Below are 110,820 nucleotides of genomic sequence, written 5' to 3'. Positions count from 1 at the left end.
AAATTCAAGAAGCGCATCAACGATCCGGGGATCTTCGAAGAAGGGCTTATCCACAAGCATCGCATCCGTGATGCCTGTTATTTCAACTGTTTTTGCTGAGACGGCGCGGCGCGGATTGATGCGCTCATGGAAGGTGCGGCCCGTCGCGACGTGATTGATCAGTTCAACGGCGCCAAGCTCGATAATCCGGTCATCGCCTGACCAGTTGAGCCCGGTGGTTTCGGTGTCGAAGGCGATTTCACGAAGCTGCTCACTCATCGGTTTTCGGTATCCATTTCGCTGAGGAGATGAATGATCGCGTTTACATGTGTTCGGGCGAAATCGAAACCGAAGGCTGTAGAAATGATGAAGTCGGCGCGGGCACGTTTCTGGGCGTCGGGCACCTGTTTGGCGACGATCTTTTCAAAGTCGCTCTCTGACATTTCCTGGCGCGCCATGACCCGTTCGCGCTGGATCTCAGGCGGTGCGCTGACCACAGCGACATAATCGCAGCGCGCATCACCGCCCGTCTCATAGAGGAGCGGGATGTCGAGGACAGCGAGCGGCGCGCCGGACTTCAGCGCAGCCGTGCGAAATTCCATCTGTGTCTTGCCGACCAGCGGGTGGACGATGGATTCCAGATCCTTCATCGCGTCCGGATCTTCCATAACGATATCGCGGAGGCGCTGCCTGCTGACAGCGCCATCGACAATGACATCGGGGAAACGCGCGCCAAGCGGCTCCACGGCGTGGCCGCCCTTGGCATAGATGGAATGCACGGCCGCATCGGCATCGTAGACCGGCACGCCAGCGTCAGCGAACATGGCCGCGGTTGCGCTTTTTCCCATGCCGATAGATCCGGTCAGCCCCAGAATAATCATGCATCCTGCTCCAGCGCTGCCCGGCAGACGGCCAGGGCGATTTCGATGTCCGGTCGCTTGCCGTCGAACCAGATGGAGAAGCTTTCGGCCGCCTGGCAGACCAGCATGGCAAGGCCGTCTTCCGTTTTCCAGCCCTGCGCCCCTGCATGTTGAAGCTGAGGCCTGGCGGGAGCGCCGTAGCTCATATCGTAAAACAGCCGGCCATCGCCGGATGGCAGGCGAATATGACTGCCGCCATGGCCTGCGCTCGTTGTGTTGATGACGAGATCAGCCTGTCCGCAAACCTCTGCCAGATCATCCAGAGGGCCTGACCGGTGTTGTCTTGCGCAACATTCACCGAGGATGTGCTGCGCCTTTTCCACGGTCCGGTTGAGAAGAATGATCTCTGCGCCCGCTTGATCGAGCGCGAAGAGGCCGGCGCGCGCGGCGCCCCCTGCCCCGAGCATGAGAATCGTCTTGCCCGCCCAATCTGTAAGACCGAGCCTGGCGAGGGCGGCGGTGAGGCCCGGCGCATCGGTGTTGTCTGCCTGCCACCCGCCATCTGAAAGTCGGGTCAACGTATTGGCGGCGCCGATGGCCTTTACCGCGTCCGACGTGCGGGTCGCCTTGGCCAGCACGGCCTGTTTATGCGGCAGCGTCACATTGAGGCCGGTAAAGCCCTCGTGGGTAAAATCATCGAGCGCGGCTTCCGTTTCGCCCGCCGGCACGCGGATAGACTCGTAGGAGGCATCGAGCCCAAGCGTGTCGATCCACGTCATATGGATGAGCGGCGAGAGCGAGTGACCGATCGGGTCACCTATGACAGCGAGGCGTTTCATGACTGCAGGACGCCTCGTGTGCGCAGATAATCGAGCAGCGGCAGGAGCGGGAGGCCGAGAATGGTGAAATAGTCGCCTTCGATCCGCGTGAAGAGCTGGGCGCCGAGATCCTCGAGCATGTAGGCGCCGACCGTCTTCAGAAGGCCCTCGCCGCTTGTATCCAGATAGGAGGCGATAAAGTCCTCGCTGAGCGGGCGGACCGTCAGCTTGGGGGCAGAGAGATGGCGCCAGACAGGTTGTCCGTTCTCAGCGATGACGATGGCGGTTTCCAGCCTGTGCGTCTTGCCAGAGAAACGTTTGAGATGGCTTGCGGCCTCAGCCATATCCTTTGGCTTGTCGATCGGCTCCCCGTCGAGGTTCAGCATCTGGTCGCCGCCAATGACGAGGCCAGTGTGGCGTTGAGATACCTTGATCGCTTTCAGTTCGGCGAGTTTCATCGCCTGATCGGCAACGCGCATATTGTCTGCGCGGTAAGTCGCCTTTGCGGCATCCTCATCGACATTCGGACGGATGGCTTCTGCCTTTACGCCCGCATTGGCGAGCAGGCGCCGGCGGCTCTCGCTGCCGGAGGCAAGAATGACTGGGCTGCCGGTCATTGCTGGTCGTGCCTCTGATTGAGCTTGTTGAGGATCGCGGCGGCCGTTTCTTCCACACTGCGGCGCGAGACGTCGATGATCGGCCATTTGCGGCGCTGGAAAAGACGGCTGGCTTCGGTCACCTCGGCGCGCACCGCCTCTTCATCGGTATAGTCGGTCACCGAGTTCTCATTGAGCGCCATCAGCCTGTGGCTGCGGATCTGGACCAGGCGCTCCACACCGATCTTGAGGCCGATCACCATCGGGCCGGTCTCTGGATCGATCTCGTTAAGCACAGACGGCATCGGCATGCCCGGTACGAGCGGAATATTGCCCGCCTTCACGCCCCGGTTGGCGAGATACACACAGGTCGGGGTTTTCGATGTGCGGCTGACGCCAAGCAGGATGACATCGGCGTTCAGGAGACCCTGGAGGTTCTGTCCGTCATCATGCGCCAGCGCAAAGGTGATCGCTTCGATGCGCTCAAAATACTCGGCATTCAGGGCATGTTGTCCAGCGACACGGTCGCTTGGGGTTACACCAAGGTGCCGGCTGAGCATGTGGATGGACGGATCAAGCACGGCAAGCGTCGGGATATGGCGCGAGCGGCAGAAGGTTTCGAGCTTCAGGCGAAGGGCTTCATCCGATATGGTGAACCAGACAACGCCCGGCGCTGCCTCGATATCACGCATCACGCGGTCGAGCTGGCGATCTGACCGCACGAGGTAATAATTGTGCTCAAGTGGGGTGACGTTTTCGAACTGCGCAGCGGCGGCTCGCATCACGGCATTCAATGTCTCGCCCGTGGAATCAGAGACGAGATGGACATTGAAATATATACTGGGGCGCATCCGGACTCCGGCTATTGGGTTATCGGCGCGACCCTGCCGCGTCTTCAAAGAATCGACAACCCCTGTGGAGAGGCTGTGGAATTAGATTCCAGCCCGCTTCCTTACACCTGTTATCCACATTCGCCGACTTCACACAGAGCGGATTCACCCCCTGTTCCAGAGCGGCGGATAGATTAAATAGTTAACAGGAAATTAACGGTGATTCCAAATAGTTGACGAAAGGTTAACAAGCAGGCCGACCTATGGATAGGCTGTGGAAAAACTGGTGACAAACGGGCATGGGACTGATTGTCCACCCTATCCCGCGCTTAGTAATGATAAGAGCGCAATAAATGCTTGTAGGAGGAAGAGGACCCGATGGCCGATGTCCCGCTTAAACCACTTCTGAATGTGCTTAATGGCGAGCGCCAGGACCCTGTTCCCATCTGGATGATGAGACAGGCAGGACGGCATCTGCCAGAGTATATGGAGCTCAGAGGACGCGCGAAGAACTTCCTCGATTTCTGCTACACGCCTTCGCTGGCTGTCGAAGCAACCCTGCAGCCGGTCGAGCGATACGGCATGGATGGCGCCATCCTCTTTGCCGACATCCTTCTCATTCTCGATGCCCTCGGAAGAGGTGTGCGGTTCGAGAAAGGGATCGGTCCGATCGTCGAGCCTGTCGAAACCGGCGGACGGCTGAATGAAGTCCCGGTCCAGACCGTCGTTGAGCGGCTTTCGCCGGTGTATGAGACGGTCTCACGGGTGAAGGCGCGCCTGCCAAAGGAAACAACGCTGATCGGGTTTGCCGGGGCGCCCTGGACCGTGGCGCTCTATGCCATTGAAGGACGTGGCAAGACCGACAAGTCCACAGCGCGTCTCTGGGCGCATCAGCATCCGGCTGAACTGGATCTGCTTCTGGATGATCTGGTCGAGGCGACCGCGCACTATATGGCCGCGCAAGCTGCGGCAGGCGCTGACGCCCTCATGATGTTCGACTCATGGGCAGAAGGCCTGCCCAATGATATTTTCGAGAAGATCATCATCGGCCCGAACCGCAAGCTTGTGAAACGCCTGCGGGAGCTTGGCGTGGCCGTGCCCCTGATCGGATTTCCACGCGGCGCTGGTGTCCAGCTGCCAGAGTTTGCAGAGCAGACTGGGGTTAATGCCGTCGGGCTGGATACGGCGGCCCTTCCTAGCTTTGTGAACCGGGAACTGCCACCGACCATGCCGGTTCAGGGCCATCTTGATCCGCTCCTTCTGATGACGGGCGGGGACGCGATGGTCCGCCGGATCAATGAGCTGCTCGACGCCTATCGCGGACGCCCGCATATCTTTAACCTTGGCCACGGCGTCCTGCCGACCACGCCGATCCCGCACGTTGAACTGGCGGTGAAGACGGTGCGTGAGTGGAAAGCCAGATAATTTCAGTACACGGATAAAATATGCTCTATCTCTGGGTCAAAGCGTTTCATCTTGTCTTCGTCATCGCCTGGATGGCGGGTCTGCTTATCCTGCCGCGCTACAAGCTCCATCAGCTCAATTCGGCGCCCGGAGAGCCGCTTTTCGAGACGATGAAGTTGGCGTCGGGAAAGCTTCGCAAGATTATCCTGACGCCGGGCATTATTCTGGTCTGGGTGTTGGGGATCACGCTTCTCGTGCTCAATCCGGGCCTTATGAGTTCAGGCTGGCTGCATGCGAAGCTTCTGCTCGTCCTGGTGCTGTCCGGGCTGCACGGCTATTTCGTTGCGCTCGGCAAAAAGATCGATCGCGGCGAGGCTGTTTCTGCCAAACGGCTGAAGCTTCTGAATGAGCTGCCTTTCGTACTGATGATCGTCATCGTGATCCTGGTGATCGTGAAGCCGTTCTGATCTGCCGGAAAAGTCTTGACGTTGCTGGCGCTTTGATCACATAAGCCAGCAGCAGAGGCCGCTGGTTCCAGCTCCCGCCTTACTTTCCGATATCCATCGACCGGTTCTGCATGTTCTTTGCGGACCCCCCTTATCCAGAAGAATTCATGTCTGATCTCCAAACGCCCCCCGACTCCCCTGCAGCTGACGATAGCGAGACGCCGAGCCACGTTTATCTGCGTGACCTGAAGGCCAAGAGCCCGACCGAGCTGCTCGCCTATGCAGAGAGCCTCGAGGTCGAAAACGCCTCATCGCTCCGTACCCAGGACATGCTGTTCGCCATCCTGCGGGAACTGGCTGAACGCGATATCACGATCATTGGCCGCGGTGTTCTTGAAGTTCTGATCGACGGGTTTGGCTTCCTGCGGTCGCCAGAGTCGAACTATCTCGCCGGACCCGACGACATTTATGTCAGCCCGAAAGTTATCCGGCAGGCCGGCCTGAAAACCGGTGACACGATCGAAGGACCGATCAAGGAACCTGGCGATAGTGAGCGTTACTTTGCGCTGATGAGCGTAAACTCGATCAATTTCGAGGACCCGGAACGCGCGCGCCAGAAAGTCCACTTTGACAACCTTGTGCCGCTCTATCCTGAAGAGCGCCTGCACATGGAGAGCCAGGATCCGACGAAAAAGGATCGCTCTGGCCGCGTCATCGACATTGTTTCGCCGATTGGTAAAGGCCAGCGGGCCCTGATCGTTGCGCCGCCGCGTACCGGTAAGACGGTTCTGCTGCAGAATATTGCCGCCTCGATCGAGGAAAACCACCCCAATTGCTATCTGATCGTTCTTCTTATCGATGAGCGGCCGGAAGAAGTTACCGACATGAAGCGCTCAGTGAAGGGCGAGGTTATTTCCTCGACTTTCGATGAGCCGGCGACGCGCCACGTTGCCGTTGCTGAAATGGTGATCGAGAAAGCCAAGCGCCTGGCCGAACATGGGCGCGATGTCGTTATCCTGCTCGATTCCATCACCCGGCTTGGCCGCGCCTACAACACGACCGTTCCAAGCTCCGGCAAGGTGCTGACCGGCGGTGTGGATGCCAACGCGCTCCAGCGCCCGAAACGTTTCTTCGGCGCCGCCCGGAATATCGAGAATGGCGGATCGCTGACTATTATCGCAACCGCGCTGATCGATACCGGTTCGCGGATGGACGAGGTTATCTTCGAAGAATTCAAGGGCACGGGTAACTCCGAAATCGTGCTTGATCGCAAGATTGCGGACAAGCGCGTTTTCCCTGCTATCGACATCATGAAGTCCGGTACGCGGAAAGAAGAGCTCATCACGCCGAAAGAACAGCTTCAGAAGATCTACATCCTGCGCCGTATCCTCAATCCGATGGGCACGTCGGATGCTGTGGACTTCCTGCTCGATAAGCTGCGTCAGACGAAGACGAATGACGAGTTCTTCGAGGCCATGAAGAACTAGGCATGGCAAGCGCGCATGACACGATCTGCGCGCTGGCTTCGGGCCCGCGCCCGTCGGCAATTGCGATTGTCCGGGTCAGCGGTCCAGCCGTTCGTGATATCTGCGACGCAATGTTCGAGGCGGGGCTCCCTGCCCCGCGGCGCATGGTTTTCGGCCGCTTCTTTGATAATTCACGCGACATAATCGATGAGGGTCTCGGCGTTTTCATGCCGGGACCGAATTCCTATACGGGCGAGGATACTGCTGAGCTCTATCTGCATGGTGGCGGCGCGGTGATTGAGCACGCACTGGACACGATCTGCAGCTTCAGCAATACACGCCTCGCTGAGCCAGGAGAGTTCACGCGCCGCGCTTTCGAAAATGGCCGGCTCGACCTCGTTGAGGCAGAGGGCGTTGCCGATCTCATTGATGCCGAGACCCGCGCCCAGAAATCCCTCGCGCTCGACCAACTCGGTGGGAGTCTGTCCGAGGTCTATGAAGGCTGGCGGACCGGTCTTCTGGAATCGATGGCGCTACTGGAGGCCAGCATTGATTTTCCCGATGAGGAAGATGCGCCTGATGAGGCGGCCTCGCCGGTTTCAAGAACCCTGTCGCGTCTTGCGTCTGAGCTGGAAGCCGCCCTCAATGATGACGAGGTTGGCGAACGGATCCGGGATGGGTTTCGCATCGCCATCATCGGCCCACCGAACGCTGGAAAATCATCTATTCTCAATAGGTTAGCGCGCAAGGACGCCGCTATCGTCTCCGATATTCCAGGCACAACCCGCGATGTCGTGGAAGTCCGGCTGAAGATTGGCGGCCAGATCGTCTGGGTGGCGGACACGGCGGGTCTGAGAGAAGCCGATGATGCCATAGAGGCCGAAGGTGTCAGGCGCGCACTGGAGCGGGCGAAGTCAGCCGACATCCGTATCCATGTCCGCTCAGCCGACACGTCAGAGGCTTTCGACGTCGCTGCCGAGAATGATATCCTCGTTCTCAATAAGCTTGATCAACAGACTGTTGGTCCCGGAAGGGATGGCGTTCTGAGAATCTCCGCTACGACGGGTGCTGGTCTTTCCGCTCTCGAAGATGCGCTGCGGGATCGGATCATGCAATTGGCTGGAAAGAATGGGTCGCCGCTGATCACACGGCGGCGGCATAGAGAGGCGCTCAGCCAGGCCATGTTTCACGTGAAACAGGCAGACGCCAATCTCCGCGCGGGATTTGGCGCAGAGCTCGTGTCTGAAGATGTTCGCATGGCGTCCCAGGGCCTGTCGGGACTACTGGGCCGGATCGATGTTGAGGACATTCTGGGCGAGGTCTTCTCCACCTTTTGTATCGGGAAATGACTCGCGCCCCTGTGTTTTGCGCAGCAGATGCGGTATAGCGCGGACATTCACGGAAATTGATACGCCGAAGGCGCGAGGAATTATGCCCTCAGCAAATGATTTTGATGTTATCGTCGTAGGTGGCGGTCATGCCGGCTGTGAAGCCGCGGCTGCATCTGCGCGGGTTGGCGCAAGGACAGCGCTGATTACCCACAAGCGCGCGACGATTGGTGAGATGTCTTGCAATCCAGCCATTGGGGGACTTGGCAAAGGACATCTTGTTCGTGAGATTGACGCGCTCGATGGGCTTATGGGCCGGATGGCAGATAAGGCTGGTATCCAGTTCCGGTTGCTCAACCGCTCCAAGGGCCCGGCTGTCTGGGGCCCGCGCGCGCAGATGGACCGCAAGCTCTATCGCACCGCCATGCAGGCCGAGCTGGCCGACTATCCAAACCTGACCATCATTGAGGATGGTGTCGAAGACCTCCTCACGGAAGATGGGCAGGTTCGCGGGGTCGTGGGGCTTTCCGGTGAAAGCTGGTCGGCAAGCGCCGTGGTTATTACGACGGGTACTTTCTTGAAAGGTGTTATCCACCGCGGCGAGGAACGGATTGAAGCCGGCCGCGCGGGCGAAGCACCTGCGATTGGTCTGTCAGACCGGCTCTATGCGCTAGATCTTCCTATGGGGCGCCTGAAGACCGGCACCCCTGCCCGTCTGGATGGGAAAACGATCGATTGGGATCGTCTGGAGAAACAGCCGGCGGATGAAGTGCCGGTGCCCTTCTCCTTCATGAATGAGAAGATCGATGTTCCTCAGATCGCTTGCGGCATCACTTTCACGAACGCCCGCACGCATGAGATCATCGCGAAGAATCTGAACAAGTCGGCGGTGTACTCCGGCGCAATTGCCGGGAAAGGCCCGCGCTATTGTCCCTCCATCGAGGACAAGGTTCATCGCTTCGTCGACAAGGATCGCCACCAGATCTTCCTTGAGCCAGAAGGCCTGGACGATGACACCGTGTATCCCAACGGCATTTCGACATCCCTGCCATCAGACGTGCAGGTAGAATTCATTCGCTCGATCGAAGGTCTGGAGAATGCCCGTATTATCCAGCCGGGTTATGCGATCGAATATGATTATGTTGATCCACGTGCGCTGAACCGCAGCCTCGAGGTGAAGGTGCTCGGCGGTCTTTACCTTGCGGGTCAGATTAACGGCACGACCGGTTATGAAGAAGCTTCCGCTCAGGGCCTGGTTGCCGGTCTGAATGCGGCGCGCGCGTCACAAGGCCTTGAAGCAGTCAATTTTGATCGGGCCGAGGCATATATTGGCGTTCTTATCGATGACTTGGTTACGCGGGGCGTGACGGAGCCCTATCGCATGTTTACATCGCGCGCCGAATATCGCCTCGCGCTTCGGGCCGATAATGCAGATCAGCGTCTGACCGAGAAGGGTATCGAAGTCGGACTTGTCGCTGGGTCTCGAAAAGAGATGTTTCACGTGAAACATGAGAAGCTTCGCCTTGGACGAGAGCTCCTTAAATCACTGACCCTGACCTCCAATGAGGCAGCTAAATATGGTTGGAAGATCAATCAGGACGGTCAGAAGCGGCGCGCCTGGGATTATCTTGCATACCCAGATATCGACATGAGCCACATTGAAGAAGCGTTCCCTGAAGTCTCGGCGCTCGATGCAGATACGAAATCCCAACTCAGCATCGAGGCGCTTTATGCTGGGTACATTGAGCGGCAACAGGGCGATGTAGAGGCTCTGAGACGAGACGAGGCGCTCGAGATCCCAAGAGAGATCAATTACAGCGCGATTGGCGGCCTTTCTAACGAAGTGAAGTCCAAGCTGGAATCGGTCCGCCCCTCCACGATCGGACAGGCATCCAGGATCGAAGGCGTTACGCCTGGCGCGCTCGTGGCTCTGCTGGCACATGTTAAGCGCAGCAATCGGCTGCGTGCGGTTAGCTGATGCAGTCTCATCTGGAAAAGAGCTTGCTGGAGACCGGTGTTTCACGTGAAACACTCCCGAAGCTTGAGGGCTTCGTCGAACTGCTCGATGAGAGGCGTCAGAAGATGAACCTGATCGGTCCGCGTGAGATGGACCAGATCTGGGACCGTCACATCCTCGACAGCGCACAGATTGTCGGCCTGACAACGCCCGATTGCCGTATTGTTGACCTCGGATCTGGCGCTGGTTTGCCGGGTCTGGTGCTCGCCTGCGAAGCGTCGACCCGCGGCGGAGAGGTCATTATGGTCGAGTCGACCGGAAAAAAGTGTGCATTTCTTCAGACCGTTATAACCGAGCTGAAACTGCCAGCGAAAGTTATCCAGGGCCGGATCGAAAACGCGGTGCCCGAACACGTTGATTTCATTACAGCAAGAGCGCTCGCGCCCCTGCCCCGCCTCGTAAGCTATGCCTATCCGTGGATGGCAAAGGGCGCGACGGCGCTCTTTTTCAAAGGTGAGCGCTGGCAGGAAGAATTGACGGATGCATCGGATTGCTGGACGTTGAGGCACGAAGCGATCCCAAGTCGCACAAGTGATACAGGGGTCATACTCAAGATCGAGGAGGCGCATCGTGTCTAAAACTGGCACCCGGATCCTGGCAATCGCAAACCAGAAAGGCGGCGTCGGCAAGACGACCACCTCGATCAATCTCGGAACCGCGCTCGCCGCTGTTGGCCGGCGCGTTCTGGTAGTCGATTTCGACGCGCAGGGAAACGCCTCCACAGGGCTTGGTATCAGCCGCGCCGATCGCCGTCTGACGAGCTATGATGTCGTCGTCGATGAGCTGCCGCTCGAAGAGGCCATCATGCCGACGCTGGTACCGCGTTTGGAGATCGTACCGGGCGATGAAAATTTGTCGGGCGTCGAAACAGAGCTGGCAGACAAGTCCCGCCGGTCCTATCGATTGCGCGATGCGATCCACAATCACGTGAAAAAATATGAAAATGACGAAGACAAGCGCTTCGACTTCATCCTTATCGATTGCCCGCCATCGCTCTCATCCCTGACGATCAATGCGATGACGGCGGCAGATGCGCTGCTCGTGCCGCTGCAATGCGAGTTTCTGGCGCTTGAGGGGCTGAGCCAGCTTCTGCGAACCGTGGAAGTCGTGCGGTCAGGCCTTAATCCTGACCTCGAAATCCAGGGCATTGTTCTCACCATGTATGATCGCCGGAACAACCTTTCCGATCAGGTCGCCGACGAAGTGCGCGAAGTGCTGGGCAAGAAGGTCTACAAGACGGTCATTCCTCGCAACGTACGTTTGTCCGAGGCGCCAAGTTTCGGGAAACCTGCCCTCCTCTATGATTACCGCTGCCCTGGAAGCGAGGCCTATATCAGGCTGGCGTCCGAAGTGCTGCAGAGAGAGCGTGCCCGTACGACGCTGGAGCCGGCCTGATGAGCGGTGACGCCAAACAAAAGCCCAGCCGCCTCGGCCGCGGCCTTTCGGCCCTGATTGGTGAGGTCGAAGGGGCCTCCACCTATGAAGAGCGCGAAAGCGAGACCAGAACTGACGCCTCGACGCTGTCGATCAGTGACATCCGACCGAATCCACAACAGCCACGGCGCTATTTCTCAGAGGCTGAGCTCAGTGAGCTCGCCGAATCCATCCGGGCCAAGGGGGTTCTGCAGGCCATTCTCGTTCGGCCAGACCCGAAGACAGATGGAAAGTACCAGATCGTTGCGGGTGAGCGCCGCTACCGCGCCGCCAAACAGGCCGGTCTCACTGAGATTCCGGCGACAATCCGGGCGATGGATGAGCTCGAACTGCTCGAAATCGGCATCATCGAGAACGTTCAGCGGACCGATCTCAATCCGATCGAAGAGGCAGAAGCCTATGGCGCGCTGATGCGGCGCTTTGGGCGGACGCAGGAAGGCCTCGCCGAAAGCGTCGGCAAGAGCCGTGCACACATCGCCAATACGATCCGTCTGCTCAATCTATCGGAGACGGCGCGCTCTCATTTGCGGGAGGGCAGGATTTCGGCGGGCCACGCCCGCGCGGCTCTCGGCGCACCTGATCCAGACGCGGTTATTGAGATGGCTGTCAGCAAGGGACTGAGTGTCCGCGACGTTGAGCGGCTGTCGCGGTCAGCCAAGGATGAGGGTGGCCTGGAGGCTGTGGCGACCCGCGTCCGTAAGGCTGAAAAAGACGTCGATACAGAAGCGCTTGAGGCAGATCTGAGCCGGGCGCTTGGGCTAGCGGTCGATATTCGCCACAAGGGCGATAATGGTGAAATACGTATTAAATACAGCGACTTAGAGCAACTCGACGATCTTTGTCGGCGCCTGACCGCGCGCCGCTGATTTATCTTTTAGCGCGCGAAGCTGCCGACTTCACCACATTCAGGAGCAATAGTCGGAGCGCGGGATCGCCCGCGGCTGCGGACGTTTTTGCCTGCAGCTCGAGGTCGTGGACAGCCGCGAGCAGCCGGGTCAGTGAGGACGCCGTCCAGAGGTCGAGCCGTGCGCGGAAGGCCGGCCACTCCGATCCCCAGACGGGTGGGCGGAGTTTGCGGCCAATATCGCTTCCCGTCCCCATCAGGCCACGCGCCTGCATCAGGCGCTTAATCTCCATCTCCAGCACGCGCAGGAAGCTGATCGTTGTGGTGCCGGTCTCATTGACCCGGTCATATTCGGCCTGGCAGCGTACGGCGTCGCCGTCGAGGGCCGCCTGAGCAAGGTCCCGTGCGCTATCATCGGCGTCGGTCCGGCAGACAAGCCGGATATCTGCGATCGAGAGCGGCCGGCCGAGACCCCGGCCATAAAGCGCGAGTTTTTCGGTTTCCTGGTTGGCGAGCCCGCGATGGCCGGGAAGAAGGCTGACGAAATCTTCCAGCGCTTCGTCTTCAATCTCGACATCGAGGGATGCGAGCTTTTGTTGAACCATCGATTTCAGCGAGTCCTGCGTGTCGGCATACACCTGGATGGCGGCCGCTGTCTTCGACTGCTCGATCGTGGTCCGGAGTTTTGAGCGTTTGTTGAGGCTGCCATTCAGGACAATGAGCCTGTTGGCGAAGCCCGAGGACATCTGATCGGCTTGCGCGACGAGATCGAGCACCGGCTTGGAGATTTTTTCTCCTGATGTGCGAACCCGAACGATTTCGATGTCGCCCAGTAGAGAGCCCGTTTCAACCTTGTCGGAAAGAAGGTGAGGTTCGCGCCGGATATCATCATCATCAAGCGTGATCTGGCGCGCGCTGCTGGAGGATTTGCTCCAGACGGCGACGATTTCATCTGCAAGATCACTGACCACACCATCGTCATCGCCGAAAATGAGCGCGCACCAGATGGTGTTGTCGGATGACTTCAAGCGGCTGGAGACCTGCCCGCTCTTGAGGATCATTGGGCGGCTTCGACCTTGATCCTGAGGTCGTCGACAATCTTGCGGGCCAGCTCGTCCATGCCACGCTCGGATGACTGAGTCTGTGCAGCAACGTCGCCATAAAGCGATTGGGTCGCTGCAATCGGGATCTGGACCCGCGACTCCCCCTGGAATGTGCGGCCGCTCTGTGTGGTGAGAACGTAGGACGCCTCACCCTCAAGGAAGGAGCGCGAGACGCTGCCATCATTGAGCAGCGTGATACGTTCAAGCTGCTCTGCAAGCGTTACCTTGAGGCGGCCCGGCTCATCCAGGCCGGGCAAGCCAATCGCAAGTTCCTTCATGAGCTCCCGGCGCAAGAGGTAGCCAGAGCGTTCATTAATCTCTTCGACCTGAATTGGTGAGCTGCCCGATCCGTCAAAGGCAGCGCCAGCGTAGAGCGGCCGGAAACCGCAGGCGGTGAGCGCCGATATGGCGGCGAGCAGGCAGATGGTTCTGATCATGATGCCACGATATTCACGATGCGGCCCGGAACCACAATGATTTTCTTGATATCGAGCCCGTCAATGAAGCCTGCAATCTCAGGACTATTCAGGGCCTGGCCTTCGATGTCTTCCTTGCTGGCGTCGCGAGCGACCTCAATTTCGCCGCGGCGCTTGCCGTTCACCTGGATCGGCAGCGTGATCGTGTTCTCGATCATGAGGGCGGGATCGGACGTCGGCCAGGGCGCGTCAGAGATAAATCCCTCCTCGCCGAGTGTCTTCCAGCACTCTTCCGCCAGATGCGGCATGAAGGGCGTTAGACAAATGGCCAGAAAGCGTGCGCTTTCGCGGCGGCTTGCGACAGTTTCCTCACCAGACCCTTCGGCTTTTTTCAGCGTGTTCACCCAGTCATGGCAGAGCGCAATCGCTGCATTCAGACGGAACTCGGATATCGCCTTGTTGATCTCAGCGGCGGCGCGATGCGAGAACCGCAGGAGGGGGGTGGCACCGGCGTCTTTGGGCGCCTGATCCGTGCCGTCGAGACCGTCAAAAATCGACCAGACGCGCTGAACGAACCTTGCAGCACCCTCGGCGCCAGCTTGCGACCATTCCACATCCCGTTCAGGCGGACTGTCCGAGAGGACAAACCACCGGGCAACATCAGCGCCGAAGGTCGCAATAATGGCATCGGGGTCGACAACATTCTTGCGTGACTTCGACATCTTCTCGATCGGGCCGGCGGTAACGGCGAGATCGCTGCCTTTGACGAAAAGGCCGCCATCACGGCGTTCAACATCGCCCGGCTCAACCCATTTGCCGTCACTGCTCTTATAGGTCTCGTGCGTCACCATGCCTTGTGTGAAGAGACCGAGGAAAGGCTCTCCGGCTGGCAGGTCCAGTTCACCAACATCGCGCAATGCGCGCGAAATGAAGCGCGCATAGAGAAGATGAAGCACGGCATGCTCGACGCCGCCGATATATTGATCGACCGGCATCCAGTAGGCGCGCTCTTCCTTGTCGCTTACCCCTGCAAAGCGGGCAAAATACCAGGACGAGTCGACGAACGTATCGAGCGTGTCGGTTTCGCGGGTCGCGGTCCCGCCGCACGTCGGACAGTTCGTCTTCTTCCACGTTGGGTGATGAGCCAGTGGATTGCCTGGCTTGTCGAAGCTGACATCCTTCGGAAGCTCAACCGGGAGGTCCGCTTCTGACACAGGAACGGTGCCGCACGTCTCACAGTGGACGACAGGAATCGGACAGCCCCAATAGCGCTGGCGGGAAACCCCCCAATCACGAAGGCGGTAATTTACTGTCCCCTCGCCAAGTCCAAGAATCTCGAGCTTCTCGATGGCAGCCGTAATGGCATCGTCCGTCGAAAGGCCGTTCAGGAAGTCTGAATTGTAGATCGTGCCCGGCCCGGTATAGGCGGTGTCGGTCACCTCATGGCTCTCTTCCGAGGCCTCAGGCGGCAACACGACCGGCTGAACAGGCAAATCGTACTTTCGTGCGAAGTCGAGATCGCGCTGGTCCCCCGCAGGTGAGCCGAAGATGGCGCCCGTGCCATAGCCTGACAGGACGAAGTTGGCCGTCCAGACCGGAATGGTCCAATCTGGATTAAATGGATGCTGAACCCTAAGTCCGAGATCAACACCGAGCTTTGGTGCCTTCTCAATGGCTTCTTCCGACGTCCCGATCTTGGCGGCGTCTGCAATGAAATCGCGGATATCCGGGCGGTTCTCAGCGAGCGCGCGTGTGATCGGGTGGTCCGGCGCCAGCGCGAGGAAGCTCGCCCCGTAAAGCGTATCGGGCCGTGTGGTGTAGACTTCGATATGTTTTCCGAACTCTGCTGGTTGTTCGCCGTCGAGGACCCAGCGGACGCTCGCGCCCTTGGATTTGCCGATCCAGTTTGCCTGCATCAGGCGAACTTTCTCGGGCCAGTTGTCCAACGTTTCCAGCCCTTCCAGAAGCTGGTCGGCGAAGGCGGTGATCTTGAAGAACCACTGGGTCAGCTCGCGCTGTTCGACAGGGGCGCCGGTGCGCCAGCCCTTGCCATCGATGACCTGCTCATTGGCAAGGACGGTGTTGTCGACTGGGTCCCAGTTGACTTTGCTGGCCTTGCGATAAGCGAGGTTGCCCTCGAGCAGTTTCAGGAAGAGCCGTTGCTGCTCGCCATAATAGGCCGTGTCGCAGGTCGCAAATTCGCGGCTCCAGTCCAGTGTCAGGCCAAGCTTCTGAAGCTGGGCGCGCATGGCGGCGATATTCTGATACGTCCATTCGCCCGGATGTACGTTTCGCTCGATCGCCGCGTTTTCCGCCGGCAGGCCGAACGCGTCCCAGCCCATCGGATGAAGGACATTGTGGCCAAGCGCGCGGCGATGGCGCGCAACCACATCGCCCATGGCGTAATTTCGGACATGCCCCATGTGGAGCTTGCCCGACGGATAGGGAAACATCTCAAGGACGTAGGACTTTTCCTGTCCCTTGGCCTCTTCGGGCGATTTCGTCTTGAAGATTCCAGCGTCTGCCCAGGCTTCACGCCATCTGGCTTCCGCGGCTTGCGGATCATAGCGAGACGTCACGGCGTCCCTCCTGCAATTGGATGTCTGCTGGCTGAACGCCTAGCTGAGTTCGGACGATTTGAGAACGCGGGCCCGCGTAAGGATTGCATTCTCAAGCTGCGGTCCGGTTGCCGGGTCGACCGGCGCATCGGTCCACGCGCCGTCCTGCTGGATCTGGCGGAACACCGAAACCTTGACGCCATCTGCCCGTAGTCGGGAATCAAGAATGTAGACCGTCGCGCGAATGCGCTCGCCTTCGGCTTCCTGGAATGACTTCCAGTCATAATTGATGATGCCGCCAACCGGATCGGCCGTCGTTAGCGGAAGTGTGTTCAGCGTGTCGAGGCTGGCGCGCCAGAGATAAGGGTTCACACCGCCTTCGAACTGTTCTGCGACGCTGATGCTCCGCTCGCCGCTATTGCCACCAAACAGGCATCCCGAAAGGGCAAACACTCCGGCGAGGGCGGCGGCGATCTTCATGGAAGCCTTCATAACGATAATCCTGTCGGCAATATCTTCTTCACTGGGCGACCTGTATAGCATCTGCGACCCATCGGGCCAGTGCTGATATGTGCTCGACGACCAGCAATCGACCGGACCTGACTATCATGAGCCGAAACGCCCCTCTCTTCGCCCTCGCCGTAGCCCTGCCTTTCGGCGCTCTGGGCGCCGCCGCGCAGCCGCTGGATATCAAGTCCAGCATAGAGGCCGCGACCGTCGCCAGCTTCATGGAAGACGATCGCAATGACAGCGAAACCATCCTGTATGAGATCGCGCTCGACACTGAGGCAGAGACAATCCTGCAGAACGGAACAGAGCTTGGGGCGCGCCTGACGCTTCGCGGTCAGCGCGACCACCCTCTTCGTCCCGGCTTTGCGGGTCAGTTTTCTACAGGTGTGCCAATTGCGGGTGGGTATAGCGGTCTTTCCGGCCTTGCGCCCGGCGATAAAACCGGTGCCCGTGGACGGCTGGAGACGGCCTATCTGCGGGCAGATGGCGGTTATGGAGAGGTTCGGGTTGGGCTGGACCGCGGCGTCGCGGCCCGCTTTTTCGAGGGCGCGCCGTCGAGCCTCACCTTTTCCGGTGTCTCAAACCCCTATCTCGACCCGACAGGCTTGAAGATAAATCGCACCAATCATGATGTGACCGGCCCGTCGCCCAAGTTGAGCTATGCAAGTCCGCGCATTCTCGGCCTTCGCGCAGGTGCGTCGTTCACGCCTGATGGAGACGGACGCCATCTCGACCGGAGCCTCTCGCAGTTTCCAGAGCAGTCAGGCCTCAGCAACGTCTTGGAAGTCGCTGCCAATCTGTCGCGCACGCTGAGATCATCGCGCACGAAGATCGAGGCCTCCCTGGCCTGGTCGAGCGCAGACGTCGACCACCCCGCCGCCATCGCGCGTGACCGGATGGAGAGCTGGTCCATAGGGGGAAATGTGGAAAGAGGCGGCGTCGAGATCGGCGGGTCGTGGCTCAGCAGCGACAATGGATTCGACGGCGCAGACTATGAGGCGTGGGAAGTGGGGATATCGCGGGACTTCGGCGAAACCGGCGTCTCGCTCAACTATGGAGAGGCTGAAGATGATCTCGCCGCGGTCTCATCCAAAGGCTTCAGCGTGTCAGCGTCGAGGGAACTTTCAGACGGCTTCGACGTCGCTGTCAGTTATCAGGATGAAAGTCTCGAGACGTTGGCGGGGGAACGGTCGAGCATGGGAATTGTGGTAGAAATCACACTTCGCAGCGGATTTTTAGAAATGAGCAGGAATTAATGTTCATTTTATCGTCTGGTCTGATTATGTGGGCTGGGTACAAAGGTGGCATATGAAGTATTCAGTAACAGCTCTTGCAGCGCTCGGCGTTTTCGCGGCCCTTCCGGCGACCGCGCAGTCTGAGCCTATGGAGCTGTCGCCGCCGACCGTTTCCGAGACAGAGCGGGCTGAGCCGGACTGGTATCGTCAGTTTACGTTGAGCTCTCCTTCGGACTCCACGCCGATCTGGCAAGGCGCGCCGAGCAAGGAAGTTCGCCTTGCCTGGGTAAAGGGCGAGAAGTGGGAATTGAGGGTCGATCTTACGTCCCGGCCGGAAGATTCCCCGCTTGCCCATGAAGAAATGCGGGCCGGAGCCGAATTCCAGATTACGCCGCGCATCACCGTTGGCGGTATGCTGACGCTCGGTGCATCCGAGTTCGATGAGTCGCTGCAGCAGTTGCAGACTGAGAACTTCGAGACCGGCATCCGTCTGCGCTCCGCGTTCAAGTTCTAGGCCTCAGGCCAGATCCTCAAAAGCTGAAACACTCGCAAAGCCGCCAAACCGGGCGATGCTTTCCGCGTTGACGTGCGTAATGCCGCCCAATGCATAGATCGGCCTTGGCGACTGTCTCGCAGCGATGGCAAAGCGCATAAGCCCCATGGGCGATCCGGCGCTCGGGCTGTCTGAGCGGAAAACCGTAGAATAGAGACAGGCATCGACGGGGCAATGTCTCGCCATTCGAAGCTCAGCCGTAGAATGGACGCTGAGCGTCTGGATCATGGCCTCGCCGCTATTCGAGCTTCTGATCCTATGCCGCAGCCTGAATGGCCAATGCACCCCATTTGCACCCGTGGCTCTGGCCAAGGCTGGATCTGCGGCGATCAGAACGAGGCGGCCAGCTTGCTTGCAGTCACTGACGATAAGGCGGGCACTCTCGATGGCATTGGCCTGGCCGAAGTGGCGGATGATGACGCCGATGCTTTCGGGAAGCGCGCCAATGATGGCGTGCGGATCTTCAACACGGCTCGGATCGGTCAGAAAGAGCCCGCCCGGCAGGTATGGGCCTGTCAGAGCGCTTGCCTGCCTCGCGGCATTTCGGAACTTGCGGGCGATGGCCGGGGCGTGTTTCATCCGATCATGCCTAGCACTGCAAATGACCACGACATAGCCGACAGCCGCGCTCAGATTTTGCAAGAGCTGTCAGACGCGAGCGACCAGATGGTGGAGCTGATCGCTGTTTCCAAGAAACAGCCAGATGAGCGGCTTCAGGCGGCGCTTGACGCAGGCCAGCGCGTGTTCGGCGAGAACCGTGTTCAGGAGGCGCAGGACCACTGGCAGGCAAGGCGCGACATTGAGGGCCTGTGCCTCCACCTGATCGGGCCGCTGCAGAGCAACAAGTCTGAGGATGCCGTCGCCCTGTTCGATGTCATCCAGACGGTGGACCGCAAGAAGATCGTCCGCACGCTGTCAGAGGCGGCCGAAAAGCTTGGCCGCTATCCAGATCTCATGATCCAGGTGAATACCGGCGAAGAGGACCAGAAGTCTGGTGTGATGCCGGATGAACTGGATGAGCTCATCGCCTATACGCGCGACACCTATCCGGGCGAGCTGAAAGGCCTGATGGCCATTCCGCCGGTCGATGAACCGGCGGGGCCGCATTTTGCCCTGCTGAAGAAGCTCGCCGATCGCGCTGGCCTGCCATGGGTTTCGATGGGGATGAGCGCTGACTATGTGTTGGGGGCCAGCCTCGGCGCGACGCATGTACGGGTGGGCAGCGCCTTCTTCGGCGAACGCGAAACGGCCTAGCTCGCTCTTAAAATTTCGATCGCAGAGTCTTTTTCGCAGAGCTGAAGCAGTTGCTTCAAGTCATCGAGACTGAGCGCGATACACCCTTCCGTCGGCGCATAATCGGGCTTTGCAACATGCATGAAGATGGCGCTGCCTTTGCCCGGCACGACGGGGTCAGTGTTGTGATCGAGCTGAACCACGACGTCATAGACATCATCCTCGCGCCACATCTCTTCGTTGCTGGCTGGATACGGGCGTTTGACGGCGCAATTGTAAAGCGGATCATCCGGGGCATCACACCAGCCGTCATCCGGGTGGAGCGGGGTCGCCGGCAGCGCTGTCTTTGGGCGGTCCAGCTTGTCGGCGCGCCAGAAGACGCGCTTGATTTTCCAGAGCCCGATCGGAGAGGCGCCATCGCCTTCATTCTTTTTGGACGCTTCGACCATCCCGCCCCGCCCGATGGCACAGGGAAATGTCAGACCCTGACCGGTAATCTTCCTGTCGGGCGTCACCCGGAACCGTGTTGGCATGTGGCCGCTCCCAAAATTGTGATCATCTAGTTATTCGACGGCGAGTCGGTGTTATGTGTATCGCGTCCCGCCAACAGCCAGCAACCCGGCATCGGAACCCATGATCAGCACCAAGACCATTCTGCTCGTCGATGACGATAATGAGCTTCGCGGCGCACTTGCCGAACAGTTCAGCCTGCATGACGGATTTGAAGCGCTGGAAGCGGCGAATGCGTCTGAGGCTCTGCAACTTGTTGAGACGACACGCCTCGATCTTGTTTTGCTCGATGTGGACATGCCGGACATGGATGGGCGCGAAGCCTGTAAGCTTATGCGCCAGCGCGGCCTCCGGGCCCCGGTGATCATGCTGACGGGACAAGATAGCGACGCCGATACGATCCTCGGTCTGGAATCTGGCGCAAACGACTATGTGACAAAGCCCTTCAGGTTTTCGGTACTGCTGGCGCGGGTGCGTGCGCACCTGCGCAGTTTCGAGCAAAGCGAGGATGCGACTTTCACCCTCGGGCCTTATGAGTTCCAGCCCGCGATGAAGCTGCTTGTGACCGAAAATGACCAGAAAGTCCGGCTGACGGAAAAAGAGACAAATATCCTGAAATACCTCTACCGCGCGGGCGGCAAAGCCGTGCCGCGAGAGGAATTGCTTTCAGAAGTCTGGGGTTACAACGCGGCGGTCACGACCCACACGCTGGAAACGCACGTCTATCGACTGCGCCAGAAGATCGAGCCTGACCCTGCCAATGCGCGCATTCTGATGACAGAGACAGGCGGCTACCGCTTACAGGCAGGCTGACTTAAGACTGGGTCTAGAAATTGAACGTTGTGCTGACGGGCGCGTGATCGGATGGCTTCCAGCCGCCGCGCCAGCCAAGATGGATCCTGTAGCTTTCAAGATCTGCGGCCGTCATGGCTGCGTCATTTGCCCAGATATGATCGAGGCGGCGACCACGATTTGAGGCGGCCCAGTCTTTCGCGCGATAGGACCACCATGAATAAAGCTTCTGGTCGTCGGAGTGGCGGGCCCGGGCAATATCGGTGAAGCCGCCGCTCTGGCGGACTTTCTCAAGCGCTTCAGTTTCAACTGGCGTGTGAGAGACAATCTTCAAAAGCTGTTTGTGGGACCAGACATCATTTTCGTGCGGGGCGACATTGAGATCACCGACGAGAATATGTGGATCTGGTGATATCGCTGACGAGGCAAAGTCCCGCGCCATACAGGCGAGAAAGTCGAGCTTGTGAGCGAACTTGTCATTCTTGACCGGGTCCGGCTCATCCCCGCCAGCGGGCAGGTAGATATTGTGGATCAGGGCCCCTTTTACCCTGCCCGTCTGGACGCGCGCATGGCCTTCTCGGCAGAGCGGATGAGCATCGACCGGTTCGATCGGGTGGCGCGAAACGATCGCGACGCCGTGATGCCCGCCCGACTGGCCAAACACCTGACAATGATCATAGCCAATCTCGCGAAAGGCTTTTGCCGGAAACTGGTCCGTCTGACACTTGATCTCCTGCAGGCAAAGAACGTCCGAGGCTTCTTCCTTGAGGAAGGCCTGGACGTTTGGCGCCCTGAGGCGGATCGAGTTGATATTCCAGGTGGTGATCTTGAGCGATTGGGAGGGCATGCCGGTGGCCTTAGCCGCGCCGCCTGAAGCGGTCAACGCGGTGGCTGGCCAGGATACTCAGTCGCAGACGCGGTCTAGTTGGACCCTGTCTCCAAAGATTCGTAGCGAAGTTTCGACACCTGGAGCGTCACCGTACCGATGGCATCGGTGTCAGCCTGGATCTTCACAGGCATGTAAGTGCCATTGTCCATTGGCGCCATCCACATGCGAAGGGGGCCATCAATGCCGGTCAGCGTCTCTTTCGCATTGATCTCGTCGGCATCGTAGCCGGCGACCTTGTCCATATCGACATGGCACTCATAGGCTTCGCCGCGAAAGGCGTCGGTCTTGACCTCTTTCAGGCCCGCATTCTCGAACGTCAGATAGGTCAGCTGACGCCCATCAAAGATCTTCATTGGCCCGCCGCAGGGGTTTCCGTTTGCCGGACGGGGCAGGAACGCGTGTCCCAGAAAAGCAGTCAGTGGATCGGCGGCGCCAAGTTTCTGGGCGGGCGTTGCCGGGGGTTCGCCGAGATTGCCGAAAGCCGGCGTTGCGGTCATCTCGACATCATCGCTGCCATAGGTCATCTCGACCCGGCGGTTCTTCTTGCCGTCGCGGTTCTGCGAGACATAGGCATAAGGCTGCAGATGGTCGTCGCGCACATAACCGCTGGCGGCCAGGCGCATGTCATAATTGACGAGGATATCGGCCAGGCCCGTCGTCTTGACGTTGGCTTTGATGGAATAGGTGTTCGGTTTCAGGTCCATGCGGAAATTCGCGCGGCCCGTAATCGGGATGAAGAGCGCCCAGGCTGTCGCCTTCACCTCATAGACAAGGCGCATGGGCTCGCCGTCGCGGATATCGGTCAGCGGTGTAGCCATGGCGGTGGGCGCGGACTGCGCAGATGACAGGCCTCCGGTCGCAAGCGCAATGAGGCTTGTGGCAGCGATCAGCTTTTTCATAAGAGGGATGTCCTTAAATTCCGGGCTTTGCAGCATTCGGTCCTATATGTGCACAGCCCAATGGAAGGTGAACAGGGGCGTCCTTGGTTCGCCGCAACAATAACACTGTTCGGCCTTATGCTAAGGGATGTGTGTAGCGGTTGACCTTTGGATGCCTGGCGCGTATTAGCGCCGCTTCTGATTTTATCTAACACTATAAGCGAGCGCCCCATGGCACGCCAATGCGAACTTTCAGGTGTAAAGCCGATCACCGGCAACCGAGTGAGCCACTCGAACGTCAAATCGAAGCGCCGGTTCCTGCCGAACCTCGTCAACGTTACCCTGCGGTCTGATGCCCTCGACCGGAACGTTTCCCTGCGCATCGCCGCAAAGACGCTCCGCACGGTCGACAAGCTAGGTGGCCTCGACGGTTATCTGGCCCAGTCCAAGGACGATACGCTTTCGCCAAAGGCGCTGAAGGTCAAACGCGATCTTCAGAAGCAGGCAACGGAAGCTGCTGAAGCCGAAGCGTAGGCTTACAGACGGTCTTCGAATTTACAGTAACGCGCTCCTCTTCGGGGCGCGTTTTTGTTTGCGTTGCGCCGATATATACGCCAGCCAGTGACGAAAGATGAGCTGGGAGCCTGACCATGTTGCGTAACGCCTTAATTCTGTCCGCCGCTATATTGGCGGCTTGTGCCCCGCAGGCCGAGACACCCGTCCCCGATGCGACAGATGCCGCCGATATGGCGCAGCCAGTGGCGACGAAGGTCTTTTCAAGCGGCACAATCTATACCGGTGTCGGGAGCCAGACTGTGGATGCTGTTGCTGTCGATGCGGATGGCCGCATCGTCTGGACAGGGACGGCCGATAGTGTCGATGCGCAGGTCGATATCGAAAACGCAGAGTTTGTCTCGCTGAACAATGGTTTCATGTATCCGGGCTTTACCGACAGCCACGCCCATCTTCTGGGGATCGGACAACGAGAACTGTCGCTGGACCTTACTGGAACCGCCTCCATCGAAGAGCTGGTCACGCGTATAGCGGCAGAAGCCGAGAGCCTTGGCGAGGAGGCGATCATTGTCGGTCGCGGCTGGATCGAGACCGGCTGGCCAGAAGGCCGCATGCCGAGTGCGGCCGATCTTGATGCCGTTGTCGGCGACAGGATCGTTATCCTGCAACGCTCCGACGGGCACGCGCTGGTCGCAAGCTCGGCCGCGCTTGAAGCGGCCGGTATCGACGCTGCGACGCCCGATCCGGACGGCGGCAAGATCGAACGCGATGCCGATGGCAATGCGACCGGTATCCTGATCGATAATGCGATGACGCCGCTCTGGGGTCTCGTCGCTCAGCCAAGTGATGAAGATATCCGGCGGGCCTATGTCGAGGGCGCTGGCGTCTACGCTGCGCGCGGCTGGACCGGCCTTCATAATATGAGTGTCCCGGCAGACCATGCCGGGATAATGGCGGAGCTTGATGGTGACGGCGGACTGCCGATCCGTATCTATAATGCATTTGACGAGGATGGGTTTGCCATTGCAGAGGCCCGCTCGTTTGAAACGGACACGATCACAAACCGCGCAGTAAAGCTTTACATGGATGGCGCGCTCGGCTCTCGCGGCGCGCTACTCATTGAGCCCTATTCGGACCGCCCGGATACCAGCGGCCTTGCCCTTCTGGAGCCGGATGGCCTCAGTGCGCTGATGCAAAAGGCCGATGAGCAAGGGGTGCAACTTGCGATCCACGCCATCGGTGACCTTGCGAACCGGCGCATCCTCGACGTCTATGAGGAGCTTGGACTTGGCGCCGACAAACGCTGGCGCATCGAGCACACGCAGATCCTCCACCCCGATGACATTGCCCGCGTGCCTGGTCTTGGCCTGATCGCGTCCATGCAACCGTCGCATGCAATTGGCGATTTGAAATTTGCGCCGGCCCGTCTCGGCATGGACCGGCTTGATGGGGCCTATGCCTGGCAGGACCTGCTGGACGCTGGCGCTGTGATTGCGGGCGGCTCGGACGCCCCCGTCGAAGTTGGCTCGCCCCTGATCGAATTCTATGCCGCTGTGGCGCGCGAGGACCTCGACGGCAATTCCGGTGAGGGCTGGCACCCGGAACAGGCGCTTTCCAGAGAGGACGCGCTTGCCCTCTTCACCTCATCGGCGGCCTATGCCGCCTTCATGGAAGACGATCTCGGCACGATCGAGATCGGCAAGCTGGCTGACTTCACTGTTTTTGACGCCGACCTGATGAGCGTACCTGAAGACGAGATTCTGGAATTAAATGCAGTGATGACAGTCGTGCAGGGCGAAATTGTCTGGTCTGCGACCGACTGACCTTTACCTGACGTCGCACTAGTCGCATTTCATTCGCGTGTTAGAACCCCATCTTGAGACCCGCGAGACAATTTCGAGGACGATAATTCATGAGCCTGACCAGCGATACCGATGTTCTGACCGAGCTTGAGCCGACCGTAGAGATCAAGGTCCGTGATGTTTTCGGCATCGACACCGACATGGTCGTGCACGGCTTCGAAACGAAGACCGAATACGTGCCGGAGATTGACGAATCCTACCGCTTCGATCCTCAGACAACGCTGGCGATCCTGGCGGGCTTCGAGCACAATCGCCGTGTGATGGTGCAGGGCTATCACGGCACCGGCAAATCGACCCATATCGAGCAGGTTGCGGCGCGGCTTAACTGGCCGATGATCCGCATCAACCTCGACAGCCATGTCAGCCGGATCGACATGGTCGGCAAGGACGCAATCGTGCTGAAAGAAGGCGTTCAGGTCACCGAATTCCGCGAAGGCATCCTGCCTTGGGCGCTGCAACGCCCGGTCGCGATTACCTTTGACGAATACGATGCTGGCCGCCCGGACGTGATGTTCGTGATCCAGCGCGTTCTGGAAGCCTCTGGCCGTCTCACCCTGCTCGACCAGAACCGGGTGATCTCGCCGAACCCGTATTTCCGCCTTTTCGCGACGACCAATACGGTCGGCCTTGGCGATACGACCGGCCTCTATCACGGCACCCAGCAGCTTAACCAGGGCCAGATGGACCGGTGGAGCATCGTCACCACGCTCAACTATCTCGAGCATGATGCCGAAGTGGAGATCGTCGCGACCAAGGCAACCGACCTCGACAAGGAGCTCCTGTCGAAAATGGTGCGCCTTGCAGACCTGACCCGCAACGCTTTCATGAACGGCGATATCTCGACCGTGATGAGCCCGCGCACGGTGATCACCTGGGCAGAGAACTACCGGATCTTCGGCGATCTCGGCCATTCCTTCCGGATGACCTTCCTTAACAAGTGCGACGAACTTGAGCGGCCACTGGTCGCTGAGATGTATCAGCGCTGCTTCGGTGAGGAATTGCCAGAGAGCGCGCTGATGGTGCGCGTCGCCTGATCTGCCAGAAAGCAGTCCGCCGGGTGGTGACCGCGCCGCTGGGGGACTCGCAAAACCCTTCGAAACTGCGAAACCGGGCGCTAAGTGAGGACCATGTCTAACAAGGACGATACGCCCCTCGAACTGTTCAAGCAGGCACTGGCCGCGACCGCCAAGGCGATGAGCCAGACGCGCGACGTGGAAACGAGCTTTGTCTCAGAGGCTGGCCGTATAGAAGAGGGCCGCCTCGTCCTGCAATCGCCGCCCCGGGAACTTTCGCCCGAACAGGCAGCCCGCGCCCGCGGTGAGGCAGACGCGCTGTCGCTGCGCATGGCCCACCATGATGCCTCTGCGCACGCGGCTGACAGGCCAAGCGGCGAAATGGCCCGCCAGGTCTATGAAGCCGCGGAGCGGGCCCGCATCGAGTCGATCGGCGCCAATGCGATGGACGGCACGGCCGCAAACCTCGACGCGGCGCTGGCAGCCCGGTGTGAAAAGGCAGGTTATAGCCGCATGCAGGACCGCACGGATGCGCCCATCGCGCCGGCGGTCGAGTTCCTGCTGCGTGAAAAGCTGACGGGCCGCAAACTGCCAGCGGAAGCCGAAGGCATCGCCTCGATCTGGCGCGACGAGGTTACCTCGCGCGGGGGCAATGCGCTTGATGAGTTGCTTGGCCAGCTCAACGATCAGCGCGCTTTCGCAAAGACCGTCCAGCGCCTCATCAAGGACCTCACCGAAGGCGATGAGGCTGGCGACGAACAGGAAGACGAAAACGAATCCGAGAGCGAAGAAGAGTCCGATCAGCAGGAAGCCTCCAGCGACGAGCCCGATCAGGGCGATGAAACCGAAGGCTCGTCCACCGAAGAGATGGAAGCTGGCGAAAGCGACGACGTCGAAGGCGAAGAGACCAACGTTTCCGTTGACGCGGATGCTGAGGCTGACGGCGAAGAAGACTTCGACGAGAGCGATGAGGGCTCAAAGCCGCTTCGCCCGAATTATCGCGACGGGGATGAAAAGCAGGACTTCTCCTACCGCGTCTTCAGCACGGCGCATGATGAGATCGCCAAAGCCGCAGACCTGTGCGATCCAGAAGAACTGACGCGGCTGCGCGCCTATCTCGACCATCAGCTCCAGTCCCTGCAGGGCGCTGTCTCGAAGCTTGCCAACAGGCTGCAGCGCCGGCTCATGGCACAGCAGAACCGGTCCTGGTCATTCGATCTTGAAGAGGGCGTGCTGGACACAGCGCGCCTGACGCGCGTGATCACTGATCCGACGGCACCGCTTTCCTTCAAGCAGGAAGAAGACTCCGAGTTTCGCGACACGGTTGTGACGCTGCTCCTGGATAATTCCGGCTCAATGCGTGGCCGCCCGATCATGATTGCGGCGCTCTGTGCCGACATCCTCGCCAGAACGCTTGAGCGCTGCGGTGTGAAGGTCGAGATTCTCGGCTTTACGACCAAGGCCTGGAAGGGCGGGCTCGCCCGTGAGGACTGGGTGAAGGCGAACAAGCCTGCCGGTCCCGGGCGGCTCAATGATCTTCGTCACATCGTCTACAAGTCGGCAGATGATCCGTGGCGCCGCGCGCGGCGTAATCTTGGTCTGATGATGCGAGAAGGCCTCCTGAAGGAAAACATCGATGGCGAGGCCCTGCTCTGGGCGCATAACCGCATCCTCGCCCGGCCCGAACAGCGCAAGATCATGATGGTGATCTCTGACGGGGCGCCGGTTGACGATTCCACGCTCAGCGTGAACGTCGGCAATTATCTTGAGCGGCACTTGCGCCAGGTGATCTCTGAAATAGAGAACCGTAGCCCGGTCGAGCTGATCGCCATCGGCATCGGCCATGATGTGACCCGCTATTATCGGCGTGCCGTAACCCTCGTCGACGCCGAACAGCTGGGCGGAGCCATCACCGAACAACTTGCCAGCCTCTTCGATGAAGAAGGTAATCTGCCTGACCAGAAAGCGATGGCGGTGCAGATGCCGCGTGGCACTGGTGGCGGCCAGAAGGCGGCAAGTGGCGTTTCGGAGACCGCGCGCGGTGGCCCGCGCTATGGCTCGCGGGATGTCAAGCGCACCTCGATGCAGGAAATCGCGCGCAAAGCGACCAAGAGCTGACCGTTCCGGACAGGAAACAGATGAAAAACATCCTCGTGCCTTCCATTTCACTCATGGCGATGGGGCTGGTCGCCTGCAGTTCTGGCACGCCTGTCACCCCGGCCAGTCCCGACGCTGCGCCCTGGAGCTATGAGAGTGTTGCCGGCACGCTTGGAGACCTCTCCTGCCCCAATGGCGCCGCCGAAGGTTTTGCCATGTCCTTCGTCATGGCGGCGGAGCCGGTCGAGCTTGGTGAAGATGACAAGGTCGCAGACGCGCTGACGGGTCTTTCGTTCAGGGCAGGTTGGGCGCTGGACGCGCCGCTCGCCTCGTTTGGTGGCCTTTCAGGCCTTGATATCCTGCCGGGCGGAGATCTGCTGGCTGTCTCTGATGCGGGCGCGCTGGTCGCCATACCGTTCGATCAGGAGGCGCTGGTCCCGCGCGGGCAGGCGACGCTGACCTATCTGCGCAACCAGGATGGCGAGGTGCTGACGGGCAAGGCGGACGCCGATGCCGAGGGTTTGCATGTGCGCGATGGCGCCGCCTTTGTGAGCTTCGAACGCAACCACAGGGTCGCGGCCTATGCCTTCGACCGCTGCGGCGGGAATGCCGCCGCGGTACCGATCGCCCGCATGGGCGACCGGCCAACAGGTCTCGGGCGATCGATAAGCGAGAATTCAGGATCAGAAGGGCTCGTCATGATGGATGATGCGCTTCTCGTCGGCATAGAAACACTGACCGGTGGCAAGGGGCCGATTGGCCGTGTGACCGAAGCGGGTGGTATTTCCTTTGCGGGCACGAACTGGGTGGACGCAGAAGGCGCGCCGCTTGTGGGTCTAGATGAGGCTGGGGGCCGACTCTATAGCCTTCACCGGGCCTATAACCCGCTCTTGCGCCAGAATACGATCTCGATCCGCGTGCGCTCGCAAGAGGGTGAAACAAAGACCCTTGCCTTCATGGGGGCACCGCTGGCCCTCGATAATTTCGAGGCGATTGCGGTCATGCCGCTGGCGTCAGGCGAGGACCGTATCTTTATTCTGTCGGACGACAATTTCAGCGATAATCAGCGGACGCTTCTCTATGTGTTCGAGACGGTGCGAGACTAGTCGGCCCACATCCTGATCAGGTTCGAAATAGACTTGTCGAGGACGAGCCGTTGCTCCGCCTTGGGCGAAAAGCTCGCGCGCAGGGCTTCGAGGTCTGCCAGGAGCTCACGCTGGTCCGCGCGCCTTATACGGCTTTCAATCCACCCGACGCAGGCAAGGCGCGACCCGCTCGTCACTGGCTCGACGCGGTGGATGGCGCCGGACGGATAAAGAACGAGCGTTCCGGCATCTGGTTTGGCGGTGAACTCGCCTGCGGTCGTCGAAAGCGTCAGCGCGCCGCCTTCATAGCAGTCTGGATTGGACAGAAAGAGTGTGAAGGAGAGGTCCGTGCGCACATTCACCTCGCCAGAGCCCATGATCGCATTGTCGACATGGAAGCCATAATGGCCCTCGTCCTCGGTGCGGCTCAGCAGCAACCGGGAAAAGCGCTTGGGGCGGGCCACTGCTTTCAGGGCGTCATGTCCTGAAACCGCTTTAAACAGAAAATCATGCAGACCCTTGCCTGCGCGCGAGGAGAGGTCGGCCTGAAGGTTGGATTTTACCTGCCTGGCTGTCCGTCCAGCCGTCAGCTTTCCATCACGCCAGTCGAGCGCGGACGCCTTCTTGCGCACGCGGTCGACATCCTCGGCATTGAGCAGGTCCGGGATCGTAAAGAACATGGCGCCCCTCATTGAGTTTGAGACTTACTTGCACTAAGTCAGTCACAGTTTAAAGCCACTCTTCCCACGTCTGGAGCAGAAGTCCCATGAGTTTCACGCCCCGCAATCTTGTTCGTTTTGGCCTCACGGCCGCTCTACTGTCGACAACCGCGCTAGCTGCCTGCGGCGGCGAATCTGGTGAAGCCGCCGGTGAGGCTGGTGAGAGCGCCGCCATTAGCGAAAACCAGGATACCGCAGCCATGTCTGGCGAGGACGAAGGCGAGATGGCAGGGGCCTCTGGCGAGATGGGCGAAGGCGAAGGTGGAGAAGGTGAAGGCGGCGAAGCTGGCGGCCACGACACCGGGTCGCTGGAGCGCCATAACCGCCTTGCTTTCATGCGCGGCCATGTCGAGGCGGGCCTCGCGCTTTACCGCGCGGGCGCTGTGGAGCCTGCATCGGTCCATATGATGCACCCAGTCTCCGAAACCCACGCTGCAGAACGCGAGGGCCTCGATGAGCTTGGCTTCAAGAGCAATCTCTTCGTAAATATCTCCGAAGCGCTTGAAGCTGGAACGGCCTCCGACGAGATCGAAAGCCAGCTGAAAGAAGCCGAAGAAAACCTCGCCGACATGGCTGATCAGGCCGGCGGCGACCCAGTGGAAATCCTCGACTTCCTCATGGAGACGACGCTCGAGGAATACCGTATCGGCGTCGTTGATGGTGAGATCGTCAATGCCGGCGAATATCAGGATGCATTCGGGTTTGTGCGCGTCGCCTCCGATTATGCTGCTGACCTTGAGGGCGAAGACGGCGACGCCGTGCGCGCCGAATTAGCGCGGCTTCAGGCGATGTGGCCGGAAGCCCCGGTCCCGGGCTCCGACCCTGCCCCGGTCAGCGAAATCGCCGCGCAGGTGGCCCGCGTTCAGCTGGAGCTTTCCGGGCTTCGCTAATTCTTGACCGCGTCGATCAGGGCGGCGGCTTCATATGAGTCCCAGTTCGCTTCACCTGCCAGGCGCGCGATCTCTATGCCCGCCTCGTCATAGATGACTGTGGTCGGGAAGCCGCGGGCGCCGCTGTCATAGACAATATCCCAGCGCTCGGGCGGTGCGAAATAGAAATCGATGACGCCGCCCGTCAGTTCCTGCAGGCGCTGGCGGGCATAGTCCCGGTCCTCTTCTGCATCCACGCTGATGGCGACGACCTTGAACTTCTCGTCGCCCTTCATGGACTGAAGCGCGGCAAGCGACGGCATTTCGCGCTCACAAGGGCCGCACCAGGTCGCCCAGAAATTGACGAGGATCGTACGGCCCTGGAAGTCTTTCAGCGTAACCGGGCTGCCAGACGGGTCATCAAAGCTGGCGTCGGATGCAGGGTCTCCGCGGCCCGACACGTCGAGCCCGGATAGCGAGCCTGTGGCAAGCTGCGCAATGCGATCGGCATTTCCGCCCTTGGAAGTTGCCTGCAGCAATGTCAAAGACACGCCGACAAGACCGATGACGAACAGTGCCGGAAGACCAAATTTCACGAGGCGGGACATGCCGATACCCTCTCATTTCTCAGGATGCAGGACATGGTAGATAAGCCCTCAAAAGGCCAGCAGATGTGGGGAGGACGCTTTGCCGCGCAACCGTCCGATATCATGCAATCGATCAATGCCTCGATTGATGTGGACCGCCGCATGGTGCTTCAGGACATTGCGGGCAGCCGCGCGCATGCCGACATGCTCGCCGAGACGGGCATCATCACCGCTGAAGACAATGAGGCCATACAGGGCGGTCTCGACCAAGTGCTGGAAGAAGTGAAGGCGGAGACCTTCCCCTACCGGGTCGAGCTTGAAGACATCCACATGAACATCGAGGCGCGCCTGAAGGAGCTGATCGGCGAACCTGCCGGGCGGCTTCATACGGCGCGCTCCCGCAATGATCAGGTCGTGACGGGCTTCCGGCTCTGGACGCGCGGCGCGCTTGGCGAAGCCGCAGGCGCGCTGACGGCGTTGCAGCGGGTCCTGCTTCGCCGTGCCAGCGAAAACGCCGACACGATCATGCCGGGCTTCACCCATTTGCAGACCGCGCAGCCTGTTACCCTCGGCCACCACCTCTTGGCCTATGTCGAGATGGCTGAGCGCGACAAATCGCGGCTGCTGGGCGCGGCCCTCCGCGCCAATGAGTCGCCGCTAGGTGCTGCTGCGCTTGCTGGAACCGGGTTCCCGATCGACCGCGACATGGTGTCCGAGGCGCTCGGCTTTGACCGGCCGATGGCGAACTCGCTCGATGCTGTTTCTGCCCGCGATTTCGCGCTTGAATCGCTGGCGGCGCTCTCGATTGCCGCGACACATCTCTCGCGTCTGGCTGAAGAGCTCGTTCTCTGGACCAGCGCGCAGTTCGGTTTTGCACGGCTGTCGGATGAATGGTCGACCGGCTCCTCCATCATGCCGCAGAAGCGCAATCCGGATGCGGCCGAGCTTATCCGCGCCAAGTCAGCCCTGATCGCAGGACAATTCGCCAGCCTTCAGGGCGCCGTAAAGGCGCTGCCGCTCGCCTATGCGAAGGATCTACAGGACGACAAACGCCTCACCTTCGAGGCCTTCGATACGTTTGGCCTCTGCGCCAAGGCGATGGCGGGCATGATCGACACGATCACTTTCGACAAGGACAATATGCGCGCGGCGGCGGCGAAGGGCTATTCGACGGCGACCGACCTTGCCGACTGGCTTGTGCGTGAACTGAAACTGCCCTTCCGCGATGCACACCACGTCACGGGCCAGATCGTCGCGATGGCAGAGGCAGAGGGGGTCGGCCTGGAGGCGCTTTCGTTAAATTCCATGCAGGAAGTCGAACCGCGTCTTACCGACGCCATCTTTTCCGTGCTAAGCGTCGAAGCATCCGCCGCCAGCCGCGAAAGCTATGGCGGCACCGCACCTGTCCGGGTGCGTGAGCAGATTGAACTTTGGACCAAACGTCTGGGCGTGGAGGCCACAACATGATGAAACCACTGAGCGCGATCGGCCTTCTTACTCTGGCATGTGCCGGCCTTGGTGGCTGCGGCGTGCGCGGTGATCTTGACCGTCCGCCTCCAATCTTTTCCTCATCGCCGCCAGATGAAGAGGCCCGCCAGCCTGTCTCGGCCCCCGTTGCTGTGGCGCAGGCGCCGGCAAAGTCGGCGGACGAGGCCTATTACAATGAGCTTGGCGGCGAGATCCCGAAATCAGACCCAGCGGCCGATATCGGCGAGTCTGGTCTGGGCGACGTCTCGCCTGAATAGAGGCCAACCGGTTGCATCACTTCGATTATAAAGACGGCCGCCTCCATTGCGAGGATGTGGCGCTGGATACGATTGCCGATGATATTGGCACGCCGGTCTATGTCTATTCCGCCGCAACGCTCCGCCGTCACGCGCGCGTGATCGCCGACGCCTTCGACGGGATGAGCTGCCTGATCGCCTATTCGGTCAAAGCCAACGGCAATCTCGGTGTTCTGAAGACGTTGGCCGATGAGGGCTGCGGCGCCGATGTCGTCAGCGGCGGTGAGCTTCTGCGCGCGCGCAAGGCGGGCATTCCTGCGGCGCGCATCGTCTTTTCCGGGGTTGGCAAGACACGGGCAGAAATGCGCCTCGCCCTGGAAGAGGGTATCCACCAGTTCAACATCGAAAGCTCTGCCGAGCTCACCGTGCTGGCAGACGTCGCCAAAAGCATGGGCAAGACGGCCAAGGTCGCCGTGCGGGTCAATCCGGATGTGGCTGCGGGCGGTCATCCGAATATCTCGACAGGCAAGGCGGGCGACAAGTTCGGTGTGCCATGGGCTGAGGCCCGCGAGGCCTATGCTCAGATTGCTGAGACCGACGGTGTCGAGGCTGTTGGTGTTGACGTCCATATCGGCTCCCAGATTGATGACATCGCCCCAATGCGCGCCGCGTTCATGAAGGTCATGACGCTGGTGCGGGAGCTTCGCGAAGACGGACATGATATCCGCCGCGTCGATCTCGGCGGCGGGCTGGGCATCCCCTACAGGTCCACAGATAATCCGCCCCCGCCATCGGCCTATGCGCAGATGATCCGTGAGGTCACCGAAGGGATGGGTCTGGAAGTCATACTTGAGCCCGGCCGCGTCATCGCTGGCAATGCAGGCGTGCTTGTCACTGAAGCTCTCTTCGTGAAGCCTGGCCCCCAGCGCAACTTCCTGATGGTCGATGCCGGCATGAACGACCTCATGCGCCCGGCCCTCTATCAGGCCTATCACGAGATTTTGCCGGTGCGCGAGCGCGGGTCCTCTGACGAAACCGTGCGCTACGACATTGTCGGGCCCATCTGCGAGTCCACCGACAAGTTTGCTGCAGAGCGCGACATGCCGCGCATTGAAGGCGGCGACCGTCTCGCTCTAATGTCAGCTGGGGCCTATGGCGCCGTGCTTTCGTCGCAATACAATGCGAGACCTCTTGTCCCGGAAGTGCTGGTCGACGGTGACCGTTATGCTGTCATTCGCAGGCGCCCGGACTTCGATGAGATGATCGCACTGGAGAGCATGCCCGATTGGCTGAGCTGAAAAGGATCCCCGGACTAGAGCCGAAGATCGCCCGGACCCAAGCGGCGCTCTGGCGGTTGAGTGCGGCCCGGGCCTTTTGGCCGCTCGCCGTCTTTGTCTCGCTTTTCCTTCTCATGGTGCTCACCGGGCTGGTGGATGTTGCGAGCGAGCAGCTTGCCTCCATCGCGCTTATTATCTTCCTTGTCGGGCTTATCCCACTGGCGCTGATCGGCGCCGCGCGGTTCAGAGCGCCGGAAAGAACTGAGGCGATAAGGGAGCTGGATCGCCGGTCGGAGCTGCGTCCGCTTTCCGCACTTGCTGACCGGCCGGCCAGACCGGAAGCGAGCGGTGTTGCGCTGTGGCGCGTCCATGAAACCCGCCTCACCGATGCGGCCCGCCGCCTCGATCATCCGGATTTCGGCGCGCGCTGGAAAGCAGCAGATCCCTTTTACCTTCGTTTCCTGCTGCCTGCGCTGCTTGCTGCGGCGGCGCTTCTAACATTTGCCAGTGCCGGGGACCGTCTGTCGCGGGCCTTCAGCCCTGACATTGGTAGTCTGTTCGGCGCTGACACGATCCGCATCGAGGCGTGGATTACGCCGCCACAACATACCGGCAAGCCGCCAGTGTTTCTTGCGTCGGGAGATGCGCCGGTTCGCGTGCCGGCCGGGTCCGAAATTACCGTGCGCGTGCAGGCGCCATCAGCGCCGCGCCTTGTGATAGAGAGCGCCGATGATAGCGAGCGCCTTCGCTTTGCAAAGACCCCAGAAGGTGCCTATGAGGCGCGCGCGGTGATCACCGCCGACAGTGAGGTCCGCGTGACCTGGTGGGGAGAGCGGGCAGTCTGGCGAGTGCGCGCCTCGCCGGACGAAGCGCCAGTGGTCGAATGGGTCTCAACGCCGGAGCTGACGCCTACCGACAAGACAGAGTTTTCCTGGAAAGCCAGCGACGACTACGGTGTCGAAAGTCTCGAGCTCGTCCTCTACCGCGTCGACGAAGGCGGTGACGCGACCGCCGATACGGTGGCGGTGCAGCTGCCGGGCGTCTCCCCAAAGAACGCTGAAGAGACAACGGCGCTCGACCTTACCCGGCATCGCTGGGCCGGTCTGGAAGTGCGCGGTTTCCTGCGGGCAACCGATGGTGCCGGCCAGTCAACAATGAGTGAAGCGGCTGTCTTCATCCTGCCAGAGAAACTGCTGCTGCAGCCGCTGGCACAAGCGATCCAGGACATTCGTGTCACCATCCTGCGCGAAGATGACGCCTATGAAGAGGTCGAAAGCCCTAACCGCGAAAGCCTTGAGGCGGGCGAAGTCTTTACCGCGGCGACGCAGCGTATCGATCGCGCCCCAGCGGGCATCCAGCGCGCCTCGCTCATGATTGAGGCGGTGACCTACAAGCCAGAACGCTTTTTCGAAGATGTAAGTGTGTACTTCGGACTTAGCCACGCAGGCTCAATATTGCAGGCGGCAAGCTCTACCGATGAAGCCGATGCGACCGAGCCGCTTTTGTGGTCTCTTGCGCTGCGGGCAGAGTATGGCAGCGCCGCTGATGCACTTCGGGCGTTGCAGGCGGCACGTCAGGCGCTGGAAGAAGCGCTGCGCGATGGTGCCTCGGAAGCCGAGATCCAGCGCCGGCTGGAAGCGTTCAAACAGGCGGCTCAGAACTATCTCGCGGCCCGTATGGCCGAGGCCATGGCGAACGGACTTGATGCCCCGCCAAGTGATACAGACAGCGCGCAAAGTGGCGGCGGCTCGGCCCTTGGGGGTTCGGATTTTGCAGACATGCTGGATGCGCTCTCGGACCTGACTGAAACAGGGGCGAGCGACCAGGCTCGCCAGCTGCTGTCTGACATCACAAACATGCTCGAGAACCTCGAATTCCAGCAGGGCAATGGCAGCGGTGATGGCATGCCAGGGATGCCTGGAGCGCAGCAGGGCGAGAATGAGGAAGACCTGCCTGAAGAAGAACGCGAGATGTCCGAGACACTGCGCGAGCTCTCAGATCTTTTGCGCGAACAACGTGAACTCAATGATGACACGCTGGCCGAGGAGCGTGGCGAGCGCCGTGGTCCGCCCGGACAGCCGGGCCAGCAACCTGGCCAGCAAGAGGATGGCCAGCAGCCCGGTGAAGAAGGGGAAAGCGACCAGCCCGGATCACCGCAGGGCGAGGACGGCCAGGATGGTCCGGGAACCTCGCTCGCCGAGCGCCAGAGCCGTCTGGGCGATCTGGTCGATGAGCTTGCAGAGCGACGCGGCCGCCAGGGTGGGTCCAGCGAAGACGGAGACGGGCCGGGCGGCACGGTGGACGAAGATGCTCTCGAAGCCATCGAACGTGCGCAGCGCCGGGCGGCCGAAGCCCTTGAAGATGGAAACGGGTTCCGCGCCCAGCGCAATCAGGATGATGCCACAGACCAGATACGTGATCTGGCGCAGGATCTCGCCGGTGAGCTGGATGAGCTTCGCCGCGAACGGCTGGGCGATGAATACGGGAATAATTCCGATCAGGTCGACCCGTTCGGGCGTCCGATGGGTGGCACCTCAGACAACCGGGACGTCACAATTCCTGACCAGGCAGAACGCCAGCGCGCCAAGGATATCCTCGAGGAGCTTCGCCGCCGTTATGGTGAGACGCCGGACGAGGAAGAGCGCGATTATCTGGAACGCCTGCTCGACCGGTTCTGATCAGGCCGCGCCGGGCCCGTCATCAGGATCACCGCCATTGGCTTCATTTTCGCGGAAAGTTCGCATCATGAAAATGGGCACAGAGCCGCGCTCGGTGACCGCCCAGTCAAGCGGCTGGTCGTGCGGCTCTGACGGGAGGTCGTCGATCATCTGCGCATGAAAGCCGATGCCGCAGGCGAAAACCCGGCCCGCCTCGCGCAGGTCCTTGATTGCGCGATCATAGTGACCCTTCCCGTAGCCAAGACGCACACCAATATTATCGAAGGCCAGAAGCGGCATCAGGATGAGAGTTGGCTGAACGGTCTCCGCCGTCTGAAGTGGCTGCTGCAGCCCCATCGGGCCATCTTCGAGCGCATCCCCGCTTTTCCAGCTCCGGAACGTCATCGGCGGGTCGGCTTCAAGCCGGGGCAGGGCAAGCTGCGCGCCTTCAGCTTCCAGCCGCGCCATCAAGGGTTGCGGGTCTATCTCGCTTCCGATGGGCAGGTAGCCGGCCACAACTGGCCCATAGCGTTCAAGCAGCTTCAACGGAAACTTGCCGGCCAGCGTTTCGCCCGCATCGGGATCGCGCGCATGCGCTTCCTCACGAACGGTTTTCAGCTCGTGGCGGAGGGCGGCTTTTTCCTCGGCGATCAAACCGTTTCCTCTTCGGTGAGGCCGACAAGCGCCTTGGCATAGGCCTCAGCGCTAAAAGGCTGCAGGTCTTCGGCTTTTTCCCCGACGCCGACAAAATGGATCGGCAGATCATGGGCTTCGGCAACAGCAACAAGCACGCCGCCTTTGGCTGTGCCATCAAGCTTTGTCATCACGATGCCGGAAACGTCCGCTGTGTGCCGGAAGGCTTCGACCTGGCTCAGTGCGTTCTGGCCCACAGTGGCATCGAGGACGAGGATCACGTCATGCGGCGCGTCCGGGTCCAGCTTGCGCGTAACGCGGACGATCTTGGCGAGCTCAGACATGAGCTCTGCCTTGTTCTGAAGACGCCCGGCCGTATCGACCAGCACCAGATCAAGATCATCCCGGCGCGCCTGTTCGATGGCTTCATAGACAAGTCCTGCTGCGTCCGCGCCGGTCGGTTTTGAGAGGACGGGAATGCCCGCGCGATCGCCCCAGACGGTCAGTTGCTCAATGGCGGCGGCGCGGAATGTATCGCCCGCCACCAGCAGCGCCTTTGCGCCCTGATCCTTGAGCTTGGAGGCGATCTTGCCAATTGTCGTCGTCTTGCCAGATCCGTTTACCCCGACGAACAGGACAACACGCGGGCGCGGCCCGTCTGAAAAGTCGACGATCTGTTCGCGCGGTTTCATGATCGCTTCAATCTCGCTCGCCAGCGCGCGGCGGATCTCATCGTCATCGACGTCCTTGTCGAAGCGGGTGCGCGCCAGATTGGCGGTGATCTTCGCAGCCACCTTGGCACCCATGTCGGATGTGATGAGAAGGTCTTCGAGGTCTTCCAGCGCCTCATCATCGAGTTTGCGGCCACCGAACATGCCGGTGAGGCTGGTGCCGAGCTTGGAGGATGATTTCGAAAGCCCGCCGGATAGTTTGCCGAAGAAGCCGGGGTCTCGGATTTCGGCATAGGGGTCTGGTTCGCCCCGCGCGATGGCGGCCTGGCGTTCTTCTTCCTTGCGGCGCGCTTCTTCGCGGGCGGCCTCGGCGCGGCGGCGCTCTTCGAGAATTTTTAATTCGTTCTCGGCCTTCTGGCGCGCAGCCTCATCGTCGGCATTCTGGGCCTCGCTTTTCTGGCGCTCTTCCCAGGCCCGGTTCGCTTCGGCGATGGCCGCGTCGATCCTGGCCTGCTCAGCCGCTTTGCGTTCGGCTTCTGCGGCCTCTTCGGCGGCTTTACGCTCAGCCTCTTCCTTCTCGGCCGCTTCCTTTGCGGCGAGCTCCCCTGGCGTGAGCTCAGGTTCGCGCATCTCCGCGCCAGCCTCTTCAAGCTCCTGTTTCTTGTTCTTCTTTCCGAACCAGAGGATCATGCAGGCTCCGCAATCAGTTTCTGCCCATCATGAGCGACTATCCGCGCCGGGGTGGGGCGTCCAGCCTCCAGCGTCGCAAAGCCGGTCAGCGAGACACGGGAAAAATCAGAGAGGCGCCCATCGGCCTCCTGCTCGACAAGCACATCGCGCAGACCGCCGACATGGGTGTCCAGATGCCGGGCAAGGGCCTTGTCGCCCACTTCGCGCAAACGCGCCGCGCGGGCCCTAATCATCGACTTCTCAAGCTGCGGCATGCGGGCCGCCGGCGTGCCGGGCCGTGGGCTGTAGGGAAAGACGTGCAGGAAAGAGAGGTTGCAGTCTTCTACAAGACGCATTGAATTCTCGAAGGCGCTCTCGGTCTCTGTCGGAAACCCAGCAATGATATCGGCGCCAAGCGCCATATCAGGCCGGATGGCGCGGAGTTTCTCAGCGAGCACGATCGCATCCTCGCGCGAATGACGCCGCTTCATCCGCTTCAGCATCAGATTGTCGCCATGCTGCAGCGACAGGTGCATGAAGGGCGCAAGACGCGGCTCGGCCATTGCCTCAAACAGGGCGTCGTCCATCTCGATCGCGTCTATGGATGAGATGCGCAGCTGTTCCAGCTCCGGCACCAGTTTCAGGATACGCTGGACCAGATTGCCCAGCTGCGGCTGACCGGGAAGGTCCGCGCCCCAGCTGGTGAGGTCCACACCGGTCAGCACGACTTCATAATGGCCCGTCTCAACCAGGCGGCGGACCATCTGGACCACCTCGCCAGCAGGTACGGAGCGGGAATTGCCGCGGCCGTAAGGGATGATGCAGAAGGTGCAGCGATGGTCACAGCCATTCTGGACCTGAACATAGGCGCGCGCCCGTCCCTCCATCCCATCGATGAGGTGGCCGGCCGTTTCCTTCACCGACATGATGTCGTTGACGAGGATCTTCTCGTGGCCCTCATGCATCGCTGGCGAGACCCACGTACCGGCCTGCATCTTTTCATGGTTGCCGATGACGCGGTCGACCTCCGGCATGGCGGCAAATTCGCCGGGATCGATCTGCGCGGCGCAGCCCGTTACGAGGATGCGCGCACCTGGATTGTCCTTCTTCGCGCGGCGGATCGTCTGGCGCGCCGTTCGGACCGCCTCTGAGGTGACCGCGCACGTGTTTACGATAATGGCGTCATCCAGGCCTGCAGACTCCGCATGCCCGCGCATCACCTCACTCTCATAGGAGTTGAGGCGGCAGCCGAGCGTGATCACCCGGGCCTTCGTCTGAGGGTCTTTTGTTGCCGTCATGTTCAGAATGCCTGTCGAGACCCGCCACATCGCGCCGAACGCCTCTGAAATCAAGGTTTCGCGGGCAGGATGGCCGGCCCGCACCGGGCTCAGATCTCGAAGCTCATCTCGACCTCGACCGGCCCGGTCATCATGACGTGATTATCGCTGCCACGCCATTCAATGATGAGATCGCCGCCATCCAGGATGAGTTTTGCCTTGCGGTCTGTCTTTCCGGCCCGTGCGGCGCAGACCAGTGCGGCGCACGCGCCCGTGCCACATGCCTTGGTCAGGCCGGCGCCCCGCTCCCAGACGCGAAGCCGGATCGTCTCGCGGTCGATCACCTGCGCAAAGCCGACATTTGTGCCTTCTGGAAAGAGCGGATGCCATTCAACCAGCGGCCCGATCTGCGGAATGTTATAGGCGTCGACATCTTCGACGAAGAAGACCGCATGCGGATTGCCCATGGAGACAACGGCAGGCTTTGAAAGATATGGCTTATCCATCGGGCCGATACGTACATCGACGCCGCGCACATCCATCTTTTCTTCCAGCGGGATCTCTTCCCAGCCCATGCGGGGCTCACCCATATCGACAGTAACGAGCCCGCCTGCCGCGCGCTCGCCTTTCAGAAGGTCGGCCGAGGTCCGGATGGCGACGCGGTCTGCGCCAGCCTCTTCGAGCAAGAGGTGGGCGACCGCACGTGTCCCGTTTCCGCAGGCCCCAACCTGCTCGCCAGAGGAATTCCAGATGCGCAGGAAGGCGTCGGCGGCGGGGTCAAGCTCGATGGACATGACCTGATCGGCCTTCATCTCAGCGGCAATGCTGCGGATCTTCTCTGCATCAGGCGTGAAACTGCTTTCGCGCGCATCAAAGACCGCGAACGCATTGCCGGCACCATTCATCTTCCAGACTTTCATGGCCGACATGTAGGCCCGAAACTGCGTCAGCGGAAGCTCAGACTTGCCGGGGCAGCTGATAGGCGAGGGCCCAGCCCGCGATCTGCACAATGGCGGCGGTAATAACGAGACCGTCCATCAGCGGGTGCTGCCAGAAGAAGGAGACAAGCGCGACGGCGATACAGGCCCAGTCCACACGGTCATCACTGATCAGATAGCCCGGAAAGCGGCGCTCGGATGTGATGTCGGACAGGGTGAGGCCCTGCCACATACGGTTCATCGTCGGCGGGCCGAAAACGTCCTGCAGGATGCGCGGGTCCTGAATGCCCGTCAGCTCACAGAGGAGCGCGGCATCAACAACGCCATTATCGACCTGCTGTTTGCGGGTCATTGTGCCGAGCAGGCTCGCAATGGCTGATAAGAGGATCGCAATGACTGTCGCCACGAAGGCGATGCCGTCAAAGCCGGGAACGCCGCCCATATCAGGCGCCGGCCGGTATGTTGCGTAGGGCCTGGGGGTCAGCGTGTCTCATGACGGCCTATCTGGGGATCGCTGCCCAGTAATCAAAGTCGAGCAGGACATCCGGATGGTATTTGCCGTCCTCTCCCTTAAGCGGGAAATCGCTGCAGGGGTGGTTCTTCGTCGCGACAAGCCGCAGGCGCAGCGCGCCGGTGTTGGCCGACAGCTCTGCATTGTCGAGCACTTCAGACCAGGCATAGACCGTGTCACCGGCAAAGAGCGGCCCGGCATGGGTGCCTGCATTGATGGCCAGCATCTGGGCGGCGCTTTCGAGGCCATTGAAGGACAGGGCGCGCGCAATCGAGATCACGACGCCGCCATAGATGAGGCGTTTGCCGAAGCGGCTGCCCGCCTGTGCATGCGCGTCGAAATGGACCTTGGCCGTGTTCTGGTAGAGGCGGGTGGCGGTCTGGTGCTCAGCTTCTTCAACGGTCATGCCGTCGACGTGGTCAATCTTCTCGCCAACCGCATAATCATCATAACGCCAGCTAGATCCGGCAAGCGCACTGTTCCAGTCGCTATATTCAGGCGCTGTTAGATCGCTAGCTGCGACAGCGTCGGGAAGGGCAGGAAGACTTGCCTCAGGCGCGGGACTGGATGGGTCCTTCTTGTGCACCATGACCCAGCGCACATAGGAGAGGACCGTCTCACCGCGCTGGTTCTCACCGCGCGTGCGAACCCAGACGACGCCCGTCTTGCCGTTGGAGTTTTCCTTGACGCCGATCACGTCGGAGATCGCTGTCAGCGTGTCGCCGGGATAGACGGTCTTCAGGAATTTGCCGTCACCATAGCCAAGATTGGCGACCGCATTGAGGGAGATGTCGGGCACCGTCTTGCCGAAGACAACGTGGAAGGCCAGCAGCGGATCTACCGCCAGCGCGTCAAACCCGTTGGCGGTGGCGAATGTCTCAGCCGAATAAAGCGCATGCCGGGTGCCCGTCAGCGCGCGGTAGAGGGAGATGTCGCCGGTCGAAACGGTCAGCGGGGTAGCGTGGACAAGCTCCATGCCTGGCTTGAAGTCTTCGAAATAATGGCCCGGATTTGATTTGGTCATATCGCCCTCTGAAATTCGCGAGGGCCGCGTTGACCGGTCATGCGGTCAGGTCTGGCCCCGTCAACTTATGCGGGGACCAGTTGCACCGGCTAGACCCTTGAGATCAAGGCCGGATCTTGTCCCGGAAGGAGGATGGCGAGAATTATCGCACCCACCAGAAACAGGCTGATCATCCGCGCGTCGCCGCGCCGGACGATATCCCTGAAGCCATCGGGGCCATAAGCCACGAAGTACGGCCCGAAGAAGAGGGCGGCAGCCAGGACGATAAGGACGAAAGCGGTAAGGATAAGCAGGCTCATGCCTGTGGTTAATATCGCGCCTGGCTGAACATCACGCTCTCAGAATAGATAAAATTTCATCCAATCAGGTAATATCCAGCAGCTTCTCTACCGGTCGGCCCAGCGCGGCCTTGCCATTATTGATGCCGATCGGGCGCTGGATGAGCTTCGGATTCTCCGCCATCGCGGCATAGAGCGCGTCATCATCCAGTGTCGGTGGAATGTCGAATTTCTGCGCATCCTTGTCGCGCAGAAACTCTCGCGGCGACGACGCGCCCATCTTCGCCGCGATATCCTTCAGCTCATCTACGCTGAGCGCCTCGGACTGGTTCATATACTTGCGGATCTCCGGCTCGATCCCGTTTTCCTGCAGCAGGGCGAGGCCCTTGCGTGAAGTTGAGCAGCCGGTGTGGTGGAGTAGCGTATATGTCATGGCTCAGTTTGCCTCCATCGCCTTGATCGCCTCATTAACCGCGACGATACGCTTTGCCTCTTCGAGATGCAGAAGCTCTGTCATCTTGCCATTAACCTTCAAAACGCCTTTTCCCTTGTTCGCCGGGTCGGCAAAGGCGTCGATGACGTCGCGCGCCTGCGCCACGTCTGCCTCGGTGGGGGCAAAGACCTCATTCGTGATGTCGATCTGGCTTGGATGGATCAGTGTCTTGCCGTCAAAGCCGAGCAGATTGCCCTGGCGTACCTCGGCTTCGAGGCCGTCTGAATTGGAAATGTCATTATAGACGCCATCAATGGCGACGATGTCATAGGCGCGCGCGGCGGCCAGCGTCAGGCCGAAGAAGGCCTGGAAGGCTGTGCGGTCCGGATCATTGGTGGCTCGCAGCTCCTTGGCGATATCATTGGTGCCCATGACAAACGCGTTGAGGCGCGTGCGGCCGACGGCTTCGGCAATGTCCTGAATGTTAAGAAGCGCCTTGGGCATCTCGATCATGACCCAGAGACCCAGATCATCCGGCGCGCCAGCCCGCGACAGGGCATCGTCCAGCCTGTCGACGTCGCTGCCATCGATGACTTTGGGCACCAGGATCGCGTCCGGGCCCGCTTCGACAGCCGCTTTCAGATCGTCGAGGCCCCATTCGGTATCGAGCCCGTTGATCCGGATCACGACCTCGCGCTGGCCATAGCCGCCCGCCTTCACAGCTTCGCACACCGTCTTGCGGGCCTCGAGCTTGGCATCGGGCGCGACAGCATCCTCAAGATCCAGAATTACGGCATCCGCTGCCAGCGATTTCGCCTTTTCAAGCGCGCGCGCATTTGCGCCGGGCATATAGAGACAGGATCGGCGGGGACGGTTGGCGCTGGACGGCATTGGAGGCCTCATTCTTTATGGAATTGACGGCCTCTCGATGCCTTCCCGCGTCCGGCTTGTCCAGCCTGTGATCACCCGGCTGCTTCAGCGACAATGCCGGCCAGCGTCTCTTCGATCTGAGCCGCGTTTACGCTCGCGGCCTCGACGCCATACTGACGAAGCACCGCGCTGATATCCTGACGCAGGATTTGGACGCCGTTTTCGGTTTCCAGGACGAGTATTTTCATTGGTAGCTCAAGCCCGAGCGCGGGGTTGGCCTGCATCAGCGGCGTGCCCGCTTGCGGATTGCCGAAAATGAAGAGCGCCGACGGGGCAAGCTGCATGCCGGCGCCGCGGGCACCTTCGGCATGGTCGACCTTGGCAAAGATCGTGACAGGCCGGGCCTCGAGCGCGCTCTGGAGCCGCGTCACGGTGGTTGCATAGTCATGCGCGCTGTTCTCGGCGACAAGCGCCTGAGCGGCAGGCTGGTCGGCAAGATCAGGATTGATGACGGCTTGCTGACGGGGCTCATCGGTCTGGCAGGCGCCAAGTGTGAGGGTGGCAAACGCTGCTACGGCCAGAAGTGTCTGTTTCATCTCGTCTCCTCGATTGTTATTCATTTCTCGTAACGCACGGAGCGGGCCTTACGTTCAGCCCAGTCTTCCAGATTGAGGAGCAGCCGATGAGCGAGATCAGGGGCCATGTCGCCGACGGGTTCGAGCCTGTTCGCGAAGTTTTCGAGCAGAATTTCGATGCCGGAGAAGAGCTTGGCGCAGGCTTTACCGCCATTCTGGACGGTGAAATCATCATCGACCTGCAGGGCGGTTTTGCCGACAGAAAGCGCGAGCAGGCCTGGGATGAAGAGACGCTGGTCCCCGTCTATTCGACGACGAAAGGCATATCTGCGCTCGTCATCGCGTCGATCATCGGTGAGCTGGACGAGGGTTATGAGACACAGGTCAGGGCGGTCTGGACGGAATTTGGCGCGCTCGGCAAGGAAGGCATCACGATCGGCGAGCTCCTGTCGCATCAGGCTGGCCTGGTCGGGTTCGCCGAGCCGATCGACCCAGAGCTCTGGCTCGATCCTGACGATCTCGCTGCTGCGCTGGCGGATCTTAAACCCCTGTGGGAACCGGGGACGGCGCATGGCTATCACCCGACCACATGGGGCTATCTGGCGGGAGAGATCGTCAAGCGGATTACCGGGCGTACGCTTGGTACCATCCTGCGCGAGGAGTTCTGCGCGCCTTCCGGCATCGATTTCCACATTGGCCTGGCCGACAGCGAGCATGGCCGGGTGGCCGATATCCAGCGCCCGAAAGAGCTGCCACAGCTTGGAGAGATCAATGATTACAAGAAGACGGCCTTCCTGACCAAATGGGCCTCTCCCAGTCGCGGCGGCGCAGACTGGCGGCGGATCGAGATCCCATCTGCCAATGGTCATGGTACGGCAAGATCGGTGGCAGAGCTCTACGGCATCTATGCAAATGGCGGGATGCTGGACGGGAAGCCCTTGATTCCGGACACGTCTTTTCGGGAGCTGACCCGTCGCCGTGTGCTTGGCGAGGACCTCGTCCTGCCCTTCGTGACCGAGTTTGCGGCCGGCGTCATGCGCAATAATCTGGGCATCTATGGGCCCAACCCCGAGACGCTCGCGCATTCAGGCTGGGGCGGCTCTCTTGCGCTCGGGGACCCGGACCGGCGCCTTTCTGCGGCCTATGTCATGAACAAGCAGTCGAGCTATCTTCAGGGTGATCCGCGTGCGCGGCGCCTGGTGGATGCGCTCTATGGCTGCCTGTAGGAAAGTTTTCTGCGTTTCCTGCACAAGGGAGGGTGTAGCCATGGTGTCTGGGCGGTGTCCCGGCAGTGTTTTTTTGGGCCGGTGAGGCCAGCGGGGGCAAAACGGTATGTTGAGCGAGATGAACTGGCTCGCCTTCCTGGGGGCGATGGCGCTCGTCGAAATGACGCCCGGCCCGAACATGGGATGGCTGACCGCGCTTTCGGCGCAGCAGGGCCGGCGGGTTGGCTTCATGGCCGTAGTGGGTATTACGCTTGGTCTTGGCGCACAGCTTATTCTGGCGGCGACCGGATTTTCTGCCTTCATCTCAGACAATCAGCTTGTCTACGAAATCCTGCGCTGGGCGGGGATCGGCTTCATGCTCTATCTTGCTGTTGAGGCCTGGCGGGAAACGGGTGAGGCTTCGCCCGGCAATGCAAAATCGCTAGAGGGCTTCAGGCGCGGTTTCATCGCCAATCTGCTTAACCCCAAGGCGCTCGTCTTCTATATCGCCGTAGTGACGCAGTTTGCAGGCTTTGATGGAAACATGCCGTCTGCGGCTGCGATCCTGATGCTCGGATCGATCCATATTCTGATCGCTGTTCTGGTTCATTCGGGCCTTGTGCTGGCGGGCGCGGCTTTCGGTCAGAAGTTAGCAGATTATCGCCAGTCCGTTCCGGTGAGGGCGGTGTTCGCGTTGTCACTGGTAGGGATTGCGATCTGGCTCGCTTTTTCGACGCATCGATAAGATCTGTGAAATTTCATCGATCTGCTTAAGCCCTCGGCAGCAATTCGCGCTTAGGTGTATTCTCCTCACACACGAACTGGCACCGCACTTGCTCTCTGGAACGAGAGTTGGACCTCCATCCGGCTTCATGTGGTTTTACCTTGGCCGGCTGCCTCAAAAGAGGACAGCCGGCTTTTTCTTGTCACTCGGCGAGGCGGGCGGCGCGGGCAAGACGCCTTGCCTTGCGATCGCCCAGAACGCTGTCGACGGTGAAGACGACAAGCGCCGTCCAGATCAGGCCAAAGGCAACAGCATCGACAGGCCCGAACGGCTCACGGAAAACCAGGACCGCGATCAGGAATTGCAGCGTCGGCGTCAGATATTGCATCATGCCGATTGTCGCGAGTTTCAGCCGCTTGGCCGCGAGCGCAAACAGGATGAGCGGCACGGCCGTAATGGGCCCAGCCAGCGGAATGAACCAGTCGAGCAAGGTACCATCGCCGAGCCAGCCGCCATCTGGCGTCTGCTGGAACCAGGCGAGCCAGATAAAGGCGATCGGGAAGAGAAGCGCCGTCTCGATTGCGAACCCAATACGGCTGTCGACACTGACCGTCTTGCGCACCGCACCATAAGTGGCAAAGCTGAAACAGAGAACGAGCGAGACCCAGGGCAGGCGGCCAAGTTCCCATGTCAGCACAGCCACGCCGCAAGCTGCGATGCCGATTGCGATCCATTGGGCGCGCCGCAGCGTCTCGGAGAAGAAGATCATGCCGAGTAGCACGCTGACGAGGGGATTGATGAAATAGCCAAGGCTCGCCTCGGTCACCCGCTCGGCCGACACCGCCCAGATATAAACCAGCCAGTTAATGGCGATGAGACAGGCAGAGATGGCGAGATAGCCGATCCGGCGGGGCGTCAGCGCGCGGCGCACATCCTGCCAGCGCATCGCAACTGCGATGAAGATGATCGCCGTCGGCAGGCCCCAGAGAATACGGTGCGCCAGCATCTCGACCGGGCCGACATGATCGAGCAGCCGGAAATAGAGCGGCAGTCCACCCCAGAGAAGGTAGGCGCCAAATCCGCTCAAAAGGCCAAGACGAAGCTCTGGTGTCATGCGCGGCAGTTAGTGCAGGTCGCTGGCCGGGGCCACCCGATTCTTGCCGTCAGGCTGTCGGAGATCGGCGCAAGTGAGGACTGAGCTGGCGAAGGAGCCTAATCAGACGCCATTTCTTCTATCAGCAACCTGTAACCAACACCGCGCACCGACTGGACCCGGCGGTCGCCGTCATCTCCAGCTTCTGTAATCCGGCGACGCACCCGGCCGATATAAGTTTCGAGTGACTTGTCGCCGCTGCGGCCTTCTCGCCCGAATGCTTTCATATAGAGGTCTTGCCGCGTTACGGCCCCGCCGCGGGCTCGGGCCAGAGATTCAAGCAGAGCGGACTCGGCCCCCGTCAGGGCGATGGTGGTCTTGTCGCCGCTCAGCTCGCGCGCCAGCGGGTGGAAACGGCAGTCGCCGATGTAGAGCAAGGCACCGGCGGAATGGCGAGAAGGGGCACGGCGCCCGGTAAGTCGCTGTGCGCGGGCGTGCAGCTCGCTGACGCCAACGGGCTTCATGACATAGTCGTCTGCACCGCGATTGAGGGTGTCGGCGCGAAACTTCGTGTCCCCCCACCCAGACACCATCATGACGGGAATATCCGCGATCTGCTTTATTTCCGAAAGTATGGTCGAGCCGCTCGCATCCGGAAGCTGCAGATCAAGAATGACACAATCGAAGTCGGCAAGACGCGAGGCGTAGATGTGAGGCTTTGCTTCAGAAAAGGATGTAGCTGTAACGATCCTGCTTTCAGGGTCTGGCCAATTCAGTTTGATCGTATCCAGAAGCGTCTGTTCATCATCAATGACTAAAACGCGCATACAGGCCGCCTTTAGAGATTCTCTAGCTTACTAGGCGAAGGTCATCCCTTCCTTTCTGTTCGATTATGTTGTCGTCTGCTTTGGCACCAACCGCATTCTGCAGTAACCACTGCAAAAGCTGGTCGGAATTCATGGGTCTGGCAATGCCAAATCCTTGGAGAAACTTGCAGCCGAGCGCCTGGGAAACGGCAATTTGGTCACCGCTTTCAAGGCCTTCTGCCACCAGGTCGGCATTGAACACCCGCGCTAGATTGACAATGGACACAACCGCTTGCATGGAGCGCTTGTCCTTCGCGACATCGGCGATGAGCGACCGGTCGATCTTTATGACGTCGATCGGCAGGTCGAGAAGGGCGCGCAGGTTCGAATATCCGGTGCCATAGTCATCGAGCGCAATCGTGACCCCCTCAGCCTTCAGATCCTGAATTGCCGTCCTGGCCGCCTCGAAATCAGTGATGATATCGGTTTCAGTGATCTCGACGCAGGTCCTTTCCAGGGGAATGCTCGAGCCCTTGAGAATATCTATAAAGGCTAGAACATGATCGCGGCGGCTGATCTCCTGCGGCGAGATGTTGAACGAGACGAACTGGAGCTGTCTCGACGCGAAGAGCGGGCCAAGCTCTCTGCAGGCCCTTCTAACGACACCTAGATCGAGATCGGTGAGCGCGCCGGCTCTTCCCGCAAGATCGATGAATTCGTCCGGGGCGATGCGGCCAAACTCCGGATGCTCCCAGCGCGCAAGAACTTCGACGCCATTAAAGTTTTCGCCGCGGGCAGAGATGACAGGCTGATAGGCGGCTGCGATCTCTTGCCGGCGGATGGCAAAGGCCAGATCGGTCTCAAGAATCTTGCGGCGACGGCGTCTTGCGGCGAGCGCCTTGTCAAACAGCCGGACCTGGTTCTTGCCGGCTTCCTTGGCCTCTAGCAGGGCGGCGTCGGCGTTTCGCAGAGCCGTCACGGCCGTGCCGCTTCTCAGGCTGAGCCGTGCGACGCCAGCCGATCCGGACAGGGTCAGCGCCGTTCCGCCAATGGTGACGGGACGCCAGATCCGGGCGTGCAGCGTTTCCAGACCGGCGAGAAAAGCCTCTCCGGCGGGCGCGGCGCTGCGGACGAGTATGGCGAACTCATCCCCGCCGATCCGGGCGGCACTGACGACGTCTGCAGGCGCCCTGAGGCGGCGCCCAATGGCCCGCAGCAACCTGTCACCTGTATGGTGGCCATAGGTGTCATTGACCTGCTTGAAGTCATCGAGATCGACAGTCACCAGAAATAGATTGGCGCTTTCTGCGCCTTCGCGAGCGATCTCCTTCTGAATATCTTCATCCAGACCGATCCTGTTCTTCAGGCCGGTGGGATAATCGGTATGGGCAAGACGGAGCGCGTCCTGAAGCTGGCTTTCCAGGCTACTGATCCGTCCTTCCAGACGTAGCCGCGCGGCCGAGACGCCTTTGAAAAGGCGCGCCGGGTTCAATCCTGGCGATGCCCCCAGAGGGTCTTGCGCGGGGGCGTTGCCGACGCTGTCGACGAGGACGAAGCCGGCAATGGCGGGCTGGCCGCAGCCCATCTTCACCGTGGTGAAATTAATGACGGCACTGGCGCCGCTAAAAAATTGCTGATCCTCGATCCGCGCGTCACCGAGGCTCAAAAGGTCAAGCACATGAGCCCAGCGCTTGCGGTCTTCGGGCGCAAGGAGATCGCCATATTTTCGCCCGCCGAGCCGGTGAAGTCCGGTCATCTTGTGAAAGGGGGCATTGGCTTCAAGGATGGAGCCGTCGCGGCCGATCAGGATGCAGGCACCATGGACGGCAGCTGAGAGGTTTGCCTTCATGCTGCGCCACCATGGCGGGCGCTGCTGGTTATTCTGTCGGGTGCGCCGATGTCGCTCTCGACCATCGTCGCCAGCAGGACAGCGAAATGATCAAGCATCTGCGTTTCGGCAGGGTCCAGGTGGCGCGGCTCGGTATCGAGAATGCAGAGGCTGCCAATGGCATGCCTGCGGTCAATGATCACCGGCGCGCCCGCATAGAAGCGGATATGGGGCGGTCCCAGCACAAAAGGGTTTGAAGAAAAGGGCGGTGTGATCGCGGCATCCTCGACAGCAAGTACACCGTATTGACGGATCGTATACTGACAGAAGGAAGCGGCGCGGTCGGTAACGGGGTCCTCAAGACCCTGTCTGGCAAGCAGGATCTGCTGGCCGGCGTCTATGACGGAGAAGCACGCCATGGGGGCATGGAAGAAGTCGGCAATCGTCTCGACCAGACGCTGAAAGCGCGGATCTTCTGTCTGGCTGAGGATGCCGCACGCGTGAAGCTGGTGCAGCCGCTCGCTCTCGCTGGCAAGCGGCAGGTGTGTCTCAGGTTCGGAAATGCGTGATGTCTGGAATGCCATTCTAGCCTCCTCCCGTATGAGTTGTCCGCATGCCCCAAGAAAGGGTGCAAACGGCTATGATGCCTTCAAACCTGGTCTAGCCCCCGGTTGGCGCGGTAAGCGTCGAGGGAAACTTCGTTCGGCAGCTCCCGCCGCGACGCCTTCATTGGGGCAAGCTCAATTGCACGTTGCAGATCTTCGAACTCCTCCATTGGCCGCGAAAGACATACAAACGCGGAGGTCAAAGCCGGCCGTCCCGGTATCATGTTGAATGCGCCGCCTGGGCCTTGTTCGATCTTTTTCTCGTCGTCCTGCATGAAAAACTGTCTCCACCCCTTGAGCGCGTGCCGGGCACAGGCTCCACCTGAAACAATCGTCATGAGGCGGTTTTACCTGACGAGGTGCAACCAGGAGGTAACTGGTTAGTCAAAAATAGTCATAACGCTGTGATAGAGTATTCAATACTGAAACGTGACTGGCCAGCTGGACGCTTTTTCATTCGAAACGCATCGTAAAAGTAATATTCTGAAACATTTGAAGGGCGAATTACATCGCCAGACCGCCCCGGAGAGGGGTTTGATCTGCCGGACGGGTCAACCAGAAAGCGGACAGGGGCCTCAACCCGCTCGGCCGATGCCGTTTGCGCATGTGTCGTCGCCGCGGCGGTAGCCTATTTGGAAACGCTCGTGTCGCAAGCAGACAGAGCGAGCGCGGCCAGACGGCCAGCAGCAGCGAATGATCTCGTGAAAAACCCCAGCTTTGTCAGATCCCGGAAGACCGAACAAAGCTGGGGCTTGGGTAAGCGGTCAGGAAAGCGCGCACCTGGCGCGGCAGCTTAGGCTGTCAGGACGCCGCGCTTGATCAGCTCTTCGGCGATCTGGACCGTATTGAGGGCTGCGCCCTTGCGGAGATTGTCAGCGACAACCCAGAGCGACAGGCCATGCTCGACCGTATTGTCAACACGGACGCGCGAGACGAACGTGTCCCATTCGCCCTTGCAGTCGATCGGCGTGATGTACTGGTCTTCTTCGGGATTATCGATGACCTGGACGCCATCGAAATTACGAAGCGCCTCGCGGGCCTCTTCCGGTGTGATCGCGTTCTCGAACTCTATGTTCACGGTCTCCGAGTGGCCGACAAAGACCGGCACCCGGACGCAGGTGACAGTGAGCTTGATGTTCGGATCGATCATCTTGTGGGTTTCGTTCCACATCTTGGCTTCTTCGTCCGTGTAGCCATCATCGCGGAACGAGCCGATCATCGGGATCGCGTTGAAAGCGATCTGGCGCGAATATTCCTGTGGTTCTGGCGTGTCGTTGACGAAGATGCCCTTGGTCTGGTTCCAGAGCTCATCCATGCCCGCCTTGCCCGAGCCGGACACCGACTGATAGGTCGAGACGACGCAACGCTTGATCTTTGCCGCATCGTGAAGCGGCTTCAGCGCCATGACGAGCTGGGCCGTCGAGCAGTTCGGATTGGCGATGATGTTCTTCTTGGCATAGCCGAGCACGTCTTCGCCGTTCACTTCCGGCACGACGAGCGGCACGTCCGGGTCCATCCGCCAGGCAGAAGAGTTGTCGATGACAATCGCGCCCTGCTTGCCGATCTTCTCTGACCATTCCTTTGACAGCGCGCCGCCGGCAGACATCAGGACGACATCGACCTTTGAGAAGTCGAAGTCGTCGAGGACCTGGCATTTCAGCGTCTTGTCGCCATAGCTGACTTCGCGGCCCTTCGAGCGGCGTGAGGCGAGGGCGTAGACTTCAGCGGCGGGGAAATCGCGCTCGTCCATGATGTTGAGAAGTTCGCGGCCCACATTCCCTGTGGCGCCAACAATTGCGACTTTGATAGCCATTATATTTCCTTTCGCGGCAACCCGCTCATTTAACGACAAGCGGGCATTCGTCCAATGGGGTGATCGCCAGCCGGACGGTTCACAGGATTTCCAAGGAAAGAGCGCCGCGCCAGCCTTGATTTGAACCCCATGTAATGCAGGACTGAGGCGGATTCAGGGTGGGAACTGCAATCATTTAAGGCCCGAGAGGTAACACCGTGATCGAAGACATGATCACCAAATACATAAAGAGCTATAATTCGCGCGACATCGAAGGGATGCTGGACTGCGTCACAGAAGACGTTGTCTTCGAGAATATCTCAAATCATGGGCAGACCATGACGTTCGAGGGCCGCGACAAGATGCGCGAGGTCGCCGAGCTTTCCGGTCGCGCTTTCTCCTATCGGCGCCAGAAGCTGGTCAGTCTTGTCATCGGGCAGGGCAAGGCGGCCGCCGAGGTCGAGTTTGAGGGCAAGGCCGCTGTGGATCTGCCAAACGGACGCAAGGCCGGAGAGACGATCAAGATCCGCGGCGCGAGCTTTTTCGAGTTTCGCGGCCAACTGATGAGCCGGGTCGCTGATTATAGTTGAGGCGGTTGCAGCTAGCCGGGCTCTTGTTCTAGAGACAATCAATGATCGCGTCGGCCATTGCGGTGGTCGAGAGGGTGCCGCCGAGATCGCTCGTGCGCGCGCCCGCCTCGAGCGCCCTGGCGACAGCGCCCATGACGCGGTCCGCCGCATCCGGCCTCGCCAGTGACCAGCGAAGCGCCATCTCCAGCGACAGGATAGCCGCGCATGGGTTGGCGATGCCCTTGCCGGCAATGTCGGGCGCTGAGCCATGGACCGGTTCAAAGAGGCCCGGCGTGCCTTCGGTGCCGAGGCTGGCAGAGGGCAGCATGCCGATCGAGCCGGTCAGCATGGCCGCCGCATCGGAGAGAAGATCGCCGAAAAGGTTGTCGGCGAGGATGACATCGAACTGTTTGGGTTCGCGGACGAGCTCCATCGCGCAGGAATCGGCAAGCATATGAGAAAGCTCAACGCCTTCTCCATGCGTCTGGTGGACTGTGGTGACCTCATCGCGCCAGAATTGACCGCTCTCCATGACATTGGCCTTGTCGACCGAGCAGACGCGTCCGTCCCGCCCTCGAGCGATTTCAAGCGCGACACGGGCGACGCGTTCGATCTCAGGGGCCGTATAGACAGACGTATCATAGCCGCGGCGATTGCCGTTCTCATCGGTGTCGACGCCGCGCGGCTGCCCGAAATAAACCCCTGAGGTCAGCTCACGAACGATCATGATGTCGAGACCTTCGACGCGGTCGCGCTTCAGGCTGGACGCATCGACCAGAGAGCTGAAACAGTAGGCAGGACGAAGATTGGCGAAGACGTCGAGCCCTTTGCGAAGCCCGAGAAGCCCGGCCTCAGGCCTGTTTTGACGCGCAACTCCCTGCCATTTGGGTCCGCCGACCGCACCGAGCAGAATCGCGTCAGCCTTGCTGGCCCGCTCAAGGGTCTCATCGGTCAGAGGAACGCCGTGCCGGTCAATCGATGCGCCGCCGACAAGCGCCTCTTCGACGGCAATGTCCGGCGCCACAAGCTGGCAGATTCGCAGAGCTTCTGCGATAACTTCAGGGCCGATCCCGTCGCCGGGGAGGAGTAGCAGGGTCTGTTTCATGGATTACGCTTTGATCTAGATCGTTTCTGGGTCAGCTTCATAGAGCCGCAATGAGCGGTCCTGAATATTCAGTGACGGCCAGACGGCGCGCCATGCCGCCATGTGCGGCGTCTGGAAATGGGCTTTCAGACTGTCTCTGTCCTGCCAGCGTTCGCTGACCCGGATGAGGCCGTTATCCATCAGGTCGAACGCATAGGCGTAATCGATGCATCCCGGTTCGGCCCGACTGGCCAGTACCATCTTTTCCATGGCCGGTTTGGCCCTATCAAGATGAGCAGGATCAATCCGCACAGTCCCTTCAATAACGACCATACCTGCTTATCCGTTCGCCCGGCCTTGCAGCCAGGGTGTTTCGTGGGCACGTCGCGCTTCGAAGGCATCGATTGTTTCACCGGCCATCAGGGTTTCACCGATGTCGTCAAGTCCTTGAAGTAGACTTTGCTTGCGGCCTGGTTCAATGTTGAAGCGGATTTCCGCGCCTTCAGGGGTGGTAATCGTCTGGCGCTCAAGGTCGATCGTGAACCGATGATTTGCCCCGCCCGCCTGCTCTGCGAGCGCCTCACAAATTTCTGGCGCGAGGGCGATCGGAAGGATGCCATTCTTGAAGCAGTTATTGTGGAAGATATCGGCGAAGGAAGGGGCGATGACGCAGGTTATGCCCTGATCCAGCAGCGCCCAGGGGGCGTGTTCTCGTGAAGACCCGCAGCCAAAATTGTCCCCGGCGATCAGGATGCCGGCATGGCGATGCTGCGGCTTGTTCAGAACGAAATCTGGATCCGGGCTGCCATCGGCCTTTGTCTTGAGTTCAAAGAACAGACCCTCGGCGAGGCCCTCGCGCTGGGTGGTCTTCAGGAACTGTTTCGGGATGATCATGTCCGTATCGACATTGGCCATCAGCCGCCCATTATCGGTCAAGGCTGCGGCGGTCGAAGAGAGGGTGGTGAAGGCTTTCATATAGGTCTTCTAGTCGCGGGAATGCGCGATGAACAGGGTGGGGACGCCAAGCGTGCCGCTTTTTACCGTAAAGACCTCTGTGCCGGGTTTTCGGCCCATACGGATTTTCGAGATTTCCAGGCCGGAGTCCGACAGGCGTTCATGGGCCGCCGTAATGTCGGCCACTGTCCAGGTCAGACCCCAGACGTGGTCACTGGCGTCAGGGTCTTGGTCCTCATCCAGACGATTGATGATTTCCAGTGTCAGACCCCCAAGCCGGAAGAAGAGAAAGCGCGTCTTCCATTGTTCAGCTGTCCGGTCCAGGCGGAGGTCCAGGCCAAGACGGGCGCCATAGGTGGCGGCGGCGCGCTCAGGGCTGGGAGTGTTGATAACAATGTGATCCAGAGAGTGGACGCAGGAGGCATCGGCAGCAATGGGCTTTGGCTTGTCGGCTGGCTGGATGATAAATGTCTTGATGCCGGACATCGCCTCATCGCTGCAGCGGAAGCGTTGCCAGTAGCGGGTCCCGCGCCTGTTCAGATCGGTGCTGTTGCCCGGCTGGATGGCATCAGGCGACAGGCCGCGCCGGGTCAACAGCCGGTGCGTCGAGGCAATGTCATCTGTGCGATAGGCGAGGCTGGTAAGCACCGCGCCGCTGGCCGACAACTCTCGCAATCTAGGTGCCGCGCCCTCATTGCCATCGGGCGCCATGAGCTCCAGCGCTGTATTATCGACCCGAAAGAGCACGCTGGCTGCGCCGCCAGAGGATGCGCGCCAGTCTGGCGCGCGTCCTAGAAGCGTTTCGTAAGCCGCAGTTGCGGCCTCTATATCTGGGCAGACCAACACAATGTGATCGAGCGCAGATAAGAGGCCGTTACCAGTCAAACCGCTTTTACTCCCCGACGGCGATGATGGTTGCGGTGCCGCTGGCGCCATTTGCGCCGGTATAGGCGGAGGTGTCGCCGACCTCGGTGCCGGGGGACGCGAAGGTGATGCATCCATTATAGGTTTCGCTGGCGACGCACATTTCGGCGGTGGCTTCGTCGTACGTGTACGTCCCTTCGCCAGCGGCCGATTTCAGGGTGCCGTCATCATAAAGCATGACTTCCTGATCGTTGCCGGTGTCACTATCGAATTTCAGTGTCATCGAGTCGGCAAAGGCGGCACTTGCGGACAGGGCTGCAATGGTAAGGCTGATTGCCAGGCGTTTCATGGGTGTCCCCCCTAATGAGTTTTCTGAAGTACTCTATTAACCATTGGAGTAAGCAGGCTTTAGGGAGAGGGCAAGCAGAAGCGAGTCCGCCTTGTCCTGGTCCGCTATCCTATCACGCCAGTGATCGCGGCGCGGGCGGCGAGGGTCGGGCTCATCAGATGGGTGCGGCCACCACGGCCCTGGCGGCCTTCGAAGTTACGGTTCGAGGTGGATGCGCAGCGCTCGCCCGGGGCAAGGATGTCCGGGTTCATGCCGAGGCACATGGAGCAACCGGGCTCTCTCCACTCAAACCCGGCGTCGGTGAAGACCTTGTCGAGGCCTTCGGCTTCGGCCTGCGCCCGGACAAGTCCAGACCCTGGAACCACCATGGCGCGGACAGTGTCGGCGACTTGAGCGCCAGACGCGATCTCAGCGGCGGCGCGCAGATCTTCGATGCGGGAGTTCGTGCACGAGCCGATAAACACGCGCTGCACCGGTGTGCCGGAAATTGGCGCGCCGGGGGCAAGGTCCATATAGTGGAGTGCACGCTCAATGGAGGCTTTTCGGGCTGGATCTGTAATAGTGGCGGGGTCCGGCACATTCCCTGAGAGCGGGATGGCCTGTTCAGGACTGGTGCCCCAGGTTACGGTTGGCTCTACGTCCTCGGCGCGGATTTCCACGACCCGGTCCCAATTGGCATCCGCGTCAGAGTAGAGCGTGCGCCAATAGGCTTCAGCGGCTTCCCAGGCCCCAGCCTCTGGTGCGGCGGGCCGGCCCTTCATATAGGCGAAAGTTGTTTCGTCGGGCGCGATCAGACCTGCGCGCGCGCCGCCTTCGATGGAGAGATTACAGAGCGTCATCCGCCCCTCCATGGACAAGGCGCGGATCGCCTCGCCGCGATATTCCATGACGTGGCCTGTGCCGCCGGCCGTGCCGATGACGGCGATCAGATGGAGGGCAAGATCCTTGGCGGTGACGCCCTCGCGAAGCTTGCCGCTGACTTCTATGGCCATGTTGCGCGATTTCTGGGTGCGCAGGGTTTGTGTCGCGAGGACGTGTTCGACCTCAGATGTGCCAATGCCATGGGCGAGGGCGCCAAACGCGCCATGCGTCGAGGTGTGGCTGTCGCCGCAGACAATTGTCATGCCGGGCTGGGTGCGCCCCTGTTCGGGTCCGACCACATGGACGATCCCGTTGCGTAGATCGCCCATTGGAAAGAATTCGATGCCGTGTTCGGCAACATTCCGGCTGAGGGCAGAGAGCTGGTTGCGGGCAGCCTCGTCCGTGACGCCCTCAAGGCCTGCGGACTGGTTCTCGGTCGGCGTGTTGTGATCTGCCACAGCGAGGGTCAGTTCAGGACGGCGCACACGGCGTCCATTGGCCTTCAGGCCGGAGAAAGCTTGAGGTGTGGTGACCTCATGGATGAGATGAAGGTCGATATAGATGAGGGAATCGCCGCTCGCCGCATCGGTGTGAACGAGATGGGCGTCCCAGATCTTGTCGTAAAGCGTCTTGCCGGACATGGATTTGAGGCCTCCTGCTGCAGCGCGAAAAGACCACGCGAAGCCCTTTCTGACAAGACGGCCGGAGCCGCCAGAGCCAAGTGCCGCGACGAAAAGAAAAGGGCCGGCTCATCGAGCCGGCCCCTATCGGTGTCTTTGGTGTCAGGCTTGTCCTAGCAAGGGCAACCTGGGCCAACGTTCAGGACCACCAGGGAAGCACGCTGGGTCTCGTAGCGGGTCGGAGCGACAACTTGCTCAACCTGCGAACGGACGCGGCGATATTCTACCGGCTGGATGATGCGACGCTCGACCGGCTGGACCACGTTACGCTGGGTGACCGCTTCGAAGTAGGACTCTGTGTACTCTTCGCGATATTCCTCAGTGACCTGTGGGATGTAATTCACCTGGGTCTCTGGGATGGGCTCAGCTTCAACACGGCTCGGAAGATACTCTTCCTGATAGATGGTGTCGCGGACGATCGTTTCAGTCTGCGGGCGAAGAACGCGGCGCTCAACCGGCTGGATCGTGGTGACAACGACCGGGGTAACCACGTTGCGGGTAACCTGATCGACATAGACGTCTTCAACTTCGAGAACCGTACGCTCAGTGACCTGCGGAACAACCTGTTCGACGATCTGCGGGGCCTCTTCGGTTTCGACGCGGACCGGCAGACGCTCTTCTTCGTAGCGCGTTGCGGCGGTCACGGTTTCAGTCGTACCGCGAAGGATGCGGCGCTCAACTGGTTGAACCATGGTGCGAACGACCGGCTGATACACATCGCGGCGGGTCACAGCGTCGACATAGGTCTCGGTGACTTCTTCACGGGTCGTGTCGACGAAATCCTCGACAACATTCTCGACGACTTGCGGAACCTGGTCCTGTTCGACGCGAACTGGTGCGCGGACCGTTTCGTAACGCGTGTCGGCGGTGACTGTTTCAGTCCGTGGACGCGTGATGCGGCGCTGAACTGGAACAATCGTGGTGCGTTCGATCGGCTGAGTGATCTCACGGCGTGTCACGACGTCGTAATAGGTCTCAGTTGCTTCTTCGACATACTCTTCAGTGACGTCTGTTGTGACGTTCTCCTGAACGGCAGGAACGTCGTCCTGCTCAACACGGACCGGAAGGTATTCTTCTTCGTAGACGGTGTCTTCGGTGAATTCCTCAACCCGCGGACGAACGACACGGCGTTCAATCGGCTGGATCAGGACACGTTCGATTGGCTGAACGATCTCGCGGCGGGTGACGGCATCAAAATATGTCGTCGTTTCCTCGATCTCGGTCTGCTCGGTGACGCGCTCTTCAACGTTCTCACAGCAAAGGACGCTGTCGATCGCTTGCTGCTCGCCGCCGAGATAGCGCACATCGGCGCCTCCGGACGTGCCACTGCGCTGGATAATCTCACGAACCTGCGCATCGGTAAGGACACGCTCATCGGTTGCTGAACCACTTGAAGAGTACTGCTCTCCAACCGCTTCGTTATCCCAGGTACCCATTTCACCATCGGCGTGGGCAGTTAGGGGGAGTGCAGCCAAGGCAACGACACCCACCATAAGTTTCTTGCTAAGTTTCATTCCACCTTCCCCAATTCTGACCCCACCGGCCAACTAAAGGACTTAAATAAAGTTGCCCGAACGCCCTCGGGAACATTGTTAATACACTGTTAAGAACAGTGCTGCTCATTTCGTATACGAAACGGTAATCTTGAAACCAACTAGATTCCCTTCGCACGCGAGCAAGTCCTTGAAAATGCCTGTCCCATAGGGGGAAATGACCGCAATCGAGGCTGCTCAACCACCTACTTTGCAAGCCTCGTGCCGTGACAGGACGGGGCTCATCCCCGAAAGTGTTGCCCCCAGAACACAAAAACCCCGCAACTTTCGTTGCGGGGTCCTAAAACGACATGTTTTCGTCGAATTTCTATTCTTCGCTTGCGCCTTCGTCGGCAGCTGCCTCGTTTTCGGCCGCTGCGGCTTCGGCTTCAGCCGCTTTACGCTTGGCTTCGTCCTGGGCGGCGCGATCCTTGGCGGCCTGTTCACGGCGGGCAGCTTTCTGCTCAACGCGCTGACGCTTGCGCTCGGTCTTGGACACGGTGACTTCCGTCGTCTCCATGCCGTGGCCGGACGTACGCTCGGCGATACGGGCCGACTTGCCGCGCAGATTGCGCAGATAGTAAAGCTTGGCGCGGCGAACGCGGCCCTTGCGCTTGACTTCAATGCTCTCGATCATCGGCGAGACGACCGGGAAAACGCGCTCGACACCTTCACCGAAGGAAATCTTGCGGACCGTGAAGTTCTCATTCACGCCTTTGCCGGCGCGTGCGATGCAGACGCCTTCAAAACGCTGGACCCGCTCACGGTCACCTTCGCGAATGCGCACATTCACGGATACGGTGTCACCGGGGGAAAAACTCGGGATCTCTTTGCCTGAAGTGACGCGGGCCACTTCTTCAGCTTCGAGCTGCTCAATCATGTTCATCGTCCGTCTCCGACGCTCGTATTCTTTGCCCGTTGAGGTAAGCGGCCCATAAATCGGGACGGCGCTCCTCTGTCAACAGTTTACTGCGGTTGAGCCGCCATTGGTCGACCTTTTCATGATCGCCCGATAACAGCACGTCCGGGGTCGTCTGGTTTTCCCAGATCCGGGGCAGCGTATACTGTGGATATTCCAGTAATCCTGCAGAGAAACTCTCATCCTCGATAGAGGTTTCGTTTCCGGCAACACCCGGCAGCAGGCGCACTGTGGCTTCTATAATAGCCTGGGCTGCGGCCTCTCCTCCTGCGAGGACAAAGTCACCGAGAGACACCTCTCTCATGCCGCGCCCGGAGATGACCCTTTCATCGAGCCCTTCAAAGCGGCCGCAGAAGCAGATGAGGCCGGGACCGGCTGCAAACTCCTGCGCCAGGGCCTGGCTGAAGGGTTCGCCGCGTGGGCTGAGATAGATGAGCTCGCGTCCGCCCCGTTCGATGCTGTCGATGGCAGCGGCGGCGACATCGGGCCGGATGACGAGGCCCGCGCCCCCGCCGGCCGGCTTGTCATCAACCTGTCTGTGCTTGCCCAGACCAAAGCCGCGAAGGTCAGCCGTTTCGAGCGACCAGATACCCTTCTCGCGCGCGCGCCCGAGTATAGAGACATCCAGCAGACCGGGAAACGCGTCCGGAAAGAGCGTGATAACCGAAACATTGAATGACATCAGGTTCGCCTTTCAGGCGCAGGCTATCTGTTGCCCTGTTGGCTAGTTCTTCATCATCCCGGCGGCTTTGAGCGTCTTGCCGGCGCGAAGGACGCGGGCGAGCATATGCTCTGTCGAGCGATCGCCGCCATTGGAGTCCGGGTGGAACTTGCGGATGTATTCGCTGTAGCGCACGCGGATCTCGGTCGCGGAGGCGCCAGCTTCCAGATCAAGCTCGGCAAGGGCCTGCGCGGTGACACCGGCAGATTGCTGTTCCTTGCGGCGCTCCTTGCGGGCCTCGGTGTTCTGTTCAAAGAACTCCTTGCCCCGCCAGCGGCGCGGATCATGGGCGGCTGCGGCCTTGCCCTTGCCCATCGGACCGGTGCCGAACTTCCAGGTCTTGTTGAAGCCGTGCTTGGCCATTTCATTGAATGCGGCCATCTCTGCGTCGGACATGCCGGCGAAGAAGTCGTAATTGCGGTTATATTCGCCAGCGTGCTTCTGGCAGAACCAGTAGACGCCCTCCATGCCTCTCGGCTTGGGGGCTGGATGGTCGCCGGCCAGGTCGCAGTCCTCGCGATGACACTCGCGGGTCTCGACGGCTTTCTGGCGTTCCTTTTCCTCTTTGGGAGGCTTCACCCTGATGTCGGTGAACTTGACGCGGTATGAGAATGGATCTGACATGAGCGGCGCAACATATAGCGAAGAGTTTAACGAGGCCAGAATTGACAAACAGATCAGAGCGGATTCGTGCAAGATTGACGCAGCTTTTTTCGCCAACTTTGCTGAATGTGACCGATGATAGTGCCCGCCATGCCGGACATGCGGGCGCACAGCCCGGTGGGGAGACCCATTATAACGTCGAAATCGAATCGACTGCATTTGCCGGGAAAACCCGTGTGGAAATGCAGCGGGCGGTCAATTCAGCGCTGAAAGAGGAATTCGATTGCGGGCTTCACGCGCTGTCGATCAAGGCGCGGCCGGCCTGAGAAGGACTCGCGCGCTCTCGCTCCGGGCCGATGCGGTACTAAAATTGCAGATCGTCTTTGGCCGGCACAGAAAGTGGTCAGAAGACGATGTTTCTATCGATAGCGCCTAACCCTCATAGGGGTGGAGAGCCCACCCGGATCGCGAAGCTGTCACAGCGCGGTGGTCCGACCTGGGCCATTGATGCCGAAACCCTCCATCGCCAGCCTCACCTGCTTGCCTCATTCAACCGCCATAGCCCGGTCTGGATCCGGCTGGCCGACGCCCTGTCGGTTGTTTTTGTCATGATGGCAGTGATGGGAAGTTTCCTGATCGGCTGGTGGATGTTCATCCCGGCCATGCTGGCCAGCCTGTTGCTTGGTGGGATCGCCAGATGGCTGGCCGCTACGGTGGCGAAGAAGGCGGCAAAACGATCACACGAAGCTCTGCTGAAGCTGCATTCAATGCAGCTTATGTGGCTGATGCCGGCCTGAACGCGCGCTGGGGAGAAGCGGCATCCAGATTAGTCCCCGTTGAAGAGACCGGTCTGCTGGCCGCGGTCCGGGACGGCAAGTCCGAGCCGCTCATAGGCGAGCGGGGCAGCAACGCGGCCGCGCGGGGTGCGAGCAACATAGCCCTTCTGCATCAGGAAAGGCTCGATCATGTCCTCGACAGCGTCGCGCGCTTCGGAAAGCGCGGCGGCCAGCGTGTCTGCGCCGACGGGGCCGCCCGCATAGGTACGCACCAGAGCATCAAGATAGCGTCTATCCAGTGCATCAAGGCCGTCGGTATCAATTTCGAGACGCGACAGCGCGCGGGCCGCGGCCGCCTTGTCGATTGCAGCGCCCTCAGCTTCTGCAAAATCACGGACCCGGCGCAGTAGCCGGATGGCGATGCGCGGCGTCCCACGGGCACGCGTGGCAATCTCGAGGGCGCCGTCTTCTGAGAGGGTCGTCGACAGCTTGCGGCCCGCCGCCATCAGGATGCGGGCAAGATGATCCGGGCTATAGAAATCAAGCCGCATCGGAATGCCGAACCGGTCGCGGAGCGGATTGGCGAGAAGGCCTGCGCGCGTTGTGGCGCCAACAAGCGTAAAGGGCGCAAGATCCAGTCTCACAGAGCGGGCGGATGGACCTTCCCCGATCACGATGTCGAGGGCGTAGTCCTCCATCGCAGGATAGAGAATTTCCTCTACCAGGGGCGGCAGGCGGTGAATTTCGTCAATGAAAAGAACATCATTGGGTTCGAGATTGGTCAGGATCGCGGCGAGATCGCCCGCTTTGGCAATCACCGGTCCCGACGTGGATCTGAAACCCACACCCAGCTCTTTGGAAATTATTTGCGCGAGCGTTGTCTTGCCGAGGCCGGGCGGTCCGAAGAGGAGGACATGGTCGAGCGCTTCGCCGCGGGCTTTTGCGGCGTCGACGTAGACTTTGAGGTTCGACTTGATCGCATCCTGGCCGATATAGTCTTCGAAAGTCTGCGGCCGGAGGGCTCGGTCGAGCGCTTCCCCAGACTGACGTTCAGGATCGGTGATGCTGCCATCCCGGCTCATGATGGCGCGAGCTCTTTCAGGCCGGCCCGGATGAGGTCGGATGTATCAGCCTGAGGATCGTTTCTGGATGCAGCCAGAATGGCGCGAGACGCATCTGCCTGCGCGTAGCCGAGATTGACGAGTGCTGAAACAGCCTCGCTGCGGCTGCCGACGGCTTCGACATCTGTTTCCTGGGTTGGTTTTCCAGATGCAGCGGGCGCGAACATGCCGAACCGGCCCATTGGCGGCGGCTTTCCCGACAGCTCGCCAATGATGCGTTCAGCCAGCTTCTTGCCGACGCCCTTTGCACGCGAGACTGTGGCGGCGTCGCCCATGGCAAGCGCGTCCATTAGTTCGGCAGGTCCGACGGCATCCATGATCGCCATGGCAGATTTGCCAGCGACGCCGGGGACATCCTGCAGGCGCACAAACCAGGCGCGCGCTTCGTCGCTTTCAAACGCAAACAGCGTGATCGAGCTCTCTGTAACACGGGTCTCGATATGCAACTCAGCTTTTTTGCCTGGCGAGAGCTTTGAGAGAAGACGGCTGCCGGCCAAGGCGACATAGCCGACCCCGTTCACGTCGATCATCACGCTGTCAGTGCCGACCGTTGCGATCTCTCCTCTGAGGCGCCCGATAATCATGCTGCACCCCTCGCCCGCAGATGGACCGGCACGCGCGCATGGTGGGCGGTGCAGATCGCGCAAGCGAGCGCATCGGCCGCGTCAGATGGAAGCTTGCCCGCCTTGGGCAACAGCCTCGCAACCATGAAGCCGACCTGCGCCTTGTCGGCCGCGCCTGTTCCAACCACAGCGAGCTTGATGGTGCGGGGCGAGAATTCGAAGACGTCTAGACCTGCACTGTGCAGGGCGGCCATGGCAACGCCGCGCGCCTGTCCGAGTTTCAGGGCCGAGCGCGGGTTGGAATTGACCAGGGTTTCCTCGACCCCGCCAATTTGCGGGGCATACTCAGCCGTCAGGAGACCGATCGCCTCAAAGATACCGCCAAGCCTTGCGGCGAGGGTGAGGCCGGGATCGATCCGGATGACGCCGTGGGCAATATGGCTGAGCCGCGAGCCGGTCTGTTCGATGACGCCCCAGCCGGTCTGGCGAAGGCCGGGGTCGATGCCGAGGATGCGCAAAGTGTCTGACATAAGAGGCGAAAGACCACCGTTCGGGTTAACAGGCTCTTGTCTGTTTTCCTGATTTGTTCTGCCCCGGCAAGAGCTGACTTGCGATCGTCTGTGTTCAGCTGAAGAGGAAATCGACCGTTTCCACGCCCGGCGCGAAGACCCCGGCAGTCAGGCGTCCGCCATAAACCGCGCCAGTATCGAGATTGAACCGTTGGGTGGGCTGGCCATCAAGCTCCGGCTTGAAATTATCTGTCGGGGTATGGCCATGGACGACAGTCCATTCCGCGAGGGGGCCGTTTTCCCAATGGCGCGTATCGAAGAAGCGCCTGGAGCGCGTCCACATATGAATGTCTTCGCCGCAATAGGGGAAGGTGCGCGGATCGACGCCAGCATGCACGAAAGCAAGCTTGCGATCATGCTCCAGATGCATCGTTGGCAGGCTCTTTATCCATTCGAGATGGGTTTCGGGCGGCTTGTCCTGACCGCGCGTGATATAGCTCTCGACGGTCGCGTCGCCGCCATTGGTGAGCCAATGCAGGTGAAAGTCGTTGGCGAACTCACCATGCGCCTCGCTCATCATCTGCTCATGGTTGCCGCGAAGATTGACGATCTGGATGTTGGTCCGCTTTTCGAGCGACATCAGAAGCTCGATCACCCCGGCGCTATCGGGCCCACGGTCGACATAATCGCCGAGATGAATGAGTTTCAGCGGGGCGCTGCGGAAGAATTTCAGGTGGTGCGCGACGATCTTTTCATGAAGCTCCCAGAGCCGCATGCGCTCACCGTGGACATCGCCAATTGCGTAGATGACAGGCTGGTCTGACACTGTCTGATGATCCTCTGCGCGGGTCTTTTTCCTCAAACGAAACGCATTCAAGCCTCAAATGGGGCCATGCTGACTTGATAGGTGTGGGAATCGAGCCGGGCCACCGGGCGCAGCCCCCACAGACTGTTTGAAGCAAAAAGCCGGCCACCTGGCTCTGTCAACTCTTCGATCTCAACCGGACGTATAGCAATCGGGTGCTGGCGCGATGTGAGGCTGTCCAGCGTTTTTGCGCGCATATAGCCTGGGCGGATGCCCTCAGATGGCGGCGGTGTGACCCATGTCCCATCCGAGAGGACGAGAAAGAGATTTGCCATCGCGAAACAGGCCGGGCGGCCCTTTGTGTTGAGCAGCAGAGCCTCATCTGCCCCCGCTTCGACAGCTTCACGGCGCGCCGCGAGGTTGTCGGCATAATTGGTCGGCTTGATCTGGGTGATGGGGGACGTGTCGTTACGCAGAATGCTGGATGTGATCGTATTGAGGGGCGCAAGAGGGTGCGGCCCGGCCCCGGGAAAGAGGCTGAGGACCGTAACCGGTGGGCTGTCGCCCGCATCCGCGCCGCGCCCGCCTGCCCCCCGGCTAAGCGTGATCCGGAGGGACGCGTCGACGCCAGCCTTGGTCACCAGTTCGGCAATGGCTGTCTTCAGGACGGTGTCTACCGGAAGGCCTGTGATCGAGAGCACCTCCGCAGAGCGGTGGAGGAGAGCCAGATGTTCGTCCACGCCTTCAACTTTGCCATCCGTGACACGCAGGGTCTCAAAACAGCCATCGCCCAAAAGGAAGGAGCGGTCGCGAACGGAGACGGCCGGACTGTCGAGTCGTTTTTCACCGGAAAAGGCAATGTCCATTGGGGCGTCTACTCCTGCTCAAGCGCGGCGCGTATGGCGCGCGCCTTGTCGAGGGTTTCAACATACTCCTCATGCGGCACTGAGTCCGCAACAATGCCGCCGCCGGACCGGAAATGACCTTTCCAGGTGCCGGAGGCGGTCTCTTCGAAGGCGGCGGTGCGGATCAGGATAGACGAATCCATCGCGCCGTCCGGTGTCATCCAGACGAGCGAGCCGCAATAGGGCCCGCGCGCCTCGTCTTCCAGCTCTTCGATGATCTGCATGGCGCGGATCTTTGGCGCGCCTGTCACCGACCCGCCGGGAAAAGCGGCTTCGATGACGTCGAACGCGTCGCGGCCGGGCGCGAGGGTCGCTTCTATGGTCGAGACGAGGTGGTGGACATTGGCATAGGTCTCCAGCGCCTGAAGCCGGGGGACGTTCACGCTGCCGGGGGTCGAGACGCGTGACAGGTCGTTACGCATGAGATCGACGATCATGAGGTTCTCAGCGAGATCTTTGGGCGAGGAGAGGAGCGCATCTGCCAGCGCCTTGTCCTCCTCGGGCGTGCTGCCGCGCGGGCGGGTGCCCTTTATCGGCTGGGTCACCGCTTTCAGGGAGCCATCCGATTGAGGGGCGATCTGAAGGAAGCGCTCTGGCGAATTCGACACCAGCGCAAGACCGGGCAGGCGGAAATAGGCAGAGAAGGGCGCGCGGCTGGAGGCGGCAAGCCGGGTGGCGAGATCGTAAGGATAAGCGCCAGCGTTGAGTTCAATATCGAAACGCTGCGAGATATTGGCTTGGAAACAGTCGCCTGCGTGGACGTAATCGACAGTGCGGGCGAGACGGGACTTGTAGTCCTCGCGGCTGAGGCGCGCAGCAGGAGACGGGGCGAGTGGGCCCGGCGATCGCTGGGCGATAGGGGTCTCGGACAGAAGGTCGACCAGTTTTGGGTTCGGGGCATCCGGCCAGTCCCAGTAGAGGTGCTCAACTGTCTGGGTCTCATGATCAAACGCAATGAGTTCGTGATAAAGACCGAGGGCGATATCCGGCCACGGCCCGCGCGGCGCGCCGTTTCCAAGCTTCGGCAGGAGGGCCCGTCCATATTCATAGGATAGAAGACCGGCCCAGCCGCCGCAGAAGGGCGGGGCATTGTCTGGTCGCGCAAACGGGACGGCGCGAAGGGCCTGCCTTGCGGTTTCAAGATCGCTTGCGTCGCGGGTTGCCGGGACAAGCAGTGTGCGTACCGGGTTGGCGCAGATATAGCTCCACCGCCCGCCGCCACCATTCAGCAGCAGGGCAAAGGGCGTGTCGAGAAGCGGCGCAAAGGCCGCCACCGGGTCGCGCCAGGTCAGAGGGGTTCGGGTCAGCACCTTGGTGCGATTAGAGTCCACGCGATACTCCCGCAAGCGGTGCCCGGGGCCGATGACGTCGCGTGTTAGTCATTTTCTAGCGAAGTTCGCCTAATTGCTTGTGCCTGAGAGGCCCCTGGGGGGGCAGAGGGGTCTCTAACATGAAGTCGATACTTGTTTGCATGGCTTTTGCCTTCACTGCCGCGCCTGCCATCGCGCAGGATGTCACCGGTCTGTGGGATACTGGGACGAATGGCGCGCAAGTCGAGATCGCGCCCTGCGGCGCAGCGATGTGCGGAACGCTGATGACATCGAACGCCATCAAGGCGTCGCCGTCGGCAAAGGATGTCGAGAATAAGGATGAAGACCTGCGCAGCCGACCGCTGAGGGGCCTGACCATGCTGTCGGGGTTTTCGGGCGGTCCGGACAAATGGACCGGTGGCAAGCTCTATAATCCGGCGGACGGCAAGACCTATTCGGGAACCATGATGCTGATATCTGCTGATACGCTGGAGCTGCAGGGCTGTGTCATCCGTCCGCTCTGCCGCACATCGACCTGGACCCGCGTCCGCTAGGCGCAGGTCACGGTTTCGGCAGATAGCCCTTCTCCTGAAAGAGGGAGAACCATTTGGCGAACATGGCTTCGGTGTCCATCGCCTCTGCAAAGCCTGCCTGACGGAGCTTTACTGTCGAGACGAGAGCAGGCGGGATCGGGCCTTCGATCCCAGCGGCCATGGTGAAATCGACATAGTGATGCGACTCGCCGAGGAGGCGGGCGAGATCCGGCTCGGTCAGGGCGTGTTTTTCGGCGAGCTTTGCCCAAGCGTCCGACTGACTTTCCAGCCACGGACCTGTCAGTAAAGGGCGCTCTTCGCCGGTTTCCATGCCGAGGGCGGCGGCGATTGCGGGCCAGACGCCGCGCCAGGTGAAGACGTCGCCATTGGTGACATTGAAGATCTGGTCCTTCGCCGCGTCGCTCTCACCCGCCCAGGCGATGGCGCGGGCGACGAGGTCCGCGTCGGCAGCCTCAAGAAGCGTGTGCGCCCCGCCGGGAAAGTGCAGCTTCTCACCCTGCGCTTTCAGCAGGGCGCCATAGGCCCCGATGGCGGGGACAAGGTTCATGGCAGCGCCGACCGCCTCACCGAAGATGATCTGTGGGCGGAAGATGCTCCATGACCAGTCCGCGCCGGCGGCAACCTCGCGAAGGAAAGCCTCTTGGCGCCAGTAGAAATTCTCATGCTCGACTTCGGAGCGACCCTCGCGGGCCGGGAGTTCGATGGGACGGATGTGGGCGCCATAGGCCTTTGTGCCCTGCAGGATCGACACGTGCTTAAGGCGGTCTGCGCGCTCCAGCAGCGGCTCCATCAGATTGCGGAGCATCCTGTCATTGGTGTCGATCTGGTCGGCTTCGCGCCAGCCTGCGATAAGGCCCGGCTTTTCGAAGAGGGCGGCATAGACGACATGAGTGACGTCGCTGTGCTCGCGCGCGAACGCGGCGCAGGCTGCTGCGTCCATGAGGTCGAGGCTGACATGCGCGGCGCCATAGGTATCAGCTGGGGTGCGGCGGCTGATCGCGACAGTTTCGATGCTTTCGGATGCGAAATGTTTCATCGCGGCAAGGCCGACCACGCCCGTGGCGCCTGCGACCAGCACTTTCTTGGCGTGTGGCATTTCTCCTCCCGCCGCTCATCTTCTTGTGCGAGCGTTCGGGAGGGAGGATGGCGCAGGGGCGGAAACGCTTCCACCCCTACCGTTGGGGAGAGTCGGCAAAGCCGGACGCTAGAAACTCAGCTTTGCGGCGATGCCATACTGGCGCGGAGCAGAGCGGAACGTGTTGTAGCCGATAAAACCATAGCCCGAGATCGCAACATCCTCATCGGAGAGGTTGCGGCCCCAGAGGCTGAGTTCAAGGCCTCGCGTATCGAGATAGAGCGTCGCGCTGGCATCGACCGTGGCGTAGCCATCCTGACTGCGCGCATCGAGACCTTCCGCGTCGAGGAAGTACTCGCTCTTGGCCTTGGCGTTCGCCTGGATGGCCGCGCGGCGGTTCTCGCCAACGCTCCATTCCTGACGGATGCCGAGCGTTGCGGAAAATTCCGGCGCAAAGGGAAGCGGGTTGCCATCAAAGAGGGCGGCGTTTCCAGCGCCGTCGCTCTCCTGCTGGATCTCTGTCTCCAGCCAGGTGACGCTGGCGCTGAGGTCGAGCCCGTTGAGGGGCGACCATTTCGTGTCGGCTTCGATGCCGTAGGACACCGCTTCATCAAGGTTCGACAGCGAGTTCGACGTGATCTGGCTGCCGTCTGGCAGGTCGAACGCGACGAAGATACGCGCCTGCGGGGCATCATAGTCCTGAAAGAAGGCGGCCGCGTTGAAGGCGAGATTGCCGCGCGCCGTCTTGAAGCCCGCCTCATAGGAGGTGACGGTTTCGGCACCGAACAGACCTTCATCCTGCCAGCTGGTCGCGTTGTTCTGGACTTCGCCATTGAAGCCACCGCTCTTGTAGCCATTGGCGACGGAGGCATAGACCGACGTGTCCGCAGAGACGGCATAGCGAAGCGCGGCATTGCCAGTAAGCTTGCTTTCCTCGATCTCGTTCTGGCCAAGCGCGGCTCCGACACCATTGCGATTGTTAAGCCCGCGTGTGCCGTCGGTGAAGATGTGCTGGCCGTAGCCATTCCCTTCAATGTCCTCAAAGGTATAGCGCGCACCGAGCGTCAGGGTGAGGCGGTCTGAGAGGTCGAAGTCATTATAGTTGAAGAGGGCGGCGGTGGTCCGCTCTTGCCCGATATGGGTGAGCAGGGAGACGGCCGTCAGCGGTGAGACCGGGTCCGGCCCGACGCGCCCGGCTGTGCCGACATAGGGGCAGGTGCCTGCCAGCGTCTGCGGGTCAAGCTGGCCGCACCAGATGAGATAGTCCTGCGCGAAATCTTCATAGGCGAGATGAGCGCCGACAAGGAGGCGGACGCGGTCAAACTCGCGGGCCGCTCGCACTTCCTGGCTTAGCTGCAGGAAAGAACGGTCATAGCTGAGATTGGCATTCAGCGTCGGGTCGCCGAACGGGGCGGGCGTGCCATCGAAATCGAAGCCGTAATCCTGTCCATAGCCTTCGACGGCGCTGAGCGAATAGAGCTGCCACGGGCCGAGCGTGGTCTGCCCTTCAAGCGAGAGGCCATAGAATTCATTGTCGGTGTCCTGAAGGCCGAGACCCTCGGATGATATTTCATGATCGCCGACATTGAGGCTGTCATTGCGCGGCGTCGTGTTGATGCCATTGTCTTCTTCATAATGGGCGCGCAGCAGGAGCGATGTGTCGCCCGTCCCCTCATAGAGAAGCTGGGCGCGCAGGCCGAACTCATCGCGTACGCCGCCAGCGTCTTCAGGCCCGCGCTGGATGGTGGGGTCGGTCTGGACGTTATCGAGCGCCGGGTCCCGCGAGAGGTAGCGGCCAGCAATGCGATACGAGAGCTGGTCGGTCAGCGCGCTCCCGCCTGCGCCTGCAAGATCGACCCGGTTGAAATTGCCATATGAGGCGCGGAGATAGCCGTCCTGATCCTGTCTCGGCCGTGCGCTGATGAAGTTGAGCGCCCCGGACGAAGCATTACGACCATAGAGCGTGCCCTGTGGGCCTTTCAGCACTTCGGCGCGCTCTAGATCATAAAGAAAGAGGGATGTCTGGACGTTGGTCGACAGGAAGACACCGTCGGAATAGACCGCCGCCGCCGTGGGCGTCAGCGCCTGATGGTCCACCGCGCCGATGCCGCGGATCTGGAAGGCAATCTGGGAGCCATTCGCGACGGCCGCTTCGACGCCCGTCAGGTACTGTGTAATGCCTTCTGCGCCATCGAGCGTGGAGGCCTCTTCTGCGATATCGCCTGCCAGCACAGTCACGCTGGCCGGAATGTCGAGCGTGGATTCCTCGCGCCGGGTCGCGGTGACGGCAATAGTGCCGAGTGTGCGGACTGTGTCTTCGGTTTCGCTACCGGACTGGGCGGCAGCGGGAAGGACAACGAAAGTGAGGCTGGCGGACGCAAGAAAAGCGTGGCGCAAGGATATATGGCTCATGCGAAGAGACCCTCTGGGAGAAACTGTACTGATGAGGGGCAGTCTCGCGCCGCCCGCTTCGGCGACGGGCTTAGCGCCGGCAGTTTGAGGGTCAACTGATGGCGACGATTAGCGCTGCTAAGGCTGGACCACGCGCGAAAAGGCGATGCCCGAGGGGGGGGGCATGGCGGCTCTATTCAGTGTCGAGAAATATTGGAGCGGGCGATGAGATTCGAACTCACGACCCCAACCTTGGCAAGGTTGTGCTCTACCCCTGAGCTACGCCCGCATCCGATAGGGTAGCTGACCAGTAAGTACCGATCAGCGAGAGACGGGCTTTAAGCGCAAATAGGATCAGGGTGCAAGGGGGATTTTCAGGCGGGATGTGTAATCGGTGTTCAGACGTCCCGTTCTGCGCCTTGCCACGGCTTGACCGTGGCATCCATCACTTGGCGTATCCTGCTGCGACAAGTCTGGAGATGGGCACCCCGGTCAAGCCGGGGTGGAACGAGGGCCGCATGAGAGTTTTTGATCTATGGCGGCGGGAGATGGACTCTCAGACGAGCCTGGCGGCGCGTCGAGAGTGACGCGGTTCTTTAGCGGGGTGCTGCGGCGCTGTGGGTCCCGGATAGCGCCTTTGGCGCTTCCGGGATGACGGCTCACAATCCTAAACATCCTTCGGCGGCTTCAGCCTCCGTTTGGTTTGGTGGGCGTCGGCTTTGGTGCCGGTGACCTTCTCGCCGCGCATATAGTGGCGCTGCCAGCCGGCCTTCACGGTGTCTGAATCCATCGCCGCGAGCTTCTGATTGAAGGTGCCGCGGCTTTCATGCCAGGCGCGGTAGTCTTTCTGCAGTTCCGGATTGGTCGCGAGCAGTTTGCGTTCCGGCTGGATGTCCTCGATCTTGCCATGTTCGAAGGGCATGATGAAGCAGAAGGGCTCCCCCTTATTGAAGACGACCTCACCGGGCCGCGTCATCTGCCAGTTCATGGTGAAGGGAAAGGGCAGCCAGTCTGTCTCAACAAGGCCGGTGAGCGGCGCGATGCCATCTTTGAAGAAGTTCGGTGGGCCGGACGTCCAGAGGCCCCAGCCGGGCGGCGTGCGGAAAAGGTGGCCGGTATGGAAGGTGACGATGCCGCGCCGGAAATGGCTGTCGGCAAAGGAGGGGATGGCCGCCGGATCGCCCTTGGTGAAGAGCTTCAGCGAATAGTCATGCTCGCCGCCGTCCCAGATGATCTTGATGTCCATCGGGCAGAGAATTTCCCAGCCCGTGGAGTTGGCCATGGTCAGCGGCAGGCAGCGATAGGGGTGGCGATCGGGGAACTTGTCCATCCAGTCGCGTTGCGAACGACCGGGCACGATCTCGGGCGCGACGTTATAGATCTTGTAGCATTCAAGCTCCATCAGGAGCCTCCTTGTCCTTGGCCGCCCCATGCCGGGGCAAAGGCGCACTTGACGTCTGCGTCCTGATTGCCTGAAACACCGCCATGCCCGCAAGCCCTGAAGACCTCTTTGCCTATCTCGACCGGCTCGGCCTCGACCATGAGACCCGCTGGCACGAGGCCACTTTCACCGTCGACGAAGGCCGCGACCTGAAAGAGGCGATGCCGGGCGGGCATACGAAGAACTTGTTCATGAAGGACAAGGACGGCGTCATCGTCCTGATCGCGGCGCATGCCGAGAGCGAGCTTAAGCTCAACCAGCTGCACAAGCTGATCGGGACGCGGCGGCTCTCCTTTGCGAGCGGCGAGCTGATGGAAGAGCTGCTGGGTGTCACGCCGGGCTCCGTGACCGCGTTTTCACTGATCAACGATACCGAAAATAAGGTCCAGTTTATCGTCGATGCGGCGCTGATGCCATTTGAGACGCTCAACTTCCATCCTCTGGTCAATACAGGCACGACGGCGATTTCCCGCAGTGACTTCAAGCGTTTCGTCGATGCGACCGGCCATGACCTGACAATTGTCGATTTCGCCGCCCTGCTGCCCGACGGCTAGAGGCCATCATCGCGGTTGTTTTTTGCCGGCTGAAGACCCAAGTTTTGGCTCAGAAATTCCAGAAAACCGCCCGAAAGGCGAAAGCGACATGCAAGATATCACGATCGGACCAGCTGGCGGCGCCGGCGGCAATATCAAGGACGCGACGGACCAGACCTTCATGGCTGACGTCATCGAGGCTTCAAAAGAGGCGCCGGTGCTCGTCGATTTCTGGGCCCCATGGTGTGGCCCGTGTAAATCGCTGACGCCGGTTCTTGAGAAGGTGGTCAATGAGCAGCAGGGCAAGGTCCGGCTGGTCAAGGTCAACATCGACGAGAATCCGGGCGTGGCTGGCCAGCTTGGCGTGCGCTCGATCCCGGCCGTCTTTGCGTTTGACAATGGCCGCCCGGTCGATGCCTTCCAGGGCGCCCTGCCGGAAAGCCAGCTAAAGCAGTTTGTCGAAAAGCTGCTCGGCGGCACTGATGAAGGCCAGCAGATCAAGGAAGCTATCGAGCACGCAGACACGTTGCTGCAGGCGGGTGATGCCGGTCAGGCCGCGCAGATCTATGGCGCGATCATCGAGCGTGAGCCAAAGAACATCCCGGCGATTGTCGGCCTGGCGCGCTGCTATCTCGCAAATGATGACCCTGAGCGCGCCGCGCAGATCCTCGACATGGCTGGCCCTGACCGCCAGATGGACCCGGCCATCAAGAGCGTGCGCACGGCGATCGATCTGATGGCGGATGCGCCAAAGGATAGCGAGCTGGATGTATTGCTCGAAAAGGTCACCAATGACCGGGGTAATCACGCGCTTCGCTATGAGCTCGCCGAGGCTCTGATGGGGCGCGGCAAGAACAAGGAAGCGGCTGACCATTTGCTGAAGATCCTGTCGAGCGACCTTCAGTGGGAAGAGGGCAAGGCGAAGGCCAAGCTGCTCGAACTGTTCGAAGCTGCAGGGCCGAAAGACCCCGCCACTATTGAGGGTCGCAGGCGCCTGTCGTCACTGATGTTCGCCTGAGGCCTCGACTTCGATACCTTGCGAGCCATGTCCTTTGTCTGAACGGGAAAGGCCCTGACGCATGACAAGGCATGGCTACAGGAAGGTCGAAGACCTGCCGGAAACGATACCAGTGTTCCCACTGTCGGGTGCGCTGCTGTTCCCGCGCTGGTCGCTGCCCCTGAATATCTTCGAGCCGCGTTATCTCAACATGATTGATGACGCGATGTCCGGCTCTCGCCTGATAGGCATGATCCAGCCAGCGACGCAGGACAAGGTTCATCCGAAACTTGCTGGAGTGGGCTGTGTCGGCCGACTGACGAGCTATTCCGAAACCGAAGATGGCCGCTATCTGATCAGTCTGACGGGTATCTGCCGGTTCAGTGTCCGCAGCGAACTGGATGTGCGAACGCCCTACAGACAGGTGAGCGCCGACTGGTCCGCTTTCGCGGAAGATCTGCAGGAGCCGGATCTTTCTGGCCTGCCGGACCGTGAAAGACTGGCCTCCGCGCTTCGCAAATATGTGGCGACGCATTCGATGGAGGTCGACTGGGATGCCGTGGAGACGGCGCCGATCGAGACGCTGGTCCATGCGCTTGCGGCGGGCTGTCCGTTTGCGGCGATGGAAAAGCAGGCCCTGCTGGAAGCCGAGACGGTGTCCGCGCGGTGCCGCGCGCTCATCGCATTGCTTGACATGGACACGTCGGGCGATGATTCATCGACCCTGCAATGAGCGATAAATCTGACCACACCGAAACGCGCGCGACAGCGACCGACCCACGCCTGCTTGAGCAGCTGATCTGTCCTGTCTCACGGGCGCCGCTTGTCTATGACCGCGAGCGTCAGGAGCTGGTCTCGAAGCGGGCGCAGCTCGCCTATCCGATCCGCGACGGCCTGCCCATCATGCTGGAAAGCGAGGCGCGGGTCCTCGATGAAAGCGCCGGGTCATGAGTGTGATGCCCTGGCCGCAGGAGCTGCGGTTCCGAAAGAACGCTGCTGAGCTTGCCATCAGATTCGAAGACGGCTTCGAAGCCAGCATCCCTTATAAGCGTCTGCGCGAAGAGAGCCCATCTGCCGAAGTGCGAGGCCATGGCGCAGGCCCGCGCCCGCCGCAGCCGCCTGTCCCGAACGACATCAGCGTGACTGCCGCAGACCCGATCGGGCGATATGCGGTCCGCATTCACTTCAGCGATGGCCATTCAAGCGGGCTCTATACCTGGCAGCATCTGCGAGACCTTGGCGCTTCGCAGGCCTAGAGAGGCGAAAGGTCTGACTGCGACTGCATCAGGGGCGGCAGGTCAGGCGAAGAGGCGCTGGCCAGCGCCGCAAGGCGGTGGCGCATTGGCGAGAGGGCACTTGCTGCCAGAAGACCAAGCGTACGGACTGGCTTGGTGAGCATGCTGTCATTGGAAAAGAGCCGGTCGATTGCGTCGAGTGCGAGCGATGCCGAATTGGCATCGAAGCGCCGCGCGGTCTCATAGCGGCCAAGCGACTGCGCTGCGCCGATATCGAGCCCGGCCCGGTCGCTTTCGACCAGCACTTCATGCAGGGCGGCAATATCGCGGAAGCCCTGATTGAGGCCTTGTCCTGCCAGCGGATTGATCCGGCGGGCTGCGTCGCCAACCAGTGCGACCCGATCTGCCACCATGTGTTCGGCAATCTGCAGGATCAGCGGATAGCTGCCCATTGGGCCGTCGATCTTCATCTCGCCTGCAAAGCCGGAAAAGCGGTGATCGAGTTCAGCCTCGACCTCTTCTGGGGGCAGTTTGGCGAGAGCTTCAGGCGCGCCGCGCTTCATGTACCAGGCGAGATTTGCGCGGTCGCCCGGCAGGGGCAGGGTCGCGAACGGGCCTTCGGGGGTGAAGAGCTGGCGGGCAATGCCGTCATGCGGGCGCGACAGGGTCACATTGGCCGCGAAGACAGATTTGCCATAGTCGCGGCCCTCGACCGTAATGCCGGCCGCATTACGAACGGGCGAATTCACGCCATCAGCGCCGACCAGCAGCTTTGCCTTGATCTGGCTGCCATCCTCCAGCTGCACATTAACAAAGCCCGGGGAAGGCTCGCAGGTTTTGAAGAGGGCCGGGGCCATGACGCGAATGCGCGGCTCAGCGGCAATCGCCTCATCAAGCGCGGACTGAAGCACCGGGGCCTGGATCATATGGCCGAGAGTTTCGCCCTCGGACCGGTGCATCAGATCCTCATCGCCAAAAAGAACCGATGGCGCGCCGAACCAGTGAGTGCCGCCATCAACGGCTTCCAGACCATGTAGCGGTTGGGTCTGCCCGGCGATCCTGTCAGCAATGCCGATTGCAGAGAGCAACCGCCAGCTGCCCGTCACCACGGCGAAGTTGCGGGTGTCTTCCCGCGGGGCGGCGGCAGGATCGCGCGCATCGACAAGGATCGTGTCGAATCCGGCCTGTGCCAGTGCAAGCGCGAGCGATCCGCCCGCGGGTCCCGCGCCAATGATGGCAATCTCTGTCTCGATGTCGGTCATGGTGTCTCTAGGTAAGTGTGAGACGCGTTCTGGTCCAGAGGTGACGCAGAAGCGGGCGTTTGCGCCGCAGCGTGCACGAATTTTAGTCAAAGCTCAGAGCGTCATAATGGTGCGAGCCCGCCGCGCTGGTTGTTGTTGAGGCGAGCGCCTTTAGTCAGCCCGTCATACCAATCAATGGGAGAAGGGCATGAACAGCATGGTTAAAAGGGCAATTCGGGGGCTAGCGGCTATGCCGGTCGTGGCCTCCCTGGCGCTAAGCGCCTCAGCGCAGGACGCATTCGATACCAGCGCATATGTCGACAACAGTTATCTCTTCCTGATCGGCGGCATTATCGTGATGTTCATGGCGGCTGGCTTCTGTATGCTGGAAGCAGGCTTGGTGCGTAAGAAAAACGCGGCCATGCAGTCCATGAAGAACGTAGCACTATTCTCGGTTGCGGGCATCATGTTCTGGCTTGTCGGCTATAGCATGGCCTATCCAGGCGAAACGATCGCCGGCTGGATCGGCATGCCGGACTTTTTCTGGAAACCGGAAGATAGCATGGAGAATTCCTACGCTGCTTCATCTGACTGGTTCTTCCAGATGGTCTTCGTCGCAACGGCCGCCTCAATCGTGTCGGGTACGGTCGCAGAGCGCATCAAGCTCTGGCCATTCCTGATCTTCACGGCGGTTCTGACGGCGTTCATCTATCCGATCGTGGCGTCCTGGGAATGGGGCGGCGGCGCACTGGACTCGCAGTTTGCGTTCTCTGACTTTGCAGGCTCCACGCTGGTTCACTCGACCGGTGGCTGGGCTGCACTCGTCGGTGCCATCATCATCGGCCCACGCGCTGGCAAGTACGTAAACGGTGCCGTCCACCCGATGCCGGGCTCGAACATCCCGCTCGCGGCGCTGGGTACCTTCATCCTCTGGTTCGGCTGGTTCGGCTTCAACGGCGCCTCGCAGCTTGCTGCCGGCACGTTTGATGACATCAACTCTGTCGCAAACATCTTTGCCAACACGAACATGGCTGCATGCGGCGGTGTGCTTGGTGCGATGACCCTGACCTCGATCCTCTACAAGGGCAAAGTCGACGCAACCATGGCCTTCAATGGTGCCATCGGTGGTCTCGTCTCGATTACGGCAGAGCCGCTTGCGCCTTCGATGGGGCTTTCGATCCTCATCGGTGCGATTGGTGGTTGTCTGGTGGTTGTCACCGTGCCGCTGCTCGACAAGCTGAAAATCGATGATGTCGTCGGTGCCATTCCGGCTCACCTTGTCTGCGGCATCTGGGGCACGATGATCGTCCCTCTGTCCTACGCAAATGACATCGGCCTCAACGAAGCTGGTAATCCGAGCTATTTCGGCCAGTTCGTCGGCGTCGCTGCCTGCGCAATCTTCGTGTCCATTGCTTCTGCGATCGTCTGGATCGCGCTGAAGGCAACGGTTGGCGTCCGTCCTACCGAGGAAGAGGAAATCGCCGGCATGGACAAGACCGAAGTTGGCCTCGAGGCCTATCCAGAATTCAGCTAAGGCTGAATACCTCGCTTCTTTTTGAAGCGTTTCCTCCCAGACTTCCCCGGCCAGGCAACTGGCCGGGGATTTTTTGTTGTGGAGACCAATGTGCCATGTGCGCGGCGCCGTCCTTTGTTTGCTGAGTGTTAATGCGCAGCTGTCAGTTTCATCAAAGACCCGGAGCTGACGGAATAGTTCACCCCATGGCCACGACGACCGCAGAAACCCCAAGCGCCGCCAATCGCGAAGTCTCCGATCCGGCCTGGCGCATCCTCACAGGCACGGCCGCCTTCGCGCTTGGCGTTCTGATCTGCGGCAGTGTCGGCACCCATCAGCCCACCGATCCGAGCCTCAATGCTGCAACGGCGCTGGAGGTCAGCAATCTCTTCGGAAATACAGGCGCGATCCTGGCGGACCTTGCCTTGCAGACATTTGGCTTTGCGGCCTGGATGGCGGGGCTCTGCCTGATGATTGGCGGGGCCATGCGCGCGGTGCTGATAGGGGCGCCGCGTATCCGGCGCTGGATGTTTGGCGCGGCCTTCATTCCTGTGCTCGCTGCGATGCTATCTGCGTTTCCGGTGCCTGCCTCCTGGCCATTCTGGACCGGCATGGGCGGGCTTGTCGGTGACAGTCTATTTTCGCTGGTCGTTGTGCCTTTCAAGGCGCTGCTCTTGCCGGCGCCAGCTTTTCTGGCCGGCCTTGCCCTTGGCATCGGTGCCTTCCTGCTGGGAGCCGCAGCGCTTGGTTTCAGGCGCGGCGATGCCGGTCTCATCCAGTCGGCCGCGAGCAGCTCCGGCAGACGCGCCATGGGCCGCGTGGGCAGTGCCGCAAACGGTATCGGCAGGCTTTTTGGCGGCCTCTTCTCTGGCCGTCGTTCCGGCCAAGAAGAACCAGAAGCTTACGGTCATGATGACCGGATGGCCGACCTTGGCGCGGCGCCTCAGTTTGATGATGAGGATGGTTATGAGGAAGAGGAAGACGATCTTCCGCTCGCCGTCACCAAACCGAAAGTTTCACAAAGGCAGGCCCCTCAACCGGCTGAACCGATTACGACCAAGAGCGGCAAACGCAAGCGCGCGAGCCGCCTTCCCGCTCTCGACCTTCTCGGCGTTCCGCCCGGACGCCGCAGTTCCATCGACGAAGACAGCCTCCTGACCAAGGCGAACAGGCTTGCCGAAGTGCTGCGCGAGTTTGGCGTCCGCGGGCGGATTAAGGAAGTACGCCCTGGCCCGGTCGTCACCCTTTTTGAGCTTGAGCCTGCTGCCGGGGTCAAATCGGCGCGGGTGATCTCACTTGCCGATGACATTGCCCGCTCGATGAGCGCTGTGTCGGCGCGTGTTGCCGTCATTCCGGGAAAGAATGCCATCGGCATCGAACTGCCGAATGATGAGCGCGAGACCGTGTACCTGCGCTCGCTCTTGTCTGCGTCGGCCTACGCCAACAACAAGTCACCTCTTCCAATGGCGCTTGGCGAGGATATTGGCGGTACGCCGACCGTGGTGGATCTTTCGAAGATGCCCCACCTCTTGATCGCGGGCACGACCGGCTCGGGTAAATCGGTGGGGGTCAATGCAATGATCCTGTCGCTGATCTACAGGCTGACGCCGGAACAGTGCCGTTTCATCATGATCGACCCCAAGATGCTGGAGCTGTCGATCTATGAGGGCATCCCGCATCTGCTGGCCCCTGTCGTGACCGACCCGAAAAAGGCAGTGAACGCCCTGCAATGGACGGTACGGGAGATGGAAGGCCGTTATGAGCTGATGTCGAAGGCAGGCGTCCGTAATCTTGCAGGCTTTAACGAGAAGGCGGCCCGCTACCGCGAGAAGGGTGAGCAGCTCACCCGCAAGGTCCAGACTGGCTATGATGAGCGCGGCAAGCCTGCCTATGAAACCGAAATCCTGTCGATCGAGCATATTCCGAACATCGTCGTCGTCATCGACGAGATGGCAGATCTGATGATGGTTGCGGGCAAGGAGATCGAAGGCTGTATCCAGCGACTGGCGCAGATGGCGCGGGCAGCTGGCATTCACCTCATCACGGCGACGCAGCGGCCATCCGTCGATGTCATCACCGGCACCATTAAAGCGAACTTCCCGACGCGGATTTCCTATATGGTGACAACCAAAATCGACTCGCGCACCATTCTGGGCGAGCAGGGCGCTGAGCAGCTGCTGGGTATGGGCGACCTCCTCTATCAGGCGGCAGGCGTGAAAACAAAGCGTCTACACGGTCCGTTCGTGTCGGATGAAGAGGTTGAGACCGTGGTTGGCTGGCTGAAAGAACAGGGCGAACCCGACTATAACGAAAACATTCTGGAAGAGCCCGATGAAGGCGGAACCGGCAGCGCCATCATGGATGCGATGCTGGGTGTTTCGACCGGTGACGGCGATGATGACCTCTATGCCCAGGCCATGGCGATCGTCATTCGCGACAAGCGCGCCTCGACCTCCTACATCCAGCGCCGTTTGAAGATCGGCTATAACAAGGCTGCGACCCTGATCGAGCGGCTCGAAGAGGAAGGCGTGATTTCCGCGCCCAATCATGCCGGCAAGCGAGAAATCCTGGCGCGGGACACGCCGTCCGACTGAGCGTACTGACCTGAACCGGGCACAACGAAACGCGGCGGAAATACCTTAATTCAGCCCTGTTTTGCGGCCCCTCAGGGACCTATGTTTCATGGCCAAGACAGGAGAACGAGCATGACGCCTCTATTCCCGACGCTTACGGCCATCCTCGCTTTCGGAGCCGGTCCGTTCGCGCTCACAACAGATTTTTCCGCTGCGGCCCAGCCGCAGCTTTCCTGGCGTACTGCCAGCGCAATAAGCGCGCCCGCAGCTGCGACACAGGTCGCCAGCCCGGCACCTGCCCAGTTGGTGCTTGCGCAGGAGACCAGCGCAGAGGTGCCTGTGACGGGCGTTGCGCCAGATCCGGTGCCGCCGCGTGCCGAAAAGACCCCAACGGCTCAGCAGGCAGCCGACTCCAATGCGGTTTCAGCAACCGAACGGCGCGCCATCCTGAAGGCGGCGGCCGCGTCGCTGTCGGCAGCAGAGACCGCGCGCGGTCGGTTCACCCAGGTCTCGCCGAATGGGGCGTACACTGAAGGTGACTTTGCCCTTCAGCGCCCCGGACGGATGCGGTTCGACTATGACGAGCCGACACCGATCCTGATCGTCGCAAATGGCACGACCGTGGCGATGGAAGACAGCGACCTTGAAACGGTTGACCGCGTTCCGCTGGCATCGACGCCGCTTGGGCTCATCCTCGACGATGAGCTGGATTTCGAAACCGAAGCCCGCGTCACCGATGTGCGCAAGACGCCAAGCGAGATTGCCATCACGATGCAGGACCGGTCCGGCGAGGCAGAGGGCGAAGTCACGCTCTATTTCGATCCGGCGAGCTACCAGCTGATGAGCTGGCGCGCCCTCGATGCGAACCGTCAGGTCACGCGTGTGGCGCTGCAGGATATCGAGACGAATGTCAGGCTGAGCCCACGGCTCTTCCGGCTGGATGACCCGGCCGATGAGGAAGAAGACGAGCGCTAGACGCCAAGCTCTTACCTCAAAATCAGAAAAGCCCCGCAGTTTCAGCACTGCGGGGCTTTTTAAAATTCGTGATCCGAAAGGCTGTGAGCTCTGCTAGCCCGCGCTGTCTGGCAGCCGCATTGCAGCGTCGCCCCAGAGGTCTTCCAGACGCGCATCGCGCCCGCAACTATTGCGGTAGAAGCGATATTTTACGGGCGTCGTACGGTAATAGTTCTGGTGATAATCCTCAGCGGGCCAGAAAGTCTGCTCGTCCAGCACTTTGGTGACGACCGGGGCTGGCAGCGTTCCAGCGTCCTCAATCTCCTTGATCTCGGCCTCGACGACGCCGCGCTCTTCAGCGTCGTCCACGAAGACGGCGGTGCGATAGCTTGCGCCCTTGTCGCAGAACTGACCGTCGGGGTCAGTCGGGTCGATGGTACGGAAGTAGTAGTCGACCAGCTCTTCATAGCTCACCTTGGCTGGATCATAGCTGACTTCGACCGCTTCATAATGACCCGTCCCGCCCCGCGTAACCTGCCGGTAGGTCGGATCGTCGACTGTGCCGCCCGTATAGCCAGAAACGGTTGAGACAACGCCGGAGAGCTTGTCGAAATCGGCTTCGGTGCACCAGAAACAGCCGCCTGCGAAGATGGCGGTTTGGACATTCGCGCTTGGCGGCGGCAGGGTGCTGGCTTCTTCGGCCATGGCGCTCCAGACGAATGCGCCGCCGGCCGCGAGGGTGCCAGCCGCAATGGCGACGATTGTGGTTTGAGAAAATTTCATTGGGCATTCCCAGGGGTAAACGTGTGATTTGCCCGGAATATGGAGGCCGAACTGTCTATTTCGAGACGTGCACTGCAGGCCTCACGCAATGGTGAAGTTGCGTGAGGCCTCTCAGGTAAATCCGTGAGCGCTAGCTGGAGAGACGCTCGATTTCGGCGTCCGAAAGCTCGGAGTTGTCATAGACGTTCTGGACGTCATCGAGCTCATCGAGAACATCGAGCAGCTTCATCAGCGTGTCGGCATGATCGCCCTCGACCGGCACATTGTTCTGCGGCTTCCAGATCAGCTGGGTGGACTTGGCTTCGACCTCGCCGAACTTGCCCTCAAGCGTCGAGGCGACATCTGTAAGGTCCTCGCGCTCTGTATAAATCCAGTGGTTTTCTTCGTCGGTCTCGACGTCTGTCGCACCGGCTTCGATCGCCGCTTCCATGACTTCCATCTCATCGCCAGCCTCGACCGGGTACTGGATCTCGCCAACCTGTTCGAAGCCGAAGGAAACAGAGCCTGTCTCGCCGAGATTGCCGCCATTCTTTGAAAAGGCAGACCGGATCTCGCTCGCTGCGCGGTTCTTGTTGTCGGTCGAGGCCTCGACGATGATGCCAACGCCGCCCGGGCCAAAGCCTTCATATCGGATGTCGAAATATTCTTCGCCAGCGCCGCCCTGGCCCTTGTCGACCGCGCGCTTGATATTGTCCTTGGGCATGGACTGGCCGCGCGCATTGTTTATCGCAAGGCGCAGGCGCGGATTGGCGTCAGGGTCGGGTCCGCCGAGTTTCGACGCAATCGTGATTTCCTTGGACAGGCGCGCAAAGAGGGCAGCGCGTTTCTTGTCCTGCGCGCCCTTGCGGTGCTGGATGTTGGCCCATTTCGAATGTCCGGCCATGAAACCCTCGCAAAGCTGGAATGATCTGATGTCAGTGGCGTGGGGATAAAGCAGCCACCGCGAATTTTAAAGCTATGGATGCAGGGCCCTGTAATGACAAGCAAGTCTAAAGGCCGTTGGGCCAGGGCCTCGCGCCTCTAGTTCGCGGGGATCGCTTCAGCCAGCCGCCCGCCAATGCGGATTGGCTCAATGCGTTTTGCAAGGCCGGTGGCGTCGTCTGTCTCTACATAGACCCCGCAAAGCGTGCCTTCGCCGAGCGCGGGCGCATAGCGGTCTCCGGGCAGCTGGGTCGCAAAGCGTTGAACCGAGTTTTCCTTTTTCATGCCGATGACGCTGTCATAGTCACCGCACATGCCGGCATCCGTCTGATAGCCGGTTCCGCCTTCAAGGATCATGATGTCGGCTGTGGGCACGTGCGTGTGGCTGCCAACGACAAGGCTGGCGCGCCCGTCGCAATGATGGCCCATCGCCATTTTCTCGCTGGTCGCTTCGCAATGGATGTCGACGATCATCGCATCGACCGCGAGGCCGAGCGGCATATCGTCGAGGACGCGGTCTGCATGCTGGAATGCGTTTTCAAGCTGTTGCTTCATGAAGACATTGCCCTGCAGCTGGGCAACGCCAACCCTCCGGCCGTCATTGAGCACGAAGACATGTGCGCCTTTTCCGGGCGCACCAGCGGCGGCAGGGTAGTTGGCAGGACGAAGGAGGCGTGGTTCGCGCGCAATATATGTCATTGCCTCGCGCTGGTCCCAGGCATGATCGCCAAGGGTAAGACAGTCAGCGCCCGCATTGAAGAAATCACCCGCGATGGATTCGGTCAGGCCGAAGCCGCCCGCCGCATTTTCACCGTTCACCACGACGAAATCGAGCTGCAGGTCACGCCGCAGGCCGGGCAGGTAATCCATCACCGCAGCGCGGCCCGGTTTACCAACGACATCTCCAAAATAAGCAAGTTTCATGGGCGCCAGATATGCGCTCTCGCTTGCCAAAAGAAAAGGCGCGCCCTTCAGTTCAAAGGGCGCGCCTGATGCGTTTGTCGTCTGGTGCGCCGACTATTCGTTGGTCGCCGAGAAGCCGAGATAATCCTTGGTGATCATGCTTGGATCTTCCATCTCTGCGAGGCTCGCCATCGAAAGAGGCTCGTCAGGCGCGACCATGATGGTCAGCGTCTTCGGATCCTGGATGAAGGAGGAAAGCGCCGTCCCGATCTCCGTTGCGATCGCCGTATCGATGCCGGACTGTTGCGCCATAAGCGGGGCCATACCCATCATCTGCGCGACCTGATTGCGCATCTGCTCAGGGTCCTGGCCCTGCTGGGTAGCGATTGCGTTGAAGACGCGGTCAACGAGGCTGTCATCGGTGATGCGCAGCTCAAACTTGCCGATCTCAAGCGCGCCGAGAGCCTCCTGGACCACCATCGGGTCTGGCTCGTCGCCTTCCGAAAGGTTTTCCATGTCCATGGAAGCCATCAGCTGCTGATTGAAGTCAGCGTAACCGATGAATTCACCGCCATAGGAGAAGCGGGCGCCATCAACCAGTTCAAAATAGTTGTCGGCAGCTTCGAATTCGACAATGTCGGCTTCCGGGTCGTAATTGCTGATGCTGGCAGCCCGAAGCTCAATGTTTTCGTAGCCGACCATGCTGAGGCTTTGCGACAGGCTCTGGCCAATCTCACCGCCATCGGGGTCGGCGTCTAGCGTCATGCTGAGCGGCTCGACGACGTAACGGACAGGCTCGCCGTCACTATTACGCTCGACATAGGCATCCATCGACGGCATCGCGAAGCTCATGCCCTCGCCCTCAAAGGACAGATTGTCCAGCGAGAACCGGTCATAGCCAGGCTCCATCGGATTGTTCATCGCCACACCCATAAGGGCTGCGACCATACCATCCTCGTCGCCTGAATTTTCCTGCATGGCTTTCAGAAAGCTGAGATCGGCGCCGGAAACCGTCACGGAGTCGAGGCCACCTTCAAACGCCATGTCGTTTTCGTCGACGAGATCGAATGTGATGCCGGTCAGTTCTGCAAACGCGGCACGCTGGTCCTCAACGTCGCGCATCTGGATCGAGCCGATCGTGTAGGTGCCCTCGGCGTCTGTACCGGAGAATTCACCGGCAACGTCTGAAACGGCCCACGCGTCGAACGAGATGTCTTCGACAGCCGGGAAGTCAGCAGGCTCCCCTGTGCCCATGGAGGACGCAACCCAGGCCGAAAGGGCGGGGGATGGATTGATGAGTTCAATCTCGCCCACGCCAACAGAGGTGGTGTCCGCCGCCTCCGGGGCATTGATCGTGATGCCGCTGAAACTCATGCGCGAGAAGGAAGCCTGGCCCTCGACCATGTCGAGGCCTTCGAAGACCAGCGAGTCGGCGGTGAAGCCTTCTACGCTTGCCAGCGTGACGTTCGTGAAGGTGGCGTTAGCGCCATCGACTTCCTTGGTTTCATACGCAATGACGCCGTCACCGGAATTGGTCAGCATCATTGCGGAAATCACGTCCGGCGCTTCAGCCGCATCGCCTTCACGCAGGCTGATTTCGCCAATTTCTTCTGGTGCTGAGGCGTTTGTCTGGTCGCACGCGGTAAGGACAGCAACAGCTGCAACCCCGCAAAGCAGATATTTCATGATGGGTTTCCCTAGTGTCTTTAGTAACGATAATGCTCATCGCACCGCAGCCCGAGACTTATCATGTTTGTCGATAAAGACCAGTGCCTCACCCTGACCTCGCCAGAGGGCGAAGACATCAATGTGCGCATCGAGATCAATCCTCGTGCGAAACGCCTGATCTTGAGGCTGGACGAGGCCAGGCGCGAAGCCGTGGCGGTCGCCCCGTCGAAACGACACGTAAAAGCGGCGGCCCGATTTGCCAGTGAGCGGCGGGACTGGATCGTTTCGCGCCTGGCGCAGCTTCCGGCGCTGACGGGTCTTCAGCCCGGCGCTGTTTTCAGCCTGCGCGGGGCGCCTTGTACCATTTGCGTAGAGGGGCCGGGACGGCGCGCGAGCCTTGAGCCCGGCGATCCTCAGACACTATGTCTGCCGGGTGATCCAGAAACCGCAGGCCGCCGGGCGGCGCGGTTTCTCAAGAAGGCCGCGCGAGAGGATCTTTCCGAGGCCGTGGAGCGTCATTGCGCGGCCCTGGGCGTTGCGGCGCGCCGTGTCAGCGTCAAGGATACACGCTCGCGCTGGGGCTCATGCACCTCCGATGGCGGACTTGCCTTCTCCTGGCGGCTCATCATGGCGCCTGCGAGCGTCCTTGATTACGTCGCCGCCCATGAATGCGCGCATCTGCTGGAAATGAACCACAGCCCGCGCTTCTGGGCGCACGTCTCTACGTGCTGTCCTGGCTGGAAGGCAGAGCGCAAGTGGCTGCGCACGCATGGCCGCGCGCTTCACGCGGTCTCGGTGTAGCCGTCAGGTTTTCTGAGGTTCATCGACCTTCGGATCTGATGTGGCTGGCTCTTCTGCAGGCGCAGCTGGTTGCGGCTGGTGATCAGGCGCGAAGCTTATGATTGTCGCGCCTTCCCCGCCCCGGGCCTCACGGCTCGGGCCAAGCAGGACCAGCGTCCCATCCGGACGGATCTCGCCAACGAGATCTCCCTTGGGGCGCTCGGCCATATATTGCTCCAGCGTGTACTTCTCCGTGAGGCGCGTGCGCGAGAAATTCCAGCCGCGATACTGGTCCCGGATCAGGCCATCATATGTCCGGCCCCGGCGGATGAGTGTGCGGCCGCGCGCCGAGGAGCCAACCGACTTGTCATCGGTTTCGTCGCCTTCGGACAGGGATAGCTGGTAAACGCGGTGGCGGCCAACTTCAGGCGCAAACTGGCTACAGACCAGCGCATTGTGGCTGTCATTTGTGGAGAGCGCGACAACGGTTGCAAAGCGCGAATGGTCGAGCCGGATTTCAGCGTCTTCTGAGAGGACCTCTCCGAGGAAGGTATCAAGACCTGCCTCGCGGGCCGGGCGCAGGCGCCGGTAATTGCTGTCAGCGACGATGACATCGATCTTCACCGATTTGAGTGCCTTTGCGAATTCGATACTCCATGAATTCGCGCCAACAAGAAGCACGCCCGGCTTTTCAGATCGGGCAAGGCCGAGCTTCCTGGCAAGCGGGCCGATGGTAAAACCGTGCAGGACCACCGTCGTGAACACCATCGCGAACGCAAGCGGCACAATCTGGTCAGCGCCGGAGAAATAGAAGCGGCCTTCACGCGAGAGGTCGACAAGCAGCGACCCGAAGAGACCGGAGACCGCGACGGCGACGATACCGCGCGGCGCGATCCAGCCGAGAAGCAAGGCTTCCTTGCGGTTCAGCGTGCCTGCCGTGGCAATCCAGACAGAGAGCGGGCGAACCACGAACAGCATGACCACAAGGAACATCAGCGTGTTCATGTTGAGCGCCGACATGATGGTCGACGGGGTGAGGTCCGCCGTCAGGATGACGAAGACGCCAGACACGAGGAGGACGGCGATGTCTTCCTTGAACTTTCGAAGTTCAGAAAGGTCTGCCAGCTTCGAATTGGCGAGCGTCATGCCATAGGCGGTGACCGCGACCAGGCCGATTTCCTTTTCGACCTGCTCAGCCAGCGCGTAGCAGAGAATGATCGACGCGAAGATAAGCGGGGCCTTGAGGTATTCGGGTGTCCAGCCATTGCGGAAGGCCCGAGACATGCCAAGACCGAAGACGATACCAAGCGCGACACCTATGCCAGCCGCCGCAAGGACCCAGAGGCCAGCGCCCAGCATCGACTCGCCCTGACTGGCAACGCGGATGATCTCATAGGCAGATACGGCGAAGAGGGCGCCGATCGGGTCGTTGACGATGCCTTCCCATTTCAGGAACTGCGCCGGGCGTCCGGAGAGTTTTGACTGGCGCAATAGCGGCATGATCACTGTCGGGCCGGTCACGACCATCACCCCTGCAAACACGATCGCGCTTGCCCAGTCGAGGCCAGCGGCGTAGCGCGCGGCCAACGACCCGAAGAACCACGCCAGCGGACCACCGAAGAACACCACACGGCGCACGGCCGCACCAGCATCGCGCAGGTTCTGGAATTTCAGGATCAGGCCACCTTCGAACAGGATGACCGCGACACACAAGGAGACAATCGGCCGGAGGAGATCTCCGAAGGTGGAAGACGGATTAAGTAGCGGTTCGCCGAAGGCAAGCTGCCAGACCGGGCCGGCGGCAAGGCCAGCAAGCGCCATGAGCACGATGGCCGGTGCCTGGATACGCCAGGCCAGCCACTGGGCGCCGAGACCAAGTGCACCGATGAGCGCGCAGGCGAAAATCAGGCTTTCAGAGCCCGTACCAGCAAGAATAAGGTTCAGATCAGGCATAGGTTTTTCGGGGTCCGTGCGGTTCAGGCCGTAGCTTCGGGGTCGTCGCGCGAGAAGTCGAAACCGATCTCGCGGGTCCCGTAATCGCCTGCCTCGTAATGATCCATCGTCGCCTGGAACCAGGTCTTCAGATGATTGAAAAGGTAATCAAAGAGGCGGGTGGAGTCCTGTTCGGTTAGCGGAAGGTCAAGCGTAAAGGACTCCCCGCCTTGAATGTCCAGAACAAAACGATCCCCGATCTTCTGGCACTGCGTCGTGATGCGAATCCAGTCAGTGCCGCCGGTGACGCGAACAGCGAGGCCGAAAGCAACCGGTCCGAGAGGTCGAAAGCCCTTTGGCGGCACGGAAAAGGCCTTATCGCCATAGGGCTTGGGCTGGAACTCGCCAACCGGTGGGACAAGCTGGACGCAGATGCCATCGGACGCATCGAGATAATCGCAGAAGCCGCCGCGCACTTCTTCGGCGAGCTGGCGCACGCGCGCATAATTCTCCGCCGCAAGATCCTGATAGGTCTTCGCGATGGCCTTCAATTCGTCGAAACGGGACATGCAGGCACTCCGGCTGCCTTCTGGATGTCGGGAGAAACTAGGGCTGCCGGTATGCAAATACGAGTCGGGGTGTGAATTTAGTCAGCCCGTTCAGGCGACGCGGTCGCGGCGGCGGACCGGGAAAGGCTCGACATTGGCCTGCGTTCCGTCGATGTCTTCCACGGACGGACGAAGGTGAACCGGCAGGCCGGCACGCGCCAGCTCAACAGCCGTGGCCGGGGCAATGCCCTCATGCCAGGCGGTGATGACCGTCTTGATGGTTTCGAGATACTGCATCTCTTCATCAACGACCTGTCCGAAACGGGCGGCAAGCGGCCCGACGAGGCCATAGGCGAGGAAGACACCAAGGAAGGTGCCGAGAAGCGCCGTCGCAATCATCGGCCCAAGTACGTCAGGCGACTGATCAATCTGGCTCATCGTCTTGATAATGCCAAGCACCGCGGCAACGATACCTAGCGCGGGCAGCGCGTCAGCCAGTGAATTGAGCGCTCCAACGGCGCGGTGACGGGTCTGCGCGGCTGAGGCGACCGCGTCTTCAAGATGCGCCGCGACGGGAGATTTGCCGCCCGGGTTGAGGGCGTGCAGGCGCAGGCTGTCGGTGATCAACGAGGTTGCCGCGCGATCAGCAAGAAGACGGGGGCGGCTGGTGAACAGCCCAGAGGTTTCCGGCGTTTCGATATCTGCCTCAATCGCGATCATGCCGCCGCGCCGTGCCCGGCTCATCAGATCATTGAGGCCACTGAGCAGGTCTGAATAATCTTCGCGTTTCCATTTGGCGCCGCGCATGGCCTTGGGGATACCGGCGAGCGCATCGCCAGCAACGCGCGGCGAATTGCCAATCACAAGCGTTCCGACGCCAGCCCCACCGATCAGCGCCAGCTCGAATGGGAGCGCGCTGAAAAGGGCCGGGCTGCCCGTAAAGGCGAGGGCACCGGCAATGAGGACGACGACCATGACAAGGCCGATAAGCTGGAACATTCATGTCTCCGAGGACGGGTTCAGCCGATAGCCCTAGCGCGTCAGGCTTTAAATAAGGTTTCCGCCGCCGCACAAACCGGGCTGACGCGAAGGATGCGCTTGAATTTTCAACGGACCAGGCCGAAGAGAAGACATGACAGATCAGCCGCAGCCACAGCTTGGACGTGACCGGCCGGACCGCAGACCCGCGTTCCGGCTGCTCTTTTTTGCGCTCCTGGCTGTCGGGGCAGGCAACACGATGCTGGTCAGCGCGATCCTGCCGCCCTTGTCACGGGACCTTGGCTTGCCGGACTGGATGGCTGGGGCGATCTTCTCGCTGTCGGCGGCGCTCTGGGCAATTACGTCATCCTTCTGGGGGCGCAAGAGTAATGATTGGGGCAGGCGGCCCGTCGCGGCACTGGGCATGCTCGGCTTTTCAATCTCGATGCTGCTCTTTGGTACGAGCGCGGCGCTCGCCATGGCAGGCTACCTGCAGAGCTCGCTGGTCATCTTCTTCTGCCTGCTTGCGTCGCGAACCCTGTTTGGCCTTTTCGGTTCTGGCACCAATCCGGCGGCGCAGGCCTATATCGCCGACCGCACAAGCCGCGACAAACGTACCGAAGAGATCGCATCGCTGACATCGGGCTTCAGCTTTGGCGCTGTGGCAGGTCCTGCCTTCGCGGCCGCTGCGGGCGCTGTGTTCGGCCTGCTGACACCGGTTTTCATGATCAGTGCAGCGGCCGCGGTGCTTTCCTTCCTCATCTTTACGCGGCTGCCGGAGAAGACACCGCCGCGCAAGGAAGCGGGCCTCAAATCAACCGGTAAAAAGGAAGGCGACGGCCTCTGGCGCGATCCGCGCGTGATGCCTTACCTGATCTTCGCCATCGGCCTGTCGGTTGTGACCGGCGTGCTGACGCAGACCTTTGCTTTCGCCATCATGGACAAGATCGGCGTTGATGGCGCAGAGGCGATGCAGTTTACCGGCCCGGCCTATACGGTGGGGGCGGCCGGCACGCTCATCTCGCAGCTCGTCATCATTCCGCGCCTCAAGATGACCAATCGCACGCTTATGATTACAGGTGCCCTGACCCTGTCTGTCGGCGCGTTCCTGATCGTGCCGACGAACGAGTTTGCGGTCCTGGTCCTGGCCCAGTTCTTTGTCGGCATCGGCCAGGGTCTGGCGCGTCCGGGCTTTTCCAGCGGCGCGTCCCTGTCGGTCGGGTCAAGCCTGCAGGGCAATGTCGCCGGGCTTGTCATCTCGGCCAATGGCACAGGCTTTATCGTCAGCCCGTTCTTTGGCCCATGGATGTATGAGAACTTCCATCAGAGCGCGCCATTCATTGGGGCGGGCGTCGTGCTTCTGGTCATGGCGCTCTTTGCCCGCCGCGTCTTTCCGGCCAATCAGGTCTATCAGGACGACGATGATCAGCCGGAAATATACGATTAGCGCCTAGCTTCTGAGGCGGGACATGACCGCGTCGAGCGCAGGACGCGAGGGATAGCCATCTGCCACGAGCCCGTTGGCCTGCTGGAAGCGCCGGAGCGCCGCGCGCGTACCCGAACCTGCAATCCCGTCAACGCCGCCTGCATCGTAACCAAGCTGGTTCAGCGCAGCCTGGAGCTGTTTCACCTGGTCGAGGCTGAGGCGTTCGATGTCACGCGGCCATGAGGCGACCGGCCCGGTCTGGCCAGCAAGGCCATTTGCCAGAAGCCCGACCGCCAGCGCATAGCTGTTGGAGCGGTTATAGGTCTTGAAGACCTCGAAATTGCGGAAGAGCAGGTATTTCGGCCCGGTGGCACCGGCCGGCAGCCAGAGCTCTGCATAGTCGCTGGGGTCAACGCCGAAGCCACCCCCGCGAATCGGGCTGAGGCCTTCAGCGATCCAGGTCGAGAGGCGCCGGTCATTCCCGTCGGCCATTCCCCAGTCAAAGCCCTGCGGGGCAAGTACTTCGATGCCCCATGGCTGGTCGAAGCGGTAGCCGGAGGCTGACAGGTAATTTGCGGCTGACGCCAGCGCGTCGGGCGAAGAGGTCCAGACATTGGCGAGGCCGTCGCCGTCATAATCCTGCGCATAGGAGAGATAGGTCGACGGCATGAACTGTGTGTGGCCCATCGCGCCGGCCCAGCCGGAGCCAAGCTGGTCGAGCCGGGCATAGCCATTCTCGACGATTTTTGCGAGCGCCAGGATCTCGCCCTCGGCAAAGCTCCGGCGGCGGCCTTCCACGGCCATGTTGGCGAGCGTGTTGGCGGCGCTGAAGTCGCCCATATAGCCGCCGAAATTGGTTTCCATGCCCCAGATCGCGCTCAGCGCTTCCCGGTTGACGCCATAGGTCTGTTCCAGCTGGTCAAAAACCGGACCAAGCTCTGCAAGTTTCTGCCGGCCTGTTTCCAGACGATTGTCGGTGACGGCGGTCGCCAGATAGTCCCAGATTGCCTTGGAAAACTCGGCCTGGTTGGCAACTTCAGACCGGTCGTCCGGTCCGAGATAGATGTCGAGCGGGCGAATATCCTTCAGCAGGGCATAGAGAAGCGCCGGGTTCTGGCCGCGCGAGGTCGCACGCGCCACGAAGTCCTGGCGCCAGGCGTCCATGTCTGCATTGCCGGTTGGCGTGAAAGGGCCTGTGGGGCCAGAAAAGGCAGGCGTGCCAGGTGTTCCGCGAGGGTTACCGGGCGATGCAACTGTCGTGCGTTGAACCGGCGCGCTATAGGCGGCGCCGCTCTCTGCCGGCGCCTGCACGGTCGTGTGTGCGGCCTGCGGCTTTTGAGAGGGTGGAGTCGGCGCGGCGGTCTGCGGCGCTGGCTGCGGGGTCGCGGCGCAGGCGCCGATGAAGGCGGCCAATCCTGCGGCAAGTGTCCAGCGTTGTAGAACCCTGTTGGTACGCGTCATAACTAGCTTCTTCCTTTTGCTGTCGCAGTGCGTCAGCGGCGTTGACTCTGAATAGACCATTCTGTATCTGCCGCCCCTTACGAGTTTTCAAAGATCGCCGGGGCAGTCCGATGAAAGTTAAATCTTCACTCAAATCCTTGAGAACGCGTCACCGCGATTGCAAGGTCGTGCGCCGCAAGGGCCGCACTTACGTCATCAATAAAACCGACCCACGCTTTAAAGCAAAGCAGGGTTAAGCAGAAGATGACGTCGTCAGCGCCGGGCAGGGAAACCTCTGCCGGGTCTGGCGCTATTGTGCTTTTCGATCTCGGCAATGTCGTGATCGACTGGCTTCCCTTGCGCCTGTACCGCAAGATATTCCAGACCGAAGCAGAGGCGCAGGCCTTCTGCCGCGATGTCTGCAATATGGACTGGCATGTCGAGCATGACCGGGGCCGGACCTTTGCCGAAGGCGCGCGCCTGCTGAAGCAGGATTTCCCGCACTATTCAGACGAAATCGATGCCTGGCACGAACGCTGGTTCGAAATGTTTGACGGCTATGTCACCGGCGTGCCCGCGCTGATCGCGCGCCTCGAAGAAGCGCAGCTACCGCTCTACGCCCTTTCGAACATGTCAGCTGAAATCTGGCCGGAAACGGTCGAGCGATTCCCGATGCTGAAACTCTTTCGCGACGTGGTCGTCTCTGGTGAGGAAGAGCTGATCAAGCCGGACCCGGCTATCTATGCGCTTGCCCATCAACGCATGGGGCATCCAGACAAAAGCACTGTGTTCTTCATCGATGACAGCCTGAAGAATGTCGAGGCGGCGCGCGAATTCGGCTTTCGCGCATACCATTTTACGGACGCGGCGACACTGGAAGCGGCCCTGCTGAAAGAAGGCCTTTTGCAGCCTGCCGCCTGATTGCCGCAATCGGGCCTTGCCGAGACCGCAGCGACGATCATACTCAAGGGCATGCTGAAAGCGCTTTTCATCGCAAGTGTCATCTCTGTCAGCGGGCCGCAATACGGCCCGAGCGACGAGATGTTCGAAGAGCTGAAGTCCGCGCCCAGTGAAGAAGCTGCGACGAGCACCGCGCTCGATATCTGGGCCGCCTGGCTGGAAAGCGGGTCAGCTGCGGCAGATCTTGTCATGGAGCGGGCCGTCGAGGCCCAGTCGAACGGCGAGCTTGAGCTTGCCCATGAGCTTTACGACCGCGTTATCGCCATCCAGCCGGCCTATGCCGAAGCCTATAACCGGCGCGCCTCTGTCTTCCTGTTGGAGGAAAACTTGTCCGAGGCTCTGCGCGACGTGAATGAGACGCTTCGCCTGGAGCCGCGCCATTTCGGGGCATGGACAGGCCTGGGGCGCATCCTCGAAGAGCTTGGCGCCAAGGAAGAAGCCTTGGCAGCCTATCGAGAGGCGCTGAAAATTCATCCCACCCTCGAAGTTGCCCGCGCCGCGCAATCGCGCCTCAAGCGGGAGCAGAACGGACAGGGGCTTTGAAAATTATCCTTTCCGGCCTTCTGATCCTGCTCGCGCTTGGCGGTGTCGGCGCGTGCGTGCATAGCGCTGTCTACACCAATAATGTCGAGGAAAGGCATCCGCCCATTGGCGAGCTCGTCGAGGTAAACGGCTTGCCCGTTCACGTTATCCAGGCAGGCAGCGAGGGCCCGCCGGTGCTGATGATCCATGGTGCCTCGGCCAATGCGCGGGAATTCACCTTCACGCTGGCCCCGCGCCTGGAGCAGCATTTCCGCGTCCTGATGGCCGACAGGCCGGGTCATGGCTATTCGGGCCGCCCGGAAGCCGCAGAGACGCTAGCCGTTCAGGCCGCCCAGATGGCGGGTATTCTAGAGGCGTTTGCGCCCGATGAGAAAGCCGTCATCGTTGGACACTCCTATGGCGGGGCGGTGGCGCTTCGCGTGGCGCTCGACTATCCAGAGCTTGTCAGCGGCGTCGTGCTTCTCGCGCCCGTGACACATGACTGGGGCGGCGGCGGTGAGGCCTGGTACAATCAGGTGGCGGGCCCGCCGGTGATCGGCCCGGTCTTTTCCCAGCTTGTCCCGCTTGTCGGCCCGTCATTGGTCAAAAGCGGCATCGACAGCGTCTTCGACCCGCGCGAGGCGCCTGAAGACTATTATCCGGACTCTGCAACCGGGCTTCTTTTCCGCCCGCCCAACTTTCGCGCCAATGCAGACGACATGAATGCGCTTCAGGACGAGCTTGCCGCGCAGGAAAGCCGCTATGGCGAGCTTCAGATGCCGGTCGTCCTGTTTTCAGGCGCAAAAGACACAGTCATCGACCCGAAGCTGCATGCCGGGAAGATCAAGAATGAGGTCGATAATTTCGAACTCGTCAAACTACCGGATACCGGCCACATGCCGCATCACGATCATGGCGGCGAGGTTGCGGACGTCGTCCGCCGCCTCGCCGAAGCGCCTGATCAGTCTTCGTAGGCGACGAGGCCGCTCGACAGCCCCATGACATGAAAGATCTCATGCTGCTCGATCGTGCCGCGGAAAAGCTCTGCGCCCGGCCCACTGGCATAGACAGGAACGTCTTCGCCCGCATGTGTCTCGGAGCCTGAGAAGACCAGCGATTGCTGCTGGAAGTCCTTGTCCGTCGTGTCGACATCGGTGAGGTCTTCGCGCGCGCAGTCTTCCTCGCCCGGCGCACACCCTGTCTCGCCATTGGCATAGCCAAGCGTCGTGTAGGGCTTGCCGTCTTCGGCGCGCGCGACACCGCCCGGCCCATAGGCAACCTTGCCGAGGATCGGGTTGCCGCGCACCGGATAGCCCGCGATGGTCATCGTATGGGAGTGGTCGGCTGTCACGATGATGAGTGTCTCGCTCGGATCGGTCAGCTCAAGCGCTGTCTGAACAGCCTCATCGAGTGCTGCCGTATCGCCCAGCGCGCGCGCTGCGTTAACGCCGTGATGGGCGTGGTCGATGCGCCCACCTTCGACCATGAGGACGTAGCCATCTTCCTCTTGCGACAGACGGGTAATTGCGGCCTCTGTCAGTTCAGCGATCGAGGGTTCGCCCGCAGGGTCGTCGGCGCGGTCGAGTTCATACTGCATGTGAGATTGCTCGAAGAGGCCAAGCACGCGCGTATCGCTGGCAAAATCAACCGCGTCGAAACCGGCCTGATCGGTGACATAGACATGGTCTTGCGAAAGGCCCGTCCAGACTTTTGTCAGGTCAGCTTCGTCAAGTCTGCGCCCCGCGGGTCCATCGGTCTCAGGGTCGATGGCCGAGGCCGGGAAGAAGGCGCCGCGCCCACCGCCCAGAACGACTTCAAACCCGTCTCCTGCGTCCCATTCAACAAGCTGGCGTGCAATGTCGGCGCAGTCGCTGCCGCCAATCTCGGTGTCGTCTTCCCAGTTGCGGTCCGCGCTCTCAGCATAGGCCGAGGCCGGCGTCGCATGCGTAATCCGGGCGGTTGAGACGATGCCCGTGGCAAGGCCTGCATTCTCTGCGATCTCGAACAGCGAATCGGTGCTTTGCCCGGCGACAGACGCGCAATTGCCATAGGCAATGCCGGAGCGAAGGCCGAGCGTGCGGGAAAGCGTCTTGATGCCGGACACCATCGCCGTCGCTGTGGCGGCGCTGTCTGGCACCTGCGCGTCATGGCTGTAGGTCTTCGAGAAGGCCGAATAGGGCAGCCCCTCCATGGCGAGCCGGTAGCTTTCGCCGTCCACACCCGTCTGCTGGCCAGCATAGATGCGGCCCGCAGTCACCGTCGAAACGCCCATGCCGTCGCCGACGAAGAGAATGACATTCTTCGCGCGTGGCACAAAATTCTCTCCCGCACGGGCCTTCACCGCGCTGGAGGCGGCCACGTAATAGTCATCGCCTGCCTGCTGGGGAACTGTGCCAACGTTGCGGACAGCGGCCGGCTGGGTCGCTATTGGCGCGGCTGGCGCGACCGCAATGTCCTGCTCCGTCGGCGCGGCCGCGCACGCGGCAAGAACGAGCGCACTCGTCATGCCGAGTAGCAGAGGGCGTATGCTGGGAGAGAGGGTCTTGGTCATCGCGAAAGGTCTCCTGTTCAGGGGCGTGTTCTAGCTCAGGCTTGTGACGGTTTTGCCGCATTCTGGCGCCGGCGTTTTACCCCGCCCTGCGACAACCAGATGCCGAGCAGGATGAGCGCCGCGCCGCCGCCTTGCAAGACGGTCAGCGACTCGCCGAACAATTGCCAGGAAAGTCCGGCGGCAAAGACCGGCTGGATCAGAACGATAATGCCGGCAACGGCTGCAGGGGTGCGCCCGAGGCCCGCAATGATGAGACCCTGCCCGCCGACCTGAGCGACGAATGCCAGGAATAGCGGCGCGGCAAAGCCTTGCGGCGTTTCGGGGATGAATGATTCGCCGGAGGCGAGCACAACAAGCGCCGCCACCCCCGCTTCGACGACGGTCAGCCAGAAGATGACGTCCATTGCGCCGAGCTTGCTGCGCGCCATTTTCGAGAACAGCATGTAGCCTGCGACCATAATCGCCGCGCCAACGGCCATGAGGTCGCCGCGAATGTCGGCCTGTCCATCAGACCCGCCGCCCTGCGAGAGGGCGGCGGCGCCAGCAACGGCGACGGCCACCGCGACAAACCAGATGGGCTTGGGGCGTTCCTTCAGCACCAGCCAGGCAACGAAGCCGACGCAGACATTGCCCATGTTTACGATAAAGGTTGCATTGGCGACCGTCGTCAGCGTCAGCGCCCAGTGCCAGAGCGCGATATCCAGCGCAAAGAGCGTGCCCGCCAGAACGATATAGGTGTTGATCCGCTTTGGCAGGCGCCGCTCGATACCAATCAGCAGGACAAACAGGACGGGAATGGCGAATGTGTAGCGCCAGAAGGCGATTGCCTGCGGCCCCATCGTGTCGAGGCCCATACGCAGACCGATCGGCGCGAGGCCAATACAAAGCCCGCCCATCAACAGCAGGAGTGGCCCGAGCCACGGGCGGCTTTCTGCGGTCTCATTCATTCAATCTACCTCAGACGCCAGCCAGCCGTTTCACATCCTGCGGCGTTAGCCCTTCTTGGCGGAGGCTCGCAAGGCTTTTTGAGGCAAAGCGTTTGGCGAGGCGTTTACCATCCGGGCCTATGACCAGCGGATGATGTGTATAGACCGGCGTCGGCCAGCCCATCAGTCTTTGCAGCAGGACATGAATATGCGCGGCGTCCTCGAGGTCGGTGCCGCGAATGACATGGGTGATGCCTTGCAGCGCATCATCATGCGGGCAGGCGACATGATAGGCGGTCGGCGCGTCTTTCCGTGTCAGATTGATATCGCCGTGAAGATCTGGTTGGGCCTTGGTCTCGCTTCTTGTCCCATCGAGCCCGAGCGTTTCAAAGCTCAACCGGTCATAATCAGCGCCAAGATAGGCGCGGCACTTCTCGAGCGAGAGCCGCCAGGCGAAGGGTGCGCCCTGGGCAACGCGTTTGGCCTCTAGCTCTGCGGGCAATGGCGTACCGGTAAAAGGTGTTTCTGGCGAAAGGCCGGCGGCTTCGACTTCTGCTGCGATCTCACGGCGGGTGCGAAAGCATCTATACGTGAGGCCAAGATCGCTGAGCCGGTCAACGACGGTCGCGTACTCGTCAAAATGCTCGGATTGAACGCGTGGCGTGGCCCACTCAAAGCCAAGCCAGGCAAGATCATCATAGATGGCGGCAGTGTACTCAGCCCGGCAGCGGGTCTGGTCGATGTCCTCTATGCGCAAAAGCACCTTACCGCCCGCGCGCCTGGCTGCGTCCCAGACATGGAACGCAGACGCGGCATGGCCAAGATGCAGAAAGCCTGTGGGAGAGGGCGCAAAGCGGGTCACGAAATCAGTCACGCGACCCGCTTAGCAAAAGCCTCAGGCGCTGACACCTGTTGGCATGGGACAGGAGACGCCCGTGCCGCCAATCCCGCAATACCCGTTTGGGTTCTTGGCGAGATATTGCTGGTGATAGTCCTCGGCGTGGTAGAACTCGTCGAGGGGGCGGATCTCTGTGGTAATATTGCCGCGGCCGCTGTCGTTAAGGGCCTTCTGGAAGATATCGCGCGTGGACGCCGCGATCTTCTCCTGCTCTTCGGTCGTGGTGAAGATGGCAGAGCGGTACTGCGTGCCGACATCATTGCCTTGGCGCATGCCCTGCGTCGGGTCATGGCCTTCCCAGAAGGCGCGGATGAGGTCGGTCGCGGTCACTTTCGAAGGGTCGTACACGACGCGCACGACTTCGGTGTGCCCGGTCAGGCCTGAGCAGGTCTCTTCATAGGTCGGGTTACGTGTCTCGCCGCCAGCATAGCCAGCCTGCGTGACCCAGACGCCGTCCATCTGCCAGAAGATACGCTCAACGCCCCAGAAACAGCCCATGCCGAAGACAATCTCTTCAAAGCCATCAGGGATGGGGGCCGTCATATCGTTGCCATTGACGAAATGAAGGCTGGAGGTTGCGATGGGTTGCTCCCGGCCGGGAAGGGCCTCGCCTTCTGCTGGAAGCTTGGCGGGTTTTTTGGTAAAGAACATGGGGGTCGTCCTTTCGGTTTCTCTCAGCTGAATATGGTGTTTCAGCAGCGGGGAAACAATCGCGGGCTTGCGGTTGCCCGCCTCAATCCTCTATAGACGCGCCCTTACGGTGAGGTGGCCGAGTGGTCGAAGGCGCACGCCTGGAAAGTGTGTAGGCTAGCAATAGTCTCCAGGGTTCGAATCCCTGTCTCACCGCCATTCCCACGATAAGGACACAGCGACGCCCCAGCTCCTGTCAGCGATGGATCATTTACGGTGTGTCCGAGTTTTGCAGGGCGCGTGCAATTGGGTGGCATGCATCAACCGGACGTTTACCGGATGCCGGTAATCGTCATTGGATGCATAAGGTAGAACCTCTGGGCAATGTTGAGCCGTCAGGTCGCGAAGCAGCGCGCCTTCGTTGTTTGCGCCGTCTCCAGATCCTGGATACTGCCCCAGACAAGACGTTTGACGCGATTAGCCGCGCTGCGGCGCGTCATTTCAAGGTGCCTATCGTTCTGGTGTCGCTGGTTGATGCGAACAGGCAATGGTTCAAGTCCACTGTCGGGATCGACGCCTGTGAATCGGACAGGGCAAATTCCTTCTGTTCCTATGCCATTCAGACCGACGGGGTATTTGTCGTCGAAGACGCCCAGAAGGACCCCCGGTTCATGGATCACGCGATGGTGACGGGAGCGCCTTTCATCCGGTTTTACGCTGGTGCCCCGATTACCGTAGACGGGCATAATGTCGGTACGTTCTGTATTATCGATGACAATCCCAGAACGCTGTCGCCAATTCAGCAATCTGAACTGGCAAGAATGGCCAAGCTTGTCCGGCGCCAGATCAAACTGAACGCGCGTATGGCTTTTCGTGATCCCCTTCAGCCGGTGTCATAGAGAAAATGATCACGCCGTATTTGTCGAGCGTCCTGGACGCCATTCCTTACGCGGTCTTCGTCAAGGATTACGCGCACCGCTGGGTATACGGCAATGTGGCTTTCAAGAAACTGATCGGTTGCGACGATATTATTGGTAAGGATGACAGTCATATCTTCGACGAAGAGCAGGTGGCGGTTTTCTGGCGGGAGGATGATGCTGTTCTTGCTGGCGAAGAAAGCCTGAATGAAGAGCAGATCGGCGACAATCAGTTCGCTCTTACCAAGAAGGTCCCCTTCACTTTCGAAGATGGATCGAGGGGTCTGCTCGGCATCGTGATGGATTTTATCCATATCGAGAAAAGGGACGGCCAGAAAGCGGCATCACTACCCCCATTTGGCGGTATGCAGCCCCAGATGACGGCACTTCAGAGACGCCTCGAAGAAGCGTTGAGTGACAAGGCGAGCGCTCTGAAAATTGCGCAGACTGATGCCGCGACGGGCCTGCGTAACCGCCGCGGCCTCGAAGTCGATCTGGAGCGCCGCGTCAAGGAGGCTGAAAGAGAAGGCAAAGCATTCGGGTTTGCGTTCGTCGATCTCGATTACTTCAAGCGTATCAATGACAGGTTTGGCCACTCGGTTGGCGATGCCGTTCTGAAAACGGTCGGGAAAAGACTGGCATCCCTCCCCGGCATTCAGAGTGTCGGCCGGATCGGGGGCGATGAATTTGCAGTCATCACCGAGGACCTTGATGATATTGGCGACGCCTTTAGCGAACGGATTGAACGCCTCCGGCAGATTGTGTTTCGACCGACCACGTCCGGGGACCGGGAAATCAAGCTGTCCGGCTCAGTCGGGGTATGCATCTATCCCAAGGATGCGACCATGCCTTCAGAACTTCTCAGCCGCGCCGACCTTGCCCTGTTTGCGGGCAAACGCAGTGGCCGCGCTGCATCTCAATTCTTCGACGAGGATACTCTAAGCGCCTATCAGCGACGCCTGAAGATCGAGGAAAAGCTTCCCCATGCGCTTGAGCAGGCACTGATTACGCCTGTGTTCCAGCCCATTGTCTCCAGCGATACGCGCCGGGCGATCGGCGTCGAAGTATTGGCGCGTTGGCATGACAGCGAGCTTGGTTACGTCAGCCCCGAGGATTTTGTCGCTGCAGCCACTGATATGGGCCACGTCGGCAACCTGGACCGTCTTGTCTTCAAGAAGGCTGCGCAAATCGCAAAGCCCTGGATCGAGGCAGGCGAGATCGAATTTGTCTCCTTCAATGCCTCACCGATGGACGTCGTCACGCCAGGATATGCGACGGAGTTCCTGCGCGAGATCGCAGCCTCGGGCCTCCCGCCATCCGCTATCTGTCTCGAAATCCTCGAATCCTCGCTTGTCGAAGACGTCAGCTCCGCGCGCCGTAACCTGAACCGGCTGCGCGAGGAGGGCGTCCAGATCGCGCTCGACGATTATGGCACCGGCTATTCAAACCTACGCGCGCTTCTCGACATGCCGCTCGATAAGCTGAAGATCGACAAATCACTGGTTTCCGGCATCGAGAACGAGGACAAGGTGCTCGACCTCGTTATCTCCCTTGTTCAGCTCGGCCGGGCGCTTGACCTCACAATGGTTGCAGAAGGCGTCGAAACGGCCTCGCAAAGCGCCTTCATCGAAGGGGCTGGATGCCCGCAAATGCAAGGCTATTTCTTTGCCAGACCATTGAACGGGGCAGACATGACCGAGTGGCTGAAAACCGGGGCGCCCGGAAAGGCCCCGGCCGACAGCGGCGCCGCCCTGAGCCAGCTGGCAGGCTGACAGAAGCTTTCGCGGTGCAACTTCTGCGCGGGCCCATGCGTTTGCGCGCCCATGTTCGAATTCATCAGCCAGAATGCATCAGCGATAAGCGCCGTGGCGAACGTGATCATGGTGCTGGTCTGGGTGACCTATCTTCACCTCCTGTTGATCAGCTTCATGCGTCAGCGCCGGTCCAGCCTTATTGTGTCCAGCTCGGTCAGCCCGAATGACAAGCCGACAGCCTTCATCTCCAATATGAGTGAAGGCCGGTTTCACATTCAGAATATCGCTGCCGCGGTGAGGGTGGACGGAAAGCTGTATCGCGGGGATGTGACCGAGCCGACGGCTGACAATCATGAGACATCTTTCCAGCGCCCCCTCGCAGATGGTCAGAGCCTGGACCTCGGCCCCTTCGAGAAGCTTCTGGAGCGAGTTGAGGCGACGCAAAGCGAACTGCCGTCCAATTTGCTAGAGAAATTTGGTGAGCTCGACCTCTACATCATCATTATCGGGATCCACGGGGCCAGCCGCAAAGCCGTGGCCGCCCGTCGCGGGTTCCGGCTGCATCTCGAAGATGGAAAGCTGAAATCATCGGGCCTTGGGCGGTATACTGAACAATTCCGCTGGGGACGGGCACGCAGGCGCATCGTCCAGGAAAGTGTCGTCATCAATTAGCCGGCGAAATTAAAAAGGCCGCCTGAGCGAAACGCTGGCGGCCTTAATCCAGTTTTCAGTCCCAGAACGCCTAGGGCTTGTCGTAAGTCATGAGGCCCCAGGACAGCCAGCCCGACTTGCCGCCATCGACCCAGGCGCCGAGACCAGCGATCATCCGGTCTGCATAATCGTCAGAGACCACGCCTTTGAGCTCATCGCGGCGAGCGGTGAGTTCCTCGCGAACCCGCCCATAATGGGTCGCGAGCATGTCCGGCAGGATCTTCCTGGGTCCTGGCACCAGTCCGGCTTTTTCTGCGGCCTCGTCATAGAAGTCGATCGAGCCGAGGCTGGAGAGATGGATCCGGTCATAGATTGGCTGCAGCTTGTCTGCTGGCGCATCGGATGTCTGCAGGATGTCGGTGAAGATCAGCCGCCCACCCGGTTTGAGGACGCGTTCGCATTCGGCGATGATCCGCTGTCGGTCAGCGCCGTGCAGAAAGCTGTCCTGGCTCCAGACGACGTCGAACGCTTCATCCTTTGCGGGCACGTCATCGAAAGAGCCGTGCAGCACGTCGATCCTGTCTGCCAGACCGGCCGCCTTGTTCTTGTCGCGGTTGATGCGGTTCTGGGTCTCGGAAATGTTGACGCAGACAACTTCTTTCGCGCCAGCTTCGTTGACGAGGTAGCGCGCAGACCCGCCATAACCGGCGCCAAGATCGACGATCCGTGCGCTCTTGCCAGCCCCGCCCATCATGTCTGCCATGGTGGCAACGGTTCGCCGGCTGGCCGGGGCGATTGCCTCTTCAGGCGTCTCATAGAGACCGACATGGATGTCTTCGCCGCCCCAGATAGTGAAGTAGAAGCGGTCGGCGTCATCACTGTCGTAATAGTCTTCGGCGACAGCGACGTCTTCTGCTCTCGATTCAGCCCTCATCGCGCTTCTCCGCGACATGGATGAAGAAATCGGGGTCGTTCTCATCGAAGTCCGACTGGAAGTCGCCATAGGTGCGGACTTTCTCGAAGCCTGCTTCCTTCAGCAGAGTCTGGACATAGCGCCTGCGCAGCGGGAACATGTTGAGATTATAGGTCGACCCATCCGGGAAGCTGTAGCGGAAACGCGCCAGCCCCTCATCGATATATTCCGGCTCGGCAACGATATCCTTGCCGCAATAATAGTATTTGTGCTTCGGCTTGGCGGCGGCTTCCTCATTGAGGAGGAGGTCGTAATTGCGCTGATCGAGGATCAGGATGCCATCATGTTTCAGCGCGGCATAGAACTCCGCAAGCGCCTTGCGACGGTCGAGTTCATCGTGGATGTGCGTGAATGAATTACCAAGGCAGATGATCGCGTCGAACTTGCCCTTGATGTCCTTGTTGAGCCAGCGCCAGTCGGCCTGACAAGTCTTCAGGACCTGGCCGCGCCGCCCGGCATTCTCGAACGCCTTCATCAGCATCTCGGCGCTGCCATCGACACTGGTGACGTCGAAACCTTCTTCCATCAGGCGGCAGGAGTGAAACCCTGTGCCCGTGGCAACATCCAGAACACTGTGTTTGCCGCGCCCGCGCAGGATGTCGACAAAGAACCGGCCTTCGCCATCGGCGCGGGAATCCCAGTCGATGAGCGAATCCCATTTGTCGACAAAGCCTTCGATATACTCGCCCTGATAAGTGTCCGTCTCGCGGACGGAGAGAGGGTCATCCCCATAATCCTGTTTGGTCTTCAAGGCGGTCTGCTGACCGGAATTCGGTTCCATGTCCTCTCCTTCGGGCCTGTCTCATGTCGGTTCGTGACCGGGGCGCGACAAATGGACTTTGTCCGTGCTGCGGTGTGCGCAGGTGCCCTGATCGACAATTCTAACTTGGGTCAAATGGCCGCGATGGCGACTTCATTCGATGGCGCACACATCTCAGAATTAGGTTCGTTCGTCAAAGTAATGGCCGGGGAAAATTGGACTTTCCAACAGGCAAATGACGTTCAAAATGTCGGTGTGTTATGCAAACAATCGAGCGACCAATTACTTTGTGCATTGATATAAATAAGGTTTGTGCTGCGTGCGCACCTGTACACCACCGCTCGCAAAGGTTGTGACACCGCGATCAAGAAAGTTTTGTATCAGTGTTGTTTTGCACAAGGCTTGTGCAGTTCCGGTGTCGGAAATTTCTATTGCTTCTCGTCTGGTGACGCCAGACCGAGCTCCCGAAGAACGTCTTCGGTGTGCTCACCCAGCCGGGGTGCAGGGCGGATTTCATGCTCTTCCTGCCCGACAAAGCGAACAGGCGGCTTCACCTCCCAATAGCCGCCTTCAGTCGGGTGCTCGCGCCGATTGAAGAAGCCGACCGCGTCCAGGTGCGGGTCACTGCGCAAGTCCGATATATCGTTGACGCGTGCGGCAGGCACGTCCGCCTTGCCGAGAATGTCGAGCAGCTCCTCGGTCGTGTAATTCACGAAATGGGCCTGCACGCGCGACATGAGATAGTCGTGATTGAAGAAGCGGCCGCGATAATCGCTGATGCGCTCGTCTTCCAGCTCCTGTTTCTGGCCGATGACATCGAACAGCGTCACCCAGCGATGATCGACATAGGGCGCGATCGTGATCCAGCCGTTTTGCGTGCGCACGGGCTGCCGGGACGGGTCGATCTGGCGCTGATAGTAATAGGGGCCGACAGGCGGGTCGAAGGCGGCCTCATAGAAATGTTCCTCCAGCAGGAAGCTGGAAACGCATTCAAACATCGGCACCTCCACATGCACCGCTTCGCCAGTCCGGCTACGATGATGCAGCGCGGCAAGCGTGGCATACATGGCATGCAGGCCTGATACCTTGTCGGCGAGGGCGGTTGGCAGGAAACGCGGCGCTTCATTCCCGTCGACATTCGGCAAGAGATTGCAGGCGCCCGCCAGCGACTGGATGAGGTCGTCATAGGCAGGCCTGCCGGAATAGGGGCCCTCTGTTCCGAACCCCAGGCAATGGACATAGACAATGTCTGGCCGAATGGCCTTCACTTCCTCGAAGGTCAGCCCAAGCCGCGCAACCGCGTCGGGGCGGATATTGTGGATGAAGACATCGCTCTGTTCGATCAGCTTGCGCACCGCGGCCTTGCCCGTCTCGGCCTTCATGTCCCAGACGACCGACCGCTTGCCGCGATTGATCGTCAGATGGCACGGGCCCATGCCGCGCGTATTGGCGGGTTTGCCGACATTGCGGAATGTATCGCCCGTTTCAGGCTCCAGCTTGACGACCTCTGCACCCATGTCAGCGAGGGTCTGTGTGCAATACGGACCAAAGATGACGGTCGTCATGTCGGCGATGCGAATATCCGAAAGAAGCGATGTAGCGGGCATGGCAGTCTCCTTGCGCCCTATTCAGCAAGGACGGGCCGCTTCGTAAATCCCGCAAACTGTTTGCCCCAAGGGCAGCGCGGCTGTTCTTGACACATGGGCTGACTGCAGCGAGCTAGCAGCCATGACCGGCGTGAAGATCTGTGGAATTTCGGACACCGACATGGTGAAGGTTGCCGCCGAGGCCGGGGCCGACTGGGTCGGTTTCGTTCTGGTGCCAGAAAGCCCGCGCAATGTTCTTGGCGAAGGGCGGGCCCGCTTTGAGCGTCTGACAGACCTGTTGATGGCCTCGACCCAGCACGGAATGCGCTCGGTCGTCCTTCTCTCTGATCCGGACCCATCGGTCCTTCGCGGTCTGAACGGGGCCGTCATGCCGGACGTCTTCCAGCTGCATGGGCAGGAAACGCCTGACTTTGTCGCCAATCTCCGCTCCAGCCTGCCCTCATCGGTCGAGGTTTGGAAAGCGGTGGGCATTTCGTCGCGCGAAGACCTTGTGGCGGCAGAGCGCTTCCGCGCTGCCGACCGGCTGCTGATAGACGCCAAGCCGCCCGAAGGCGCTGACCGGACCGGTGGGCATGGCAACGCTTTCGACTGGTCCATTCTGGATGGATGGGAGGCGCCCACTGAATGGCTGCTTGCCGGAGGCCTCACACCGGACAATGTTGCAGGTGCAGTCAAGGCAACCGGGGCAAAAGCGGTCGACGTGTCCTCGGGTGTCGAGAGACAGCGCGGCGTCAAGGATGCAGAGCTCGTGAGAGCCTTTATTGCAGCCGCGAAAACAGGACATTATGAGGGCTCTCATGAACAAGCCAAACACATGGGCACAATGGCCCGACGAGAAGGGTCGCTTCGGCGAATTTGGCGGGCGCTACGTCGCTGAGACGCTGATGCCGCTCATCCTCGAGCTTGAGGATGAGTACCGCGCCGCCAAGAAAGACCCCGCCTTCATCGATCAGATGGATGACCTCTGGCGCAACTATGTCGGCCGTCCATCCCCGCTCTATCATGCCGAACGGATGAGCGAGCATTTCGGCGGGCCGAAGATCTACTTCAAGCGCGATGAGCTCAATCATACCGGCGCGCACAAGATCAATAACTGCCTCGGCCAGGTCCTGCTCGCCATGCGCATGGGCAAGAAGCGCATCATCGCAGAGACAGGCGCCGGCCAGCATGGCGTTGCCACCGCAACCGTCTGCGCCCGCTTTGGCCTGAAATGCGTCGTCTTCATGGGCGCGACCGATGTCGAGCGCCAGAAACCCAATGTCTTCCGGATGAAGATGCTCGGTGCGGAAATCGTACCTGTGTCTTCCGGCACAGGTACTTTGAAAGACGCAATGAACGAGGCGCTGCGCGACTGGGTCACCAATGTCGACAGCACGTTCTATTGCATCGGAACGGCAGCCGGCCCCCACCCTTATCCCCAACTCGTTCGCGACTTTCAGTCGGTCATCGGCCAGGAGGCGAAAAGCCAGATCCTGGAGCGCGAAGGCCGCCTTCCGGACGCGCTGATGGCGTGTATTGGTGGTGGGTCGAATGCGATTGGGCTGTTCCACCCCTTCATCGAGGACGAAGACGTCCGTCTGATCGGTGTGGAAGCTTCTGGCCACGGCATCGAAACAGGTGAGCACGCAGCCGCGCTGAACGGCGGCAAGCCGGGCATCCTGCACGGCAACAAGACATACCTCCTGCAGACCGATGATGGCCAGATCATCGACGCCCACTCGATCTCTGCGGGTCTGGATTATCCAGGCATCGGGCCAGAACACGCCTTCCTTCGTGATATGGGACGGGCTGAGTATCTCACCTGTACCGACAAGGAAGCCCTTGAAGGCTTCCAGCTTTGCACGCGGCTTGAGGGGATCATTCCTGCGCTTGAGCCAGCCCACGCGATCGCGCGGCTCGGCGATGTCTGCAAGACGATGGACAAGGACCAGATCCTGATCATGAATCTCTGCGGACGCGGCGACAAGGACATCTTCTCGGTCGCCGAACACCTCGGCATGGAGATCTAGGCGATGACTGACGCCCTTCTCATCCGCATCACCTGCCCAGGCATGGATGTCGCTCAGAAGATTGCCGATGCCTCGGTCGAGAAAAAGCTCGCCGCTTGCGCCAATATCGAAGGGCCGGTCAGCTCCACCTATCTCTGGAAAGGCGTGGTTGAGCAGGCTTTCGAGCACATTCTCTGGCTGAAATCGGTCGAAGCGTGCTGGAGCGGCCTGGAAGCTCTCGTCAAAGATCTCCACCCCTATGATGTGCCAGCTATGATTGCGTGGCCTTGCACTCATGTGCTGGCCGATTATGCCGACTGGCTGACAGAAAACACGGAAGCGCCCGCCCGCTAATGCCGACATCACGAATTACCGCCCGGTTCGACAAGGTTCGCGCCGAAGGCCGCGCCGCGCTCGTCACCTACATCATGGCGGGTGATCCCGACCTTGAGACAAGCTATGACGCGCTTTGCGCCCTGCGCGACAATGGCGCCGACATAATCGAGCTTGGCGCGCCCTTTACCGATCCGATGGCCGATGGGCCAGCGATCCAGCGCGCCGGTCAGCGCAGCCTCAAGGCAGGCACGACGCTTCGCGATGCACTGGCGCTGGCAAAGCGTTTCCGGGAGACGGACCAGGAAACGCCGCTTATCCTGATGGGCTATGCCAACCCGGTTCACTTGATGGGCTATGGCGCCTTTGCCGAGGCGGCCGCGGACGCAGGCATTGATGGGACCATCCTCGTCGATCTGCCGCCGGAAGAAGACCATGAGCTCCGCGATGCCTATGAGCGCCACGAAATTTCCGTCATTCGGCTGGCGACGCCCACGACGACCGAAAAGCGCATCGCCAAGGTCGCAGAAGGCGCGTCCGGATTTCTTTATTACGTCGCCGTTGCCGGTGTGACAGGGTCCGGCTCTGCCGATCCGAAAGACATTCGCGAAGGCGTTGACCGCGCGCGGCGGGTTTCCGGCCTGCCGGTTTGCGTCGGCTTCGGCGTCCGCACCGGGGAACAAGCAGCCGCAATGGCCGCTATTGCTGATGGGGTTGTGGTCGGGTCCGCATTCGTGGATCATGTACGCACATCTCTGGAAGAGGGCACGCCGGACGCCATCGCAACAAGAATTGGCGCGCTCGCAGCAGAACTGTCTGGCGCGCTCGCCTCTGCCGGGCGAGAATAGGCAGCGAAGGTTTAGGAGTTGATCTGACATGAACTGGCTCACCAATTTCAGAACGCCTGGACTGAAGACATTCCTGTCTTCAAAAAAGGACACGCCGGACAATCTCTGGGTCAAATGTCCGAAGTCCGGAGAGCTCGTCTATCGCTCCGACCTTGAAGAAAGCTGGTATGTCACCCCGGCTGGCGCGCATCTGCGGATTTCACCGCGCCGCCGTTTCCGCCTCTTCTTCGACAATGAACGCTGGGAGCCACTGCAGCTGCCGCCCGTCGTTCAGGACCCGCTGAAATTCCGCGATGACAAGCCGTATCCATCGCGCCTCAAGGCCGCGAAATCGAAGATCGCCGCGCGTGAACGCGAAGAAAGCCCGGACGCCAGCCCGCCAATTTCTCAGGAAGATTGCATGGCGGCCGCCTTTGGCCGGGTCAAAGGCAAGCCGACAGTTATTCTCGTCCAGGAC

The 110,820-nt window shown here is 60.5% G+C and carries 117 protein-coding genes and 2 tRNA genes (2 of these 119 running past the window's edge); 52 read left to right on the top strand and 67 right to left on the bottom strand.

What is annotated here, in order from left to right; genetic code table 11:
* The 5 genes in view from dnaQ to F550_RS0112050 are tightly spaced (each overlapping or abutting the next) and all read right to left on the bottom strand, a layout consistent with a single transcriptional unit that may run on beyond the window.
* Positions 1–258: the beginning of a DNA polymerase III subunit epsilon gene (dnaQ, locus tag F550_RS0112070; RefSeq protein ID WP_018148820.1), read on the bottom strand. 447 nt of this gene lie to the left of the window's left edge; 258 of the gene's 705 nt are visible here — the first part of the coding sequence; its start codon is at positions 256–258; the stop codon falls past the left edge of the window.
* Complete coding sequence (gene coaE, locus F550_RS0112065; RefSeq protein ID WP_018148819.1) at positions 255–860, bottom strand: dephospho-CoA kinase; 606 nt, start codon at positions 858–860, stop codon at positions 255–257. Before coaE ends, dnaQ begins: the two co-directional genes overlap by 4 nt.
* Positions 857–1,678: a shikimate dehydrogenase gene (gene aroE / locus F550_RS0112060; protein ID WP_018148818.1), complete on the bottom strand. Its 822-nt coding sequence runs from the start codon at positions 1,676–1,678 to the stop codon at positions 857–859. Before aroE ends, coaE begins: the two co-directional genes overlap by 4 nt.
* Positions 1,675–2,274, bottom strand: a complete 600-nt coding sequence (locus F550_RS0112055; RefSeq protein ID WP_018148817.1) for a Maf family protein — start codon at positions 2,272–2,274, stop codon at positions 1,675–1,677. Before F550_RS0112055 ends, aroE begins: the two co-directional genes overlap by 4 nt.
* Positions 2,271–3,104: a pyruvate, water dikinase regulatory protein gene (locus F550_RS0112050; RefSeq protein ID WP_018148816.1), complete on the bottom strand. Its 834-nt coding sequence runs from the start codon at positions 3,102–3,104 to the stop codon at positions 2,271–2,273. Before F550_RS0112050 ends, F550_RS0112055 begins: the two co-directional genes overlap by 4 nt.
* Before the next feature lie 357 nt (positions 3,105–3,461).
* On the opposite strand from F550_RS0112050, the gene hemE reads away from it, so the two are divergent.
* The 8 genes from hemE to F550_RS0112010 all read left to right on the top strand — a co-directional run bounded on the left by hemE (position 3,462) and on the right by F550_RS0112010 (position 12,044).
* Positions 3,462–4,508, top strand: coding sequence for a uroporphyrinogen decarboxylase (gene hemE, locus F550_RS0112045; RefSeq protein WP_018148815.1), 1,047 nt, complete (start codon positions 3,462–3,464; stop codon positions 4,506–4,508).
* A 20-nt stretch (positions 4,509–4,528) separates the two neighbouring features.
* Positions 4,529–4,954 carry a CopD family protein gene (locus F550_RS0112040; protein ID WP_018148814.1) on the top strand — a complete coding sequence of 142 codons (426 nt, stop codon included), beginning with the start codon at positions 4,529–4,531 and terminating at the stop codon, positions 4,952–4,954.
* A gap of 146 nt (positions 4,955–5,100) precedes the next feature.
* Complete coding sequence (rho, locus tag F550_RS17730) at positions 5,101–6,420, top strand: transcription termination factor Rho (protein ID WP_051076871.1); 1,320 nt, start codon at positions 5,101–5,103, stop codon at positions 6,418–6,420.
* Between the two features lie 2 nt (positions 6,421–6,422).
* Positions 6,423–7,748: a tRNA uridine-5-carboxymethylaminomethyl(34) synthesis GTPase MnmE gene (mnmE, locus tag F550_RS0112030; protein ID WP_018148812.1), complete on the top strand. Its 1,326-nt coding sequence runs from the start codon at positions 6,423–6,425 to the stop codon at positions 7,746–7,748.
* Between the two features lie 82 nt (positions 7,749–7,830).
* The gene (gene mnmG / locus F550_RS0112025) at positions 7,831–9,705 is read left to right on the top strand and encodes a tRNA uridine-5-carboxymethylaminomethyl(34) synthesis enzyme MnmG (protein WP_018148811.1); all 1,875 of its coding nucleotides are present in this window, start codon (positions 7,831–7,833) and stop codon (positions 9,703–9,705) included.
* A complete protein-coding gene (rsmG, locus tag F550_RS0112020; RefSeq protein ID WP_018148810.1) occupies positions 9,705–10,322 on the top strand; it encodes a 16S rRNA (guanine(527)-N(7))-methyltransferase RsmG in 618 nt (205 codons plus the stop codon). The genes mnmG and rsmG overlap by 1 nt, the downstream gene beginning before the upstream one ends.
* On the top strand, positions 10,315–11,139 hold the full coding sequence (locus F550_RS0112015) for a ParA family protein (RefSeq protein WP_018148809.1): 825 nt from the start codon (positions 10,315–10,317) through the stop codon (positions 11,137–11,139). The genes rsmG and F550_RS0112015 overlap by 8 nt, the downstream gene beginning before the upstream one ends.
* Positions 11,139–12,044 (top strand): ParB/RepB/Spo0J family partition protein, encoded by a 906-nt coding sequence (locus F550_RS0112010; RefSeq protein ID WP_018148808.1) that lies wholly within the window; start codon positions 11,139–11,141, stop codon positions 12,042–12,044. Before F550_RS0112015 ends, F550_RS0112010 begins: the two co-directional genes overlap by 1 nt.
* Before the next feature lies 1 nt (position 12,045).
* On the opposite strand, the gene holA is transcribed toward F550_RS0112010, so the two are convergent.
* The 4 genes from holA to F550_RS0111990 are packed head-to-tail and all read right to left on the bottom strand — an operon-like array spanning position 12,046 to position 16,591.
* Positions 12,046–13,083 (bottom strand): DNA polymerase III subunit delta, encoded by a 1,038-nt coding sequence (gene holA, locus F550_RS0112005; protein ID WP_018148807.1) that lies wholly within the window; start codon positions 13,081–13,083, stop codon positions 12,046–12,048.
* Positions 13,080–13,562, bottom strand: a complete 483-nt coding sequence (locus F550_RS0112000; RefSeq protein WP_018148806.1) for a hypothetical protein — start codon at positions 13,560–13,562, stop codon at positions 13,080–13,082. Before F550_RS0112000 ends, holA begins: the two co-directional genes overlap by 4 nt.
* Entirely contained in the window at positions 13,559–16,120 is a 2,562-nt protein-coding gene (leuS, locus tag F550_RS0111995; RefSeq protein ID WP_018148805.1) for a leucine--tRNA ligase, read from the bottom strand. The genes F550_RS0112000 and leuS overlap by 4 nt, the downstream gene beginning before the upstream one ends.
* 39 nt (positions 16,121–16,159) lie before the next feature.
* The gene (locus tag F550_RS0111990; protein WP_040501060.1) at positions 16,160–16,591 is read right to left on the bottom strand and encodes a DUF3576 domain-containing protein; all 432 of its coding nucleotides are present in this window, start codon (positions 16,589–16,591) and stop codon (positions 16,160–16,162) included.
* 116 nt (positions 16,592–16,707) lie between these two features.
* Between F550_RS0111990 and F550_RS0111985 the strand changes: the two genes are divergently transcribed.
* Both F550_RS0111985 and F550_RS0111980 read left to right on the top strand, forming a co-directional pair.
* Positions 16,708–17,865: a porin gene (locus F550_RS0111985; RefSeq protein ID WP_040500533.1), complete on the top strand. Its 1,158-nt coding sequence runs from the start codon at positions 16,708–16,710 to the stop codon at positions 17,863–17,865.
* Positions 17,866–17,917: 52 nt separating this feature from the next.
* Positions 17,918–18,358 (top strand): NtrZ family periplasmic regulatory protein, encoded by a 441-nt coding sequence (locus tag F550_RS0111980; RefSeq protein ID WP_018148802.1) that lies wholly within the window; start codon positions 17,918–17,920, stop codon positions 18,356–18,358.
* Between the two features lie 3 nt (positions 18,359–18,361).
* On the opposite strand, the gene F550_RS17725 is transcribed toward F550_RS0111980, so the two are convergent.
* Positions 18,362–18,976, bottom strand: a complete 615-nt coding sequence (locus F550_RS17725) for a thiamine phosphate synthase (protein ID WP_018148801.1) — start codon at positions 18,974–18,976, stop codon at positions 18,362–18,364.
* Positions 18,977–18,982: 6 nt separating this feature from the next.
* On the opposite strand from F550_RS17725, the gene F550_RS0111970 reads away from it, so the two are divergent.
* On the top strand, positions 18,983–19,651 hold the full coding sequence (locus tag F550_RS0111970; protein WP_018148800.1) for a YggS family pyridoxal phosphate-dependent enzyme: 669 nt from the start codon (positions 18,983–18,985) through the stop codon (positions 19,649–19,651).
* Here the strand turns inward: F550_RS0111970 and F550_RS0111965 are convergent.
* Positions 19,648–20,163 (bottom strand): L,D-transpeptidase family protein, encoded by a 516-nt coding sequence (locus tag F550_RS0111965; protein ID WP_026180742.1) that lies wholly within the window; start codon positions 20,161–20,163, stop codon positions 19,648–19,650. The genes F550_RS0111970 and F550_RS0111965 overlap by 4 nt on opposite strands.
* Before the next feature lie 100 nt (positions 20,164–20,263).
* Here F550_RS0111965 and F550_RS0111960 point away from each other — a divergent pair, with 100 nt between their 5' ends.
* Positions 20,264–20,953 (top strand): response regulator transcription factor, encoded by a 690-nt coding sequence (locus tag F550_RS0111960; protein WP_018148798.1) that lies wholly within the window; start codon positions 20,264–20,266, stop codon positions 20,951–20,953.
* 13 nt (positions 20,954–20,966) lie between these two features.
* Here the strand turns inward: F550_RS0111960 and F550_RS0111955 are convergent, their stop codons facing one another.
* On the bottom strand, positions 20,967–21,779 hold the full coding sequence (locus F550_RS0111955) for an exodeoxyribonuclease III (RefSeq protein WP_018148797.1): 813 nt from the start codon (positions 21,777–21,779) through the stop codon (positions 20,967–20,969).
* A gap of 74 nt (positions 21,780–21,853) precedes the next feature.
* Positions 21,854–22,720, bottom strand: coding sequence for a DUF3108 domain-containing protein (locus tag F550_RS0111950; RefSeq protein ID WP_018148796.1), 867 nt, complete (start codon positions 22,718–22,720; stop codon positions 21,854–21,856).
* Between the two features lie 210 nt (positions 22,721–22,930).
* On the opposite strand from F550_RS0111950, the gene rpmB reads away from it, so the two are divergent.
* The 5 genes from rpmB (at position 22,931) to F550_RS0111925 (ending at position 29,290) form a co-directional block, all read left to right on the top strand.
* Positions 22,931–23,233 carry a 50S ribosomal protein L28 gene (gene rpmB / locus F550_RS0111945; protein ID WP_018148795.1) on the top strand — a complete coding sequence of 101 codons (303 nt, stop codon included), beginning with the start codon at positions 22,931–22,933 and terminating at the stop codon, positions 23,231–23,233.
* Positions 23,234–23,349: 116 nt separating this feature from the next.
* On the top strand, positions 23,350–25,035 hold the full coding sequence (locus F550_RS0111940; protein ID WP_040500532.1) for an amidohydrolase: 1,686 nt from the start codon (positions 23,350–23,352) through the stop codon (positions 25,033–25,035).
* Between the two features lie 89 nt (positions 25,036–25,124).
* Positions 25,125–26,108, top strand: coding sequence for a cobaltochelatase subunit CobS (gene cobS, locus F550_RS0111935; protein WP_018148793.1), 984 nt, complete (start codon positions 25,125–25,127; stop codon positions 26,106–26,108).
* 93 nt (positions 26,109–26,201) lie between these two features.
* On the top strand, positions 26,202–28,205 hold the full coding sequence (gene cobT, locus F550_RS0111930; protein ID WP_018148792.1) for a cobaltochelatase subunit CobT: 2,004 nt from the start codon (positions 26,202–26,204) through the stop codon (positions 28,203–28,205).
* A gap of 20 nt (positions 28,206–28,225) precedes the next feature.
* The gene (locus F550_RS0111925) at positions 28,226–29,290 is read left to right on the top strand and encodes an esterase-like activity of phytase family protein (RefSeq protein WP_018148791.1); all 1,065 of its coding nucleotides are present in this window, start codon (positions 28,226–28,228) and stop codon (positions 29,288–29,290) included.
* Here the strand turns inward: F550_RS0111925 and F550_RS0111920 are convergent.
* Positions 29,287–29,949 (bottom strand): Fe2+-dependent dioxygenase, encoded by a 663-nt coding sequence (locus F550_RS0111920; protein WP_018148790.1) that lies wholly within the window; start codon positions 29,947–29,949, stop codon positions 29,287–29,289. The two genes, F550_RS0111925 and F550_RS0111920, sit on opposite strands and share 4 nt — an antisense overlap.
* An 86-nt stretch (positions 29,950–30,035) precedes the next feature.
* Between F550_RS0111920 and F550_RS0111915 the strand changes: the two genes are divergently transcribed.
* Positions 30,036–30,878, top strand: coding sequence for a hypothetical protein (locus F550_RS0111915; RefSeq protein ID WP_018148789.1), 843 nt, complete (start codon positions 30,036–30,038; stop codon positions 30,876–30,878).
* Here F550_RS0111915 and F550_RS0111910 read toward each other — a convergent pair.
* Positions 30,875–31,465, bottom strand: coding sequence for a TlpA family protein disulfide reductase (locus tag F550_RS0111910; protein WP_018148788.1), 591 nt, complete (start codon positions 31,463–31,465; stop codon positions 30,875–30,877). The two genes, F550_RS0111915 and F550_RS0111910, sit on opposite strands and share 4 nt — an antisense overlap.
* 24 nt (positions 31,466–31,489) lie before the next feature.
* Here F550_RS0111910 and argH point away from each other — a divergent pair, with 24 nt between their 5' ends.
* Genes argH through F550_RS0111890 form a run of 4 tightly spaced genes read left to right on the top strand, consistent with a single transcriptional unit; the run spans position 31,490 to position 37,123 of the window.
* Positions 31,490–32,911 (top strand): argininosuccinate lyase, encoded by a 1,422-nt coding sequence (gene argH / locus F550_RS0111905; RefSeq protein ID WP_051076834.1) that lies wholly within the window; start codon positions 31,490–31,492, stop codon positions 32,909–32,911.
* Positions 32,908–33,189, top strand: coding sequence for an LPS translocon maturation chaperone LptM (lptM, locus tag F550_RS17720; RefSeq protein ID WP_018148786.1), 282 nt, complete (start codon positions 32,908–32,910; stop codon positions 33,187–33,189). The genes argH and lptM overlap by 4 nt, the downstream gene beginning before the upstream one ends.
* 11 nt (positions 33,190–33,200) lie before the next feature.
* Positions 33,201–34,466: a diaminopimelate decarboxylase gene (gene lysA / locus F550_RS0111895; RefSeq protein ID WP_018148785.1), complete on the top strand. Its 1,266-nt coding sequence runs from the start codon at positions 33,201–33,203 to the stop codon at positions 34,464–34,466.
* On the top strand, positions 34,454–37,123 hold the full coding sequence (locus tag F550_RS0111890; RefSeq protein ID WP_018148784.1) for a DUF4175 domain-containing protein: 2,670 nt from the start codon (positions 34,454–34,456) through the stop codon (positions 37,121–37,123). Before lysA ends, F550_RS0111890 begins: the two co-directional genes overlap by 13 nt.
* Here F550_RS0111890 and F550_RS0111885 read toward each other — a convergent pair whose 3' ends face one another.
* The 10 genes from F550_RS0111885 to F550_RS0111840 all read right to left on the bottom strand — a co-directional run bounded on the left by F550_RS0111885 (position 37,124) and on the right by F550_RS0111840 (position 45,002).
* The gene (locus F550_RS0111885) at positions 37,124–37,756 is read right to left on the bottom strand and encodes a 5-formyltetrahydrofolate cyclo-ligase (RefSeq protein WP_018148783.1); all 633 of its coding nucleotides are present in this window, start codon (positions 37,754–37,756) and stop codon (positions 37,124–37,126) included.
* Entirely contained in the window at positions 37,753–39,096 is a 1,344-nt protein-coding gene (ftsY, locus tag F550_RS0111880; RefSeq protein WP_018148782.1) for a signal recognition particle-docking protein FtsY, read from the bottom strand. Before ftsY ends, F550_RS0111885 begins: the two co-directional genes overlap by 4 nt.
* A complete protein-coding gene (gene mtaB, locus F550_RS0111875) occupies positions 39,093–40,373 on the bottom strand; it encodes a tRNA (N(6)-L-threonylcarbamoyladenosine(37)-C(2))-methylthiotransferase MtaB (protein WP_051076870.1) in 1,281 nt (426 codons plus the stop codon). Before mtaB ends, ftsY begins: the two co-directional genes overlap by 4 nt.
* A gap of 89 nt (positions 40,374–40,462) precedes the next feature.
* Positions 40,463–41,281, bottom strand: a complete 819-nt coding sequence (gene dapF, locus F550_RS0111870; protein ID WP_018148780.1) for a diaminopimelate epimerase — start codon at positions 41,279–41,281, stop codon at positions 40,463–40,465.
* Between the two features lie 28 nt (positions 41,282–41,309).
* A complete protein-coding gene (locus tag F550_RS0111865; protein ID WP_018148779.1) occupies positions 41,310–41,732 on the bottom strand; it encodes a hypothetical protein in 423 nt (140 codons plus the stop codon).
* 58 nt (positions 41,733–41,790) lie between these two features.
* Positions 41,791–42,825: a MaoC family dehydratase gene (locus F550_RS0111860; protein WP_018148778.1), complete on the bottom strand. Its 1,035-nt coding sequence runs from the start codon at positions 42,823–42,825 to the stop codon at positions 41,791–41,793.
* An 89-nt stretch (positions 42,826–42,914) separates the two neighbouring features.
* Positions 42,915–43,124, bottom strand: a complete 210-nt coding sequence (locus F550_RS0111855) for a hypothetical protein (RefSeq protein WP_018148777.1) — start codon at positions 43,122–43,124, stop codon at positions 42,915–42,917.
* Between the two features lie 64 nt (positions 43,125–43,188).
* Positions 43,189–43,536, bottom strand: a complete 348-nt coding sequence (locus tag F550_RS0111850) for an ArsC/Spx/MgsR family protein (RefSeq protein WP_018148776.1) — start codon at positions 43,534–43,536, stop codon at positions 43,189–43,191.
* A gap of 3 nt (positions 43,537–43,539) precedes the next feature.
* Entirely contained in the window at positions 43,540–44,427 is an 888-nt protein-coding gene (locus tag F550_RS0111845) for an HpcH/HpaI aldolase/citrate lyase family protein (RefSeq protein WP_018148775.1), read from the bottom strand.
* Positions 44,428–44,498: 71 nt separating this feature from the next.
* Complete coding sequence (locus tag F550_RS0111840) at positions 44,499–45,002, bottom strand: DUF302 domain-containing protein (protein ID WP_018148774.1); 504 nt, start codon at positions 45,000–45,002, stop codon at positions 44,499–44,501.
* Positions 45,003–45,088: 86 nt separating this feature from the next.
* Here F550_RS0111840 and F550_RS0111835 point away from each other — a divergent pair, with 86 nt between their 5' ends.
* On the top strand, positions 45,089–46,207 hold the full coding sequence (locus F550_RS0111835; RefSeq protein WP_018148773.1) for a serine hydrolase domain-containing protein: 1,119 nt from the start codon (positions 45,089–45,091) through the stop codon (positions 46,205–46,207).
* Positions 46,208–46,313: 106 nt separating this feature from the next.
* Positions 46,314–46,931 carry a LysE family translocator gene (locus tag F550_RS0111830; protein WP_018148772.1) on the top strand — a complete coding sequence of 206 codons (618 nt, stop codon included), beginning with the start codon at positions 46,314–46,316 and terminating at the stop codon, positions 46,929–46,931.
* A gap of 181 nt (positions 46,932–47,112) precedes the next feature.
* On the opposite strand, the gene rarD is transcribed toward F550_RS0111830, so the two are convergent.
* From rarD to F550_RS0111800, 6 genes are all read right to left on the bottom strand, one after another.
* A complete protein-coding gene (gene rarD / locus F550_RS0111825; RefSeq protein WP_018148771.1) occupies positions 47,113–48,024 on the bottom strand; it encodes an EamA family transporter RarD in 912 nt (303 codons plus the stop codon).
* A gap of 98 nt (positions 48,025–48,122) precedes the next feature.
* Positions 48,123–48,830 carry a response regulator transcription factor gene (locus F550_RS0111820; RefSeq protein ID WP_018148770.1) on the bottom strand — a complete coding sequence of 236 codons (708 nt, stop codon included), beginning with the start codon at positions 48,828–48,830 and terminating at the stop codon, positions 48,123–48,125.
* A gap of 22 nt (positions 48,831–48,852) precedes the next feature.
* Positions 48,853–50,658: a putative bifunctional diguanylate cyclase/phosphodiesterase gene (locus F550_RS0111815; RefSeq protein ID WP_018148769.1), complete on the bottom strand. Its 1,806-nt coding sequence runs from the start codon at positions 50,656–50,658 to the stop codon at positions 48,853–48,855.
* The gene (locus tag F550_RS17715; protein WP_018148768.1) at positions 50,655–51,221 is read right to left on the bottom strand and encodes a GAF domain-containing protein; all 567 of its coding nucleotides are present in this window, start codon (positions 51,219–51,221) and stop codon (positions 50,655–50,657) included. Before F550_RS17715 ends, F550_RS0111815 begins: the two co-directional genes overlap by 4 nt.
* Before the next feature lie 65 nt (positions 51,222–51,286).
* Positions 51,287–51,517, bottom strand: a complete 231-nt coding sequence (locus F550_RS0111805; RefSeq protein ID WP_018148767.1) for a hypothetical protein — start codon at positions 51,515–51,517, stop codon at positions 51,287–51,289.
* Positions 51,518–52,035: 518 nt separating this feature from the next.
* Positions 52,036–53,055 (bottom strand): aspartate-semialdehyde dehydrogenase, encoded by a 1,020-nt coding sequence (locus F550_RS0111800; RefSeq protein WP_018148766.1) that lies wholly within the window; start codon positions 53,053–53,055, stop codon positions 52,036–52,038.
* A gap of 197 nt (positions 53,056–53,252) precedes the next feature.
* Between F550_RS0111800 and F550_RS0111795 the strand changes: the two genes are divergently transcribed.
* Positions 53,253–53,624 (top strand): nuclear transport factor 2 family protein, encoded by a 372-nt coding sequence (locus F550_RS0111795; protein WP_018148765.1) that lies wholly within the window; start codon positions 53,253–53,255, stop codon positions 53,622–53,624.
* Positions 53,625–53,652: 28 nt separating this feature from the next.
* Here the strand turns inward: F550_RS0111795 and leuB are convergent, their stop codons facing one another.
* The 10 genes from leuB to F550_RS0111745 form a co-directional block, all read right to left on the bottom strand.
* Positions 53,653–54,708: a 3-isopropylmalate dehydrogenase gene (leuB, locus tag F550_RS0111790; RefSeq protein ID WP_018148764.1), complete on the bottom strand. Its 1,056-nt coding sequence runs from the start codon at positions 54,706–54,708 to the stop codon at positions 53,653–53,655.
* Positions 54,709–54,723: 15 nt separating this feature from the next.
* Complete coding sequence (locus tag F550_RS0111785) at positions 54,724–55,020, bottom strand: putative quinol monooxygenase (RefSeq protein WP_018148763.1); 297 nt, start codon at positions 55,018–55,020, stop codon at positions 54,724–54,726.
* 6 nt (positions 55,021–55,026) lie between these two features.
* Entirely contained in the window at positions 55,027–55,662 is a 636-nt protein-coding gene (gene leuD / locus F550_RS0111780) for a 3-isopropylmalate dehydratase small subunit (RefSeq protein WP_018148762.1), read from the bottom strand.
* 9 nt (positions 55,663–55,671) lie between these two features.
* Positions 55,672–56,526 (bottom strand): VOC family protein, encoded by an 855-nt coding sequence (locus F550_RS0111775; RefSeq protein WP_040500530.1) that lies wholly within the window; start codon positions 56,524–56,526, stop codon positions 55,672–55,674.
* Between the two features lie 7 nt (positions 56,527–56,533).
* Entirely contained in the window at positions 56,534–56,854 is a 321-nt protein-coding gene (locus F550_RS0111770; RefSeq protein WP_018148760.1) for a hypothetical protein, read from the bottom strand.
* Positions 56,855–56,958: 104 nt separating this feature from the next.
* Positions 56,959–58,356, bottom strand: a complete 1,398-nt coding sequence (gene leuC / locus F550_RS0111765) for a 3-isopropylmalate dehydratase large subunit (RefSeq protein WP_018148759.1) — start codon at positions 58,354–58,356, stop codon at positions 56,959–56,961.
* A gap of 152 nt (positions 58,357–58,508) precedes the next feature.
* Complete coding sequence (locus tag F550_RS0111760) at positions 58,509–59,909, bottom strand: hypothetical protein (protein WP_156807930.1); 1,401 nt, start codon at positions 59,907–59,909, stop codon at positions 58,509–58,511.
* 346 nt (positions 59,910–60,255) lie between these two features.
* A complete protein-coding gene (gene rplS, locus F550_RS19605; protein WP_018148757.1) occupies positions 60,256–60,813 on the bottom strand; it encodes a 50S ribosomal protein L19 in 558 nt (185 codons plus the stop codon).
* Positions 60,800–61,528, bottom strand: coding sequence for a tRNA (guanosine(37)-N1)-methyltransferase TrmD (gene trmD / locus F550_RS17710; RefSeq protein WP_018148756.1), 729 nt, complete (start codon positions 61,526–61,528; stop codon positions 60,800–60,802). The genes rplS and trmD overlap by 14 nt, the downstream gene beginning before the upstream one ends.
* Before the next feature lie 42 nt (positions 61,529–61,570).
* Positions 61,571–62,191, bottom strand: a complete 621-nt coding sequence (locus tag F550_RS0111745; RefSeq protein ID WP_018148755.1) for a J domain-containing protein — start codon at positions 62,189–62,191, stop codon at positions 61,571–61,573.
* Positions 62,192–62,265: 74 nt separating this feature from the next.
* Here F550_RS0111745 and F550_RS0111740 point away from each other — a divergent pair, with 74 nt between their 5' ends.
* Both F550_RS0111740 and F550_RS0111735 read left to right on the top strand, forming a co-directional pair.
* Positions 62,266–62,496: a BolA family protein gene (locus F550_RS0111740; RefSeq protein WP_018148754.1), complete on the top strand. Its 231-nt coding sequence runs from the start codon at positions 62,266–62,268 to the stop codon at positions 62,494–62,496.
* An 87-nt stretch (positions 62,497–62,583) separates the two neighbouring features.
* Positions 62,584–62,967 (top strand): hypothetical protein, encoded by a 384-nt coding sequence (locus F550_RS0111735; protein WP_156807929.1) that lies wholly within the window; start codon positions 62,584–62,586, stop codon positions 62,965–62,967.
* Positions 62,968–62,996: 29 nt separating this feature from the next.
* On the opposite strand, the gene ruvB is transcribed toward F550_RS0111735, so the two are convergent.
* The 6 genes from ruvB to F550_RS0111705 form a co-directional block, all read right to left on the bottom strand.
* Positions 62,997–64,028: a Holliday junction branch migration DNA helicase RuvB gene (gene ruvB, locus F550_RS0111730; protein WP_018148752.1), complete on the bottom strand. Its 1,032-nt coding sequence runs from the start codon at positions 64,026–64,028 to the stop codon at positions 62,997–62,999.
* The gene (gene ruvA / locus F550_RS0111725; protein ID WP_018148751.1) at positions 64,025–64,651 is read right to left on the bottom strand and encodes a Holliday junction branch migration protein RuvA; all 627 of its coding nucleotides are present in this window, start codon (positions 64,649–64,651) and stop codon (positions 64,025–64,027) included. Before ruvA ends, ruvB begins: the two co-directional genes overlap by 4 nt.
* Positions 64,648–65,160 (bottom strand): crossover junction endodeoxyribonuclease RuvC, encoded by a 513-nt coding sequence (ruvC, locus tag F550_RS0111720; protein ID WP_026180736.1) that lies wholly within the window; start codon positions 65,158–65,160, stop codon positions 64,648–64,650. The genes ruvA and ruvC overlap by 4 nt, the downstream gene beginning before the upstream one ends.
* A 94-nt stretch (positions 65,161–65,254) precedes the next feature.
* Positions 65,255–65,965 carry a metallophosphoesterase family protein gene (locus F550_RS17705; RefSeq protein WP_040501051.1) on the bottom strand — a complete coding sequence of 237 codons (711 nt, stop codon included), beginning with the start codon at positions 65,963–65,965 and terminating at the stop codon, positions 65,255–65,257.
* Positions 65,966–66,012: 47 nt separating this feature from the next.
* The gene (locus F550_RS17700) at positions 66,013–66,810 is read right to left on the bottom strand and encodes an aminotransferase class IV (RefSeq protein WP_018148748.1); all 798 of its coding nucleotides are present in this window, start codon (positions 66,808–66,810) and stop codon (positions 66,013–66,015) included.
* An 8-nt stretch (positions 66,811–66,818) separates the two neighbouring features.
* Positions 66,819–68,180 carry an anthranilate synthase component I family protein gene (locus F550_RS0111705; RefSeq protein WP_018148747.1) on the bottom strand — a complete coding sequence of 454 codons (1,362 nt, stop codon included), beginning with the start codon at positions 68,178–68,180 and terminating at the stop codon, positions 66,819–66,821.
* A gap of 119 nt (positions 68,181–68,299) precedes the next feature.
* On the opposite strand from F550_RS0111705, the gene F550_RS0111700 reads away from it, so the two are divergent.
* On the top strand, positions 68,300–68,713 hold the full coding sequence (locus F550_RS0111700) for a DUF2147 domain-containing protein (protein WP_026180734.1): 414 nt from the start codon (positions 68,300–68,302) through the stop codon (positions 68,711–68,713).
* A gap of 7 nt (positions 68,714–68,720) precedes the next feature.
* Here F550_RS0111700 and F550_RS0111695 read toward each other — a convergent pair whose 3' ends face one another.
* The 4 genes from F550_RS0111695 to F550_RS0111680 all read right to left on the bottom strand — a co-directional run bounded on the left by F550_RS0111695 (position 68,721) and on the right by F550_RS0111680 (position 73,581).
* Complete coding sequence (locus F550_RS0111695; RefSeq protein ID WP_018148745.1) at positions 68,721–69,809, bottom strand: NAD-dependent epimerase/dehydratase family protein; 1,089 nt, start codon at positions 69,807–69,809, stop codon at positions 68,721–68,723.
* 108 nt (positions 69,810–69,917) lie between these two features.
* Positions 69,918–72,200, bottom strand: a complete 2,283-nt coding sequence (locus tag F550_RS0111690) for a TonB-dependent receptor (RefSeq protein ID WP_156807928.1) — start codon at positions 72,198–72,200, stop codon at positions 69,918–69,920.
* Positions 72,201–72,393: 193 nt separating this feature from the next.
* A tRNA-Gly gene (locus tag F550_RS0111685) sits at positions 72,394–72,468 on the bottom strand.
* Positions 72,469–72,846: 378 nt separating this feature from the next.
* A complete protein-coding gene (locus tag F550_RS0111680) occupies positions 72,847–73,581 on the bottom strand; it encodes a DUF6065 family protein (protein ID WP_018148743.1) in 735 nt (244 codons plus the stop codon).
* A gap of 83 nt (positions 73,582–73,664) precedes the next feature.
* Here F550_RS0111680 and F550_RS0111675 point away from each other — a divergent pair, with 83 nt between their 5' ends.
* The 5 genes from F550_RS0111675 (at position 73,665) to F550_RS0111655 (ending at position 76,406) form a co-directional block, all read left to right on the top strand.
* Complete coding sequence (locus tag F550_RS0111675; protein ID WP_018148742.1) at positions 73,665–74,174, top strand: prolyl-tRNA synthetase associated domain-containing protein; 510 nt, start codon at positions 73,665–73,667, stop codon at positions 74,172–74,174.
* An 88-nt stretch (positions 74,175–74,262) separates the two neighbouring features.
* Positions 74,263–75,171: a thioredoxin gene (gene trxA, locus F550_RS0111670; protein ID WP_051076869.1), complete on the top strand. Its 909-nt coding sequence runs from the start codon at positions 74,263–74,265 to the stop codon at positions 75,169–75,171.
* A gap of 61 nt (positions 75,172–75,232) precedes the next feature.
* Positions 75,233–75,883, top strand: a complete 651-nt coding sequence (locus F550_RS0111665; RefSeq protein WP_018148740.1) for an LON peptidase substrate-binding domain-containing protein — start codon at positions 75,233–75,235, stop codon at positions 75,881–75,883.
* Positions 75,880–76,101 (top strand): Trm112 family protein, encoded by a 222-nt coding sequence (locus F550_RS17695; protein WP_018148739.1) that lies wholly within the window; start codon positions 75,880–75,882, stop codon positions 76,099–76,101. The genes F550_RS0111665 and F550_RS17695 overlap by 4 nt, the downstream gene beginning before the upstream one ends.
* Positions 76,098–76,406: a gamma-butyrobetaine hydroxylase-like domain-containing protein gene (locus tag F550_RS0111655; protein WP_018148738.1), complete on the top strand. Its 309-nt coding sequence runs from the start codon at positions 76,098–76,100 to the stop codon at positions 76,404–76,406. The genes F550_RS17695 and F550_RS0111655 overlap by 4 nt, the downstream gene beginning before the upstream one ends.
* Here F550_RS0111655 and F550_RS0111650 read toward each other — a convergent pair.
* Positions 76,403–77,647 carry an FAD-dependent monooxygenase gene (locus F550_RS0111650; protein ID WP_018148737.1) on the bottom strand — a complete coding sequence of 415 codons (1,245 nt, stop codon included), beginning with the start codon at positions 77,645–77,647 and terminating at the stop codon, positions 76,403–76,405. The genes F550_RS0111655 and F550_RS0111650 overlap by 4 nt on opposite strands.
* Positions 77,648–77,834: 187 nt before the next feature.
* Between F550_RS0111650 and amt the strand changes: the two genes are divergently transcribed.
* From amt to F550_RS0111635, 3 genes are all read left to right on the top strand, one after another.
* Entirely contained in the window at positions 77,835–79,160 is a 1,326-nt protein-coding gene (gene amt, locus F550_RS0111645; protein WP_156807927.1) for an ammonium transporter, read from the top strand.
* Between the two features lie 185 nt (positions 79,161–79,345).
* Complete coding sequence (locus F550_RS0111640; RefSeq protein WP_018148735.1) at positions 79,346–81,733, top strand: FtsK/SpoIIIE family DNA translocase; 2,388 nt, start codon at positions 79,346–79,348, stop codon at positions 81,731–81,733.
* 111 nt (positions 81,734–81,844) lie between these two features.
* Complete coding sequence (locus F550_RS0111635; RefSeq protein ID WP_018148734.1) at positions 81,845–82,687, top strand: LolA family protein; 843 nt, start codon at positions 81,845–81,847, stop codon at positions 82,685–82,687.
* Positions 82,688–82,780: 93 nt separating this feature from the next.
* Here F550_RS0111635 and msrA (F550_RS0111630) read toward each other — a convergent pair whose 3' ends face one another.
* The 4 genes from msrA (F550_RS0111630) to F550_RS0111615 form a co-directional block, all read right to left on the bottom strand.
* A complete protein-coding gene (gene msrA / locus F550_RS0111630) occupies positions 82,781–83,449 on the bottom strand; it encodes a peptide-methionine (S)-S-oxide reductase MsrA (RefSeq protein ID WP_018148733.1) in 669 nt (222 codons plus the stop codon).
* Between the two features lie 130 nt (positions 83,450–83,579).
* Positions 83,580–84,332, bottom strand: a complete 753-nt coding sequence (locus tag F550_RS0111625; RefSeq protein WP_018148732.1) for a YebC/PmpR family DNA-binding transcriptional regulator — start codon at positions 84,330–84,332, stop codon at positions 83,580–83,582.
* A 137-nt stretch (positions 84,333–84,469) separates the two neighbouring features.
* On the bottom strand, positions 84,470–85,294 hold the full coding sequence (locus F550_RS0111620) for a TIGR00282 family metallophosphoesterase (protein WP_026180732.1): 825 nt from the start codon (positions 85,292–85,294) through the stop codon (positions 84,470–84,472).
* Positions 85,295–85,387: 93 nt separating this feature from the next.
* Complete coding sequence (locus F550_RS0111615) at positions 85,388–86,959, bottom strand: hypothetical protein (RefSeq protein ID WP_018148730.1); 1,572 nt, start codon at positions 86,957–86,959, stop codon at positions 85,388–85,390.
* 63 nt (positions 86,960–87,022) lie between these two features.
* On the opposite strand from F550_RS0111615, the gene F550_RS0111610 reads away from it, so the two are divergent.
* Entirely contained in the window at positions 87,023–87,742 is a 720-nt protein-coding gene (locus F550_RS0111610; protein WP_018148729.1) for a M48 family metallopeptidase, read from the top strand.
* Positions 87,743–87,745: 3 nt separating this feature from the next.
* Here F550_RS0111610 and F550_RS0111605 read toward each other — a convergent pair whose 3' ends face one another.
* From F550_RS0111605 to F550_RS0111595, 3 genes are all read right to left on the bottom strand, one after another.
* Positions 87,746–89,674, bottom strand: coding sequence for a cation:proton antiporter (locus F550_RS0111605; RefSeq protein ID WP_018148728.1), 1,929 nt, complete (start codon positions 89,672–89,674; stop codon positions 87,746–87,748).
* A 23-nt stretch (positions 89,675–89,697) separates the two neighbouring features.
* A complete protein-coding gene (locus F550_RS0111600) occupies positions 89,698–90,222 on the bottom strand; it encodes a hypothetical protein (RefSeq protein WP_018148727.1) in 525 nt (174 codons plus the stop codon).
* A 90-nt stretch (positions 90,223–90,312) separates the two neighbouring features.
* Entirely contained in the window at positions 90,313–91,200 is an 888-nt protein-coding gene (locus tag F550_RS0111595) for a motility-associated protein (RefSeq protein WP_018148726.1), read from the bottom strand.
* Between the two features lie 133 nt (positions 91,201–91,333).
* Between F550_RS0111595 and F550_RS0111590 the strand changes: the two genes are divergently transcribed.
* Positions 91,334–92,626 (top strand): MFS transporter, encoded by a 1,293-nt coding sequence (locus F550_RS0111590; RefSeq protein WP_018148725.1) that lies wholly within the window; start codon positions 91,334–91,336, stop codon positions 92,624–92,626.
* Positions 92,627–92,629: 3 nt separating this feature from the next.
* Here the strand turns inward: F550_RS0111590 and F550_RS0111585 are convergent, their stop codons facing one another.
* Positions 92,630–94,066 (bottom strand): lytic murein transglycosylase, encoded by a 1,437-nt coding sequence (locus F550_RS0111585; RefSeq protein ID WP_169332267.1) that lies wholly within the window; start codon positions 94,064–94,066, stop codon positions 92,630–92,632.
* Between the two features lie 110 nt (positions 94,067–94,176).
* Here F550_RS0111585 and ykgO point away from each other — a divergent pair, with 110 nt between their 5' ends.
* The 4 genes from ykgO to F550_RS0111570 are packed head-to-tail and all read left to right on the top strand — an operon-like array spanning position 94,177 to position 96,501.
* Positions 94,177–94,302 carry a type B 50S ribosomal protein L36 gene (gene ykgO, locus F550_RS18975; protein WP_083910979.1) on the top strand — a complete coding sequence of 42 codons (126 nt, stop codon included), beginning with the start codon at positions 94,177–94,179 and terminating at the stop codon, positions 94,300–94,302.
* A gap of 7 nt (positions 94,303–94,309) precedes the next feature.
* Positions 94,310–94,966 carry an HAD family hydrolase gene (locus tag F550_RS0111580; RefSeq protein ID WP_018148723.1) on the top strand — a complete coding sequence of 219 codons (657 nt, stop codon included), beginning with the start codon at positions 94,310–94,312 and terminating at the stop codon, positions 94,964–94,966.
* On the top strand, positions 94,967–95,548 hold the full coding sequence (locus F550_RS0111575) for a tetratricopeptide repeat protein (protein ID WP_018148722.1): 582 nt from the start codon (positions 94,967–94,969) through the stop codon (positions 95,546–95,548).
* A complete protein-coding gene (locus F550_RS0111570) occupies positions 95,545–96,501 on the top strand; it encodes an alpha/beta fold hydrolase (RefSeq protein WP_018148721.1) in 957 nt (318 codons plus the stop codon). Before F550_RS0111575 ends, F550_RS0111570 begins: the two co-directional genes overlap by 4 nt.
* On the opposite strand, the gene F550_RS0111565 is transcribed toward F550_RS0111570, so the two are convergent.
* Genes F550_RS0111565 through msrA (F550_RS0111550) form a run of 4 tightly spaced genes read right to left on the bottom strand, consistent with a single transcriptional unit; the run spans position 96,489 to position 100,553 of the window.
* Positions 96,489–98,078 (bottom strand): alkaline phosphatase, encoded by a 1,590-nt coding sequence (locus tag F550_RS0111565; protein ID WP_018148720.1) that lies wholly within the window; start codon positions 98,076–98,078, stop codon positions 96,489–96,491. The two genes, F550_RS0111570 and F550_RS0111565, sit on opposite strands and share 13 nt — an antisense overlap.
* A 35-nt stretch (positions 98,079–98,113) precedes the next feature.
* The gene (locus tag F550_RS0111560; protein WP_018148719.1) at positions 98,114–99,025 is read right to left on the bottom strand and encodes a DMT family transporter; all 912 of its coding nucleotides are present in this window, start codon (positions 99,023–99,025) and stop codon (positions 98,114–98,116) included.
* A gap of 10 nt (positions 99,026–99,035) precedes the next feature.
* A complete protein-coding gene (gene gluQRS, locus F550_RS0111555; protein WP_018148718.1) occupies positions 99,036–99,878 on the bottom strand; it encodes a tRNA glutamyl-Q(34) synthetase GluQRS in 843 nt (280 codons plus the stop codon).
* Positions 99,879–99,899: 21 nt separating this feature from the next.
* Positions 99,900–100,553: a peptide-methionine (S)-S-oxide reductase MsrA gene (msrA, locus tag F550_RS0111550; RefSeq protein WP_018148717.1), complete on the bottom strand. Its 654-nt coding sequence runs from the start codon at positions 100,551–100,553 to the stop codon at positions 99,900–99,902.
* Positions 100,554–100,661: 108 nt separating this feature from the next.
* Here msrA (F550_RS0111550) and F550_RS0111545 point away from each other — a divergent pair.
* The 4 genes from F550_RS0111545 (at position 100,662) to F550_RS0111530 (ending at position 103,875) form a co-directional block, all read left to right on the top strand.
* Positions 100,662–100,751: transfer RNA gene (locus tag F550_RS0111545), tRNA-Ser, on the top strand.
* A 206-nt stretch (positions 100,752–100,957) separates the two neighbouring features.
* Positions 100,958–101,431 (top strand): GAF domain-containing protein, encoded by a 474-nt coding sequence (locus F550_RS17690; RefSeq protein ID WP_018148716.1) that lies wholly within the window; start codon positions 100,958–100,960, stop codon positions 101,429–101,431.
* Positions 101,432–101,436: 5 nt separating this feature from the next.
* The gene (locus tag F550_RS0111535) at positions 101,437–103,221 is read left to right on the top strand and encodes an EAL domain-containing protein (protein WP_018148715.1); all 1,785 of its coding nucleotides are present in this window, start codon (positions 101,437–101,439) and stop codon (positions 103,219–103,221) included.
* 51 nt (positions 103,222–103,272) lie between these two features.
* Positions 103,273–103,875, top strand: a complete 603-nt coding sequence (locus F550_RS0111530; RefSeq protein WP_018148714.1) for a hypothetical protein — start codon at positions 103,273–103,275, stop codon at positions 103,873–103,875.
* Positions 103,876–103,945: 70 nt separating this feature from the next.
* Here the strand turns inward: F550_RS0111530 and F550_RS0111525 are convergent, their stop codons facing one another.
* The gene (locus F550_RS0111525; RefSeq protein ID WP_018148713.1) at positions 103,946–104,788 is read right to left on the bottom strand and encodes a class I SAM-dependent methyltransferase; all 843 of its coding nucleotides are present in this window, start codon (positions 104,786–104,788) and stop codon (positions 103,946–103,948) included.
* Complete coding sequence (locus F550_RS0111520; protein ID WP_018148712.1) at positions 104,778–105,608, bottom strand: glycine/sarcosine N-methyltransferase; 831 nt, start codon at positions 105,606–105,608, stop codon at positions 104,778–104,780. Before F550_RS0111520 ends, F550_RS0111525 begins: the two co-directional genes overlap by 11 nt.
* Before the next feature lie 51 nt (positions 105,609–105,659).
* Between F550_RS0111520 and F550_RS19200 the strand changes: the two genes are divergently transcribed.
* The gene (locus F550_RS19200) at positions 105,660–105,890 is read left to right on the top strand and encodes a hypothetical protein (protein ID WP_156807923.1); all 231 of its coding nucleotides are present in this window, start codon (positions 105,660–105,662) and stop codon (positions 105,888–105,890) included.
* 125 nt (positions 105,891–106,015) lie between these two features.
* Here F550_RS19200 and F550_RS0111515 read toward each other — a convergent pair whose 3' ends face one another.
* Positions 106,016–107,194, bottom strand: a complete 1,179-nt coding sequence (locus F550_RS0111515) for a CaiB/BaiF CoA transferase family protein (protein ID WP_018148711.1) — start codon at positions 107,192–107,194, stop codon at positions 106,016–106,018.
* A 121-nt stretch (positions 107,195–107,315) separates the two neighbouring features.
* On the opposite strand from F550_RS0111515, the gene F550_RS17685 reads away from it, so the two are divergent.
* The 5 genes in view from F550_RS17685 to F550_RS0111490 are tightly spaced (at most 28 nt apart) and all read left to right on the top strand, a layout consistent with a single transcriptional unit that may run on beyond the window.
* Complete coding sequence (locus F550_RS17685; protein WP_018148710.1) at positions 107,316–108,071, top strand: phosphoribosylanthranilate isomerase; 756 nt, start codon at positions 107,316–107,318, stop codon at positions 108,069–108,071.
* Positions 107,992–109,203 (top strand): tryptophan synthase subunit beta, encoded by a 1,212-nt coding sequence (trpB, locus tag F550_RS0111505; RefSeq protein ID WP_026180729.1) that lies wholly within the window; start codon positions 107,992–107,994, stop codon positions 109,201–109,203. The genes F550_RS17685 and trpB overlap by 80 nt, the downstream gene beginning before the upstream one ends.
* 3 nt (positions 109,204–109,206) lie before the next feature.
* A complete protein-coding gene (cutA, locus tag F550_RS0111500) occupies positions 109,207–109,536 on the top strand; it encodes a divalent-cation tolerance protein CutA (protein WP_018148708.1) in 330 nt (109 codons plus the stop codon).
* Complete coding sequence (gene trpA / locus F550_RS0111495) at positions 109,536–110,363, top strand: tryptophan synthase subunit alpha (RefSeq protein ID WP_018148707.1); 828 nt, start codon at positions 109,536–109,538, stop codon at positions 110,361–110,363. Before cutA ends, trpA begins: the two co-directional genes overlap by 1 nt.
* Positions 110,364–110,391: 28 nt before the next feature.
* Positions 110,392–110,820, top strand: the start of a protein-coding gene (locus F550_RS0111490) for an acetyl-CoA carboxylase carboxyltransferase subunit beta (protein ID WP_018148706.1). Its footprint extends 561 nt past the window's final position; 429 of the gene's 990 nt are visible here — the first part of the coding sequence; the start codon lies at positions 110,392–110,394; its stop codon lies beyond the right edge, outside the window.

It is taken from the genome of Henriciella marina DSM 19595 (genome assembly GCF_000376805.1).
GTDB classification, from domain to species: domain Bacteria; phylum Pseudomonadota; class Alphaproteobacteria; order Caulobacterales; family Hyphomonadaceae; genus Henriciella; species Henriciella marina.
This window is presented reverse-complemented; position numbering and strand designations above follow the sequence as displayed.

Coding starts and splice junctions, on each gene's coding strand:
- coaE (WP_018148819.1), bottom strand. CDS start 860: ATGATTATTCTGGGGCTGACCGGATCTATCGGCATGGGAAAAAGCGCA.
- aroE (WP_018148818.1), bottom strand. CDS start 1,678: ATGAAACGCCTCGCTGTCATAGGTGACCCGATCGGTCACTCGCTCTCG.
- F550_RS0112055 (WP_018148817.1), bottom strand. CDS start 2,274: ATGACCGGCAGCCCAGTCATTCTTGCCTCCGGCAGCGAGAGCCGCCGG.
- F550_RS0112050 (WP_018148816.1), bottom strand. CDS start 3,104: ATGCGCCCCAGTATATATTTCAATGTCCATCTCGTCTCTGATTCCACG.
- hemE (WP_018148815.1), top strand. CDS start 3,462: ATGGCCGATGTCCCGCTTAAACCACTTCTGAATGTGCTTAATGGCGAG.
- F550_RS0112040 (WP_018148814.1), top strand. CDS start 4,529: ATGCTCTATCTCTGGGTCAAAGCGTTTCATCTTGTCTTCGTCATCGCC.
- rho (WP_051076871.1), top strand. CDS start 5,101: ATGTCTGATCTCCAAACGCCCCCCGACTCCCCTGCAGCTGACGATAGC.
- mnmE (WP_018148812.1), top strand. CDS start 6,423: ATGGCAAGCGCGCATGACACGATCTGCGCGCTGGCTTCGGGCCCGCGC.
- mnmG (WP_018148811.1), top strand. CDS start 7,831: ATGCCCTCAGCAAATGATTTTGATGTTATCGTCGTAGGTGGCGGTCAT.
- rsmG (WP_018148810.1), top strand. CDS start 9,705: ATGCAGTCTCATCTGGAAAAGAGCTTGCTGGAGACCGGTGTTTCACGT.
- F550_RS0112010 (WP_018148808.1), top strand. CDS start 11,139: ATGAGCGGTGACGCCAAACAAAAGCCCAGCCGCCTCGGCCGCGGCCTT.
- holA (WP_018148807.1), bottom strand. CDS start 13,083: ATGATCCTCAAGAGCGGGCAGGTCTCCAGCCGCTTGAAGTCATCCGAC.
- F550_RS0112000 (WP_018148806.1), bottom strand. CDS start 13,562: ATGATCAGAACCATCTGCCTGCTCGCCGCCATATCGGCGCTCACCGCC.
- F550_RS0111990 (WP_040501060.1), bottom strand. CDS start 16,591: ATGAAGGCTTCCATGAAGATCGCCGCCGCCCTCGCCGGAGTGTTTGCC.
- F550_RS0111985 (WP_040500533.1), top strand. CDS start 16,708: ATGAGCCGAAACGCCCCTCTCTTCGCCCTCGCCGTAGCCCTGCCTTTC.
- F550_RS0111980 (WP_018148802.1), top strand. CDS start 17,918: ATGAAGTATTCAGTAACAGCTCTTGCAGCGCTCGGCGTTTTCGCGGCC.
- F550_RS17725 (WP_018148801.1), bottom strand. CDS start 18,976: ATGAAACACGCCCCGGCCATCGCCCGCAAGTTCCGAAATGCCGCGAGG.
- F550_RS0111970 (WP_018148800.1), top strand. CDS start 18,983: ATGCCTAGCACTGCAAATGACCACGACATAGCCGACAGCCGCGCTCAG.
- F550_RS0111965 (WP_026180742.1), bottom strand. CDS start 20,163: ATGCCAACACGGTTCCGGGTGACGCCCGACAGGAAGATTACCGGTCAG.
- F550_RS0111960 (WP_018148798.1), top strand. CDS start 20,264: ATGATCAGCACCAAGACCATTCTGCTCGTCGATGACGATAATGAGCTT.
- F550_RS0111955 (WP_018148797.1), bottom strand. CDS start 21,779: ATGCCCTCCCAATCGCTCAAGATCACCACCTGGAATATCAACTCGATC.
- F550_RS0111950 (WP_018148796.1), bottom strand. CDS start 22,720: ATGAAAAAGCTGATCGCTGCCACAAGCCTCATTGCGCTTGCGACCGGA.
- rpmB (WP_018148795.1), top strand. CDS start 22,931: ATGGCACGCCAATGCGAACTTTCAGGTGTAAAGCCGATCACCGGCAAC.
- F550_RS0111940 (WP_040500532.1), top strand. CDS start 23,350: ATGTTGCGTAACGCCTTAATTCTGTCCGCCGCTATATTGGCGGCTTGT.
- cobS (WP_018148793.1), top strand. CDS start 25,125: ATGAGCCTGACCAGCGATACCGATGTTCTGACCGAGCTTGAGCCGACC.
- cobT (WP_018148792.1), top strand. CDS start 26,202: ATGTCTAACAAGGACGATACGCCCCTCGAACTGTTCAAGCAGGCACTG.
- F550_RS0111925 (WP_018148791.1), top strand. CDS start 28,226: ATGAAAAACATCCTCGTGCCTTCCATTTCACTCATGGCGATGGGGCTG.
- F550_RS0111920 (WP_018148790.1), bottom strand. CDS start 29,949: ATGTTCTTTACGATCCCGGACCTGCTCAATGCCGAGGATGTCGACCGC.
- F550_RS0111915 (WP_018148789.1), top strand. CDS start 30,036: ATGAGTTTCACGCCCCGCAATCTTGTTCGTTTTGGCCTCACGGCCGCT.
- F550_RS0111910 (WP_018148788.1), bottom strand. CDS start 31,465: ATGTCCCGCCTCGTGAAATTTGGTCTTCCGGCACTGTTCGTCATCGGT.
- argH (WP_051076834.1), top strand. CDS start 31,490: ATGCAGGACATGGTAGATAAGCCCTCAAAAGGCCAGCAGATGTGGGGA.
- lptM (WP_018148786.1), top strand. CDS start 32,908: ATGATGAAACCACTGAGCGCGATCGGCCTTCTTACTCTGGCATGTGCC.
- ftsY (WP_018148782.1), bottom strand. CDS start 39,096: ATGATCCTCTGGTTCGGAAAGAAGAACAAGAAACAGGAGCTTGAAGAG.
- mtaB (WP_051076870.1), bottom strand. CDS start 40,373: ATGACGGCAACAAAAGACCCTCAGACGAAGGCCCGGGTGATCACGCTC.
- dapF (WP_018148780.1), bottom strand. CDS start 41,281: ATGTCGGCCATGAAAGTCTGGAAGATGAATGGTGCCGGCAATGCGTTC.
- F550_RS0111865 (WP_018148779.1), bottom strand. CDS start 41,732: ATGGGCGGCGTTCCCGGCTTTGACGGCATCGCCTTCGTGGCGACAGTC.
- F550_RS0111860 (WP_018148778.1), bottom strand. CDS start 42,825: ATGACCAAATCAAATCCGGGCCATTATTTCGAAGACTTCAAGCCAGGC.
- F550_RS0111855 (WP_018148777.1), bottom strand. CDS start 43,124: ATGAGCCTGCTTATCCTTACCGCTTTCGTCCTTATCGTCCTGGCTGCC.
- F550_RS0111850 (WP_018148776.1), bottom strand. CDS start 43,536: ATGACATATACGCTACTCCACCACACCGGCTGCTCAACTTCACGCAAG.
- F550_RS0111845 (WP_018148775.1), bottom strand. CDS start 44,427: ATGCCGTCCAGCGCCAACCGTCCCCGCCGATCCTGTCTCTATATGCCC.
- F550_RS0111840 (WP_018148774.1), bottom strand. CDS start 45,002: ATGAAACAGACACTTCTGGCCGTAGCAGCGTTTGCCACCCTCACACTT.
- F550_RS0111835 (WP_018148773.1), top strand. CDS start 45,089: ATGAGCGAGATCAGGGGCCATGTCGCCGACGGGTTCGAGCCTGTTCGC.
- F550_RS0111830 (WP_018148772.1), top strand. CDS start 46,314: ATGTTGAGCGAGATGAACTGGCTCGCCTTCCTGGGGGCGATGGCGCTC.
- rarD (WP_018148771.1), bottom strand. CDS start 48,024: ATGACACCAGAGCTTCGTCTTGGCCTTTTGAGCGGATTTGGCGCCTAC.
- F550_RS0111820 (WP_018148770.1), bottom strand. CDS start 48,830: ATGCGCGTTTTAGTCATTGATGATGAACAGACGCTTCTGGATACGATC.
- F550_RS0111815 (WP_018148769.1), bottom strand. CDS start 50,658: ATGAAGGCAAACCTCTCAGCTGCCGTCCATGGTGCCTGCATCCTGATC.
- F550_RS17715 (WP_018148768.1), bottom strand. CDS start 51,221: ATGGCATTCCAGACATCACGCATTTCCGAACCTGAGACACACCTGCCG.
- F550_RS0111805 (WP_018148767.1), bottom strand. CDS start 51,517: ATGCAGGACGACGAGAAAAAGATCGAACAAGGCCCAGGCGGCGCATTC.
- F550_RS0111800 (WP_018148766.1), bottom strand. CDS start 53,055: ATGGCTATCAAAGTCGCAATTGTTGGCGCCACAGGGAATGTGGGCCGC.
- leuB (WP_018148764.1), bottom strand. CDS start 54,708: ATGAAACAGACCCTGCTACTCCTCCCCGGCGACGGGATCGGCCCTGAA.
- F550_RS0111785 (WP_018148763.1), bottom strand. CDS start 55,020: ATGGTCGTTATTGAAGGGACTGTGCGGATTGATCCTGCTCATCTTGAT.
- leuD (WP_018148762.1), bottom strand. CDS start 55,662: ATGAAAGCCTTCACCACCCTCTCTTCGACCGCCGCAGCCTTGACCGAT.
- F550_RS0111770 (WP_018148760.1), bottom strand. CDS start 56,854: ATGAAACGCCTGGCAATCAGCCTTACCATTGCAGCCCTGTCCGCAAGT.
- leuC (WP_018148759.1), bottom strand. CDS start 58,356: ATGTCCGGCAAGACGCTTTACGACAAGATCTGGGACGCCCATCTCGTT.
- F550_RS0111760 (WP_156807930.1), bottom strand. CDS start 59,909: ATGAAACTTAGCAAGAAACTTATGGTGGGTGTCGTTGCCTTGGCTGCA.
- rplS (WP_018148757.1), bottom strand. CDS start 60,813: ATGAACATGATTGAGCAGCTCGAAGCTGAAGAAGTGGCCCGCGTCACT.
- trmD (WP_018148756.1), bottom strand. CDS start 61,528: ATGTCATTCAATGTTTCGGTTATCACGCTCTTTCCGGACGCGTTTCCC.
- F550_RS0111745 (WP_018148755.1), bottom strand. CDS start 62,191: ATGTCAGATCCATTCTCATACCGCGTCAAGTTCACCGACATCAGGGTG.
- F550_RS0111735 (WP_156807929.1), top strand. CDS start 62,584: ATGTTTCTATCGATAGCGCCTAACCCTCATAGGGGTGGAGAGCCCACC.
- ruvB (WP_018148752.1), bottom strand. CDS start 64,028: ATGAGCCGGGATGGCAGCATCACCGATCCTGAACGTCAGTCTGGGGAA.
- ruvA (WP_018148751.1), bottom strand. CDS start 64,651: ATGATTATCGGGCGCCTCAGAGGAGAGATCGCAACGGTCGGCACTGAC.
- ruvC (WP_026180736.1), bottom strand. CDS start 65,160: ATGTCAGACACTTTGCGCATCCTCGGCATCGACCCCGGCCTTCGCCAG.
- F550_RS17700 (WP_018148748.1), bottom strand. CDS start 66,810: ATGGACATTGCCTTTTCCGGTGAAAAACGACTCGACAGTCCGGCCGTC.
- F550_RS0111700 (WP_026180734.1), top strand. CDS start 68,300: ATGAAGTCGATACTTGTTTGCATGGCTTTTGCCTTCACTGCCGCGCCT.
- F550_RS0111695 (WP_018148745.1), bottom strand. CDS start 69,809: ATGCCACACGCCAAGAAAGTGCTGGTCGCAGGCGCCACGGGCGTGGTC.
- F550_RS0111690 (WP_156807928.1), bottom strand. CDS start 72,200: ATGAGCCATATATCCTTGCGCCACGCTTTTCTTGCGTCCGCCAGCCTC.
- F550_RS0111680 (WP_018148743.1), bottom strand. CDS start 73,581: ATGGAGCTTGAATGCTACAAGATCTATAACGTCGCGCCCGAGATCGTG.
- F550_RS0111675 (WP_018148742.1), top strand. CDS start 73,665: ATGCCCGCAAGCCCTGAAGACCTCTTTGCCTATCTCGACCGGCTCGGC.
- trxA (WP_051076869.1), top strand. CDS start 74,263: ATGCAAGATATCACGATCGGACCAGCTGGCGGCGCCGGCGGCAATATC.
- F550_RS0111665 (WP_018148740.1), top strand. CDS start 75,233: ATGACAAGGCATGGCTACAGGAAGGTCGAAGACCTGCCGGAAACGATA.
- F550_RS17695 (WP_018148739.1), top strand. CDS start 75,880: ATGAGCGATAAATCTGACCACACCGAAACGCGCGCGACAGCGACCGAC.
- F550_RS0111655 (WP_018148738.1), top strand. CDS start 76,098: ATGAGTGTGATGCCCTGGCCGCAGGAGCTGCGGTTCCGAAAGAACGCT.
- F550_RS0111650 (WP_018148737.1), bottom strand. CDS start 77,647: ATGACCGACATCGAGACAGAGATTGCCATCATTGGCGCGGGACCCGCG.
- amt (WP_156807927.1), top strand. CDS start 77,835: ATGAACAGCATGGTTAAAAGGGCAATTCGGGGGCTAGCGGCTATGCCG.
- F550_RS0111640 (WP_018148735.1), top strand. CDS start 79,346: ATGGCCACGACGACCGCAGAAACCCCAAGCGCCGCCAATCGCGAAGTC.
- F550_RS0111635 (WP_018148734.1), top strand. CDS start 81,845: ATGACGCCTCTATTCCCGACGCTTACGGCCATCCTCGCTTTCGGAGCC.
- msrA (WP_018148733.1), bottom strand. CDS start 83,449: ATGAAATTTTCTCAAACCACAATCGTCGCCATTGCGGCTGGCACCCTC.
- F550_RS0111625 (WP_018148732.1), bottom strand. CDS start 84,332: ATGGCCGGACATTCGAAATGGGCCAACATCCAGCACCGCAAGGGCGCG.
- F550_RS0111620 (WP_026180732.1), bottom strand. CDS start 85,294: ATGAAACTTGCTTATTTTGGAGATGTCGTTGGTAAACCGGGCCGCGCT.
- F550_RS0111615 (WP_018148730.1), bottom strand. CDS start 86,959: ATGAAATATCTGCTTTGCGGGGTTGCAGCTGTTGCTGTCCTTACCGCG.
- F550_RS0111610 (WP_018148729.1), top strand. CDS start 87,023: ATGTTTGTCGATAAAGACCAGTGCCTCACCCTGACCTCGCCAGAGGGC.
- F550_RS0111605 (WP_018148728.1), bottom strand. CDS start 89,674: ATGCCTGATCTGAACCTTATTCTTGCTGGTACGGGCTCTGAAAGCCTG.
- F550_RS0111600 (WP_018148727.1), bottom strand. CDS start 90,222: ATGTCCCGTTTCGACGAATTGAAGGCCATCGCGAAGACCTATCAGGAT.
- F550_RS0111595 (WP_018148726.1), bottom strand. CDS start 91,200: ATGTTCCAGCTTATCGGCCTTGTCATGGTCGTCGTCCTCATTGCCGGT.
- F550_RS0111590 (WP_018148725.1), top strand. CDS start 91,334: ATGACAGATCAGCCGCAGCCACAGCTTGGACGTGACCGGCCGGACCGC.
- F550_RS0111585 (WP_169332267.1), bottom strand. CDS start 94,066: ATGACGCGTACCAACAGGGTTCTACAACGCTGGACACTTGCCGCAGGA.
- ykgO (WP_083910979.1), top strand. CDS start 94,177: ATGAAAGTTAAATCTTCACTCAAATCCTTGAGAACGCGTCACCGCGAT.
- F550_RS0111580 (WP_018148723.1), top strand. CDS start 94,310: ATGACGTCGTCAGCGCCGGGCAGGGAAACCTCTGCCGGGTCTGGCGCT.
- F550_RS0111565 (WP_018148720.1), bottom strand. CDS start 98,078: ATGACCAAGACCCTCTCTCCCAGCATACGCCCTCTGCTACTCGGCATG.
- F550_RS0111560 (WP_018148719.1), bottom strand. CDS start 99,025: ATGAATGAGACCGCAGAAAGCCGCCCGTGGCTCGGGCCACTCCTGCTG.
- msrA (WP_018148717.1), bottom strand. CDS start 100,553: ATGTTCTTTACCAAAAAACCCGCCAAGCTTCCAGCAGAAGGCGAGGCC.
- F550_RS0111535 (WP_018148715.1), top strand. CDS start 101,437: ATGATCACGCCGTATTTGTCGAGCGTCCTGGACGCCATTCCTTACGCG.
- F550_RS0111530 (WP_018148714.1), top strand. CDS start 103,273: ATGTTCGAATTCATCAGCCAGAATGCATCAGCGATAAGCGCCGTGGCG.
- F550_RS0111525 (WP_018148713.1), bottom strand. CDS start 104,788: ATGAGGGCTGAATCGAGAGCAGAAGACGTCGCTGTCGCCGAAGACTAT.
- F550_RS0111520 (WP_018148712.1), bottom strand. CDS start 105,608: ATGGAACCGAATTCCGGTCAGCAGACCGCCTTGAAGACCAAACAGGAT.
- F550_RS19200 (WP_156807923.1), top strand. CDS start 105,660: ATGGACTTTGTCCGTGCTGCGGTGTGCGCAGGTGCCCTGATCGACAAT.
- F550_RS0111515 (WP_018148711.1), bottom strand. CDS start 107,194: ATGCCCGCTACATCGCTTCTTTCGGATATTCGCATCGCCGACATGACG.
- F550_RS17685 (WP_018148710.1), top strand. CDS start 107,316: ATGACCGGCGTGAAGATCTGTGGAATTTCGGACACCGACATGGTGAAG.
- trpB (WP_026180729.1), top strand. CDS start 107,992: ATGAACAAGCCAAACACATGGGCACAATGGCCCGACGAGAAGGGTCGC.
- cutA (WP_018148708.1), top strand. CDS start 109,207: ATGACTGACGCCCTTCTCATCCGCATCACCTGCCCAGGCATGGATGTC.
- trpA (WP_018148707.1), top strand. CDS start 109,536: ATGCCGACATCACGAATTACCGCCCGGTTCGACAAGGTTCGCGCCGAA.